The following is an 83,142-nucleotide window of genomic DNA, read 5'->3' as shown; positions in this document are numbered from 1 at the left end:
GAGCAGGCCGAGGGCATCGACACCAAAGCCGATTGGGCCTTCCGTATAGCCGGACTCGAATTTCAGAATGAAGCCCTGGGCCCACTCCTCGGCCTTGGCCTGGGTGGCCTCGCTGCCGCGGAAATCGCGGTTCATGTAGAAATTGCGCAGCTCGACGGCCGCCTTGCTGTCGTCGAAAAACGCGGCTGATGCCGTCGTCGATACGCCCAACGCGGTGGCCGCCAGGCTACTGAAGACGAAGAAACGGCTTAGGGGTTTCAGTTGCATAGTCATCACTCTTGTTATTGTCTTGGTTGATGCAGCTGTTACGACCGGCCTCGCTCCAGCCGGTCGGCTTTACCGCGTTGCGGTAAATCGATGCTGCCGCTCAGCCCGCGGCAGCTCTGGGCACCCGGCCCAGTAAATAGAATTCATCGTTGGGCGGCGTACGCGCCATCGACACCAAGCGGTTGGATAGACCGAACAGCGCGGCAATCGCACCGATGTCCCAAATGTCATCCAGAGTGAAGCCCAGTTCTTCCAGACGCGCCTGCCAAATGTCATCCAACACGCCGCGATGCACAGCCAGATGCAACGCGTAATCAAGCATCACCCGCTGGCGCTCGCTGATTGGCGCAGTACGATAGTTGACCGCAACCTGATCGGCGATCAGCGCGTCCTTGGCCAGGATGCGCAAGATCGCGCCATGGGCCACCACGCAATACAGGCAGCCGTGATCGGCGCTCACAGCCACCACAATCATTTCCTTTTCCGCCTTGGTCAGGGTGTCGGACTCCCTTTCCATCAAAGCATCGTGATAGCTGAAGAACGCGCGAAATTCATCGGGTCGATGAGCCAACATCACGAAGACGTTGGGTACGAAGCCTGCTTTTTCCTGCACCGCCAGAATGCGCTCACGCACATCGGTAGGCAGCGCATCCAGGTTATCGACCACTGGGAAGCGACTGATTTCTTGTGGCATCGGCTAACTCCGTATCCGGGACATGCAGCCGGCTGGACCGGCCAGCGTTGTTGTTATTCGGTGAGCCCGAGTTCGGCCACGCTCACTTCACGCATGCGGAATTTCTGCACCTTGCCGCTGATGGTCATCGGGAATTCATCGACGAATTTGAAGTGTCGCGGCGTCTTGAAATGCGCGATCTTGCCTTTGCAGAAATCACGCAGTGCGTCGGAACTGGCTTCGTGCCCCGGGTGCAGCTTGACCCAGGCTACGATCTCTTCGCCGTAGGTTTTGTCCGGCACGCCGATCACCTGAACGTCCGCGACGGCGGGGTGGGTGAAGAGGAATTCTTCGATCTCGCGCGGGTACACGTTCTCACCGCCACGAATGATCATGTCTTTATTACGCCCGACGATTTTTAGATAGCCCTCATCGTCCATGATCGCCAAGTCCCCGGTATGCATCCAGCGCGCGCCATCAATGGCGCCAGCCGTCGCTTCCGGGTTGTTCCAGTAGCCCAGCATCACACTGTAGCCTCGAGTACAAAGCTCGCCGATCTGCCCGCGCGGGACGATGCGGTTGTGCTCATCGACAATCTTGCTTTCCAGGTGCGGCTGGGTGCGTCCGACGCTGGTAACACGACGCTCCAGGTCGTCGTCGGCCGCGGTCTGGGTCGATACCGGACTGGTCTCGGTCATGCCGTAGGCGATCTGCATTTCATTCAGGTGCATGTCGTCGATGACGCGCTTCATCACCTCGATCGGGCAGGTTGAGCCGGCCATGATCCCGGTGCGCAGATGGCTCAGGTCCAGCGACTGACGCTCCGGATGATCGAGCATGGCAATGAACATGGTCGGCACGCCGTACATGCCCGTGGCTTTCTCTTCCGCTGCGGCCTGCAGGGCGGCGAGCGGCTCGAAGGCGGCACTCGGATAGATCATCGTGGTGCCATGGGTCACGCAGCCGAGGTTGCCCATGACCATGCCGAAGCAGTGATACAGCGGCACCGGAATCACCAGCCGGTCGTGCTCGGTGAGCTTCAGGCTTTCACCGACCATGTAACCGTTGTTGAGAATGTTGTAGTGGCTGAGGGTGGCGCCTTTGGGGAACCCTGTGGTGCCTGAGGTGTACTGAATATTGATCGGGTCGTCGAACTGCAGCTGCTCGCCGCATTGACGCAGTTGCTCGGGGCCGACACTTTCGGCCATATCCATCAGGCCTTTCCACAGCAGCATGCCGTCCACAGGCGTGTCGCACAGACTGATCACGCCGCGCAGCTCCGGCAGCATGTGGCTTTGCAAGGCACCCACGGCGGAGCGTTCCAGCTCCGGCAACAGCTCATGGAGCATCGCATGGTAGTCGGAGGTCTTGAAGGCATCGGCGCAGATCAGCCAGCGACAACCGGATTGCTTGAGCGCGTATTCGAGTTCGTTGAGGCGGTAGGCCGGGTTGATGTTCACCAGCACCACGCCCGCTTTGGCCGTTGCGAATTGGGTGATGCACCACTGCGCGTTGTTCGGCGACCAGATCCCCAGCCGGTCCCCGGGCTGAAGGCCGAGCGCCAGCAAACCACGAGCGCAGCGATCTACTTCTTCGGCCAGCTGCGCCCAGGTGTAACGCACGTTCTGATGACGCACGACCAAGGCCTCACGGTCGGAGAACCGCTCGACTGTCTGGTCGAAGGCCGCTCCGATGGTCATCGCCAGCAGGGGTTTGGTCTGCGGTCCGCAGGTGTAGCTCGGAAGACTCATGTCGAAACTCCTCAGTCTTGTGTTTGTTATGAGGCCTTGCGTTCCCGGAACGCTGGAGTGTTGACAGTCATTCCGGGCTTGATTACGTTAACGTAAAGGTAACAGCGTGACAACCCACCGCACCCACACCGAAAAAAGCAATGTGAGCGCGGCAAATCAAAGCACCGGACGCCAGGTAAACAGCCTTTACGGCGTGCGGCACCCAGAACCAGAACAACTATAAGCAGGTGGCTACATGAACTATTCCGGCCTCAACTTTGCCCTTGGTGAAACCGTCGACATGCTGCGCGATCAGGTGCGCGGCTTCGTTGCCGACGAGGTGGCACCGCGCGCCGAAGCCATCGACCGCGACAACCTCTTCCCCAACGACATGTGGCGCAAGTTCGGCGACATGGGCCTGCTCGGTATCACCATAGACGAGGAATACGGCGGCGCCGGGATGGGTTATCTGGCGCATGTCATCGCGCTCGAAGAAATCAGCCGCGGCTCGGCCTCGGTCGGCCTGTCCTACGGCGCGCACTCCAACCTCTGCGTCAATCAGATCAACCGCAACGGCACACCGGCGCAAAAAGCCAAGTACCTGCCCAAGCTGGTGTCTGGCGAACACATAGGCGCGTTGGCAATGAGCGAGCCGAACGCCGGCTCCGACGTGGTTTCGATGAAGCTGCGCGCCGACCGCAAGGGTGACAGCTTCGTGCTCAACGGCAGCAAGACCTGGATCACCAACGGCCCGGACGCCAACACCTACGTGATCTACGCCAAGACCGACCTGGACAAGGGCCCGCACGGCATCACCGCCTTCATCGTCGAGCGCGATTGGAAGGGTTTCTCGCGCGGTAACAAATTCGACAAGCTCGGCATGCGCGGCTCCAACACCTGCGAGCTGTTCTTCGATGACGTCGAAGTGCCGGAAGAGAACGTGCTGGGCGTGGAGAATGGTGGCGTCAAGGTGCTGATGAGCGGCCTGGACTATGAACGCGTGGTCCTCGCCGGTGGCCCTGTCGGAATCATGCAGGCGTGCCTGGACGTGGTGGTGCCTTACATCCACGACCGCAAGCAGTTCGGCCAGAGCATCGGTGAATTTCAGTTCATCCAGGGCAAGGTGGCCGACATGTACACCCAGCTCAACGCCAGCCGCGCCTATCTCTACACCGTGGCGCAGGCCTGCGACCGCGGCGAGACCACCCGCAAGGATGCCGCCGGCGTCATCCTCTACACCGCCGAAGCGGCGACTCAAATGGCCCTGCAGGCGATCCAGATTTTGGGCGGCAACGGCTACATCAATGAATTCCCCACCGGCCGTTTGCTGCGCGACGCCAAGCTCTACGAGATCGGCGCTGGTACCAGCGAGATCCGCCGCATGCTGATTGGGCGCGAGTTGTTTAACGAAACGAAATAAGAACAAAGGCGCTGGAGGCTGGACGATTGGTCCGTAGGGTGGGCTTCAGCCCACCGTCCACGGAGTACAGAGTGGTGGGCTGAAGCGGAACGCCGCCCCAACCCACCCTACGATGAAAACCATCTCGTTCCTCGTCCAGCCTCCAGCCTATAGCGCTTTTTTCGAGGTTTTTTATGGCCATCCTCAGTACCCAGATCAACACCCGCTCACCGGAATTCGCGGCCAACACCGCCGCCATGCTTGAGCAGGTTCAAGGTTTGCGCACCCTGCTCGGCCACGTCAGCGAAGGCGGCGGCGAAAAGGCTCAGCAACGCCATGTCGCGCGCGGCAAACTGCTAGTGCGAGACCGCATCAACGCCCTCCTCGATCCCGGTTCGGCCTTTCTCGAAGTCGCGCCGCTAGCCGCTTACGAGGTGTACGGTGAAGACGTCGCCGCTGCGGGCGTGGTCGCCGGCATTGGCCGGGTCGAAGGCGTCGAATGCATGATCATCGCCAACGACGCGACGGTAAAAGGCGGCAGCTACTATCCGCTGACCGTGAAAAAACACCTGCGCGCCCAGACCATCGCCCAGCAGAATCGTTTGCCGTGTATCTATCTGGTGGATTCCGGCGGCGCCAACCTGCCGCGCCAGGACGAGGTGTTTCCCGACCGCGAGCATTTCGGCCGCATCTTCTTCAACCAAGCCAATATGAGCGCCATGGGCATACCGCAGCTCGCAGTGGTCATGGGGTCCTGCACTGCGGGCGGTGCTTATGTACCGGCGATGGCCGACGAGACCATCATGGTGCGCAACCAGGCGACGATTTTTCTCGCTGGCCCACCCTTGGTCAAAGCCGCGACTGGCGAAGTGGTGACCGCCGAGGACCTCGGTGGCGCCGACGTGCATTGCAAGATATCCGGCGTGGCCGACCATTACGCCGAAAGCGACGAGCACGCGCTGGCCATCGCCCGCCGCTGCGTGGCCAACCTTAACTGGCGCAAGCTCGGCACGGTGCAGCCCCGTCAGCCCAGAGCACCGCTGTATGCCGCGAACGAGCTCTACGGTGTGATTCCAGCTCAAGCCAAGCAGCCCTACGACGTGCGCGAGGTGATCGCGCGGCTTGTCGACGGCAGCGAATTCGATGAGTTCAAAGCACTGTTCGGTACTACGCTGGTCTGCGGCTTCGCCACGTTGCACGGTTATCCCATCGCGATCCTGGCGAACAACGGCATCCTCTTCGCTGAGGCCGCACAGAAAGGCGCGCACTTCATCGAACTGGCCTGTCAGCGCGGTATCCCGCTGCTGTTCCTGCAGAACATCACCGGCTTCATGGTTGGACAGAAATACGAAACCGGCGGCATCGCCAAGCACGGCGCCAAGCTGGTCACCGCGGTGGCCTGCGCCCAGGTGCCGAAGTTCACCGTGGTCATCGGCGGTAGCTTTGGCGCCGGCAACTACGGCATGTGCGGACGTGCCTACGATCCGCGCTTCCTGTGGATGTGGCCTAACGCGCGCATCGGTGTGATGGGCGGCGAGCAGGCTGCGGGCGTGCTGGTACAGGTCAAGCGCGAGCAGGCCGAGCGCAGCGGGCAATCGTTCTCTGACGAGGATGAAGCACAGCTCAAGCAGCCGATCCTTGAACAGTACGAGCGCCAGGGTCACCCCTACTATTCCAGTGCGCGGTTGTGGGACGACGGCGTCATCGATCCGGCGCAGACCCGCGACCTGCTGGGCCTGGCGATTTCGGCCAGTCTCAACGCACCGATCGAGCCGACCCGCTTTGGCGTATTCCGCATGTAAAGAAAAGCCGATAACGACGCTGGTGGCGTGACGTCCCGCCTCCAGCAACGGGCCGTAGACCTTCGCTGCAGGAACCTGATATGAACACGTCCTCCTTTCAAACTATTGAACTCGAATACAGCAACAAGGGCTTCGCCACCCTCTGGCTCGACCGCCCGGAAAAGAACAACGCCTTCAATGCTGAAATGATCCGCGAACTGGTGCTGGCCATCGATCAGGTGCAGGCGAACAAAGACCTGCGCTTCCTGCTGTTGCGTGGTCGCGGCAAGCATTTCTCGGCGGGCGCCGATCTCGCCTGGATGCAGCAGTCAGCCAAGCTGGATTTCGAGGCCAACCTCACCGACGCCCGCGAACTGGCCGAGCTGATGTACAGCCTTTACCACCTGAAACTGCCAACCCTGGCGGTAGTGCAAGGTGCGGCATTCGGCGGCGCTGTCGGTTTGATCGCCTGTTGCGACATGGCCATCGGTGCTCACGACGCGCAGCTGTCGCTTTCGGAGGTGCGCATCGGCCTAGCACCGGCGGTAATCAGCCCCTTCGTGGTCAAGGCCATCGGTGAACGCGCCACGCGCCGTTACGCCATGACCGGCGAGCGCTTCAGCGGCGAGCGCGCATGCGAGCTCGGTTTGTTGTCCGAAACCTATGCAACGGCGGAACTGGATGATGGTCTTGATAGCTGGATCGACAATCTGCTGCTCAATAGTCCACAGGCCATGCGCGCCAGCAAGGACCTGATGCGTGAGGCCAGCAGCGCTTCGTTGAGTCCGGCGCTGCGTCGTTATACCGAAAACGCCATTGCGCGCATCCGCGTCAGCCCCGAAGGACAGGAAGGGCTGAATGCCTTTCTGGAAAAGCGCAAACCGGCCTGGTTAGGGGACGCTTGATGTCCGGGTTCGTCTGGAAGTCTGCCCCCTCTCCCCAGCCCTCTCCCCAAGGGGGCGAGGGGGTTGTTTCGTGCAGCGATTGGGCCGTGACGTCAGCTCGCAGCGACGGCAACGATGGCAGCGCTGCGCCGTTACACCGAAAACGCTATCGCGCGTATCCGCGTCAGTCTCGAAGGCCAGGAGGGGTTGAATGCCTTTCTCGAAAAGCGCAGACCGGCCTGGTTGGGGGACGCTTGTTGTCCGGGTTCGTCTGGAAGTCTGCCCCCTCTCCCCAAAGGGGCGAGGGGGTTGTTTCATGCAGCGTTTGCACCACGGTGCTAGCTCGCAGCTACGGCAACCATGCTCGCCTTACCACGTCAATCAGGCGACCCACCGTCTGCCAAACCACACCATTCCCTCGCCTCACCCCGTCATCCCCTCGCCCCTCTGGGGAGAGGGCTAGGGTGAGGGGAAACATACTCAAGGCCACGCAGGAGCCACAAAAATGATAACCACCCTCCTGGTCGCCAACCGCGGCGAGATAGCCTGCCGCGTGATGCGCACCGCCAAAGCCATGGGCCTGACCACCGTCGCCGTGCACAGCGCCATCGACCGTGACGCACGCCATGCCCGTGAAGCGGACATCCGCGTTGACCTCGGCGGCGCCAAGCCAGCGGAAAGCTACCTTCAGATCGACAAACTGATCGCCGCGGCAAAAGCCAGCGGCGCCCAGGCGATTCATCCTGGCTACGGCTTCCTCTCCGAAAACGCCGATTTCGCCCGTGCTATCGAAGACGCCGGGCTGATCTTCCTCGGCCCGCCCGCCTCGGCCATCGACGCCATGGGCAGCAAGTCGGCCGCCAAGGCATTGATGGAAAAAGCTGGCGTGCCGCTGGTGCCCGGCTATCACGGCGAAGCGCAGGACGTGGAAACCTTTCGCACGGCGGCAGACCAGATCGGCTATCCGGTCCTGCTCAAGGCCACTGCGGGCGGCGGCGGCAAGGGCATGAAGGTCGTCGAGCGTGAAGCGGATCTCGCCGAAGCGCTGCAATCGGCCCAGCGCGAGGCGCAGTCCTCGTTCGGCGACTCGCGCATGCTGGTCGAGAAGTACGTGCTCAAGCCGCGCCACGTGGAAATCCAGGTATTCGCCGACCAGCACGGCAACTGCCTGTACCTCAACGAGCGCGACTGTTCGATCCAGCGCCGCCATCAGAAGGTGGTCGAGGAAGCGCCCGCACCGGGGCTCTCACCCGAACTGCGCCGAGCGATGGGCGAAGCGGCGGTAAAGGCCGCACAGGCTATTGGTTATGTCGGCGCCGGCACGGTGGAGTTTTTGCTCGATGCCCGTGGCGAGTTCTTCTTCATGGAAATGAACACACGCCTGCAGGTCGAGCATCCTGTCACCGAAGCCATCACCGGCCTCGATCTGGTGGCCTGGCAAATCCGCGTTGCGCGCGGCGAACCGCTGCCGATCACCCAGGATCAGGTGCCGCTCAATGGCCACGCCATCGAGGTGCGGCTGTATGCCGAAGATCCGGATAACGACTTCCTGCCCGCCACTGGCATCCTCGATTTGTATCGTGAGTCCGCCTCAGGTCCGGGCCGCCGTGTGGACAGCGGTGTAGCCGAGGGCGATACGGTCTCGCCTTTCTACGACCCGATGCTTGGCAAGCTGATCGCCTGGGGTGAGAACCGCGAGGAAGCGCGCCTGCGTTTGCTGGCCATGCTGGATGAGACCAGCGTGGGCGGCGTGCGTACCAACCTCGCCTTCCTGCGTCGCGTCATTGGTCATCCCGCATTCGCAGCGGCAGAGCTGGACACCGGTTTCATTCCGCGCCATGAAGCCGAGCTGATGCGCACGCCCGGCGAGCTGAGTGACGCGTTCTGGCAGCTGGCGGGCGAGCTGTTCGTGCAGAGCGAACCGGCCAAGGTCCGTGAAGACGACCTGCACTCGCCTTGGGCAAAGCGTGATGGACTGCGTTTCGGCATGCCGGCACGGATTGGCGTGCATCTGCAATGCAATGGCGAAAGCCGCTTGGTACACATTGATGCTAATGCCCGTAGGAGCGAGCTTGCTCGCGAATCAACCTCCTCGGAAACCGCCTTCGCGAGCAAGCTCGCTCCTACAAAAGCAGAAGCCTCACGCCAGCCGAAAGCTATCCGGAAGGGTCGCACGCTGTACCTCGAATGGAACGGCGAGCTGCAAGCCGTCACCGCCTTCGATCCCATCGCGGAAGTCGAAGCCAGCCATCAACATCACGGCGGCATGACCGCGCCTATGAATGGCAGCATCGTGCGGGTGCTGGTCGAGGCCGGGCAGCATGTCGAAGCCGGTACCACACTGGTCGTGCTGGAGGCGATGAAGATGGAACACAGCATCCGTGCGCAACAGGCCGGTGTGGTCAAAAGCCTGTTCTGCGCGGAAGGTGACATGGTCAACGAAGGCGCGGTATTGCTGGAGATGGAAGACGCCTGACGCCGGTTGGTAAACGGCGTGACGGTCCTTGTAGGGTGGGCTTCAGCCCACCAGGCACGATAGAAAATGTTTTCAGAACTAACCACTAACCCAGGTGACGCTGCAAACATCGCGACACCCATGGAGAACAAATGAGCCTGCCCAAACACGTCCGTCTAGTCGAAGTCGGCCCGCGTGACGGCCTGCAGAATGAGAAGCAGCCGATCAGCATCGCCGACAAGGTGCGGTTGGTGGACGACCTCAGCGCCGCCGGCCTGCAGTACATCGAGATCGGCAGCTTCGTGTCGCCCAAATGGGTGCCGCAGATGGCCGGCTCGGCCGATGTCTTCGCGCAGATCCGGCAAAAACCGGGCGTGACCTACGCCGCCCTGACGCCGAACCTGAAAGGCCTCGAAGCCGCCATCGAAGCCGGTGTAAATGAAGTCGCAGTGTTCGGCGCCGCGTCCGAGGCGTTCTCACAGAAGAACATCAATTGCTCCATCGACGAGAGTCTGGCGCGCTTCGCCCCGCTGATGGAGGCGGCGCGCGAGAACGGCATTCAGGTGCGTGGCTATGTGTCCTGCGTGCTGGGCTGTCCTTATGAAGGTGAAATCGACCCGAAGCGCGTCGCCCACGTGGCACGCGAACTGTTCGCCATGGGCTGCTACGAGGTCTCGCTGGGCGACACCATCGGCACCGGCACGCCGGGCAAAACCCGTCAGCTGATCGAGGCCGTCAGCCGCGAAGTGCCGCATGACAAGCTCGCCGGGCATTTTCACGATACCTACGGCCAGGCGCTGGCTAATATCTATGCCAGTCTGCTGGAAGGCGTCTGCGTATTCGACAGCTCGGTCGCCGGGCTCGGCGGCTGTCCTTATGCGAAGGGCGCCAGTGGCAACGTTGCCAGCGAGGATGTGCTCTACATGCTTAACGGCCTGGGCATCGAGACGGGGATCGATCTGGATGCGCTGGTTGTCGCAGGGCAACGCATCAGCGACGTACTGGGGCGACCCAACGGTTCGCGGGTCGCACGGGCGAGGCTTAGCGCGCAGTAACGGCGGCGTCTGCGAGTGCTGGCTAGCAGGTCATAAAACGTTGGCGAAGTAGCCAAGAAAAGACAGAAATTGCTGAGCGGACCGGGGTTGCGATTGAGTTTTACGAGTTGTAAATGAGCATTTGACCGGGGCTGGCGATTCCAAGCGATTTCTGACCACTGAGTCGTGCGACCGGCCAGGCTACGCAGAACAGCCTGTTAATGGAAAAAAGGGGCTCACATGAACAAGATCTATCCCAACGCCCAGCAGGCCCTCGACGGCCTGGTCGAGGACGGCATGACCCTTGCCGTGGGCGGCTTCGGCCTTTGCGGCATTCCTGAGGCCTTGATCGAAGCGCTGCGTGACACGGGCAAGAAAGACCTCACGGTGATCAGCAATAACGCCGGCGTGGACGGTTTCGGCCTCGGCGTGCTGCTGGAAACGCGCCAGGTGCGCAAGATGATTTCCTCCTATGTGGGCGAGAACAAAGAGTTCGAGCGGCAATACCTGGCGGGCGAATTGGAGCTCGAGTTCACCCCGCAGGGCACGCTGGCCGAGAAGTTGCGCGCTGGCGGCTCCGGCATTCCCGCGTTCTATACCCGGACCGGCTACGGCACGCTGATTGCCGAAGGTAAGGAAACCCGCCAATTCAACGGCGAGTGGTACGTGATGGAAGAATCGCTGGTTGCCGACATCGCGCTGGTTAAGGCTTTCAAAGCCGACAAGGCGGGCAACCTGGTCTTCAACAAAACCGCGCGTAATTTCAACCCGCTCGCGGCCATGGCCGGCAAGGTTTGCGTGGTGGAAGTCGATGAGCTGGTCGAAACCGGCGAACTGGACCCCGACCAGATCCACCTGCCGGGCATCTACGTGCAGCGCATCATCCACAACCCGAACGCCGAAAAGCGCATCGAAAAACGTACGGTGAGGAGCTGATCATGGCCTGGACACGCGAACAGATGGCGCAGCGCGCCGCGCAGGAATTGCAGGATGGCTTCTACGTCAATCTCGGCATCGGCCTGCCGACCCTCGTCGCCAACTACATTCCGGACGGCATGGACGTCTGGCTGCAGAGCGAAAACGGTCTGCTCGGCATCGGCCCCTTCCCAACCGAGGAAGAAATCGATCCCGATCTGATCAACGCCGGCAAGCAGACCGTCACCGCCCTGCCCGGCAGCGCCTTCTTCGATAACGCGATGAGCTTCGGCATGATCCGCGGCGGTCACATCAATCTCGCGATTCTCGGCGCCATGCAGGTCTCGGAGAAAGGCGATCTGGCCAACTGGATGATCCCCGGCAAGATGGTCAAGGGCATGGGCGGTGCCATGGACTTGGTTGCCGGCGTCAAGCGGGTCGTCGTGTTGATGGAGCACACCGCCAAGGGCGCGCACAAAATCATCGAGCAATGCGACTTGCCGCTGACCGGAGTCGGCGTGGTCGATCGCATCATCACCGACCTGGGCGTGCTAGACGTTACCGAGCAGGGCCTGAAGTTGGTGGAGTTGGCCGATGGGATGAGCTTCGAGCAGATGCAGGACGCGACCGGCTGCACGATCCATCGCTGAGCTGAACGCGCAATAGCCAAGCGCCACTGTGCATCGCTGGCGCCCGAGTGTAGCCTTGCCGGCACCTGAAGAACGATACGCCGGCTCACCTTGAGCCGATGACGCAAGATTGGACACCTTAATGGCAAAGCAGACCTACAGCATTTCCGATCTGGCCAATGAGCTGGATATCACCACCCGCGCCATTCGCTTCTACGAAGAACAGGGCATGCTCTCGCCCACTCGCCGTGGCCAGGAGCGTATCTACAGCCCCAAGGATCGCGTTGCCCTGAAGCTGATCCTGCGTGGCAAGCGCATCGGCTTTTCGTTGGCCGAATGCAAGACGCTGATCGAACTCTACGATCCCAAAGCCGGTAACCAGAAACAGCTGAACATCATGCTCGGCATGATCGCTGAACGCCGTCAGCAACTCGAACAACAGCAGCTCGACATTCAGCAGATGCAGCTGGAACTCGATACAGCCGAAGAACGCTGCCTAAGTGCTCTGAAAGCGACCGTCGGTAAAGAGGCGATCTGAACCTCTGCTGCTCGAGTTTCACTTCTGGCGTGAAGACGCGTTCAACGATCCAGCGCGTGTCGCGACTGCCGAGGCAGAGACGGTATTGCGAATCATCAATAGCTTTCGATCGGACATATATCAGGCCGCCGCGAATGGGTCAGGAAATGCGCTTGCACTCGGGATCGGGCAGGCTGAAACGATTTTTCATTAACTCGGTAGCGTTGACCTGCGACCAGAATCAGGTGTTCTCCCCGTTTCGCTGCGCTTTCGACGGAACCCGGCTTTTTCCTTAAGGCGTTTAGACAAAACACCAACGACCCTGCCCGTAGGAGCGAGGGGGCAGCTGGGTTCACTTAGGCTAGAAAAACACCGCAGCCTTACACGGGTGTGCGGTGTTCACTGTTAAGTAAACGGCAATATCGTAGGGCCGAATGAATTCGGCCCTACGGACTTAAGCGATCCAAATAATTCTGCTTACGGATCAAGCCTGAAAACGGAAACAGGCTCTGGCTGGCCATTGAAAACGGTAGACGAGGCAGTACCCAACGACCGACGAGCGCAACAGGCAAGGACTAACCCCGGGGGCGAGAGCAGCGAGCCAAAGCAACAGAAAAAAGCGGACCGGGCCCGCGTACGCGCTCAGGTCTAATCAACCTAACTCGCTTCAGGCCCGCAGTAATCGCAATAGCCGCAAGCGCGGCTTGCTGAGGCGTTTCCAACCCAGTAGTTGCCAACGCAGGCAGCTTCTTTCGACGGCTGATAGACATGCCTCACCTCCGCCAGTCCAGCAAAGCAGACACCTGTCCAGAATCATGGACATTCGATAATTCCCCCGCCTCGGATGTCCAGCCAATTGGACAAAGGTCTACCCCCGCTTTACTCCCAACCGCTCTATAACGGTGCTTCCAGCGTTTCCCGCAAGTCAGGCACAGAACCTGCTAAGTCATTAGGGCAACACGCCAAAACACTGGTGGGACGGACGACTGCAGTCGCCCTTTCACCTCCGGCAACGCAGCACGCTGCCGCGCATGACCTTCTGGTTACCAAAACAAAAAAAACAAGGAAACTGTACATGTCAGCCAAGAAAAAATTGTCCCGTCTCGCCTGTGCCATTGGTGCAACCACTTTTCTCAGCGCCAGCCTGCTCAGCGGCAATGCGATGGCCACTGAGAAAATCCGTTGGCAGGTACCGCTGGCGTTCCCGTCCCATCTCATCGGTCTGACCACGCCGGTCAAACACCTTTCCGAGTCGCTCAAGGCGATTTCGGGTGGTGACATCCAGCTGCGCTATTACGAACCCGGCGAACTGGTGCCGCCATTCGAAATCATGGATGCGGTGAGCAACGGCAAGTATCCAGCCGGCTACACCTGGATCGGTTACGACCAGGGCACCATCCCAGCGCTGCCGCTGTATTCCGGTGCGCCGTTCAACATGGAGCCGCCGGCCTACATTGCCTGGTACTACGAGGGCGACGGTAAGAAACTGCTCGAGGAGATCTATGCCGAGCGCAACATCCACCCGATGCTGTGCAGCATCATCGGCCCGGAAGGTGCTGGCTGGTTCGCCAAGCCCATCGAGAAGCTGGAAGACATCGACGGGCTGCGCATCCGCTTCGCCGGTATCGGCGGCAAGGTGCTCGAAAAACTCGGCGCCTCGGTGACCATGGTGCCGGGCGGTGAGATCTACCAGGCGCTGGAGCGCAAGACCATCGACGCCACCGAGTTCTCGCAGCCGGCGGTGGACAAGATGCTGGGCCTGGACCAGATCATCAAGAACTACATCATGCCGGGCTGGCACCAGACGCTGACCACCTCGCACCTGCTGGTGAACAAGAATGTCTGGGACAAGCTGGAGCCGCAAAGCCGCGCACTGATCGAGATGGGCTGCGAATCCGCCACACTGAAGGGCTTTGCCGAAAGCGAGTGGGCTCAGCCGACCGCCCTGCGTGATTACGAGAAACAAGGTGTGAAGGCTCAGGTGCTGCCTGAAGAAGTACTGCGCGAGCTTGAGCGGGTGACCAACGAAGTGCTCGACGAGATGGCTGCGGAGAACGAAATGTTCAACCGCGTCCTGACCAGCCAACGCGAGTTCATGGAGCACCACTCCATCTGGCACGGCAAGGGCTACCTGCCGCGCGATTACTACAAGTACGATTAACCGCACGAGTCGAGGGGCGCAGCGCCGCTGTGCCCCTTATTTCAAGCGGGCCGTTGCCGTACCTGTGTAGTTGCGTCGCGTGCCCGTGCTGGATTTGCCGAGGTCGTCATGTCCGTTCACCCCGTTTCCCCCAACGACGCGGCACCCGCCTCTGCTAAGGCCGAGCTGCCGCATAACAGACTGTCTTGCTGGTTGGACAGGGCCTTGGTCGCCATCGGCGAGCTCAGCGCCTGGCTCTGGGTGCTCTGCCTGCTGGTGGTGCTGACCAATGTGTTCAGCCGTTTCGTCCTGGCGCGTGGCTCCATTGCGCTGGAAGAGTTGTCCTGGCATTTGTTTGGTGCCGCTGTGTTGCTTTCGCTTGCGTACGCCGTGGTACGCGACGACCACGTGCGGGTCGATGTGTTGAGCGAGAAATTCACCCTGCGCAGCCGGGCCATCATCGAATTGCTGGCCATCGCGTTCCTTGCCTTGCCTATCGTTGTGCTGATGGTCGATGCGCTGATTCCCTTCGCCTACCAGGCGTTCATCTACAGCGAGCGTTCGCAAGCGCCAAGCGGCCTGCCGCATCGCTTTATTTTCAAAAGCACATTGCCGCTGGGCTTGCTGCTCCTGGCGCTGGCGCTGTTCTCCAAAGCCACGCGCTGCAGCACGCTGCTGTTCGAATTCCCACGGGCCATAACGTCCACTTCGAATGACCGCGACCGCGGCCATTCTCAGCCCTGATGGAGTAGCCGTAATCATGGGTCTGGAACAAATCCTCGTCATCGGCATGTTCGCCAGCTTCATGGTGCTCCTGCTGCTTGGTTTCCCCGTCGCCTGGTCACTGGCCGGCATCGGGCTGCTGTTTGCCGTTCTCGGCTATGTCATGGTCGAGCACTTCGATGCCGATCTCTGGTTCACTTGGGAAGGCACCATCGGCGTGCTGGACGCCCGCATCTACGGCATCGTCGCCAACGAACTGATGGTCGCGCTGCCGCTGTTCATCTTCATGGGCATCATGCTCGACCGTTCCGGCATCGCTGAGCGCTTGATGCACAGCCTGGTCCGTGTGCTCGGGCCATTGCGCGGCGGCTACGCCGTGACGGTCGTGCTAGTGGGCATTCTGCTCGCCGCGTCCACCGGCATAGTCGGCGCTTCGGTGGCGCTGCTCGGCATGCTTTCGATCGGCCCCATGCTGCAGGCCAAATACAACAAGAGCCTGGCCGTCGGTACTGCCTGCTCGGTCGGCACGCTGGGCATCCTGATTCCGCCAAGCATCATGCTGGTGCTGATGGCAGATCGTCTCGGCACCTCCGAGGCTTCGGTGGGCAAACTGTTCATGGGTGCGCTGATCCCCGGCATGATGTTGGCCGCGATGTACATCCTCTACATCGTGATCGTTTCTTGGGTGAAAAAAGACTTCGCGCCTGCTCCGGCCAACCGCCCAAAGCTCGACGCGCGCGCGCTGCTCGACGTCTTCCTTGCCGTGGTGCCGCCTTTCGTGCTGATCCTGGCCGTGCTTGGCTCGATCTTCTTCGGCATCGCCACCACCACCGAAGCCTCCGCGGTCGGCGCGTTCGGCGCGGTGCTGATGGCCGCTTGCAGCCGCAGGCTGAATCTCACCGTATTGAAGGATGCGCTCTACCAGACCAGCCGTACCTCGGCCTTCATCTTCGGCATCTTCATCGGCGCCACGGTGTTCGCCGCCGTGCTGCGCGGCCTGGGTGGCGACGATGTGATCCGCGCTGCGCTCACTGGACTACCGTTCGGCCAGACTGGCGTATTGCTCACAGTTCTATTCATCACCTTCCTGCTGGGGTTCTTCCTCGACTGGGTGGAGATCACCTTGATCGTTCTGCCGCTGGTGGCACCGGTCCTGTTCTCGATGGGCGTCGATCCGCTGTGGTTCGCGATTCTTTTCGCGCTGTGCCTGCAGACCTCGTTCCTGACGCCTCCGGTAGGCTTCGCCCTGTTCTACATCAAGGGTGTCTGTCCGCCAGAAGTGACCACCCGCGACGTCTATCTCGGTGTATTGCCGTACATCCTGATCCAGCTGCTCGGCCTGGCTCTGGTGTTCTTCTTCGAGCCGCTGGCGACGTGGTTGCCCAATGAGGTATATGCGCGCTAGCAGGCTGTTGAAAAACTACCTGCGTTGGCAATACGGCGTTTAAAACGGCCTCAGAAGCTCATTTACAACACGTCAACTCGTTCGCGAGTCCGATCCGCTTCCTCGGCCGTTTGACTCGCTGCGCTCGCCCTTCGGGCCAGCCTTCGGCTGTTACTCCCGCTGGTCGTTGCGCCTTGTCTTGCCTGCCTCGCCAACGTTTTTCAACGGCCTGCATGCGCCTTCGCCCCGGCTGCCTTGCCCGAGGCAGCCGGGGCCTTCCATAATCGGTCGGAACCCAAACGGACATCTCTGCCCATGGCGATTGCGCGCAACGACCTTGATCACAATGGTTTGATAATCGGCGTCTCCCCGGAGCGCTTTCGCGCCGTGGCGATGCCGCTGCTGTTCGATCACCTCAACGCCCAGTGCGAAGGCACCATTGCGGTCAACCGCCAGGCGCGCATCGTCTGGATCAATGACAAGTACGCCGCAAAGGTCGGTATCAGCGATCCGCGCAGCGTGCTTGGCAAGGAAATCGAAGAGGTGCTGCCAGCCAGCCGTCTGCGCGAGGTAATGGAAAACGGGCTGCCCAGCATGCTCGACCTGATGGCATTCGGCGATGAGCATTTCGTGGTGACCCGCATTCCGCTACGGGACGAAGATGGCACCCTGGTCGGCGCGCTGGGCTTCGTGCTGTTCGACCGGGCGCAGCACCTCAGACCGCTGATGTCCAAGTTCAACGTTCTGCAGACGCAGCTGGTCGCGACTCAGAACGAGTTGGCCAAGGCCCGCCGCGCGCGTTACACCATTGCTGGCTTCATCGGTACCAGCCCAGCCGCCAGCGAGGTCAAGCGTCAGGCCCGCCGCGCGGCACAGCTTGACGCCACGGTGTTGATCCGCGGCGAGACCGGCACCGGCAAGGAGTTGCTCGCCCAGGGCATCCACAACCTTTCGCCACGGGCCAACGGCCCTTTCGTTGCGGTCAACGTCGCGGCTATCCCGGAGACCCTGGTAGAGGCCGAGCTGTTCGGCACCGCCCCAGGCGCATTCACCGGTGCGGATCGCAAGGCGCGTATCGGCAAATTCGAAGTGGCTAACGGCGGCACGCTGTTCCTCGATGAAATCGGTGATCTGCCCATGCCACTACAGGCGAAACTGCTGCGAGTGCTGCAGGAGCAGGAAATCGAGCCGCTGGGCTCCAACCAGGTCAAACCGCTGAACGTACGGGTGATTGCCGCGACCCACATTGATCTCGAAGCTAAGGTTGCCGCCGGGCAATTCCGAGACGATCTCTACTACCGCCTCAATGTCCTCGCGCTCAAGGTGCCATCGTTGCGCGAACGCGCCAGCGACATTCCCGCGCTGGTCGAACATCTGCTCGATGACATCGCCAATCGATCCGGCCATGCGCCGATGGAGCTCACGCCCGAAGCCGTAGCGCTGCTCTGCGGCCAACCCTGGCGCGGCAATGTCCGCGAGTTGAGCAACCTGCTGGAACGGGCCCAATTGAATGCCGACGGCCTGCCGCTGGAAGCGCGGCATCTGCTGCCGTTGCTTGGCGAGCAGAACAGCAGCGTCACATCTGTGCCGCCGACAGTAATGCCGCTCCCCACCGAACCATCCGCCTTGGAAGAAGCGCCGCTGCAGCTGCTGGCCGAGAGCATTGCCCAGGCCGAGCGCCGCGCGCTGCAACATGCACTGCGCACCTGCAAAGGCAACCGTCGCCGCGCCGCCGTCGAGCTGGGTATTTCGCGCGCGAGCCTGTATTCGAAACTGCAGCTGCATGGGTTGAGCGAGCGCTAACCAGGGCCTGCTCCCGTTTCGCTGCCGTCACAACCGCCTCCTCGCAGGGCCGAACTGTTCGGCCTCCCAAATCAGCGGCCGAATAAATTCGGCCCTACCAGGTCAAGCACATGGCCGGGCCTTAAGTCTCGTAGGGCCGTAATGCTGTTCACTTAATGCAAACACCACGGCTGATGGCCCTGTCTGTAGAAGCGAGCTTGCTCGCGAAGCTCTTGAGTGGCCTGGGTTGAGCAAAGAGCTTCGCGAGCAAGGACTCGGCGTCCCCCTCGCTCCTACTAGGTAGGCGGCGGGTTTCCCTTAGCTCAGAAAAATGCCGCAACCTACACAGGAATGCGGCGTTTCGCCTAAGTGAACGGCATACCGTAGGGCCGAACTGTTCGGCCTCCCAAATCAGCGGCCGAATAAATTCGGCCCTACGGGCTCAGCACATGGCGGGTCAGAAGCCTCGTAGGGCCGTAATGCTGTTCACTTAATGCAAACACCACGGCTGATGGCCCTGTCTGTAGGAGCGAGCTTGCTCGCGAAGCTCTCGAGCGGCCTGGGTCGAGCAAAGAGCTTCGCGAGCAAGGACTCGGCGTCCCCCTCGCTCCTACTAGTAGGCGGCGGGTTTCCCTTAGCCCAGAAAAACGCCGCAACCTACACAGGAATGCGGCGTTTCGCCTAAGTGAACGGCATACCGTAGGGCCGAACTTGTTCGGCCTTTGCAAATCTGCCGAACGAGGTTCTGCCCTACAAGCCGACGCCACCGCCTTTAGCCGATCAGGCATTCAGCCGTTCGATCTGACCACCAAGCTCTTGCGCCAATAGCCGCAGTTCGGTGCTGGCGGCGCGAGTTCGGGTGACCGTCTGCCCAGCGGAGCCGGCGGTGTCGCGGATGCCGTTGACGCTACGATTGATTTCCTCAGCCGTAGCGGTCTGTTCCTCGGCGGCGGTCGCGATCTGCAGGTTCATCTCGTTGATGGTTGAAACCGCCACGGTAATGGCGCTAAGCGATTCACCCGCGCGCCGCCTGATCCATCGTCGACTGTGCCTTTTCCGCATTGCGAGCCATCCGCTCGACGGCGGTGGTTGCACCTGACTGGAGCCGTTCGATGATCTCGTGGATCTCTCGAGTCGAGCGCTGGGTGCGCTGCGCCAGCGAGCGCACCTCGTCGGCCACTACGGCAAAACCGCGACCGTGCTCGCCGGCGCGGGCTGCCTCGATTGCGGCATTGAGCGCAAGCAGGTTGGTCTGTTCCGCGACGCCATTGATCACATCGAGCACGGTGCCGATGTCATGCGAGTCCTTCGCCAGCTTCTCCACGACCGACCGCGCTTGCGACAGATCGCCGGTCAGGTCGGCGATTTCCTGCATGGTCTGCTCGACCATCCGCCGACCTTGCGCGGCCTCTGCTTCTGTCTGTTTGGTCGAATCAGCCGCGAGACTGGCGCTACGCGCAACTTCCTGCACGGTGGCAACCATCTCGTTCATCGCGGCGGCCAGGCTGATGGTTTCGCTTTCCTGGCGCTCGGCATCGCGCTGGGCGCCCGAGGTGATTTGCGACAGGTCCTCGCTGGCAGTCATCAGTTTCAGGTTGGCCTGCCCTACCTGTCCGACCACGCCGCCGGCGGCCTCCATGAGCGTGTTGAAGCTGCGGGCCATCTGAACGAGCTCGTCACGGCCCTGTGTGGGCAGGCGTACGGTAAGGTCGGTGCGGCCCTCGACAGCCTTCTCCAGGGTGGCGACCGTTGCACGCAAGGGGCCTGTAATGCTGCGGATCAACAGCATGCTGAACCCCGCCAACGCAGCGAGGATTAACGCGCCGACGAACAGGGCGGTCGTCACTTCGCGATTCACCGCGGCATCGATATCGGCGGGGTGAATGCCGCTGGATACCATCCAGCTCCAAGGTTTGAAGCCACGTGCCTCGGTCAGCTTGAGCTCGGGCTCCGTTGCGCCCGGACGCGGCCAAAGATATTCGAGACGCATGGAGCCGTTGCTGCGCACACCGTCCACCAGCTGCTGCACGAATGGCTTGCCGGCCTTGTCCTTCAGATCACGCAGATCGCGACCGACCAGTTGCGGGCTGACCGGGTGCATCAGCCAGACAAAATCCATGTTGTTGATCCACAGGTAGTGGTCGCCCAGATAACGGATGGTGCCGATCACTTCCATTGCGCCGGTTTGCGCCTCTGGAAGCGTGATTTCACCAGCGCGCGCTTTGCCCTCGTAATGCTCCATCACCCGTACGGCGGTGGTCAGTGCGGCATCCACGGCAGCCATTTTTTCTTCGGTCAGACTGCGTTGCAGACTGGCCACCATCCACCAGGTGAACAGGACTACGACCACACCGAAACCCAGGGTAAGCATCCAGACCCGCTGAGCGATACGAAACTGACGAAAGAAGCTGTTCATCGAGACGTCAATCCTTATGAAGGCAGCGCGCCAACCATTGGCGAACCGCAACTGCTCACCAGCGCATAGAGCTCAGGCGCCGTTCCTAAGTGCGTTAAACGTGAAGGGTTGCCACAGCACGGTCGATCAGGCCCGCAGCGTCACTGCGCCAGCCAGCCGCCATCGACGTTCCAGGCTGCGCCGCGTACCTGCTTGGCGGCGTCGCTACAGAGAAATAGCGTCAGATCACCCAGCTCCTCGGGCGTCACGAAATCCAGCGAAGGTTGCTTCTCCATCAGCAGCTCCCGCGTCGCGCGGACCGGGTCGCCATGGGTTTGCGTCTTGCTGTCGATCTGCTGCTGTACCAGCGGCGTCAGTACCCAGCCTGGGCAGAGCGCGTTGCAGGTGACTGAGGTGGATGCGGTTTCCAGCGCGACCGTCTTGGTCAGGCCGATCACCCCGTGCTTGGCGGCCACGTAGGCCGATTTCTGCGCCGAAGCCACCAGGCCGTGAACCGAGGAGATGTTGACGATCCGCCCCCAGTTGCGCTCGCGCATGCCCGGCAGCGCCAAACGCATGGTGTGGAATACCGAGGACAGATTGATGGCGATGATGCTGTCCCAACGCTCGACCGGGAAACTTTCGACCGGAGCGACATGCTGAATGCCGGCGTTGTTGACCAGCACATCGAGGGAACCGAAATCACGCTCGGTCTGGTTAACCATCGCCGCGATCTGTTCGGCGTCGGAGACGTCGGCCGAGTGATGCAGCACGCGGGTGCCATAGCCGGATACGCGAGCGATGGCCGCTTCCACATCGCCGAAGCCGTTGAGCATCACGTCGGCGCCCGCCTCCGCCAGTTTGCAGGCGATGCCCAGACCGATCCCGCTGGTCGAACCGGTGACCAGGGCTGCTTTGCCTTTCAGAATCATGGCTGTCTCCGATTGCTGCGTGTAACGATCAGGACAGCGGTGCGCATGGCACCCTGATGACAATCAGAGTAGCGGCTGTTACGAAGCATGCTGGGCGGGATAATGGAAAAGCGGGACGGTCGGGTGCCGGCGGCTGATCCGCTGAGAAGTTCGCGTAGGGCTTTCATGTACGGTTTTCCTTATTGTTCTGATCGCGCCGCCCGCACCGTCGGTCTACATCGACGGTGCGGTACGGAAACAAGCGAGACTGGAAAACCAGAGCGAAAGCCATGCCAGAGCGGCGAGCGGTCGTGCAAAAAGATCGAGGCGCCCGACATAGCGCGCGCTCGAATGAAGGAGTTGGGTGTCCTTACCCGTCAGTTGCTCAACTCAATGTCCAGCATCCTGTACATGCTCATAAAGCGACACATGGCAGCCCGAACCTATGTCCGAGCCGCTGGACAGCCCATCGGGCTCGATACGCGCCGGTAGTCGCGGCGCCATCGCAACCGTCCACGCACTTCGGCGCAAGCAACTCGCCGGCGTCCAGCGAATCCATCGCTTTCACCGAACACCAGCCAGTCACTCCTCACCTCACCCGGCCAGCACGCCGTCCACCAGTGCCTTGGCTTCTTCCTGGATACGCCTCAAATGCGCATCGCCTTCGAAGCTTTCAGCATAGATCTTGTAGACGTCCTCGGTACCGGAGGGCCGAGCGGCGAACCAGCCGTTATCGGTCACGACCTTGAGCCCGCCAATAGCGGCGCCGTTGCCCGGCGCTTCGGTGAGAATCTGCGTGATCGGCTGGCCGGCTAGATCGCCCGCTTTCACCTGCGAGGCCGAGAGTTTGCCCAGTTTGGCCTTCTGCTCGCGATCGGCCGGAGCGTCGATACGCTGGTACACCGGCGCACCGAAACGCTCGGTCAGCGCCTGATAGCGCTCGCCCGGGTCCTTGCCGGTTACAGCAGTGATCTCCGCCGCCAGCAGGCCGAGAATCAGGCCGTCCTTGTCGGTCGACCAAGCGCCGCCGTTCTTGCGCAGGAAGGACGCACCCGCCGACTCTTCGCCGCCAAAGCCCAAGCTGCCATCCATCAAGCCATCGACGAACCACTTGAAGCCCACCGGCACTTCCACGACCTGACGGTCGATGCCCTTGGCGACCCGATCGATCATCGACGACGAGACCAGCGTCTTGCCGATCCCGGCCTGCGCGCTCCATTCGGGGCGGTGGGTAAACAGATACTCGATCGCAACGGCCAGGTAATGGTTGGGGTTCAGCAGCCCAACCGAGCGCGCAACGATGCCATGGCGGTCATGGTCCGTGTCACAGGCAAAGGACACGTCGAAGCGGTCCTTGTTCTCGATCAAACCAGCCATGGCGTGTGGCGAGCTGCAATCCATGCGGATCTTGCCGTCCCAATCCAGGCGCATGAAGCGGAAGGTCGGATCGACGCGCGTCGAGAGCACGTCGAGCGGTAGCCCGTAACGTTCGGCGACGCGCGTCCAGTAATGCACGCCGGCACCGCCGAGCGGGTCGACGCCGAACTTCAGGCCGGAGTTACGGATCGCTTCGAGGTCGATCACCTGATCCAGGCCCCCCACGTAGCTATCGATGAAATCGAAGCGCTGGGTGGTCGGAGCCTTAAGCGCTTGCGAATAATCCATTCGCTGCACACCTTTGAGCCCAGCGACCAGCAGCGCGTTAGCGCGATCCTGAATCCACTTGGTCACGCCGGTATCCGCCGGGCCGCCGTTGGTGGGGTTGTACTTGAAGCCGCCATCGGCTGGCGGGTTATGCGACGGGGTGATGACGATGCCATCGGCCAAGCCACCGCTGCGGCCCGCGTTGTATTCGAGGATGGCGTTGGAGATGGCCGGCGTCGGCGTGTAGCCCGGCTCACCATTGGTTTCGCTGCCGCCGGCGTCGATGCGCGTCTCGACGCCGTTGGCCGCCAGCACTTCAAGCGCGGAAACGAACGCCGGTTCAGACAGCGCATGGGTATCCATGCCAACGAAAATCGGACCGTCGATGCCCTGCTCGCGGCGGTAATCGCAGATCGCCTGGGTCACGGCAAGGATGTGCCACTCGTTGAAGCTGTTCTTCAGCGACGAGCCGCGATGACCGGAGGTGCCGAACGAGACCTGCTGCGCCGGATCCGAGGGATCGGGACGCTCGCTGTAGTAGCGCGAAATCAGGCGCGGGAGGTTGGTCAGGGTGTGTTCTTCAGGCAAGCGTCCTGCGTTGAGGTCGAGACTCATCTGTCGTTCCTTTGGAAGAATGAAAACGTGGCCTCAGGCAAACCGCGGGCCGCACGGGAGCAAACAAGGCATCAATCAATGTTTTATGTACGCGCTAAGACCATCCGCTCAGGGGCTTTGGTTCCCCATGCAGCAGGCGGAATGTTTGGCTAGCTCAGGCGCGCATGATATTGCCGTTTATCACCGCGACGAAGCCCGCTTCCTTTCATGCCAGCAGGCTTGCCCAGGCCGAAGCGAGCAACAACAGCGCCATGCCCTGATTGAAGCGCCGTAACGAACGCGCCGAACGCAGAACCCGTGCCGCGCCCCGGCCGAGCACGGCCCATGCAGCCAGGCAAAGCACCGCGACGAGAAAGAAGATCAAGGCGTAAACAGCGTACTGAGACGAGCCGGCATCCGTTCCGGTAAAAACGCTGATAACCGCGAACGCCATCATCCAGGTCTTGGGGTTGATCAGCTGCAACGCGGCGCCTCCGCAGGCACCCATGCGCTTGCTTTTTAGATCCGTGTCGAGTCCGGTCGCCGGGCTACGGAACAGCTGCCAGGCCAACATGCTGATCCAGGCCACACCGAGCCAGGCCATACCCTGCTGCACCATGGGATAACGCAGCAAAACCCCTCCCAGTCCCCATCCAACCAGCAGCACGATCGCCGCCGCTCCGGCACAGGCGCCCAGGACAATGGACAATGCGGCGCGTAATCCATACAGGCTGCTGTTGCTGAGAACCAGAATGTTGGTCGGCCCAGGCGTAATCGACGCCACGAAAGCAAACAGAACGAATGGCAGGAACTGGCTCATCGCGCCAACTCCCAATGAATTCGGGGCTTTGAAAGAATCGAAAGCATGGGCAGAAACTCCGAATGGGCTTTTCTGCCATGTTCCGCCGGGGCGCGTCAGCGGTCTGGAAGGTTTGAGCAGCGCTTGCGATAGGCCGCCGGGCTCAGGCCATAGGCACGACGGAACCAGCGACCGAGATGGCTTTGGTCGGCGAACCCCAGCTGCACCGCGACGCTCGCCGGAGCCAGTCCCTGACGCAACAGCTTGCGCGCCAGACTGAGGCGCAGCTGCACCAGATAGGCATGCGGCGCCAGGCCGAATGCCGCCTTGAACGCTCTGGACAGCCGGAAGCGATCCACATCGGTGACCTGCGCCAAGTCATCCAGACCGATATCCTGATCCAAGTGAGCATGCAAAAACTCCCGCGCCCTGATCGCCACCGCAGGCAACCGCGGGTTCAGCTCCGTCTTCTGCCGCCAGTGAACGTGGCTAGACAGTTTTTCGAGCAACGCATCCAGCGCCGCATGCCGGACGATTCGCAGGTCCGCGCCGTGCAATGCCTGGAATGCACGAGCGATGTGATTGACCAAATCCGGCTCGCTCGCCAAGGTTTCGACAAAGCTTGGCAAGCAATGCTCGGGCGCCTCTTCGAACAGCGTCCGCAGCTGCATTTCGAGCCATTGCGGCTGCAGGTAGAGCATCGAATAGGTGAAGCCGTCGGGCGCTGGGGCATGGCCGTCATGAATCTCACCGGGCTCCAGCAAGAACGCCTGCCCCGCCGTGCTGCTATGCAACACCTTGCGGCAATGAAACTGCTGCACGCCCTGCTCCGTAAAGCCGACGAGATAGCTGTCATGCCAATGCGGGTCGTAGGCATGACCCTCGAAATGAGCACGAATGGTCTCGATGCCCGTTTCGGCATCCAGCTTCAGATCGACCCAGCTGTTGGCACCCATGGTTGGCTCTTCGATGACGAATGACTACAGGCCGAAGGCCTGCGAACCTGCATTCTGTTAGGAGATTGCGGGCAGTCATAGAAGATTTGTGCAAATGCGGGCACGGCCATCGGACCCATTCATCTTTCGTAGCGCTGGCTAAACGTCGCTACGCGTTTGCCGGCATGGAAACCGCCGGCCATAAGCGACCGGCGGTTTTCCCTCAAGCCGTCTTGGCAGCGGACGCGAGCCCTGCCGGCCGTTGTTCGCGAAAGGCGAACAGGAACGTCAGGAAGACACCCAATGCGAATACCGCCGGGAACAGCCAGATGCTTTGCCAATCGTGGCCGTCCATGGTCGCGAAATGATCGGTGACCTTTCCGGCTACCCAGAAGCCGATGAGCATGCCAACACCATAGGTCGCCAGCGTGATCAAGCCTTGTGCTGAACCCTTGTACGTCTCGCCAGCCTTGGCGTCGGTATATATCTGGCCAGAGACGAAGAAGAAGTCATAGCAGATCCCGTGCAAGGCGATACCGGCCACCAGCATGAACAGCAGATCGCCGTTGTTACCGTAGGCGAACAGCGCATAGCGCAACGTCCAGGCGAGCATCCCCAGCAGCAGGGTCTTCTTGATGCCGAAGCGCTGGATGAACAGCGGCAGCAGCAACATGAACAGCACCTCGGAAATCTGCCCCAGGGTCATTTTGCCGGTCGGGTTGTCCACGCCGATCTCGGCGAGAAAGGGGTTGGCGTTCTGGTAGTAGAAGGCTAGTGGAATGCAGATCAGCACCGAGGCGAGGAAGAAGATCGCGAAGCTGCGATCCTTCAGTAGCTTGAGTGCATCCAGACCCAGGGCTTCCTTGAGCCCGCCCTGCTCGCGCCGGGCCAGCGGCGGTGTGCTTGGCAGGCTGAAGCTGTACAGCCCCAGCAGCGCCGAGGCGATGGCGCACATCAGGAAGGTGTTGCGTAGCGCACCGGCCGCGATGGCTTGCTGGGAATCCCAGCCGAACAGAAAACTGATCACCAAGCCGGCGATGATCCAACCCACTGTGCCCCAGACACGAATCTTCGAAAACTCCTGCGCGGGGTCACGCATCTGCCGGAAGGCCACGGCATTCACCAAGGCTAATGTGGGCATGTAAACGATCATGTAGCCCAGCACGTAGGGATAGAACGCACTGAAGTCACTGGCCCGGTAAAGCTGGAACAACAACACGGCGCCGACCAGATGCAGGATGGCGAGCAAGCGTTCGGCGTTGAAGTAGCGATCGGCGATCAGGCCGATCACGAACGGCGCCAAAATTGCGCCCCAGGATTGAGTCGAGAACGCCATACCGATCTGGCCGCCGGTCGCGCTCAGGTTGTTAGCCAGAAAGGTGCCGAGGGTGACGAACCAGCCGCCCCAGATGAAGAACTGCAGAAACATCATCAGGCTCAGCCGCGCATTGAGTGTGCTCATGGTCTTGTCCTTATTGTTGTGCACGTTTATCAGGAGAACGTCTTAATCGAGTCCCAGCAGACGTCGGTTTCGCGAGGCGCTGCTCGCAACGCCCGCGAAATCGTCAAATGCCCGTGTGGCGCGGTTGATCAGCTGCTGCCGAATGAAACGGGCGCCCTCCTCGGCCCCCTGCGCGGCATCCTTGAGGCAGCACTCCCATTCGAGTACTGCCCAGCCCTCGTAGCCGTACTGCGTCAGCTTGCTGAATATCTGTTTGAAATCGATCTGGCCGTCACCCAACGAACGGAAGCGCCCAGGGCGATCGGTCCAGCTCTGATAACCGCCATAGACACCGGAACGAGCGTCCGGGCGGAACTCCGCATCCTTGACGTGAAACATGCCGATGCGCTCGTGATAGCGGTCGATGAAGCCGAGGTAATCCAGTTGCTGCAGCAGCATGTGGCTCGGGTCGTAAAGAATCTTCGCGCGGGGATGGTGATCGACCGCATCGAGGAAGCGCTCGAAGGAGGCGCCGTCGTGAAGGTCCTCGCCGGGATGGATCTCAAAGCACAGGTCGACCCCGGCTTCCTCGAACGCATCGAGGATCGGTCGCCAGCGCCGTGCCAGTTCGGCGAAGCCCTCCTCGACCAGACCGCTCGGTCGCTGTGGCCAGGGATACATGTAGGGCCATAACAGCGCACCGGAAAACGTCGCATGCGCTGTGAGCCCCAAACGCCGACTGGCCTTGGCTGCGAGGTGCAATTGATCGATCGCCCACTCGGTACGGGCCTTTGGCTTGCCACGCAGCTCGGTCGGGGCGAAGTCATCGAACAGGCCGTCAAATGCTGGATGCACCGCTACCAGTTGGCCCTGCAGATGGGTCGACAGCTCGCTTACCTCGACGCCTGCTTCAGCGCAAATTCCCTTGAGCTCATCGCAGTAGGTCTGGCTCTCGGCGGCTCGTTGCAGGTCCAGGCATTGCGTTCCGAGCGTTGGAAGCTGAACCCCGCAATAGCCGAGCGAAGCCGCCCAACGCGCAAGGTTTTGAAGGTTGTCGAATGGCGCTTCCGGCCCGAGGAACTGCGCCAGGAAAATGGCCGGGCCGCGAATGCCGCTGGGTGTCTTGGGTTGCTGCATTTTGAGTTCCTATCGTTCGGTAGCGGCGAAGGGCGTCCACTTGGCATCGCTGTGATGGCTGGCGATTACCGTCTCGATGAAGGCCATGCCACGCAGGCCAGCATCGATACCCGGAACCTCGAGCGCACGCCCCGAGCGGATGGACGCGGCAAAGTCGGTATAGAGATTGGCCATCGCCTCGAGGTATCCCTCGGGATGCCCGGCGGGCAGTCGCAGGCGCCGAAGCGCGTCATCGCACAGCCAACGCTGATCGGTACCGGCACGCAGCACGCGCAACGCCTCGCCAAGCGGGCGATGAATCAAGCTGTTCGGCTCCTCTTGGCGCCATTCGAGACCGCCGCGCTCGCCATACAGGCGCAACGTCAGGGCGTTCTCTTCTCCCGTGCAGATCTGACTGGCGATTAGCACGCCGCTTGCGCCACCGTCGGTCTGGAACAGCACAGCACCGTCATCGTCTAGCTGCCGTCCCGCGACATGCACGCCAAGATCCGCGCATAGCCGCTCGATGCGCTGGCCGCTGACGAACTCGGCGAGGTTGAACGCGTGAATACCGATGTCACCCATGCAGCCACTCGGCCCCGCTTGAGCCGGCTCACCGCGCCAGGCCGCCTGCTTGTTGCCCTGCCCTGCCTGGTCCTCGCTCAACCAACCCTGCGGATACTCGACAAAAATTTTGCGCAATCGACCGAGCGCGCCGGCCTGCACCATATGCCGCGCCTGCCAGACCATGGGATAGCCCTGGTAGGTGTGGGCCAGTCCATACCATCGACCGCTGTCGGCCTGGGTTGCAGCAAGCGCCTGCATATCCGACAACGACAGCGCTGCCGGCTTCTCAGAAAACACGTGGAAGCCGGCTTGCAAGGCGGCCGCAGCGATGGGGGCATGCAAATGATTGGGCGTGACGATGACCAGCAATTCCACGCGCTGATCCGCCGGTCGCGCCTGCTCGGCCGCCAGCAGCGCCTCCCAGGATTCGTAGCAGCGCTGCGGGTCGAGATGAAGTGCCGCACCACTTCGCCTGTTGTTTTCGGGATCACGGCTGAAGGCGCCACAAACCAGTTCGATATGGCCGTCGAGGCGCATCGCCTGTCGGTGCACCTGGCCGATGAATGCGCCTTCGCCGCCGCCCACCATGCCCACCCGAACCTTTGGTCGACCGGTCGAATCCATGCCCTTACTCCCAACTTAAAGTTTTGATCACAACCAATGTAACCGGTTACATTTGCTCAGAAGGTAGCACCGAAAGCCTTGCTGTCAAGTTGGAAGCGCTGCGTTACGCTAGTCGCCCGCTGGCCGATCGAGCACGGCCGATGATCATCGAGGAGTTATGCCGAATATTCGCAAGGTGGCTGAGTTGGCTGGCGTTTCCGTCGCCACCGTTTCGCGCACGTTGAAGTCGCCGGAACGGGTTTCACCGCAGACCCGTGACCGGGTGCACGCAGCGGTCGAACAGGCCGGTTATCGCCCAAACCTGATGGCTGTGCAGTTCCGCTCGCGCAAAACGCGCAATCTCGTCGTGCTGGTTCCGGCCATCGCCAACGTGTTCTTTGCGCGGGTCATCAGCGGTATTCAGGAAGCCGCGCAGGCCTTCGATTACCGCGTGCTGCTGTGCAATACCTTGGGCCGTGAAGACGTCGAGATCGCCTACGCCGAGCTGGTCCATGCCCATCAGGCAGACGGTGTGATCCAACTGCGCGCATTCAATCCTTTCGCTGAAACCTGCCTCCACGGCAATGCGCTACCACCGATGGTCAACGCGTGCGAAGTGCTCGACGTCCCGCCCTGCCCGACCGTGCGCCTGGATAATCGCGCTGCGGCCCGCGCAATGACCGAACACTTGCTCGCGCTGGGCCATCGCCGCATCGGCCTGATCAAGGGCCCGCAAGCCAGCCCGCTGACCCGAGAGCGTATCGCCGGATACGAGGATGCGTTGAATGACGCAGGCATCGCGCTCGATCCGGAACTGCTGCGCCGCGGCAATTTCACCTTGCAGGCCGGATATGACGCTGCCGGCCAACTGCTCGATAATCCGAATCAACCGACCGCGATCTTCTGCGAAAACGATGAGATGGCGATCGGTGCGATGCAGCGCATCCGCCAATCTGGGCTGCGCGTTCCGCAGGACGTGTCGATCGCCGGTTTCGATGACATTCCCTTCGCCGCTTTTAGCGATCCACCGCTGACGACCATCGCCCAGCCCGCCGAGGCGTTCGGGAGACACGCAGTCGAGATGCTGGTGGCGCAATTCGAGCAACAACCGCTCGATATTCCTCACTTGGTGTTGCCGTACAGCCTGATCGTGCGCGGCAGCACGGGACCTGCGCCGCGCTGAACGTTGTGGCTCTGCTGACCAGCGGTGGCGCTCACGCCCATGTGGCCAGCGCCTGTTTCGCCGTTCAGGTGAAGCGCTTTCGCTGCTTGTCAATTTCCGGGCTCACCTCCGCTCAGCTCCTCCCACAGGCTGCGCCGAAACAGCTGATGCAGGGGTAATCGCTGCGCGCTGTGGCGGCTGACGAGCACTAACTCGCGATAAAAAGTAGCGCTACCGAGGGAAATGATGCGGACCGTGGGCGCGCGTTCGAGCCATAGCCCCGCCGTCGGTACCAGCGCCACGCCCAAGCCGCTTTCGACCATTTTCACGATAGCGTCCAGCTCGTCCAGCTCAAGACCCGGACGCACGTCCAGATTGTGTTTGCGCAGGAACCGACTTACCTGGCGGCCGCCGAAGGAGCTACGGTCGTAGCGCACGAAGGGGTACTCGACGAGCAGCTTGAACGGGTCATCGCCTTCGATGTTCAACGGCGCGATCAGCACGAAGGGCTCCTTCTGGATTAGCTCAGCGTGCAATTCCTTGGGTAGCGCAAATGGCGGCCGGATCATCACCGCCAGATCGATATCTCCGGCGTCGACCTGCGACAGGAGATTCAGCGAAACGCCTGGAACGAGCTTGGGCGCGACGCCCGGTGCTTCGCGCAGCAAACGCAGCAGCACCGGGGGCAGCAATCCGGTCTGCACGGTGGCGATGGCACCGATGCGCAGTTCGCCTCGGTATTCACCAAGCGACTCCGGCTGCCCCATCAGCGCAAAGGTTTCAAGAATCTGTTCGGCTAGCGGCACCGCACGCAGGCCGGCTGCGTTGAGATGAGCTGAACGCCCTGTTCGATCGAATAAACGCATACCTAACGCATCTTCGAGATTCCTGATCTGAGCGCTCACGGCCGACTGGGTCAGGCCGATCTGGTTGCCCGCAGCAGCGAAACTGCCGCACCGGACGATAGCCAGGAAGGTTTTCAGTTCACGAATCATCGGCACGATCCATCGATTTTCTTAAGGCTCGAATCAAAACATATCCGTTGTCGAAAGGCGGAAAAAATCGGCAAGAATGCCGCTTCCGTTTCACCATAAGAAGGAAGCCCCGATGAGCCTTTCCCCGTTTCACCTTGCGATTCCCGTTTACGACTTGCCGGCGGCCCGCCATTTCTACGGGGAAGTGTTCGGCCTTGCCGAAGGGCGTTCATCCGAGCACTGGGTCGACTTCGATTTCTACGGACATCAGCTGGTGATCCATGAACATCCGAAAACCCAGTCTCAGGACGCAGCGCACACCAACGCGGTGGACGGTCATGACGTGCCGGTACCGCACTTCGGCATCGTGCTGAGCTGGCGGGAGTGGGAAGCGCTGGCCGAGCGTCTGCGCTCGCTGGGGACCCAATTCGTCATCGAGCCTTATGTGCGCTTCAAGGGACAGGTTGGCGAGCAGGCCACGATGTTCCTCTTCGATCCCTGCGGCAATGCGCTGGAATTCAAGGCATTCAAAGACATGAGCCAGTTGTTCGCCAAGTGAGCTTGGCGGGCATCTGAAACGACGCGCTGCGGAGATGCGGCAAGCAATTCGCAGCGTTTAATTAGCCCTTAGCTGAACCTGCTCCGAGCGCATAGATATACGCTTTTACAGTCTGACCGTTGCCGAGTCTGACGTCCGCCAGGATGCGTCTGTAGGCGTCGCCTTCGAACTCATCGAGCCTTGCCCAATGCGCCGCAAACGCCTCTGAACTGAGCACGAAGCCTTTGACCGTCTCGCCGCGTTCATCCAGATCGAGACCGGGAAACCCCAGCGCCGCGCCCCAACCTTCTTCACGCAACCTGCCCGACACGCTTGCGGGCCCCCAGGTACCGGGAATCGCCGCCAGGATGTGCTCGTTCGGCCGCCCAGGTGCGAGGGAGCCGTATACAAAAAGTCGCTCGATCATGGATCGCTTCCTCAATGCATTCGGTGATTAAGCACAGATCAGGCCATGCGCTAAAAGTGGCCAGCCATTCAGCCGGTCTAGCGAGACCGCTCTGGTGATTATCGAGACACAACCGGTGCCAGACAGATATTTCGACGCCCGGCGCTAAACAAAAGTACTGATGGACCGATAAACCGACATGCCAAGCGAAGCGGGCGCGGTTCGATCCGCCAGTCTTCCGAGGCGCCCTACACAGCCGGTCTCGTCCCCGTCCTATGCAGCGGGGACTCGAGAGCGGCGTGGCCACCCTGAAACGGAATCCTCACCGTGCAACTCATCGATAACAGAGCGCTGATCAACGAAGCCCTGAGCCAATCCGCAGAGCTGACTGGAGGTCGTTTCGATCATCGCTACTGGTTGAGCAAGGTGGCGGACGTAAAGCTGCTGATCATCTCCAAACCGGAGGTGCTGTTCGATCTGTCCGTGAAGGTGTACATCCCCCTCGCGCCCGGGCAGAAGATGCCGTTGACCTACGGTGACGGCTGGTTCAACTGGCATTTTCTCGGAAGCAAAAGCGCGATGGTGACCATCGCCCGCGAGATTCTCTCCATCGCACTACGCAACCAGAAAGGCAATTCGCCTGTATTACAGGCCTGGCTAGCCGAGCTGGTGTCGTTCAAGCGCAGCAGCAATACCATCGCGGTGCTCGAACCTGAGCCACAACAGGATCAGGCCGGCCGCTAGAGTCTGTTGCTATTTCATGGCAATCCGCGTTGCTGCGCCAAATATCCCAGGCCGGTTGGCGCTCCACAACGCCCGTCGGGATCGGGCGCGGCCTTGCCTCGCGCACAAGCAGGCTCCGGTGCGGATGCGAACGGAAAGTCAGCATGCCCAGGGACTCTGTAGGGCTGAATTCATTTGGCCGCAGATCTGCGAAGGCCGAACAAGGTCGACCCTCAACTTTGCCTGCGCCTTCTGGCACCCGAAGAGCGGGCCCGTCGCGAGACGAGACAGCGCCTAAACCGTGTCGCCCGCCCCAAGCGCCGCTTCCTCGTAATCGAGTTCACGCAGCAGGATCTGCAGCATCTGCTCGTCGATCAGGTGGCGTTTTCTCATCCGGTACAGTTCCTTGCGCTGCACAGCGATGGCCTGCACGCGAATGTCACGCTCCAGCACCTGCGTCTGGCGCGCCTGGTTCGCCCGATCCTGATGATCCATCAAGGCTTCGATGTCGTGCCGATAAGACTCGGTAATCCGAGCCGTGACCTCGCTGCGCAGCAGCGCCTCGTCGGGATCCTCCACGGGGTTGGCCTGTTTCCAGTTTTCCAGCCAGGTGACCGCAGCCTGGGCGGCGATCCGACGGGCTTTCTTGAGCTCCTCTCTGTGTTGTTCAACATCGTTGTTAGGCAGTTGCTTGAGGAAATAGGGAATGCCCAGCGCACCGACCAGCAACGACAAGATGATCACGGCGGCCGCCAGAAAAATCATCAGATCGCGCCCCGGAAATGGCGTGTCGCCAATCATTAGTGGAATCGACAGGACGCCGGCCAGGGTGATTGCCCCACGCACGCCCGCCACGGCGCTGAGTGCGGAAAACAGCCGGAGGGGTTTGGGCTGGACCGTCTTTCCGAGCGCCCGAAGCACCCGCGCCTCGCTCCAGTGATAGGCGTAAACGAAACCGAAGCGGATCACCAGCAGCAGCGCCATGATCGCCAATGCGCTGAAGATCAACATCGGCATGCTGTAGCTCTGCTGCCCAGCCGCTTCCCAAACCCGCTCCACGATCCGCGGGAATTGCAGCCCCAGCAGCAGGAACACCAGACCGTTGAAGCTAAAATCGAGCATCTCCCAGATGCTGCGGTTGAGGATGCGCGTGCTGGTCTTCACCGGCAGCATGTCGATGCGGCTCTGCACCATGCCCGCCGCCACGGCCGAGAGGATGCCGGACATGCCCGCATGCTCAGCCAGGAAGAACGCGGCAAAGGGGAGCAGCAGAATCATCAGCACATAGGCCGAGGGATCGAACAGGTCCCGTGCGGTCATCCATTGCTTGGCCTTGCCCACCGCCCAGCTCAGGCCGGCGCCAATGAGCAGGCCACCCAGCGCGATGACAAAAAACTCGCCGGTGACCGTCGTCAGCGAAAAGGTGCCGGTAATGGCGGCGGCCAGTGCGAACTTGAACGAGACCAGGCCAGTGGCATCGTTCATCATCGCCTCGCCTTCCAGCTGGTGCGCCATATGGCGCGGGAGCCGGCCCTGGGCGATGGCGATCACGGCCAATGCATCGGTTGGCGAGAGAATGGCCGCCAGTGCGAAGCTCGCCGCCAACGGAATCGTCGGCAACAACCAATGGATGAAGTAACCAACCACCACCAGGATGACCAGCACAAGCACCAGCGCCATGGCGGTCATCTCCGCGCCATGCTCGGTGAACTCGCGCTTGGGAATCTTCCAACCGTCGTAGAACAGCAGCGGCGGAATGAACAGCAACATGAAGATCTCCGGCCGCAGCTCAACGCCCATTCCGAACGGCGGAAGCGCCAGCATGCTGCCCATCAGGATCTGCAGGATCGGCAGCGGCACCGGTATGACATTGGCGAGAATCCGGCTTGCACCCACCGCAAGCAACAGCAAAAAGATTAGATAAAGCGTTTCCATAGGGCCGGCGGGTCTCTGCGGAATAGGTAGGGCGTGCGGAAAGTGCGCGCATGTGAAAAAAAGTATAGCCAGGCGGTTTGATATAGCCGGCTCGTTCGTCAGAACCGTCCCAACGACCCCCAGCCCTGCCGCGCTTGACGTAACATATCGCGCCCTGATCCCCACGCTGCTCAACTGAGCAACCCGGTCGCTCCGATGCAGCGAATTACAGAAGCCTGTCTGTAGGCTGCGAGAGCGGCTTCATCGGGATCGGAGGGTAAACGGCACCAGGCACCAACCCGGAGACTTCCAGTGCCCATCTGGCTTCAGACTGCCGCCCTGCTCTGCATCTCCAAACTGTTCATGACCTTCGCCTAGTAGGGCCATCTCAAACACTCAACGGCAAACCCTGGCAGATCGCTGCACTGATCAGTTGGGGCATCGCCTTGTTCGAGTATCCGATGACGGTGCCCGCCAACCGAATCGCCTACACCGAGCTGTCCGTCGGCCAACTAAAGATCATGCAAGAGGTCATCACCCTCGCGATCTTCGTATCCTTCAGCGTGCTCTATATGCAGCAGCGCTGAAGCTCGACTAACTCTGGGCCGGGATCTGCCTGTTAGCTGCGATCTATTTCATATTTCGAAGCTAGGCACTCACAGCAGTGCCCACCCTCACGAGAACCCCAGGCACCAGCCTGCCAATACAAAAGCATCGCCCCGAGGTCGGGCCTGCCAGAGAGCAAAGCCCTCCCGCACCGCTTCCTGGGAGGCGCGCCCTCGCGGCGAAACAGGCCACAGGCCTTCGCCCATATACCACCCACTCAGACAGATGACGCCCTCGAACCACTTGGGCATACTGCCAGCTTTTTCACCCACCTCAGGTAATCCGAATGTTCAAGGTCAACGAGTACTTCGACGGCACCGTCAAATCCATCGCCTTCGACATGGCAGCAGGCCCCGCCACTATCGGCGTCATGGCCGCAGGCGATTACGAATTTGGCACCAACCAGTTGGAAGTAATGCACGTGATCGCCGGCAGCCTGGACGTCAAACTACCGGGTAGCGACAGCTACGAAACCTTTGGCGCCGGCACTCAATTCACCGTGCCAGCCAACAGCAAGTTCCAGCTGAAGGTTGCGTCGGATACCGCTTATCTTTGCGAGTACCGCTGAAAGCGAAACGCACTGGCTGGCTCAGTTGCCAGACAGTGCGTCAGTGTTGCGTTGACAAGTAGCCGCCTATAGCGGTGCGGCCTGATCAAACCTTAGGCGCGATGCCGTCCCAACCTTGCTTGATTTCACCTAGCAGATTCGCCACTTCATCGAGCTTACTCACATCGTTATGCCGGCTGGCTTCGAACAGCCGCATCGTCATGAATTCGTACAGGCGATCCAGATTTTCCGCCAGCTCGCCGCCCGCCTTCTTGTCCAGCACGTCGCGCAGCCCACCGATTATGTTGACGGCCTTACCAATCAGCGTGCCTTTCTCAGCGTATGCCTCACGTTCCATAGCACCCTTGGCCTGAGCGATACGATCCAGCCCACCTTGCATCAACATCTGAATCAAACGGTGCGGATCGGCCTCGGTCACCTGGGCCTTAACACCGACTTGCTGGTACTGCCTCATTGCTGCCATAGCATTCATTTGGATGAGCCCCTTGCCACATCAATTTGCATGTACAGCTTATCGGTCGAGGTCGCTCAAGCTTGATAGCCGTTGGGAAAATTTGATCGAAAAAGAAAAAAACCGCCTTGGCGGCGGCTTAGGATCGATAGCAAAACTCACTACCGTGGCGGGACTGGTTTTCCAGTGGATCGTTTCTCGGCACACTCGGTTTCGGCTCTCTCACAAATGGGCTGAACCGTGCACAACTCGTAGGGTGGGCTTCAGCCCACCGAACCTGCTGGCCAACTAGCAAGCCGAACCAAAGAACCCCGCCTGGCTCTTACATAAATCGCGCCGATGCGTACGTGCGGCACTCTACCGGTGGGCTGAAGCCCACCCTACATAAGCCCTTCACCATACCCGTAGGCACCGGGCGGCGCTCCGCTTCAGCCCACCAAAACTTACTGACCAGCGCAGCTTTATTTCTTGGAATTACCCGCCGCCCAAGGCAGATTTTCCAGCGATGCGAGAAGGCTGTTGGACGTATTCGACAACTGCCCCACCAACAAGTCCATCGCGTTGAACTGCTTGTAGAGTCGCTCTTGCAGCGAGGTGATGCGGCGGTTCAAATCTTCCTTCTGATCATCGATCTTCGAGATGGTCTCGGTCATCGCCTTGTTGCGCTGTTCGAGAATGCCGCCGGTCTCCGTGTAGGGCTTGAGCTTCTCATCCAGGCGACTAGCGAGACCTTTTTCGCCAGTAAAGAACGCCGACAGCTCGGTAAAGTTGCCGTCCATGGCCTTGCCGAGCTTGGCATCATCAGTTTTCAGCGTGCCGTCTTTCTGTGTTGTGATACCCAAGTCCGCCAAGGCGCGAAGGGAGCCATCACCTTGCACGTTCACCAGTTCGTTGCGAATCGTCCCCAACAACGTGCGCGCCGTCGCATCCCCTACCAGCGCGCCAGTCAACGGGACCTTGTCATCGCCAACCGAGGTGACCTTGGTCTGTGCATTGATTACGCCAATCAGCTTGTTGTAGCTGTCGACGAACGACTGGATCTGCTTTTTGACGCCTGCCTTGTCTTCCGCAACGTTGATCGTTAGCGGCTCGTTTTGAACCGTCTTGGCCTTGAGATCGAGCGTAACGCCATCAATGGCACCCTCAACCTTGTTAGTTTCACTGACGATCTGCAAACCATCGATAGACAGCCTGGCGCTCTGGGCCGAAGCCAGCGCGCGTGCGCCTTCACCGGTACTCGAGGTACCGTCGAAAGCCAGTTTCGAAAGACTGACTTCACCATCCTGTACCGATGCTGCGCCAGTTCCCGCCACAGTGATATCGCGCCCGTCACCGCTTTTGCTGCTGCTAAGCACGAGCCGCGAGCCATGCTCGTCCGTCACGATGGTGGCACTGACGCCCATATCTTTGCCGGCCGCGTTGATGGCGTCACGCATACCCGTGAATGTGTTGTTGCTCTCGTCAACCGTAACGGAAAACGATTCTTTTGAAGGCGGATTACCCGGTACACCCAGGGAAATCTCCAGCGTTCCGCTGGCAAAACGCGCCGGCGCGTCGGCGGTGTTCTTAACCGCAGCAAGAGCTACTTTGCTGCTGGTTGCCAGCTTTTCTACCTCGACCTGATAGCTACCAGCGCCGGCAGTGGTACTGGCAGTGACGCCAACCAGATCCGACTTGCTGGATGTAGCCGAACGCGCCTGGAACAGCTCAGGCTTGTTCAGTGCGCCAAGCGCCGTCTGGAAGTCGCTGATGGCGCTTTTCAATGCACCAACGGCAGTAATTTGGGTGGTGGTCTTCTTTTCGAGGTTCGCGAGCTGCGTCTCTTTAGGCGCACGCTCAGCCGCGACCATGCTGGACACGATACTGTCGATGTCAATACCGGAACCAATACCTGTTACGCCAGCCATAGCCTTACCTCGTCAAAAAAATTGTTAGCCGAAAAGCTCAATACAAAAATCGTACCGTCAGGCTTTGGCTTCGAACAACAAACTACGCATTTCATCCAGTCGCTCGGTAAGCCGAAGGATTTCCTCCGACGGTATCTGCCGAACGACTTTGCCTGACTCGCCATCAATCACACGAACAACCACGTCCCCGGTGGAATCGTCGACGCTGAAGTTCAGATCCCGCTGGATATTCTGCATCTGCGACCGAAGCTGTTCGACCAAGTCGGCGGTGCTTTCCTGCTCTTCCGCTTTTGCTGGAGCGGTTGCTGGCTGGAGCTTATCGGACGCAGAAAACCCAGCCTCCTTGGGGAGGCTGGGTGACGATCCAGCTGTCATCTGCGTTTGCGGTGCGGCTCCGCCAGATAATTTTCCGACGTCCATTGATTCACCTCTCATGAATCAATGAGGGTAGAGCACAGGCCCTACCCTCATCATTAACGCCTTCTGCTCTGTTACTGCAGCAGACTCAGAACAGCCTGCGGCAGCTGCTTGGCCTGGGCGAGGATCGCAGTACCCGCCTGTTGTAGGATCTGGTTCTTACTCAGGTTGGCAGTTTCTGCAGCGAAGTCGGTGTCCTGGATACGGCCACGGGCTGCGGAAACGTTTTCGCTGATGTTCTGCAGGTTAGAAATAGTGTTTTCGAAGCGGTTCTGCACCGCACCCATATTTGCCCGGGTGTCGTCGATTGAAGCCAGAGCGGCATCGATAACGTCTATAGCTGACTGCGCTCCATCTACCGTCGAAATATCGATCGTAGAGACCCGCTTACCAGAATCAGCTAGTGCCCCAACTACTTCGGTGGTCCCCAAAGTACCCAGTCCATTGTTAGCGCCAACGCTGCTTTTGACACTTACAGCGCCAGCTGTCGCCGTAAATGACACTTGGCCCGTGACTACACCATTTGCGCCATCAGCAACTAGATCTTGGGCACTGCCAGTGCCAGTCAACGCACCTGCTGCATCCGACTGCATTGAATCCAGAGTCACTGCGGCTGCGCCAGTGTTGCCAGCGAGCTCAACCGATATATTTTTGCCTGTGCTATCAGTGATATTCAGTTTTGTAGGATCAGTTCCGTCAATAGAAACTTGCAAATCAGACAACCTAGATTCAGATTGAATGGCTTTTTGTAGTGCTTCAGCTTGCTGCGCGCCAGTCATACCATCAGCATTGCCGATGTTGGACAAGGTAATGCCGTTAATATTGAAGCTCATCGAGACTTCAACGTCGTCAGCAGCATCGCCTGCGTCTGCACCTGCAGCAATATCTGCGAAACCAACTTGAGCTACAGTGGTCGCTTTGGCTGTTACACCGTCTACCTCTGCGTTGACTGCATCAGCAACATCACGAGCACTTGCGCCAGCTGTCAAGGACACCTTGCTCTCGCGATTATCGACTTTAAACGTAAGATCTTGCGTAGCGATTCCGCCAGCGCTGCCGCTCGCGACATTGCTAGAATCCAGTCCTGCAAACGAAAGAGCGTTAACCCTACCAAGATCCTCAGCACGTGCTGAACCAATGCTGAAACCAATGGTTTCATTTGCGTTGGATCCAACTTGAAACTGGACTCCACTAAAGGTCCCGTTAAGCAATTTACGGCCGCCGAATACGGTCGTTTCGGCAATTCGGTCCATTTCTTGCTGAAGTTGCGAGACTTCCTTCTGCAACGCTCCCCGGTCAGCACTATCGTTGGAGCCGTTGGCGGCTTGAAGCGAGAGATCCCGCATACGCTGAAGGATGTTCGTGCTTTGCTGCATCGCACCTTCGGCAGTCTGAGCCATGGAGATGCCATCGTTAGCATTCTTAACCGCCACACCCAAGCCGCTTATTTGGCTAGTCAGGCGGTTGGCGATCTGCAGGCCGGCGGCATCGTCTTTGGCACTGTTGATGCGGCTACCAGTAGACAGGCGCTGCATGGAGGTGCTGAGGGCGTTGGACGAAGATTGCAGGTTACGCTGAGTGTTGAGCGATGCAATGTTTGTATTGACTGTAAGAGCCATGATGTGCCTCCAAGGGCGCTAGTTACTTTGGTTGCCTGAGCTTGCGACTCCGGGCCGGCTTTTGCCCAGGCACCCATTGAGTTCGCATTCGATTAGCTTATCGGCGTCGTTTCGGTGAGCTTTAGGAGGCAATCGAAAATATTTTTGCAAGCCCCGAAAACAACCTGTACGACGCCGGCGAATCCGCAAACAAGCGAGCCCGCCTGCGAAGGTTTTCGGGCGCTGGTTGGAAAACTTTAATGGATGGGGCGAGGTGGACGGCAGATGCGTGCGGGAGTGTTTGGTTTTTGGAGTGGCCTGGAAGCCCTTTTCGCCGCGAGGGCGCGCCTCCCACGGGTCAGAGTGATGCCGCTGCTTTTGTAGGAGGGCCGCCCTCGGCGCGAAGCTTTTGCCTTTTTCCAACACACTGGCGTTCGTCGCGGGGCGAGCCCTAGCGGGTACAAGCGGTCGCCGGATCTGGGGTGCCTGCTTATTGGCGAACTGTACCCGCCCAAGAGGATGCGCAGTTCGCCAGAAACCGGCGTTGGTTGTAGGTTAGTTTTCGAGCGCCGCGAGTCGTTGCAGGAACGACTCCTCGTCCTCCACCGCAACGCCAAGTTCGTTGGCTTTAGCCAGCTTCGACCCTGCGCCCGGCCCGGCCACCACTACGCTGGTCTTCGCCGATACCGACCCCGAAACTTTCGCGCCCAACGCCTCCAACCTTGCCTTCGCCTCGTCGCGGCTCATGCTTTCCAGCGTGCCGGTGAGCACCCAAGTTTGTCCCGCCAACGGCAAGCCTTGCGCTGCCTTGCGTTCGCTTTGCCAGTGCATGCCGAACTCATGCAGCTGGGCCTCGATTGCGTAGGCGCGTTCGGCGTTGGTCGGGTCGTCGAAATAGTCGCGTAATGCACGAGCGGCTTTTTCATTGAGGCGCTCGACCTGACGCAGATCTAGCCAGTCGGCTTCGATGATGCCCTTGAGACTACCGAAGCGGTCGGCGAGACGCTGGGCACCGGTGGCGGCAATAAACGGAATGTTGAGCTTGTCGAGCAGCCCGGCGAGCGTCGCGCAGGCGGCGAACTCAGGATGCACGTCGCCCTCCTCCTGTAATTGCACGCCACGCTCGCGCAGCTGTTCGATGACGAGCTGGTTGTGCGCGTCCTCGAAGAAGCTATGAATCTCGTGGGCAACTTCCAGGCCGATGTCCGGCAGGTAGACCAGCACATCCGGCAATGCCCGGCTGATACGATCCAGGGAACCCAGCGCGCGCGCCAGAAGTTTGGCCGTGCCCTCGCCCACGTCGGGAATGCCCAGCGCATAGATGAAGCGCGCTAAGGACGGCGTGCGGCTGGCATCGATGGATTTGAGCAGGTTGCGGCTCGACACTTCGGCGAAGCCTTCTAGCCCCAATACTTGCTCGAAGGTCAGGCAGTACAGATCGGCTGGCGAGTTAACCAGTCCGGTATCGACCAGCTGCTCGACGATCTTGTCGCCCAGCCCGTCGATGTCCATGGCACGACGCGAAACGAAATGAATGATCGCCTGCTTGAGCTGCGCCTGACAGGCCAGCCGGCCTACGCAGCGGTAGATCGAACCTTCGCTGATGGACTCCCGACCCTTACTGCGTTTGATCAGTTGGGTGCGTTCAACGGCCGAGCCGCAGACTGGGCATTGTTCCGGCACGTGAACGGCCCGCGCATTTTCGGGGCGGCGTTCCGGGATCACGCCAAGGATTTGCGGAATCACATCGCCCGCGCGCCGCACGATGACCGTGTCGCCGATCATCACGCCCAGGCGCGCCACTTCATCCATGTTGTGCAGCGTGGCGTTCGAAACCGTCACGCCAGCGACCTGTACAGGCTTCAGCCGTGCGACCGGCGTGATGGCGCCGGTACGGCCTACCTGGAATTCCACATCCAGCAGTTCGGTCACTTCCTCGCGGGCCGGAAACTTATGCGCGATTGCCCAGCGTGGTTCGCGCGCACGGAAACCCAGCTCGCGCTGTTGGGCGGTCGAGTTGACTTTGAACACCACGCCATCGATTTCGTAAGGCAACGCGTCGCGCTTCTCGCCGATCGACTGGTAATAGGCACGGCATTCAGCGACGCCCTTGGCCAGCTTCAGCTCACGGCTGATGGGCAAGCCCCATTCCTTGAGCGCGTGGAGGATGCCGATGTGAGTATCTGGCAGCTCGCCATCGCTGCGGCCGACGCCGTAGGCACAAAGCTCCAGCGGGCGGCTGGCGGTTATCTTCGAGTCGAGCTGTCGCAGGCTTCCGGCTGCGGCGTTGCGCGGGTTGGCGAAGGGCTTGCCGCCCGCTTCCAACTGGCGTGCGTTCAACGCCTCGAAGCCCGCCTTGGGCATGTAGATCTCACCGCGCACTTCCAGCACCGACGGCCAGCCGCTGCCATGCAGTTTGAGCGGGATATTGCGGATGGTGCGGACGTTGGTGCTGATGTCCTCGCCCGTGCTGCCATCACCACGCGTGGCGCCGCGTACCAGCTGGCCGTTTTCGTAGAGCAGGCTGACGGCAAGGCCATCGAGCTTCGGTTCGCAGCTGTATTCCAGCTCGGCGCCGTTGCCGAACAGATCACCAGCGGGCAGATCCAGCCCGTCGCGGGCGCGCCGGTCGAAGTCGAGCAGGTCCTGTTCTTCGAAGGCATTGCCCAAACTCAACATCGGCACTTCGTGACGCACCTGGCCGAAGGCCGCCAAGGCTGCGCCACCAACGCGCTGGGTGGGAGAGTCCGGCGTCACCAGTTCCGGGTGTTCGGTTTCGAGCGCTTTAAGCTCCTTGAACAGGCGGTCGTACTCAGCATCGGGAACGCTGGGCTCGTCGAGTACGTAGTAGCGATAGTTGTGAGCGTCGATTTCGCTGCGCAGTTCGGCGATGCGCTCTGCGGCGGTTTGGGCGGAAGGCATATGACGGAGCCGTAGCTATGGCAATGCTGGTCAGACAGTCTCAGCGCGCCGTTGGTTGATATGAGGCGCGGGATTTTAGCCGATCCTGCAGCTGGAGGCAGGTTTGCGCGGGTTTCAGGCGGCCCAGGCGCGATTGGCGGGCGCTGGTTGGTGGACCGGGCGGCGCTCCGCCGCAGCTCAACACAGGAGACGCTCGCACCCGGTGGGCTGAAGCCCACCCTACGGAACTAGCGGCAGGTTGAGCGGGTTTTTTCGGTCTTTCGGGAATATTGTCAGGGCGCCTCGCCGCAGGGGCGTCTCTTACAAGGGCCGCGCGGTTTGGCTTTTGGTAGGTGGCCGGCGGCGTTCTGCTTCTGTAGGGTGGGCTTCAGCCCACCACAAGAGGTGCTAGATGGAACCCCCGGTGGGCTGAAGCCCACCCTACAACGGAACTGGCGGCTGGAGGCTTGCTCCACAAAGTTCTGTCAAATTCTCTTTCAAGCAAGCTCGTCCAGCTTTCGGGCCTTCGGCGCTTTGATCGGCTTTAACGCTTGACGGTCATCTGCCGGCGCTCATATTCGACGATGCGCTGGCGGTAGTGCTCGATGGTTTGTGCGGTCAGCACGCTGCGCTGATCGTCTTTCAGTTCGCCATTTAGTTCCGAGGACAGTTTGCGGGCTGCGGCGACCATCACGTCGAATGCCTGCTTGGGATGACGCGGGCCGGGCAGGCCGAGGAAAAAGCTCACGGCCGGCGTAGTGAAGTGGTCGATGTCATCCAGATCGAATGTGCCGGGCTTGACCGCGTTGGCCATGGAAAACAGCACCTCGCCATTGCCTGCCATGCTTTCGTGGCGATGGAAAATGTCCATTTCGCCGAAACGCAGGCCGCTTTCCAGAATATTCTGCAGCAGCGCCGGACCACGGAAGCCGTGCGGGTCGCGGGAAATCACGTTAATAACCAGCACTTCCTCGACCGGAGGCAGTTCATGCTCGGACTCGCTCGCCTCACCGTCATCGCCTGCCACAGGCTCGAGCAATGTCGGGACCGGCTCGTCACTGCTGAAGTGCAGGTCGCCCTGCTGGGGTTCGCTGGTGCGCCGCTTGACTGTCTCGCGCGCGCTCATGGATGGGAGATCCGTTTCGTCCAGCGATGGCTCGTTGTTGCGGCTCACGACTCGCGGCGGGCCCAGCAGCTCGGTGGACTCGTCTCCATCTGGAAGATTGCTCGCAATATTGCGGTCCAGCTTGAACTTCAACTTGCCTTTGCTACCGCGCATCCGGCGCCAGCCATCGAAAAGAATGCCGGCGATAACAATGATGCCGATGAGGATCAGCCACTCGCGCAGACCGATATCCATTAATGCTTAAACCCCTGAAATCGATGATAAAGACGCAGATTCACAGCCGCTGAACAGGCTCATCTGCGCATCGCAAAAATTGCGCTCTAAACTAGCACGACGAACGGTAGATGTGCACCGCCCGACACGGCTCTTTTATTAGTCTCCGTTTCCCTCAAAAACACCTCGAACTAGCGCGTCTCAAGCCTCCACTAGCGCTACCGCCTGTTCCACATCGACGGCCACTAACCTTGAGCAACCCGGTTCATGCATGGTCACGCCCATCAGCTGATCAGCCATCTCCATCGCGATCTTGTTGTGCGTGATGTAGATGAACTGCACCTTTTCGGACATTTCCTTGACCAGACGCGCGTAGCGCCCAACGTTAGCGTCGTCCAATGGTGCATCCACTTCATCGAGCATGCAGAACGGTGCCGGGTTGAGCTGAAAGATCGCAAACACGAGCGCCAGAGCGGTCAGTGCTTTTTCACCGCCTGACAACAGGTGGATGGTGCTGTTCTTCTTGCCCGGCGGACGCGCCATGATCGCCACCCCGGTATCGAGTAAATCTTCCCCGGTAAGTTCCAGATAAGCGCTGCCGCCACCGAAAACCTTGGGGAAAAGCGCCTGCAGGCCGCCATTGATCTGGTCGAAGGTGTCCTTGAAGCGATTGCGGGTTTCCTTGTCGATCTTGCGAATGACGTTTTCTAGCGTATCCAGCGCCTCGGTGAGGTCGTCATTCTGCGCATCGAGATAGCGCTTTCGTTCCGATTGCTGGTGATATTCATCGATCGCCGCCAAGTTGATCGGACCGAGGCGCTGGATACGCGCAGCAAGGCGCTCGAGTTCGGCCTCCCACTCCGCCTCCGCTGCACCAGCAGGCAGCGTCGCCAGGACGCCATGCAGATCGAAGCCATCTTCGTGCAGCTGATCCTGCAACGCCTTGCGCCGAACGCTGAGCGCTTGCCACTCCATGCGCTGCTGTTCGAGCTGGCCGCGTAATAGTTGCGCCTGCTGTTCGGCCTGGGTACGACGCTTCTCGACATCGCGCAATTCTCGGTCGGCGTCTTCGAGCGCCAGGCGAGCCATCCTGAGCTCCTCTTCGACGCCCATGCGTCGCTCAAGCAGCTCCTCGAGCTTCATACGCAGTTCGTCGAGCGGGGCCTCACCCTCTTCCAGATTCAGACTGAGCTGCTCGCGACGCTCTATCGCCCGTTCGAATTGTTGCTCGAGGCGCTCCAAGGCCTGACGAGTCGAATCATGCTGGGCTTTCAGCGAGCCGACTCGCACGGCCAGCTGGTGCGCGTGGTCCTTGTGCTGGCGGGCCTCCTGTCGAACCCGGTCGAGAGACTCGCGGATGCCATCGCGGCTCGCCAGCAATGTTTCGCGTTGTTCGGTATCCGCTGCCATTGCGTCGAGCGCATCCTGCAGATGCAATCGAGCCTCGCCGAGCTGTTCGGTTTCAAGCTCGCGCTGTCCGGACAGTTCGGAAAGCTCTTCATCTAGTCGAACACGGCGCAAGCTGAGCTGCTCCAGCCTGGCCTGGCTGGCGGATAATCGTGCATTCAGCTCGGCCTGCTGACGGGACAGGTCTTGATGCTGACGACGCTGCTGTTCGCGTCGATCTTCCGATTCACGTTGTGTTTCGCGAAGCTGGCCGAGCCGCTCGCCCTGCAATTCCAGACTTTGTTCGCGCTCATCGCGCTCAGCCTGCAACTGCTCCAGTTCCTGACCGCGCGCCAGCAGTCCGGACTCGGCCTCTCCGGCGCGTCGCACGCGCAAAAAATGTCGACCAACCCAGTAGCCGTCACGGCTGATCAGGCTTTCGCCCTCGACAAGCGAACCACGTGCAGCCAGCGCCTGATCAAGATCGTCCACCGGACGCCCCGCCCCAGCCACGGCGACAGATCGGCAGCTGACTCGACCTTATCCAGCAAGCTGTTGGCCATGCCCCCGCCGCCCTGCGCCGGGCTGACAAGGCGTAGATCGCCCTGCTCGAAGCCACTCATATCGAGGCCGTCGAACTGGTCCAGTAAGACCGCCTGCAAATCCGCACCCAGCACAGTTTCGACCGCCAGCTCCCAGCCCGGCTCGACGCGTAGCCCTTCGGCGAGGCGTGGACGCTCATCGAGCCCTTGCTCACGCAACCATTCGGAAACGCCTTTGCCTGGATCCATCGCGGCCTGCTGCAGGGCTTCCAGCGAAGCGATGCGGCCGCTGAGCCGCTGCAGTTCACCCTGCGCCTGCTGCTCGGCCTGGCCGGCCTGCTGCAGCTGCTCGCGTATGCGTTCGAGCTGCTGATGGGTCTGCTCTTGGGCGGCGACCAGTTCTTCCAGGCTCAACTCATTGACGGCCAATTGCTCACTCATCTCGGCCACCGCGACATCTTCCGGATCGGCAGCGAGCAAGGTGCGTTCGTCATCCAGACGGCGCTGACGCTCGCTCAGACGTTCCAGTGAATGTTCGAGCTGCTGGATACGCGACTGCTGCACCTCGGCCGCCCGACGCGGCTCGGCACTTTGCTGATTGAAGCGTTCCCACTGCTCCTGCCATGCCTGCATGGCAGTTTCGGCGTCTTCGAGTTGCGCCGCGGTTTCCTCGGCTGCCGCGCCGGCGATGTCCTGCTCGGGCTCGAGCATTGCCAGCTCCTCGCCTAGGGTGGCGAGCAAGGTGCGGTCGTGTCCCAGATGCGATTCGGTCTCCAATCGTGCTTGCTCGGCCTCGCGAAGATCATCCTGCAATTGCCGCAAACGCTGCTGGCCGTGCTGGATGCTCTGCTCGACCCGTGCGATATCGCCTCCGACCGAATAGAAGCGCCCCTGAACGAGATTGAAGCGCTCGGACAGCTCGTGATGACCGTCACGCAGCCGCTCGATACCGGCGTCCGCGTTGCGCTGTTCGGCAACCAGCGCCTCGAAACCGACCTCCTGATCACCGATCACTTGCTCGCGCTGGCCGACCTGTTCGTTCAGCGCCTGCCAACGCAACGCCGACAATTGCGCCTTGAGCTGACGCTCTTCGGCCTTGTATTCCTGATATTTCTCGGCGGACTGCGCCTGGCGGTGCAAGCGTTCCAGCTGGCGCTCGAGCTCTTCGCGCAGATCGGTCAGGCGCGCCAGATTTTCATGGGTGCGGCGAATGCGATTCTCGGTTTCACGGCGGCGCTCCTTGTATTTGGAGATGCCTGCCGCCTCTTCGATGAAGTTGCGCAGATCCTCAGGCTTGGCCTCGATCAGCTTGGAGATCATGCCCTGCTCGATGATCGAGTAACTGCGCGGCCCCAGGCCGGTGCCGAGGAAGATATCGGTGATGTCGCGGCGGCGGCATTTCACGCCATTTAGGAAGTAGGTGTTCTGCGCATCGCGGGTCACGCGGCGGCGGATGGAGATTTCGGCGAAGGCTGCATACTCGCCGGTCAGTGTGCCGTCGGAATTGTCGAAGATCAGCTCGATGCTGGCTTGAGTCACCGGTTTGCGCGTGTTAGAGCCGTTGAAGATGACATCGGTCATCGACTCGCCGCGCAGGTTTTTCGCTGAACTCTCACCCATCACCCAGCGCACGGCATCGATGATGTTGGATTTGCCGCAGCCGTTCGGCCCGACCACTGCCGCCATGTTGCTAGGGAAGCTTACGGTGGTGGGGTCGACGAAAGATTTGAAGCCGGCCAGCTTGATGCTTTTCAGACGCATGCGGGCCTATCCGTGGCAGTCAGCGTGAGGACGAACAAGAGAGTCGCCGTGTACATCGGGATTCCTGGCATCGGGTGGGTGCTGGCGCGAAACGGCGGAGTTTATCACGGTGCCCTACGGCCATCGCAGGGATGGGTGCGCAGTTTCGGTAGCTGAGATTTGTAGCTCTGGTGGGCTGAAGCCCACCCTACGCGAAGCGGAGCCCAGCCCGACCCCACTACAACGGCATCACGCAGGACCAATGCGGCGATGCGCACGCGGTACAGGCTAAATCGCGGCGGGAGTGAAACCAAGTAAGTGTAAGGGGCGAGCTCCGTTCTGGTGTGGCCTGATATCTGTGTAGCTGGTGGGCTGAAGCGGAGCGCCGCCCGGCCCACCCTACGGCATCAGGCCATCGCTTGCGGCTCGCTTCAACCGCCGGTCATGCTCATGAAGCGCACCACTTGCACTTGCTGGTCGGTACGGAATTCATGTCTTTCCGGCTTGAGTTGCAGCGCATCGACCAACGCTTGACGCAGTCGCTCGCTGTCGCCCGGATGGCTGCGCATCAGGGTCTTGAGGTCCAGTGCGCCTTCATGGCCGAGACACAGCACCAGCTTGCCTTCAGCCGTGACACGCACCCGGTTGCAACTACCACAGAAGTTGTTGCTGTGGGGCGAGATGAAGCCGACCTGGGTTTCGCTGCCGGCGACCTGCCAATAGCGCGACGGGCCGCCGGTGGTGTGGCTACTGCGTATCAGCTGGTGGCCGACTTCGATGCGTTCACGCACCTCTTCGCTGGAACAAAAGGTGATTTCACGCTCATGGCTGGAGATATTGCCGAGCGGCATCTCCTCGATGAAGCTGATGTCCAGCCCGCGCTCCACGGCGAAATTCACCAAGTCCAGCACCTCGTCGTCGTTCCTGCCCTTCTGGATCACGCTGTTGAGCTTGATCCGGCGGAAACCTGCGCTACGCGCGGCATCGATGCCTTCGATGACCTGGTGAAGCATGTCACGGCGAGTCAGCTCGGCGAATCGCTCGCGCTTGAGCGAGTCGAGACTGACATTAAGACGTTTGACGCCCGCGTCGCGCAGTACTGTCGCGAGTACCGGCAATTGCGAGCCGTTGGTGGTGATGGCCAGATCTTCCAGTTCTTCACGCGCACCCAGACGACTCAGCAGGCTCGGCAGCCCTTTTCGCACCAACGGTTCGCCACCGGTCACGCGGATACGCTTGACCCCTAGGCCGATGAACGCATCGGCCACGGCGTACAGTTCTTCCAACGTGAGAATCTGCGCACGCGGCGCGAAGACCATGTCTTCGCTCATGCAATAGGTGCAGCGAAAGTCGCAGCGGTCGGTGACCGACAGTCTCAGGTAGGTGATGCGTCGGCCGAATGGATCGACCAACTGGGAATCTGGCATGTCGCTCTCCAAGGCTTGATGCGCAAGGCTAAGACTATGTCGGAACGTGACGCGTGGCAAAGGTACGGAGCCAAATGGTCTTTAACGGAGCTTGGAGCGGCGTAATTCCACTATGAAGCCCTCCTCTGACCGCATTCAAGACAAACGAAAAACCGTCCAGCTTTTTCTGACCGCCGTCCGCAACGATGTTTTGCCAGTGCGGTTCGAACGTTAGGATATTCGCCTTCTCCGTTTTGCCGGGAGCTTACGCACATGGACAACGACGCCCTCCGTTCGATGGGCTGGCGGGAGCGCCTCTACGTCATCATCTTCTTTACCAATACGCCGGCAGGTAAACGATTCGACACCTGGCTATTGGTATTCATTTTCGCCAGCCTCGTGGTTGTGATGCTCGACAGCATCGCGATCTACCGGTTGGAATACGGCACGTTCCTGTTCGGTCTCGAATGGTTTTTTACCGCCGTTTTCGCTATCGAGTATCTCGTGCGAATTTATACCCACCCGGAGCCGCGCAAGTACATTTTCAGTTTCTACGGAGCCATCGACCTACTGTCGGTACTCCCAGCGTTCATCGCCTTGCTGTTGCCGGATGCGCAGTACCTGCTGGTGGTACGTGCGATCCGGATGTTGAGGGTGTTCCGCGTGCTCAAGCTGACTCAGTATCTGAGCCAGGCCAACTTCTTGATGGTTGCCCTTCGCGGCAGCAAACAGAAGATAGTTGTCTTTCTGCTCAGCGTCACCACCATGGTGCTGGTGTTCGGCACCTTGATGTATGTGATCGAAGGGCCATCGAGAGGCTTCACCAGCATTCCGATGAGCATTTACTGGGCGATCGTCACGATCACAACCGTCGGTTTTGGTGACATCGTGCCGCAAACTCCACTAGGCAAGGCGGTGGCGAGCTTGGTAATGATCACGGGTTATTCAATCATCGCCGTACCTACCGGCATTTTCACTGCCGAGCTGGCTACTGCAATGCGTGCTGACAGCTTGCAACATCGTTGCCCCACATGCGAAAAGCTCAGCCACGAAACCAACGCAGCGTTCTGCAGCCGGTGCGGTACTCAGCTCTTCAAGCGCCCTGAACCCGACGCCGAAAGCTGAGCCGCGCCCACGAAGACGTTCACGTCCTGACTCCAGGAATCAAGCGCCACTGCGTTCCACCCGAACCGCCTCGGTCGAGGGTTGTCACAACCTCTGACCTGCCGCGGGCCCGGATGGAGACGCGAATGCCCCTGCTCAAATTGCTGCACTTTGCAAGCCTGCTGTGCTGGTGCGGCACTCTCCTCTACCTGCCTGCGCTCATTGCAGCCGGCACCAAGCGTACCGATGCGCTTTTTTACCGGGACCATGCTCATCTCACGCGCATGGTGTTCAACCTTGTCGGCACACCGGCTGCGCTGATTGCCATCGGCTCGGGGACGGCCCTGTTTCTACGCGACGGCATCATGGCTGGCTGGTTGATTGTCAAACTCAGCACCGTCGCGGGCATGGTCTTGTGTCATGCCCTTTGCGGTGTACTTGTGCTGCATATCGAGCGCACCCCGGAACGGAGCGTGACCACTCGTTGCCGCGTTCTTGGCGTGGCCATCGCGGCTTTCACTACCGCGACGCTCTGGCTGGTACTGGCCAAGCCGTTCTAGCCCATGACCCAACCGCCGGACCGAACTGAATAGCACCCATGACCGAACGATTCAAGCCTCACCCACTGCAGCCCAGGTCAGACCTTGTCCAGATCGACCCCAACGGCATGCTCATAGACCAGTCGCCCCCCCAGATAGGCGGCCAGCGAGATCAATGCGGCCGTGATCGCGGACAGGTACAGCGCCCAGAGGTGAATGTTGTCCCCCTCGTTCTGGAAGCGCAGCAACCAGTTGAGCGAAGCCAGCGAAAGCATCATCACCGCAAGGATCGCATGGCACCAGGCGGTGATCTTCTGACGAATCTCGCGCACCGTGAGCAGATCGATCAGGCCGAAGATGCTCGCGACCCAGCCGCCCAATGCGCCCACACCGGCGAGCCAGATTCCGGCACGCCACCAGAAATCGTCCAGCGTCCAGATATGGGCGAGATCGACCGGCAGCAAGCCGATCAGCGCCGCTACCGGGAAATGGATCAGCATCGGATGCAGGGGGTGTCCGGCAATCGCGGCGCGGCTGTGAATGGAACTTTGGTCATTGGCCATCCGGCACTCCAGCGGCAGAAAGGGGAACGCGCCGAACGAGCCGGCAGCCTCTTGAAATGGACCACGCTGGCGCTGGCAGTTCCTTTATTGGCCGCGTGTAGCGGCCCGCTGTCGACGCTCGACCCGGCCAGTCCCATGGCAAGGCAGGTGGCGAATGTCTGGTGGGGCATGTTCGCCTTCGCCACGCTGGTGCTACTGGTGGTCAGTGCGCTGTGGGTCTATGCGCTGGCGCGCAAGCCACGCCAGACCAGCGAGGAACAGGCGATACGGCTCAATCGCTGGTGGATCATCGGTGGCGGCGTCGTGCTGCCAAGCGTGAGCATCATCGTGCTGCTGATATTCGGCATCCCCACTGGCCGCGGCATGATTCCGCTTCCGGTGGACGGCGAGCAACCGCTGAAGGTGGAGGTCACCGGCCATCAATGGTGGTGGGAAGTGCACTACCCCGACAGCGGCGTTACCACGGCCAATCAGTTGATCATCCCAGCCGGCCGCCTGATAGACGTGCATGTCACCAGCGCGGACGTCATCCACTCGTTCTGGGTTCCTCGTCTTGGCGGAAAGATGGACATGCTGCCGGGTCGAACCAACGTCATTCGCATCGAAGCCGGGCATGCTGGGATCTTTCATGGGCAGTGCTCGGAGTTCTGCGGCCTTCAGCACACCCACATGAAACTCCATGTCGAAGCCCAGACCACCGCCGACTTCGACGCCTGGATCGCCGCGAGGGAAAACCTCAGCTTCACGCAGCGCGCACCCGGTGCGGCCGGCCAGGTCTTTGATGAACGCTGCGGCCAATGTCATCGCGTCGCGGGAATAACCGACGGCAATCGAGCACCGGACCTGACCGACCTGGCCAGCCGCCCGTCGCTGGGTGCCGGGGTGATCGAAAACGACCACGAAGGACTGCGCCGCTGGTTGCGCGAACACAAGTCGCTCAAATTTGGTAACGGCATGCCTGCCCACGATGACGTTCCGCCAGAAACCCTCGATCAGATTGCCGATTGGCTGGAGACGCTCGCTCCATGATTTCTTCGTTCAGGGGCAGCGCCCCTTCTACCGATCCGGATCAGCTTCACGATCAATTCAATGATGTCTGGGGCAACCCACGCGGCTGGCGTGCGCTGACCATCGTCAACCACACCAGCATCGGCCTACGCTTCATGGTCACTGGGGGCGTGTTTTTTCTGATTGGCGGGCTGATGGCGATGCTGATCCGCACGCAACTCGCCATGCCCGGCTACGTGCTGATGGAGCCGGACGTCTACAACCAGATCTTCACCATGCACGGCTCGGTGATGATGTTTCTGTTTGCCGTGCCGATGATGGAAGGGCTAGCGGTCTATCTGATACCCAAGATGCTCGGCGCGCGGGATCTGGTCTTTCCCCGGCTCTCGGCCCTCGGTTATTTCTGCTATCTCTTCGGCGGGATCATTCTGCTGTCCAGCGTATTTCTCGGCGTAGCGCCCAAGGCTGGCTGGTTCATGTACACGCCGCTGTCCAGCGCCTCGCATATGCCGGGCGTGAATTCGGACTTTTGGCTGCTGGGCATCACCTTCGTCGAAATTTCGGCGGTGAGCGCGGGCGTCGAGTTGGTGGTGTCGATCCTGCGCACCCGCACCAACGGCATGGCACTGCACAAGATGCCGATTTACGCCTGGTACATCCTGGTGATGGCGATGATGATCGTCATCGGTTTCCCACCGCTGATTCTGGGCAGTATTCTTCTGGAGCTGGAGCGCGCCGCCGGCCTGCCCTTTTTCGACACGGCCAAGGGCGGCGACCCGGTGCTCTGGCAGCACCTGTTCTGGCTGTTCGGCCATCCCGAGGTCTACATCATCTTTCTGCCCGGCGCGGGCATCGTCTCGACGTTGTTGCCAGTGTTCTGCCAGCGTCCGCTGGTGGGCTATCGTTGGGTGGTGCTGGGCGTCCTGACCACAGGCTTTCTCAGCTTCGGGCTCTGGGTCCATCACATGTTCACGGTGGGTATCCCGGCGCTTGCACTGGGCTTCTTCTCGGCTGCGAGCATGCTGGTGGCCATCCCCACCGGGGTGCAGATCTTCGCCTGGATCGCGACTCTGTGGCTGGGCAAGCCGGTGTATCACGTCCCGATGCTTTGGCTGGTCGGGTTTCTCATCGTCTTCGTCTGCGGCGGCCTGACCGGCGTGATGGTGGCGCTGGTGCCCTTCGACTGGCAGGTACACGACACCCATTTCGTCGTCGCGCACATGCATTACGTACTGGTGGGCGGTATGTTCTTTCCGTTGATGGCCGGACTCTACTACTGGCTGCCGCATTTCTCCGGCCGCATGCCTTCCATACGCCTGGGACGCTGGGGGTTCTGGCTCGTATTCATCGGGTTCAACACCACCTTCCTGATTATGCACTGGACCGGCCTGATAGGCATGCCGCGCCGGGTCTACACCTACGACACCGGTCTGGGCTGGGACATACCCAATCTGATCTCATCGATCGGCAGCTTCATCATGGCCATCGGTATCGGCACCATACTGCTGGACATCGTGTTGCACTTCCGCTTCGGTCAGCCCGCCAAGACCAATCCCTGGAACGCCGACACGCTGGAATGGGCGACCAGCCTGCCACCGAGCCCGTACAACTTCGTCAGCCTGCCGGACATCACCGACCGTCATCCGCTGTGGAAGGATCCGGATCTGCCCCACAGCATCGCCCGCGCCGAACATGCGCTGACGACCATCGACCATGGACGACGGGAAACCTGGGGCTCGGACCCGCTGAGTGGCAAGGTACGTGAGGTCATTCATCTGCCCGGAAATAGCTGGTGGCCGTTCGTGGCCTCGGTATTTCTCGCCGCGCTCTGCCTGAGCCTGCTGCACAAGGTCTACTGGGGGGCACTGATCGCGACGGTCGCTACCTTGATCGTGCTGTTCCGCTGGTCCTGGGAAAACGGCGCGCATCCAACCGCCGCACCGGATGCACGCACCCAGCCCGGCGAGCCTCCGCTGCATTCGCGCACCTTCGACGGCCCAGGGCTCTGGGGCATGGGCGTCACTTTGCTGGCCAATGGCACGCTGTACCTGTCGCTGCTGTTCGGCTGGTTCTATCTGTGGACCGTCTCACCGCAATGGCAGGTACCGGAGCAGTCGCAGCTGAACGGCTGGCTGATGCTCGCCAGTGCCGTTCTGCTGACCCTCGGTACGCTGTGGATGCGTGTCATACCGGCGCGGCTGCGCCGTGGCGATATCAGCGGCCTGATGGGCAACCTGGGTGTGGTGACCGCCATCGGTGTGGCGCAGTTCGGCACCTTGTTGTGGGTGTTGCTGAGCGCCAACTTGCAGATAACCGAAACCGCCCACGACGCGGTGATCTTTGTGATCCTCGCCTACAGCCTGATCCACTGTGGCCTGGCAACCATCTGTACGTTGCTGCAGATGCTGCGGGTGCATCACGGTTATGTGGGTGAGATGGCGCCGTACGAGCCAGTGGTCGTCGAGCAGCTCTGGTACTACAACCTTGGCGTGGTCTGGAGTGCCTACGCGGCGATCGTTCTATTCCCGTCGGCCTGGGGAGGTGCCTGATGAGTTACCGGCGCACGTCAGTGTTTCATCCGATGCAGATCCCCTTCGGCCTGATCATCTGGAGCATCTGGTTCGCCGCCCTGTACGGCTCGCACGCGGTGGCATGTACGATCGCACCGCCTGATCCCAATCTGGGAATCTTCAATTGGCTGAACGCGAGTTTTGGCATATTCACCTTGGTAGTGGTTGCTCTGCTGCTTTGGCTGGGGTGGCGGTCCTGGAGACTCTCACGGCCGCCACATGATCTCGACGAACGCCAGGTATTCGTCACCAAGGTCGCATCGGGGATTCATTTCATCGCGGCGTTGTCGACGGCGTTTGTCGGCCTTCAGCTGGCGTTTCTGCCGCCTTGCGTGTGAGTGCTCAGAATCAATCGAGCTTCTTGCGAATCCAGTACAGGTAGGTTCCCTCTTCGGCCTGTTGCTCGACCAACTCATGCCCAAGGAACACGCAGAATTTCGGGATATCGCGCTGGGTAGACGGATCGGTCGCGATGACCTTGAGCAACTCGCCCCCACCCAAGCCGCGTACCTTGTTGTGCAGCATCATCACCGGCTCGGGGCAGTTGAGGCCGCTGGCATCAAGCACAGCGTCGGCGGACAGTTCAACAGATTGAGACATCACAAACTCCCTAAAAACAGGTCGGCATTGTCGCCCAGACAGATCGCGCGGTCACTTGGCCAAGCGTCACAGCCGACGCAGATGGCAGGTCACTTCTTCGCGATCATGGTAAAGCTGCTTGCAGCCGATGCTCGCTTTCACCCCTCGTTCGGCAAGCCCATCGGCAATCCGTTCCAGCAAACGTTTCACCTCGGCATAGCGTTGTTTCATCGGCAGTTTGAAGTTAACCACCGCTTCGCGACACAGGCCTTCGCCAATCCAGGTCTCCAGCAAAGCGGCATTTTTTGCAGGTTTCTCGACGATATCGCAGACCATCCAATCCACCGCACGCTTGGGGCGAAAGGCGAAGCCATCGGCCCGGTAATGGCCAACCAGCCCCGACTCGAGTAACGCTTCGTTCATCGGGCCGTTATCCACGGCCATCACCTCGATGTCACGGTTGACCAGCTGCCAGGTCCAGCCGCCCGGCGAGGCGCCCAAATCCACGGCAGTCATGCCCGCCGCCAGCCGCTCGTCCCACTGATCACGGGGAATGAAGTGATGCCAGGCCTCTTCCAGCTTCAACGTCGACCGGCTCGGCGCCTGCCGCGGGAATTTCAGACGCGGGATACCCATCGGCCACATTGCGCTGTTATCTGCCTCAGCGATACCAAGGAAAACTTCGCGACCACTTTTGAATGTCAGTAGCAAACGCGGGCCGTCACCGCCCACGCTCAATCGACCCGCTTTCGTCAGCGCCTTGCGCAGCGGCGCCTCGAACTTGCGGCAGAAGGTCGACAGTTCCTTGCCGTCGTTGGTGTCCAGCACTTCCAGCCAGAGGCTTCCACAGACCGGATAGGATTTGAGACGGTCGAGCAGCACGCTGATCCGATCAGTCTCCGGCAGCGCCAGATAATCGCCTCGGGCCCATTGTCGGGGGAAGATCAGCCGCGCGAAGCGTGCACCGCGCATCAGCCGCTGCGCACCATTTTCCTCGCTACAAATGAATTCAGCGCAGGCGCTGTCCGGTTTCGCCCTGGCATAGCCCGTCACATCGAGGCGTGCGGCTTGATCACTGATTTCTGCACAGACTTCGTTCTCAAAGCCCGGTCGGCAATGCAGCAGCAGTGTTTTCATGGTGCGTCCTGTAGTCAGCGCGAAGGCACATCGGCGCGCGAGCGCTCTGCGACCAAAGCCGCACATGATAGCCGAGAGGGGAACCCCAAGCTCGCTGCCCCGGTCCAGTGAACAGTTACTGGAATCAATCGGGCCCGAATATAGCCCGTCAGGTGCCCGCAAACACCGAGGCGCTCCATTGCCGTCGACGCTGGTCGGCGGCCAGCTTCGTGGCGAAACATGCCATCAGAAGCTAGCTTCAACATAACGCTTCCCATCCAGCCAGCCCGACCGTGCGGGCAAAAAGGAGAGACGAATGCGATCCCTGGACAGCTTGAACTGCCGTCGAAGCCTGGAGGTTAACGGCAAGACCTATCACTACTACAGCCTGCCCGAAGCCGCGAAGCAGCTGGGCGACATCAGTCGTCTACCGACCTCGCTCAAGGTGCTGCTGGAGAATCTGCTGCGCTGGGAGGATGACGTCACGGTGCGGGCCGATGACTTCACCTCGCTGGCGGTATGGCTGAAAACCCACACCTCCGAGCGTGAGATCCAGTACCGTCCCGCGCGAGTGCTGATGCAGGATTTCACTGGCGTACCGGCTGTCGTCGACTTGACTGCCATGCGCGATGCCGTATCCCGAGCGGGCGGCGATCCTCAGCGCATCAACCCGCTTTCGCCGGTGGATCTGGTGATCGACCATTCGGTGATGGTGGACCGTTTTGGCAGCGATCAGGCGTTCGAGCAGAACGTCGAAATCGAAATGCAGCGCAACGGCGAACGCTATGAGTTCCTGCGCTGGGGCCAGCAGGCCTTCGACAATTTCCGCGTGGTGCCGCCGGGCACCGGCATCTGCCACCAGGTCAATCTCGAATACCTGGGCCAGGTGGTGTGGACCAAAGAGGAAGACGGCGAAACCACCGCCTACCCGGACACCCTGGTCGGCACCGATTCGCATACCACCATGATCAACGGCCTCGGCGTGCTTGGCTGGGGCGTCGGTGGCATCGAGGCGGAGGCGGCCATGCTCGGGCAGCCCGTGTCGATGCTGATTCCTGAAGTGGTCGGCATGCGCCTGACCGGCAAGCTCAACGAAGGCGTGACCGCCACCGACTTGGTCCTTACCGTCACGCAGATGCTGCGCAAGCACGGTGTGGTAGGCAAGTTCGTCGAATTCTTCGGCCCCGGTCTCGACAATCTTCCCCTCGCCGACCGCGCCACCATCGGAAATATGGCACCGGAATATGGCGCCACCTGCGGCTTCTTCCCGGTCGACCAGATCACCATCGATTATCTGCGCCTGACCGGGCGCGACGACGACCGCATCGCGCTGGTCGAGGCTTATAGCAAGGCTCAGGGCATGTGGCGGGACAGCAATTCTCCGGACCCGGTGTTCACCGCCACTCTGGAACTGGACCTCAGCCAGGTGCAGCCGTCTCTCGCCGGGCCCAAGCGTCCACAGGACAGGGTTTCGCTGGGCGATATCGGTGCCAACTTCGATCTTCTACTGGAAACCAGTGGCAAGACTCAGCAAGCCAACAGCTCGGTGTCCGTAGCTGGCGAGGACTTCGGTCTCAAGCATGGCGCGGTGGTGATCGCGGCGATCACTTCCTGCACCAACACCTCCAACCCGAACGTTTTGATGGCCGCCGGGCTGGTGGCGAAGAAGGCGCTCGAACGCGGCCTGAAACGCGCGCCCTGGGTTAAATCCTCCCTCGCGCCCGGCTCCAAGGTGGTCACCGATTATCTCGAACGCGCCGGCCTAACGACTTATCTGGATCAACTCGGCTTCAACCTCGTTGGCTATGGATGCACCACGTGCATCGGTAACTCCGGGCCACTTCCCGAGGCCATTGGCCAGACGATTACCGACAACGACCTGATCGTCTCCTCGGTGCTTTCCGGCAACCGCAACTTCGAGGGGCGCGTGCATCCATTGGTGAAAGCCAACTGGCTGGCTTCGCCGCCGCTGGTGGTGGCTTTCGCGCTGGCTGGCACGACGCGAATCAACATGGACAAGGACCCGCTGGGCTACGACGAGCAGAACCAGCCTGTCTATCTCAAGGACATCTGGCCGAGCAGCACCGAGGTAAACGAAGCGGTCAGCAAGATCGACGGACAGATGTTCCGTACCCGCTATTCGGACGTCTTCAGCGGCGACGAACACTGGCAGTCCATCGCGGTAACGGCGGGCGACACCTACGAGTGGAACAACAACTCCAGCTACGTGCAGAACCCGCCATTCTTCGAAGACATCGGCCAACCGCCGGCACCGCCGAAGGACGTCGAGAACGCACGCATCCTGGCGCTGTTTGGCGACTCGATCACCACCGACCACATCTCGCCAGCCGGCAACATCAAGGCCAGCTCCCCGGCCGGCGTGTACCTACAACAGCTCGGCGTACAGCCGGAAGATTTCAACTCCTACGGCTCGCGCCGCGGCAACCACGAAGTGATGATGCGCGGCACCTTCGCCAACATTCGTATCAAGAACGAAATGCTTAGCGGCGAAGAAGGCGGCAATACGCTGCATCAGCCGAGCGGCGAACGAATGTCGATCTACGATGCGGCGATGCGCTATCAGACTGAAGGCGTGCCGCTGGTGGTGGTCGCAGGCAAGGAATACGGCACCGGCTCCAGCCGGGACTGGGCAGCCAAGGGCACCAACCTGCTCGGCGTCAAGGCAGTGATTGCCGAAAGCTTCGAGCGCATCCACCGCTCGAACCTGATCGGCATGGGCGTGCTGGCACTGCAGTTCGTTGGCGAGCAGACCCGGCAGTCGCTGGGCCTGACCGGCAACGAGAAACTCTCGATTCGCGGTCTTGGTGCCGACATCAAGCCGCGTCAGTTGCTGACGGTGGATGTCGAGCGTGCAGACGGTTCCCGAGATAACTTCCAGGTGCTCTGCCGCATCGACACCCTCAATGAAGTCCAGTACTTCAAGGCCGGCGGCATTCTGCATTATGTGTTAAGGCAGTTGATCGAAGCCTGAGCGCTCGCCGCGCCGCCGCCGGAACGCCCGTTCGCATTGATCTGCGGCGGGCGTTTTTACTTTGCGGTGACCACTTATCCATCACTTCTCAACTAATCGGTTTGCGTGCCGTTAAGACAAACAGCACGGTCAACCGACCGTATAACAATCAGAAGCACGCAAGACATCTCGAATTTGCCAGGCGTATTCCACATGCGAAACAACCAGCCCATCACCCAGCGCGAATATGCATTTCCCGATCAGCAACGGCTGATATCCACTACCGATCTGAAAGGCAAAATCAGCTACTGCAACGATATCTTTGCCGAAGTCAGCGGCTTCGATCGCGGCGAGTTGATCGGCTCCCCGCATAACTTGATCCGTCATCCGGACGTGCCTTCCGCAGTATTCGAGCATATGTGGACGACGCTCAAGGCAGGCAAGCCCTGGATGGGCATCGTCAAGAATCGACGCAAAAACGGCGACCATTACTGGGTCAACGCCTATGTGACTCCGGTGCTGGATATGCAGCGCAATGTGATCGGTTACGAGTCGGTCCGTACCAAGCCCACCCGCGAACAGATACAGCGGGCCGAAGCGCTCTATGCCCGGCTGAATGCCGGCAAAAGCGGCGTGCCACGGCGAGAGAAGTGGCTGCCGCTGGTGGTCAACTGGCTCCCTTTCATCCTGACCAGCCAGATCGGCTTCATGGTCGGTTTCTGGCTCAATCACGCTTGGGGCTTCGCGCTGGCTGCGCTGCTATCCGTACCGCTGGGCCTGGCCGGGCGCCATTGGCAGATGCGTGGCGTAAATCGCCTGGTGCGCCTGGCCGAGCAATCGATGAGCGATCCGATGATTGCCCGGATGTACACCGACAGTCAGGGCGTCGAAGCCCGGCTGGAGATGGCGATGCTCAGCGAGCATGCGCGGCTGAAAACCTGTCTGACTCGCCTGCAGGACAGCGCCGTGCAACTGCAGCAGCAGGCCAAGCGGGCTGATGAACTGGCGCACAGTTGTTCGGACGGTCTGGCTCGTCAGCACCACGAAACCGAGCAGGTCGCCACAGCCATCAACCAGATGGCCGCAACGACCCAGGAAGTCGCCAGCAACGTCGCTCTGGCCGCCGGGGCTACGGAGCAGGCCAGCCAGCTGACGGCCCAAGGCCGTGAAATCGGTGCTCAGACCCGCAAGGCCATCGAACTGCTGGCTCATGCCGTCACGGAAACCGGCGATGCGGTTTCGGCACTGGCACATAACAGCGAAGAAATCGGCACAGTGGTCGATGTGATCAAGAGCATCGCCGACCAGACCAACCTGCTGGCGCTCAACGCGGCCATCGAAGCGGCACGCGCCGGGGAAAGCGGCCGCGGTTTCGCGGTGGTCGCCGACGAGGTCCGTCAATTGGCCCAACGCACCGCTGCCGCCACCGGCCAGATCCATCAGCTGATCGAAAAACTGCAGGTGCAGGCACGGCATGCCGTCGAGACCACCGAGCAGGGACGCGTGCAGGCGAGCCGTGGCGTGGAACAAGTGGTCGACGCGGACAAGGCACTTGCCGGCATCAGCACGGCGGTGGAAAGCATCATCGACATGACGTCGCAGATTGCCTCGGCAACCGAACAGCAGAGCGCGGTGGCAGACGAAATCAGCCACAACGTCGGCAATATTGCGCGTCTCGCGGTGCAGACGACGGGCGATGCACAGAGTTCGGCGTTGCTTTCCGAGGATCTGGCCAACACAGCCCGGTCGCAATACACCCTGGTGGAGCGTTTCAATCGCTGAGCAGAGGTCGTGCCTCTATGACGCCCGTGTTGCCACGGGCGTTTTGCTGTCTAGGGTCTGTGCGTTCAGCCTGAACGTAGGGCCGAATTCATTCGGCCAAAGATTGAGAAGGCCGAACAAGTTCGGCCCTACGGTAATACCGTTCAATCAGGCGAAACGTCGCATTCCTGTACCGGGGTGCGGTGCTCTCCAGGCTAAGCGAACCCCGCAGCCCCGTAGGAGCGAGGGGGATACCGAGTCCTTGCTCACGAAGCCAGACACTCTCGGACGGCGCTATGGCTTACATAGAAACGCCGCAACCTCGCCTGCGGCACTGTCCAGATGCTGTTCGTGAGTCAGTCCCGAGCGCTTCAGCGGCTTGAGATCATGGTCCGCGGCCGCGAGCCAATGGAGGCGAATCGCTGGCGCTAGCGCATAACCGCTAACCGTCTCCCGATCGCCCAAGGCATCGCGCTCGCCCTGGACGATCAGCGTCGGCGTGCGCAGTTCGGCAAGGTGCGCCACGCGGGGCTTGTCCGGTTTGCCGGTGGCGTAGAACGGATAGCCCAGACACACCAGCGCATCAGCCTCCAATTCATCGGCCAGCAGACTGGCCATTCTTCCCCCCATTGACTTGCCACCAATCGCCAACCGACCTGCGGTTTGCTGTCGCACCGAGCGATACACCGCACGCCACTCTTGCAGCAACTGCGCCTGTGGATTGGGCGGCCGTTTGCGCCCGGTCGCGCGGCGCTCGGCCATGTAGGCGAACTCAAAACGAAAGACCGCTACCCCGCGTGCCAGAAGCCGTTCGGTCATTTGTTGCATGAACGGACTGTCCATCGGCGCGCCCGCTCCGTGCGCCAGAATCAAGCTGCCGCACGCCTCGCCTTGTGGCTGGTCGGCTCTGATGAATGGGATTTCATCGCCCTGCGAGTATTGATCGGCGTCAATACCGGCCATTTGCCCTTTGCTCATCCTTGCCCCGCTTTTCAGTGAAAGAAACGTCTGCTTACCGCGACGAAAAACATGCTCATTACCGTGGATGGAAGCCCGTACATGAACACAGCAACCAGTACCGCCTATGACTATAAGGTGGTCCGCCAATTCGCCATCATGACGGTGGTTTGGGGAATCGTCGGGATGGGGCTCGGCGTTCTCATCGCCGCACAGCTTGCCTGGCCCGCGCTCAACTTCGACCTGCCCTGGACGAGCTTCGGTCGCTTACGACCCTTGCACACAAACGCGGTGATTTTCGCCTTCGGTGGCTGCGCATTGTTCGCAACCTCGTACTACTCCGTCCAGCGCACCTGCCAGGCCACACTGTTCGCGCCCAAACTGGCCGCGTTCACCTTCTGGGGTTGGCAGCTGGTGATCCTGCTCGCCGCGATCACCCTGCCGCTGGGCTTTACCAGCTCCAAGGAATACGCCGAGCTGGAGTGGCCGATCGACATTCTGATCACCATCGTCTGGGTGTCCTACGCGATCGTGTTCTTCGGCACGCTGGCCACGCGTAAGGTCAAGCATATCTACGTTGGCAACTGGTTTTTCGGTGGCTTCATCCTGACCGTGGCGATCCTGCACGTGGTCAACAACCTTGAAATTCCGGTCACGGCGACGAAGTCCTACTCGCTGTACGCCGGCGCCACCGACGCCATGGTGCAGTGGTGGTACGGGCACAACGCCGTGGGCTTCTTCCTGACCGCTGGCTTCTTGGGGATCATGTATTACTTCGTGCCGAAGCAGGCCGAACGCCCGGTGTATTCCTATCGCCTGTCGATCGTTCACTTCTGGGCGCTGATCACCGTTTACATCTGGGCCGGCCCGCATCACCTGCACTACACCGCGCTGCCGGACTGGGCGCAAAGCCTGGGCATGGTGATGTCGCTGATTCTGCTGGCGCCGAGCTGGGGTGGCATGATCAACGGCATGATGACCCTTTCGGGCGCCTGGCACAAACTGCGTAGCGATCCGATCCTGCGCTTCCTGGTGGTGTCCCTGGCGTTCTACGGCATGTCGACCTTCGAAGGTCCGATGATGGCCATCAAGACCGTCAACGCCCTCTCCCACTACACCGACTGGACTATCGGCCACGTACACGCCGGCGCCCTCGGCTGGGTTGCCATGGTGTCGATCGGCGCCCTGTATCACTTGATTCCGAAGGTGTTCGGTCGGGCGCAGATGCACAGCATTGGTCTGATCAACGCGCACTTCTGGCTGGCCACCATCGGTACCGTGCTTTACATCGCCTCGATGTGGGTCAACGGCATCGCTCAAGGCCTGATGTGGCGAGCCATCAACGAAGACGGCACGCTCACCTACTCCTTCGTCGAAGCACTTGAAGCCAGCCATCCGGGCTTCGTCATTCGCCTGATCGGCGGTGCGGTCTTCTTCGCCGGCATGTTGCTGATGGCCTACAACACCTGGCGCACCGTGCGTGTCGCCAAGCCGGCCGAATACGAAGCCGCCGCGCAGATCGCCTGAGGAGCCGAACCGAAATGAAACAACACGAGAAACTCGAGAAGAATGTCGGTCTGCTGACCCTGTTCATGATCCTCGCGGTAAGTATCGGCGGCCTGACTCAGATCGTTCCACTGTTCTTCCAGGACGTGGTCAACGAGCCGGTGGAAGGCATGAAGCCCTATACCGCGCTGCAGCTCGAAGGCCGTGACATCTATATCAAGGAAGGCTGTGTCGGCTGCCACTCGCAGATGATCCGCCCGTTCCGCGCCGAAACCGAACGCTACGGTCATTACTCGGTCGCTGGCGAAAGCGTCTACGACCACCCGTTCCTGTGGGGCTCCAAGCGTACCGGTCCGGACCTGGCCCGAGTCGGAGGCCGCTACTCCGATGACTGGCACCGCGCGCACCTGTACAACCCGCGCAACGTCGTGCCGGAATCGAAGATGCCTTCTTACCCGTGGTTGGTGGAAAACACCCTCGACGGCAAGGACACCGCCAAGAAGATGCAGGCGCTGCGCACCCTGGGCGTGCCCTACACCGACGAGGACATCACCGGTGCCCGCGACGCGGTGAAGGGCAAGACCGAAATGGACGCCATGGTCGCTTACCTGCAGGTCCTTGGCACCGCGCTTCAGAACAAGCGTTGACCGACGCCGCCTTTTGACAACGACGCGCTGCGGTGCAGCCGTCAGAGATCCAACATCGCGGGCGACCCAAGCGTGCGGGTTGTCCAGGAGTAACAGATGAACGCTTTCTGGAGTGGGTACATCGCCTTGCTGACGCTCGGCACCATCGTCGCGCTGTTCTGGCTGATCTTCGCCACCCGCAAGGGCGAGTCGGCCGGCACGACCGACAAAACCATGGGACATTCCTTCGATGGTATCGAGGAGTACGACAATCCGCTGCCCAAGTGGTGGTTCTGGCTGTTCATCGGCACCCTGGTGTTCGGCATCCTCTATCTGATCATCTATCCGGGCCTGGGCAACTGGAAAGGCGTGTTCCCCGGCTACGAAGACGGTTGGACGCAGGAAAAGCAGTGGCAGCGTGAAGTCGATCAGGCCGATGCCACGTTCGGTCCGATTTTCGCCAAATACTCGGCCATGGGTGTCGAGCAAGTCGCCCAGGATGAACGCGCCTTGAAGATTGGTGGTCGTCTCTTCGCCAACTACTGTTCGGTTTGCCATGGCTCGGACGCCAAGGGCGCGAATGGCTTCCCCAATCTCGCCGACAACGATTGGCGTTGGGGCGGCGACGCTGAAACCATCAAGGCCTCCATCCTCCATGGCCGTGTCGCGGCAATGCCGGCCTGGGGACAGGTCATCGGTGAAGAAGGCGTGAAGAACGTCGCGGCTTATGTGCGCGGCGACCTGGCCGGCCTAGCGCTGCCGGAAGGTAGCGACGCGGATGTCGTCGCTGGCGCTCAGGTCTATACCCAAACCTGCTCGGTCTGCCATGGCTCGAACGGTGAAGGGATGGCCGCACTGGGTGCGCCGAACCTGACCAACCCCGCCGGGTGGATCTATGGCTCCAGCCTGCCGCAGCTGCAGCAGACCATTCGTCACGGCCGTAACGGCCAGATGCCGGCGCAGGAGCAATATCTGGGTAACGACAAGGTGCACTTGCTGGCTGCATACGTTTACAGTCTGTCGCAACAGCCAGAACGCCTGGCGAAGCAATAATCATGGCAGGGCGGTATTGTGATACCGCCCTGTTCCAAATCAAGCCTCATTATAAAAAGTGTCAGTGCGACGCTCTGTCGCAGACCGCTCACCCCCTTCCCCGTTTGCCCTTCAGTGCAGCTGCTCTTATATTCCTCCCCACTCGCCGAACCCCCGCAGAACTACAAGGCGAAGCCCTCGATTCATCACATCGGCATGATGTGAAAACGACCCTGCAAAGAGCATGGAAAACGCTTGGAATCAGGGTCTGAACGGCACGAGATGGCCTGGGCGTTGATTGCATTGCCCCCCTCCTTTCTCCATACTTGCCGCCGTTTTTGCCCCCTGAAATGCCATTTAGCGTGGAAGCCTTGCATGAGCACAGCAATAAGTGAGACTGCATATAACTATAAGGTGATTCGCCAATTCGCCATCATGACGGTGGTGTGGGGAATCATTGGGATGGGTATGGGCGTCCTTATCGCCTCGCAGTTGGTGTGGCCCTCACTCAACTTCGACCTGCCCTGGGCCAGCTTTGGCCGCCTACGTCCGTTGCACACCAATCTGGTGATTTTCGCCTTCGGTGGCTGCGCCCTGATGGCAACATCTCTATACGTGGCCCAGCGGACTTCGCAGACGCGCCTGTTTTCCGATGGTCTGGCCGCCTTCACCTTCTGGGGCTGGCAAGCGGTCATCGTCGCTGCTGTGATCACCCTGCCGCTGGGCTTCACCAGCTCCAAGGAATACGCCGAGCTGGAATGGCCGATCGATATTCTGCTGGCCATCGTCTGGATCAGCTACGCGACGGTGTTCTTCGGCACCATCATGAAGCGCAAGGCCAAACACATCTATGTAGGTAACTGGTTCTTCGGCGCCTTCATCCTGGTTACGGCGATGCTGCACATCGTCAATAACCTGGAAATCCCAGTGTCCTGGTTCAAGTCTTACTCGATCTACTCGGGTGCGACCGATGCGATGGTTCAGTGGTGGTACGGTCATAACGCAGTTGGTTTCTTCCTGACCACCGGCTTCCTGGGCATGATGTATTACTTCGTTCCGAAGCAGGCTGGCCGCCCGGTCTACTCCTATCGTCTGTCTATCGTGCACTTCTGGGCATTGATCACCCTGTACATCTGGGCTGGTCCGCACCACCTGCACTACACCGCACTGCCGGACTGGGCACAGAGCCTGGGCATGGTGATGTCTATCATCCTGCTGGCACCAAGCTGGGGCGGCATGATCAACGGCATGATGACCCTGTCGGGTGCTTGGCATAAGCTGCGCACCGATCCGATCCTGCGCTTCCTGGTCGTATCCCTGGCGTTCTACGGCATGTCGACCTTCGAAGGTCCGATGATGGCCATCAAGACCGTCAACGCGCTGTCTCATTACACCGACTGGACCATCGGCCACGTCCACGCAGGCGCCCTCGGCTGGGTAGCGATGATCACCATCGGCTCCATCTATCACCTGATTCCGAAGGTCTTCGCTCGCGAGCAGATGTACAGCATCGGCTTGATCAACGCTCACTTCTGGCTGGCCACCATCGGCACCGTGCTCTACATCGCTTCGATGTGGGTCAACGGCATCACCCAGGGTCTGATGTGGCGTGCGATCAACGAAGACGGCACGCTCACCTACTCCTTCGTCGAAGCGCTGGAAGCCAGCCATCCAGGCTTCATCGTTCGGGCGCTGGGCGGTGCGTTCTTCCTCGCCGGCATGCTGCTGATGGCTTACAACACCTGGCGTACCGTGCGTGCCGCCAAGCCGGCTGAGCTCGAAGCCGCCGCGCAGATTGCCTGAGGAACCGATAAATGAAGAATCACGAAATACTCGAAAAGAACATTGGTCTGCTGACCCTGTTCATGATCCTCGCAGTGAGCATCGGTGGCCTGACACAGATCGTTCCGCTGTTCTTCCAGGACGTGGTCAACGAGCCGGTGGAAGGCATGAAGCCCTACACCGCGCTGCAGCTTGAAGGGCGTGACCTGTACATCCGCGAAGGCTGCGTCGGTTGCCATTCGCAGATGGTTCGTCCGTTCCGCGCCGAGACCGAGCGCTACGGTCATTACTCGGTCGCTGGTGAAAGCGTCTACGACCATCCGTTCCTGTGGGGCTCCAAGCGTACCGGCCCGGATCTGGCCCGTGTCGGCGGTCGCTACTCCGATGACTGGCACCGCGCGCACCTGTACAACCCGCGCAACGTGGTACCTGAATCGAAAATGCCTTCCTACCCCTGGCTGGTAGAGAACAACCTCGACGGAAAAAATACCGCCAAGAAGATGGAAGCCTTGCGCACCCTGGGCGTGCCTTACACCGATGAAGACATCGCCGGTGCGAAGGACGCGGTCAAGGGCAAGACCGAAATGGATGCCATGGTGGCCTACTTGCAGGTCCTTGGCACTGCACTCACCAACAAACGGTAACGCACCATGGAAATCGGGACTCTTCGCGGTCTGGGCACCATTCTTGTCTTCGTCGCCTTCATTGGCATCGTGCTCTGGGCCTACAGCAGCAAACGCAAGAAAAGCTTCGATGAAGCCGCCAACCTGCCCTTCGCAGACGAGCCCGACGCCAAGAAGCGTGAAGAAGAAGCTTCCAGGAGTAAGAAATAGATGACCTCGTTTTGGAGTTGGTATATCACCCTGCTCAGCTTGGGGACCATTGCGGCACTGGTCTGGCTGCTGCTTGCGACTCGCAAGGGACAACGCCACGACAGCACCGAAGAAACTGTCGGCCATTCCTATGACGGCATCGAGGAGTACGACAACCCGCTCCCACGCTGGTGGTTCATGCTGTTCGTCGCCACCGTGGTTTTTGCCCTTGGCTATCTGGCTCTTTACCCAGGCCTGGGTAACTGGAAAGGCGTGATGCCCGGCTACGAAGATGGCTGGACCCAAGTCAAGGAATGGCAGCGCGAAGTTGACAAGGCGAACGAACAGTACGGCCCGCTCTATGCCAAGTTCGCAGCGATGCCGGTCGAGCAAGTGGCTCAAGATCCACAAGCCCTGAAAATGGGTGGCCGACTGTTCGCTTCCAACTGCTCCGTCTGCCATGGCTCGGACGCCAAGGGTGCCTACGGCTTCCCCAACCTGACCGACGATGAGTGGCTGTGGGGCGGCGCGCCCGAGACCATCAAGACCACCATCATGGGTGGACGTCAGGCCGTCATGCCGGCATGGCGCGATGTGATCGGTGAAGAAGGCATTCGCAACGTCGCCGGTTACGTCCGCACCCTGTCTGGCCGAGAGATTCCTGAAGGTATCAATGCCGACATTGAGCAGGGTCGAAAGATTTTCGCTGCCAACTGCGTAGCCTGCCACGCTGCTGATGGCAAAGGCACCGAAGCCATGGGCGCACCGAACCTGACCGACAACGTCTGGCTTTACGGCTCGAGCTTCGGACAGATTCAGCAAACCTTGCGCTATGGCCGTAACGGTCGTATGCCGGCCCAGGAACACATCCTTGGCAATGACAAAGTGCATCTGCTGGCAGCTTATGTGTACAGCCTCTCGCAACAGCCAGAGAACTGATCCACTCCGTACAGGCGCGACCTACGGTCGCACCTGACGCCGGTCATTGAGGCGTACCATTTGCAGCAGGTCAGCTAAAGATCTCGGTCGGCACGTATCGACCGGGGCACTCACCCTCCGCCGTGGTACGCATTCGATGTCTGAGCAAATTCCCGTCCATGATGTAACCCCCCCGGCAAAGGTCAATGCTTCATCCGACCTCTACGCCGCCCGCGAAAAAATCTATACACGCTCCTTTACCGGCCTGTTCCGCAACCTGCGACTCGTCGGCGGTGCGCTGCTTTTCGCGCTCTATTTCGGCACCGTATGGCTTAACTGGAACGGTCGCCAGGCCGTCTGGTGGGACCTGCCCGAGCGCAAGTTCTATATCTTTGGCGCTACCTTCTGGCCTCAGGATTTCATTCTCCTTTCCGCGCTGCTGATCATCTGCGCGTTTGGATTGTTCTTCATCACCGTATTCGCTGGCCGCGTCTGGTGTGGCTATACCTGCCCCCAGAGCGTGTTCACCTGGGTATTCATGTGGGCGGAAAAGATCACCGAAGGTGATCGCAACCAGCGTATGAAGCTCGACAAGGCCCCGATGAGCGCCGGTAAATTTGGGCGCAGGCTGGCCAAACATGCCATCTGGCTGGGCGTTTCGCTGGTGGTCGGTATTACCTTCGTCGGCTACTTCACGCCGATTCGTGAACTGGTGCCGGACCTATTCACACTGGAAGTCGGCGGCTGGGCGCTGTTCTGGGTCGGCTTCTTCACCCTCGCCACCTACGGCAACGCCGGTTTCCTGCGCGAGCAGGTGTGCATCTACATGTGTCCCTACGCGCGCTTCCAGAGCGTGATGTTCGATAAGGACACCCTGATCGTTTCCTACGACCCGCGCCGTGGCGAGCGCCGCGGCCCGCGCAAGAAGGACGCCGACTACAAGGCCCTGGGCCTCGGTGACTGCATCGATTGCACCATGTGCGTACAAGTCTGCCCGACCGGTATCGACATCCGCGACGGCCTGCAAGTCGAGTGCATCGGTTGCGCGGCCTGCATCGACGCCTGCGACACCATCATGGACAAGATGAACTATCCACGGGGTCTGATCAGCTACACCACGGAGCACAACCTGTCGGGGCAGAAAACCCGGCTGGCTCGGCCGCGACTGATCGGCTATGCCATCGCGTTGCTTGCGATGATGGGTGTGTTTGCCTATTCCGTCTCGGACCGCGCACTGGTCAAGCTCGACGTGCTCAAAGACCGCGTGCTCTATCGCGAGAACGAGCAAGGCAGGATCGAAAACGTTTATACGCTGAAAGTGATGAACAAGGCTCAGAACGAGCAGACCTTCATCATCGAAGCCACCGGGCTGGACGGCCTGCAGTACGAAGGCCGCAACGAGATCCACGCCGCCGCGGGCGAGCTGGTCACCATTCCGGTAGAGCTTTCGGTCGCACCGGAACAACTTCCCTCGAGCACAAACGAAATCGTCTTCCACATCAGATCGGCAGACGATTCCGCAATCGAAGATGAAGCCGAAAGCCGCTTCATCGGTCCTAGCATTCGCTGAACAGGTAGTACATGAGCGCACCTTCTGACACTGAAAATAGCCGTTGGTACAAGCAATTCTGGGCCTGGTTCGTCATCGGCATCCTGATGATGTCGGTAATCCTCGGCACCTCGATGCTGGTCATCGCGATCCGCAACTCCGACACGCTGGTATCGGACAACTATTACGATGCCGGCAAGGGCATCAATCAATCGTTGGAACGCGAAAAGCTCGCCGAGCGCTTGCAAGTACAGGCGCAGCTGACGCTCAACGACGATCGTGGGCTGGTCGAGGTGCAGTTGAGCGGCCATAGCGGTCCGCAGCAACTGGTGCTCAACCTGCTCTCCCCCACGCAGCCCGAACGCGATCGCCGCATCGTGCTCCAACCCCAGGGCAACGGCTTCTACCAGGGGCAGATGCAGGAGCCGGTCACCGGCCGGCGTTATGTCGAATTGCTCGGTCGCGAGGGCGATCAGGATTGGCGTCTGTTCGAGGAAAAGGACATCGTGGGCGGCCAGAAGCTTGAATTAAGCTACTGACCGGTCGATGGCGAACCCAACCCCCTGCTTTCACTGCGGCCTGCCGGTCCCCGCCGGCAGCGCCTATCACGCCCGCGTTCTCAATGAGCAGCGGGCGCTTTGCTGTCCAGGTTGCCAGGCGGTCGCGGAAGCCATCGTTCAAGGCGGCCTGGAAAGCTACTACCTGCATCGCAGCGATACCGCCATCAATCCCCGCGCCCTGCCGCAGGCGCTGAGCGAAGAACTGGCACTCTACGACCGCAAGGATGTGCAGCAGCCCTTCGTGCAGCACGAAGGCGAGCTGGCCGACACCTCGCTGATGATCGAGGGCATCAGTTGCGCGGCCTGTGGCTGGCTGATCGAAAAACACCTGCGGGGATTCGATGGAGTCGCCGAGGCCAACCTCAATCTTTCCAATCATCGCCTGCGGGTGCGCTGGAACGATGCGGCCCTGCCCCTCAGCGAACTGCTCGCCGAACTTCGGCGTATCGGTTATGCCGCTCATCCCTACCAGGCCGATCGGGCGGCGGAACAGCTCGCACGGGAAAACCGCCGCAGCATGCGCCAACTGGGTGTGACCGGGTTGCTCTGGATGCAGGTGATGATGGCAACCATGGCGACATGGCCGGAATTCAACCTGGATCTTTCGGAAAGCTTCTTCGTCACCCTGCGCTGGACCGCACTGGTGCTGACCACGCCTATTGTTTTCTATTGCTGCACCGATTTCTTCAGGGGCGCGTTGCGGGATTTGCGGACCCGTCACCTGAGCATGGACGTTTCGGTATCGCTGGCGATTGGCGGCGCCTATATCGCCGGTATCTGGTCGACAGTGACCGGTCAGGGCGAGCTGTATTTCGACGCCGTGGGCATGTTTGCGCTGTTCCTGCTCGCCGGACGCTTTCTCGAACGCCGCGCGCGCGAACGCACGGCCGCAGCGACCGCGCAGCTGGTCAACCTGTTACCGGCGTCCTGCCTGAAAGTCGCAGAAGATGGCCAGACGGCGCGCATTCTGCTGAGCGAACTCCAAGTCGGCGACCGGGTACTGGTGCATCCCGGTGCCCTGATCCCGGCCGACGGTCGCATCGTCAGCGGACAATCGAGTGTCGACGAATCGGTGCTCACCGGCGAATATCTGCCGCAGCCACGAAGCGTCGGTGATGCGGTTACCGCCGGCACCCTCAACGTCGAAGGCGCCCTAACCCTTGAAGTCCAGGCGCTGGGCGACAACACCCGCCTGTCCGCCATCGTGGGTCTGCTGGAGCGCGCCCAGTCGGACAAACCGCGCCTTGCCGAACTGGCCGATCGCGTCGCGCAGTGGTTCCTGCTGATCGTGCTACTGACCGCTGCTGTAGTCGGTTTCGTCTGGTGGCAGATCGATCCTCAACGCGCATTCTGGATCGTTCTCGCCTTGCTTGTCGCGACCTGCCCCTGTGCGCTGTCGTTGGCCACCCCGACCGCCTTGACTACCGCCACCGGGACGCTGCACAAGCTCGGGCTGCTGCTCACTCGCGGGCATGTTCTGGAGGGGCTCAATCAGATCGATACCGTGATTTTCGACAAGACCGGTACCCTCACCGAAGGACGCCTGACGCTGAGCGAGGTCCGCCCACTGGGCGAGCTGGATGCCAACGCATGCCTGGAGCTGGCCGCCGCGCTGGAAAACCGCTCGGAGCACCCGATCGCCAGAGCGTTCGGCCGCGCGCCACAAGCAGCCGATGCGGTGGACAGCACTCCCGGGCTGGGCCTGCAGGGATCGGTTGCTGGACGCGTTCTGCGTATTGGCCAGCCGGGCTTCGTTGCGGCCGGCTATGCAGGCGTCGCGCCCGAAATTCCGGGCGACAAGGGCCAGTGGTTGCTGCTTGGCGACACGCAGGGTCCACTCGCGTGGTTAGTGCTCGATGACCGTCTGCGCGACGATGCGCCTGCGCTGCTGCAAGCCTGCAAAAACCGCGGCTGGAAAACGGTACTGCTATCCGGTGACAGCTCGCCGATGGTTGGCGAAATCGCTCGACAGCTCGGCATCGAAGACGCACACGCTGGCATGACCCCGAACGACAAACTCGCCCATCTGCAAAGGCTGCAAGCCGAAGGTCGTCGCGTGCTGATGCTTGGCGATGGCGTCAACGACGCTCCGGTTTTGGCTGCGGCGGACATCAGCGTAGCAATGGGCTCGGCGACCGACCTGGCCAAAACCAGCGCCGATGCCGTCCTGCTCACCAACCGACTCGACAGCCTGGTGCAAGCTTTCGCCGTGGCGCGCCGCAGCCGTCGCATCATCATCGAAAACCTCGCCTGGGCGAGCCTGTACAACGGCTTGATTCTGCCATTCGCCGCCATCGGCTGGGTAACGCCGTTGTGGGCAGCCCTGGGCATGTCGGCAAGTTCACTGGTGGTGGTGCTCAATGCATTGCGACTGACGCGCCTGCCTGCTCCATCTGCGCCCCGACATTCTGCGCTGCCTCGCGTAGGATAGTCCGCGTCTGCCAAGGCTGCGTTGCCGAACCCATCTGGAGACCCGCTATGGCCGCACTTTACATTCTGATTCCCGTCGCCGTGGTTCTGGTCGCACTGGCTATCTGGGTATTTTTCTGGGCGGTCGACAGTGGCCAGTACGACGATCTGGACGGCCCTGCCCACAGCATCCTTTTCGACGAGGAAGACCCCAAGCATCGCGCCGGCATCGAAGAAGCGGACAAGGGCAGCGACGAGGGGAAAAACGATCGTGACTGAGCTATTGCCGCTGCTGGTGTCGGCATTCGTACTCGGCTTGCTGGGCGGCGGGCACTGCCTGGGCATGTGCGGCGGCCTGATGGGCGCACTGACCATGGCAATCCCGGCGCAACAGCGCGGCAGACGCCTGCGTTTGCTGCTGGCATACAACCTGGGACGAGTGCTCAGCTACGCCAGTGCGGGTCTGCTCATCGGATTGGCCGGCTGGGCGGTAGCCAATAGCCCAGCCGCCATGGCGCTACGAGTCGTAGCCGCGCTGTTGCTGATCAGCATGGGGCTTTATCTGGCCGGCTGGTGGAGCGGGCTGACGCGTGTCGAAGCAGTAGGACGCGGCCTCTGGCGTCACATCCAACCTTTCGCCAGTCGGCTCATACCGGTCCGCAGCGTGCCGCGAGCCTTGCTGCTTGGCACGCTCTGGGGTTGGCTACCTTGCGGCCTGGTCTACAGCACATTGCTATGGGCCGCGAGTCAAGGCGACGCGCTGGATAGTGCGCTGCTGATGCTGACATTCGGTATCGGCACCTGGCCCGTACTCCTGGCGACCGGCCTGGCCGCCGAACGACTCACCGCGGTATTACGCAAACGCGGCGTGAGAACGCTCGGCGGCATCACGGTAATCCTTTTCGGCGTTTGGACACTTCCCGGCCCGCATCAGCACTGGTTGATGGGTCATTAACTGGAAGCTGGAAGAAGCGCAGACAGGTAATCCGTCTAATTTACCTGCGGTGCATTCAGCTCCTTCCGGCTTCAAACTTCAAGCTGCTCTAATCCGGCTCTTTCGGCATCTGACGCTTATGTGCCGACTTGTCGTAGGTCTCGACGATGATGCGAGCCGCCTCGTCAGGAACCGGCAGGCCTTGCAGGAACGCATCGATATTCTGATAGCTCACCCCATGCGCGTCTTCGTCCGGCTTGCCTGGCGAGAGCTCTTCCAGATCGGCCGTCGGCACCTTCTTGACAAGTTGCTCGGGCGCGCCTAACGCGGCGGCCAACTCGCGCACCTGATGCTTGACCAGGCCAGCCAGGGGTGTCAGGTCACAGGCACCATCGCCGAACTTGGTGAAGAAGCCCATCACTGCTTCGGCCGCATGATCGGTGCCGATCACCAAACCCTGTCGTGCGTTGGCGATGGTGTACTGAGCTACCATGCGCATCCGCGCCTTGGTGTTGCCCAGCACGAAGTCGCGCTTCGCCGGGGTCAAGTCATCGAGCGCCTCGGTCGCCCGTGCCAAGCCCTGCACTGCGGCGCCGATGTTGACCGTATGGCATTCATCCGGCTTTATCGAGTCAATCGCCAGCTGCGCTTCGTCCTCGTCATGCTGAACCTGATACGGCAGACGGACCGCAATGAAGCGGTAGTCGTCGCCCTCCCCGGCAGCACGCATCCCCTCCACAGCACGTTGAGCAAGCAGGCCAGCCGTGGTCGAATCGACGCCACCGCTGATCCCCAGAACCAGAGTTTTCATGCCCGAATCGCGCAGGCATGCCTGGATGAAGGCAACCCGCCGATCGATATCGGCCTGGACCGCTGCAGGCCCATCAAACGGTGAGCAAACGTTGAGTGCGGCAGCGATCTCGTGTTGGCGGCTATGCATGTGTGTCTCCTATGCGGATGAACGGTTTCGGTTCAAGCCCTAGTTTGACTAATCCGACCACGGTTCGGCGATAAATCTCCATGTCCGCGCCACCGGTCTCGGCGCCCACCCCTGGGCCTGGACTTGCTTGATACAGGTCAAATCTACGCGGAAGCGCCAGTCCTAGAATCCCGTCACCGCAGTCAAACCGAGACCGTATGATGCTCGACGCCATTCGCTGGGATGCCGACCTGATCCATCGTTACGGTCAGGCTGGGCCGAGCCACCCGTCATATCCCGCGGCGTTCCAGTTCAGCGGCGGACTGAGCTCTTTCGATCTGCTGCATGCATTGCGCCGCAGTCGACAGGCCAGCCGCCCGCTTTCGCTTTATATCCATCTACCGTTCTGCGCAACGGCCTGCTACCACTGCCACCGCAACAAGGTCATCACGAGCGACCGCAGCCGCATCCAATCCTATTTGCAACGGCTGGAACAGGAAATCGAGTTGATTGCCTGTCATCTCGCCCCGCATCAGGTGGTCGAGCAGCTGCATGTCGGCGGCGGCACGCCTAACTTGTTCAGCCATGACGATCTGCGACGACTGATGGCGCATCTGCGCAAGCATTTCAATCTGCAGGACGACGATCACGCCGACTTCAGTATCGAAATCGATCCCCGCGAAGCGGGCTGGCCGACGATGGGATTGCTCCGCGAGCTTGGCTTCAATCGGATAAGTGCGGGTCTGCAGGCGCTGGATCCAGATGTGCAACGAGCCATTAATCGGCCGCAGATGATCGAGCAGACCCAGACGATCATTGAGGCAGCTCGGACCCTGCAATACCGCTCGCTACATATGGACCTTGTCTATGGCCTGCCACTGCAGACCCGCGAACGCTTCGCTCGCACGGTAGAAGCCGTTCTTGCGCTGCAGCCTGATCGCATATCTGTTTCGAATTACGTTCATCTACCCGAACGGCACATGGCGCAGAGACGAATAAACGCCACGGACCTCCCCGCATCAAGCGACCAGCTGGCAATGCTGCAACACAGCGTGGAACAACTGACCCGCTCCGGCTACCGCTATATCGGCATGGATCAGTTCGCCCTGCCTGATGACGAGCTGGCAATGGCGCAGGAGGACGGCACGCTACAACGCAACGTTCAAGGCTACACCACACACGGTCATTGCGACCTGATCGGTCTCGGCGTTTCGGCGATCAGCCAGATCGGCGATCTGTACTGCCAGAACCACAGCGATATCACGCTTTATCAGCAGATGCTGGATCAAGGGCAGCTGGCCACGGTTCGCGGGCTACGATGCAGCGAGGACGACCGGATCAGGCGCCGGGTGATCGAAGCGTTGATCTGCAATTTCGAACTGCGTTTCGACGAAATCGAAAGCGCCCACGGGATCGATTTCAAAGTCTATTTCAAGGACAGCTGGCCAACTCTGGAGCAGATGGCTGCCGACGGACTCATTCAACTCAAGGCAGACACCATCACCATCCTGCCAGCCGGGCGCCTGTTGGCAAGCTCGGTGTGCATGCAGTTCGACAATCGCCCGCCTCGTCCCGTCCGGCTCTTTTCCCGCGCGATCTGACCTTTGTCGCTCTCGCCTGCGACCCTCGCGCCAATTGGCCTAAGCCACTGGCCTGGGTTAATCTTGCACGTCCCGTAAGGTTTTTCAGGAACCACCGATGTCCGAGTCGATCAAGGTCCGTAGGCAGCCGCAAGCTCATTGCAAAGAATGCAGTCTTTCCGGCCTTTGCTTGCCGCTTTCGTTGAACATGCAGGACATGGATACGCTGGACGAGATCGTCAAGCGCGGGCGTCCGCTGAGAAAGGGGGAAGTGTTGTTCCGCCAGGGTGAGCCGTTCAGCTCGGTTTTCGCCATCCGCTCCGGGGCCCTGCGCACGTTCAGCGTCACCGACGCTGGCGAAGAGCAAATCACGGGTTTTCATCTGCCTAGCGAGCTGGTAGGCCTTTCCGGCATGGATACCGAAACCTATCCGGTAACCGCGCAAGCGCTTGAAACGACTTCGGTGTGCGAAATTCCTTTCGATCGCCTCGATGAACTCAGCGTGTTGCTGCCGCAGCTTCGCCGTCAATTGATGCGCATCATGAGCCGCGAAATTCGCGATGATCAACAAATGATGCTGTTGCTTTCGAAGAAGAGCGCCGACGAGCGCATCGCGACCTTTCTGATCAACCTGTCGGCCCGCTTCAGTGCGCGGGGCTTTTCCGCCAACCAGTTTCGGCTACCCATGTCGCGCAACGAGATCGGCAATTACCTGGGGCTGGCGGTCGAGACGGTCTCCAGGGTGTTTACCCGCTGTCAGGCCAACGGCCTGCTGGAAGCAGAAGGCAAGGAAGTTCGTATCCTCGATTCAATCCGGTTATGCGCCCTGGCGGGCGGAAACATGGACGCCTAGAAACACGGACGCCTAGTAGCGAGAGCCCGTTATGATTTTCGATGAATTTGCCATCAAGACACTGATACGCCCAGTCCCCGACTTCCCCAAGCCGGGTGTGGTATTCCGCGATATCACCCCGCTGCTGCAGTCGCCCAAGGCGCTGCGCATGGTGGCGGACAGCCTGATTCAACGCTATGTCGAAACGAATTTCAGCCATGTAGGCGCACTCGACGCCCGCGGCTTCATCATCGGTTCGATTATCGCCTACGAATTGAACAGACCGCTGATCCTGTTTCGCAAGAAAGGCAAGCTCCCGGCCGACGTGCTGGCCGCGTCCTACAGCACCGAGTACGGCGAAGCCTTCCTCGAAGTTCACGCTGACAGTCTTTGTGAAGGCGATTCGGTGTTGCTGCTGGACGATCTGATCGCCACCGGCGGCACGCTGGTAGCTGCTGCGCAATTGGTTCGCCGCATGGGCGCCCAGGTTCATGAAGCCGCCGCAATCATCGATCTGCCCGAACTGGGTGGATCACGCAAACTGCAGGACATGGGCATTCCCACGTTCACGCTCACCGCATTCGAGCTGAACGAGCGCTGATCATGTTCCGCAGGGCAACGAGGATTATCAGCTGCGCATTTTTGCTGGTGACGTTCGGCTCCACGTCGTTTGCCCTCGACCGCAACGCGTTACTCGATGATGCGAATCTGCTGCTTCTGCCGCGCGAGCGGCCGTTACCGTCCCTTGAGCTGATAAACGAGCAAGGCCAGGCCGTCAGCACCGATTCTCTTCGCGGACGCTGGCACCTTATGTTCTTCGGGTTCACAGCCTGCCCGGATATCTGCCCCACGACACTGAGCGACATGCGCCGGCTATTCGGCCAACTGCCTTCTGATGTCCGTGAACAGCTCCAGCTGGTGTTGATCACTGCCGATCCGGCGCGCGACACGCCCGAGGTGCTGCGCACCTATCTCGGTTACTACCGCGCCGAATTCCAGGGTCTGACAGGCGACATGGCGCAGCTGCAGAAACTGTCCAAGGCGCTGGGGCTTCCGTTCGTCCCGGCAAAGCAAACCGAAGGAGACTACAGCGTCAGCCACAGCGGCAATCTAGCCATCGTAGGCCCCGATGGCAGCCTGCGCGGCCACATCCGCGCACCTTTGAAGCTGGAGGGGCTGCGCCAGGCCCTGCCGCAGATCATCGGAGCCGAGTGACAATTCTGGCGGGAAAACCAGCCCTAGTGGCAATCCAAGGTGTCGGCTAGGACATAGGCCTGAAATGCCACTTCGTCGATCCAGTACTGAGTGGCTTCAACCAGCATCTCCTGTCCTTGCTCGCTTGAAAGGATCTGCTCGATGCGCTGCTGTAGCAGCGCATCGTCCGCCTCGATCCTCAGTGTCGGCACGGACTCTTCCAGCACGGGCAGCAGCCGATTGTAGCGACGCCATTCCGGTAGCGCGGCGATCTGCTGGAGCAACAACTGATCACCCACTACCGCCTGGCATTCGCCAAGCTTCAACCCAATCAATGTCTGCGCCGCACTTGGATAAGCGCGGGCAATGCCATCGAAGCGAGACACAACGGTAGCGGCATGAGTGTTCCCAGCCGCGATGCAGACGGGTGCGCCAGCAAGGTCAGTCCATTCGGCTGGCCCCGCTTCGGCCGCAGCCAGCGCCGCGATCTCGCTGGAGTAATAGACGGCGCCCGAGCCAACCGCTCCGATACGCAGCTCCGCCTGTGCCTGTGCGTCGGCGAGGTCGATGGCGCTCCCCAACGCCTCACCCAAGCTGGCAAGCCAGGCGGCCTCGAACCCTTCGGTAACCGCCTCCGCTTCAGTCGCCTTGAGCGGCCGATAATCGCCGACTAGCATCGCCTGCAAGGGTGCCGCAAGCGCACTGGCCGGCATCAGCAGCACGATCAACAACCGCAGCAGATGAGACTTCACGGCACCTCCTTCTCAGACGTACTGGTAGCGAAGCATCCTTTGCTTGAATTTTTCCAGCACCACCTGATCGATCAGCGTGGCAAGAATGGCGATCACCAGGATATTCATCATCACCCCGACCATGTCGGCGATCTCGCCGGAATAGGCCAGTGAACGCCCCAGTCCCTGCCCGAAGCCGATCAGCATTTCAGCGGAAATCAGCGCACGCCAAGCGTTACCGAAGGCCAGCTGGGCACCGGTAATCAGTTCCGGCATCACTGCCGGTAGATAGACGCGGCGCAACAGTTGCCAGCGCGACGCTCCCATCACCCGCGCGGCCGATACATGTACCGGCTGCACGCTTTCGGTGGCGTTCATCACCGACAGGGCCATTGGGAAGAATGCCGCCAGGGCCACCACCACGATGATCGGCAAGTTGCCGAACCCCATGACGATGAGAAATAGCGGCACCCAGGCGATCGAGGGAATCGACTGCAGGATGACGATGGCCGAGCGCAGGATCTCCCGGAAGAAGAACAGCACGCCCCCGACCAGACCAAAACCAATGCCAAACAGCAGCGCAAAGCCGTAGCCACTCCCGAGACGGCTCATGCTGCCGTATAGACCTTCGCGGAACTCGGGCTCTTGTACCGTGGCGAACAGCCGTTCGAGCACCGTGGGAATCCCTGGCATCAGAAACGATGGCAGGCTCCAGGCGGCAGCCTGCCAAGTCAGCAGGATGAACAGGACCGCCAGCACCACGGCGAGGTGTTTCTTCGGCCCGGTTAGACGACGAGGTTGACTCATGGCTGACCGACCTCCGTCTTGATGCCCAGCAACCGCAAAATCTCGGTGCGCTCAGCGGCAAATGCGGTGAGATCGTGACTCTTTTCGCAATGGGTGAAATTGAAGGTTTTCAGCACCCGTGCCGGGCGCGCGCTGAATACGAGGACATGGTCGGCCAGATACAGCGCCTCGTCGACGTCATGGGTCACCAGCAGCACGGTGGGCTGATGTTCGTTGATGAGTTCCAGCAGCACATCCTGCAGCGCCATGCGAGTCAGTGCATCAAGCGCACCGAAGGGCTCATCGAGCAGCAGTACCTCAGGTTTAGCGATGAAGGCACGCGCCAACGCCGTGCGCTGGCGCATGCCGCCCGAAACCTGATGGGGGTAGTAATGTTCGAAGCCTTCCAGACTCACCCGGGCCAACCAGGCAGCGGCTTGCTCGAAGGCACTGGCCTTGGCCACGCCCTGCAGCTCCAGCGCCATGGCTACATTGGCCTGCAGGCTCAACCAGGGATAGAGCGCATGTTCCTGGAATACGAGGGTGCGCCGCGGGCTCGGCCCGGGGATCTTCTTACCATCGGCCAACACGCGTCCTGCAGTCGGGTTTTCCAGCCCGGCCACCAGATGCAGCAAGGTCGATTTGCCACAACCGGAAGGCCCGACCAGCGCTACCAGCTCGCCCTGGGCAAACTCACCATTGAAACCCTTGATGACTTCCAGTTGCCCGAACTGCTTGTCTACTTCTTCGAATCTGAGCTGCATGAAAAACCTGAAAGAACTTCACCGGCAACGACCGGCAGGATGAAAACTGCCCGGCACGTGGCCGGGCAATGAGCGATCAGCGCCATTAACAGGTCGCCGATACGACGATTAGAGTTCGCGTGCTTCCTGCCAGGAAAGATCCAGGATCGCGCTGGTATCGAACGGCTTGCCGTCGCGAGTTTTCAGCGAACCCAGTTCCTGAAGGATATCGGCCAGCTCCTGGATGCGCGCCAGATCGGCATCGTCCAGTTTGGCGGTGAAATCCTGGGTCGCGATGGCTTCCTCGATTACCACTTCACGTGACAGCTCGCCACGCTCGAGCGTCTTGAGTGTCGGTTCGGCAATGAAGTAATCGGCGATCAGCTTGGCGGCTTCGGCCGGCTGATTCTCCAGCAACTCGATAGCCTCACGCTGGGCATCGAGGGACTTCCAGACGGCATCCTTACGCTTGGCCAACGTTTCGCCGGAAGTGATCACAACCATGCAGGGGAAAGGCCAGACCTCACCGATCTCGTAGATCTGCTTGACCGGCGCTACCAGCTGGGCGATGCGGTCATAGGGCTCGAACAGGAAAGCCGCATCGACCCGACCGGAAACCAGCGACTGCACCGCAACCGCCGGGCTAACGCCCATGATGTTCACGTCGCTGGGTTGCAGACCGGCAGACTTCAGCGTCACGCCGCGCAGTACCGAGTCGGCGGTGCTGCCCTCGCGCTGCGAAGCCAAGCTGTGGCCCTTGAGACCGGCCACATCATCGATACCGGTTTCGTTACGCACCAGAATCGAGTGATAACCCTGCTGGGCACCACCGACCACTTTCAGATCGGCGCCCTTAGAAGCCCAGGCGACCGCGTTGGTGAAGCCCAGGACACCAGTATCCAGCTGTCCGCCAACGATCGCCTTGATCAGATCGGTCCCGGAGCTAAATTCGACCAGCTCTACATCCAGTCCATGCTTTTTGTACAAGTCGCCTTCGAAGGCAACCATCGCTTGAGCATCATCCATAACCCGGATGAAGCCAACCTTGAACTTTTCTTGAGCTTGCGCGAAAGCGCTGAGTAGCAGTAGCGCAGGGACCAGCCAGTGTTTTGCCTTCATCATCAACCTCAAGCTCTTAGGCAGCGTTTAGTCATATAACCAAAAG

General features: G+C 60.5%; 70 protein-coding genes and 3 pseudogenes. 41 read left to right on the top strand and 32 right to left on the bottom strand.

Going from position 1 to position 83,142, the window contains the following annotated elements:
• From NA645_RS07940 to NA645_RS07930, 3 genes are all read right to left on the bottom strand, one after another.
• A partial coding sequence (locus tag NA645_RS07940; RefSeq protein WP_256048323.1) for an OprD family outer membrane porin occupies positions 1-267 on the bottom strand: 267 nt, incomplete at its 3' end.
• 100 nt (positions 268-367) lie between these two features.
• The gene (locus NA645_RS07935; protein ID WP_256048322.1) at positions 368-961 is read right to left on the bottom strand and encodes a peroxidase-related enzyme; all 594 of its coding nucleotides are present in this window, start codon (positions 959-961) and stop codon (positions 368-370) included.
• A gap of 53 nt (positions 962-1,014) precedes the next feature.
• Positions 1,015-2,691, bottom strand: coding sequence for an AMP-binding protein (locus NA645_RS07930; RefSeq protein ID WP_256048321.1), 1,677 nt, complete (start codon positions 2,689-2,691; stop codon positions 1,015-1,017).
• Between the two features lie 235 nt (positions 2,692-2,926).
• Here NA645_RS07930 and NA645_RS07925 point away from each other — a divergent pair, with 235 nt between their 5' ends.
• The 13 genes and pseudogenes from NA645_RS07925 (at position 2,927) to NA645_RS07865 (ending at position 18,334) form a co-directional block, all read left to right on the top strand.
• Positions 2,927-4,090, top strand: a complete 1,164-nt coding sequence (locus NA645_RS07925; protein WP_256048320.1) for an isovaleryl-CoA dehydrogenase — start codon at positions 2,927-2,929, stop codon at positions 4,088-4,090.
• 173 nt (positions 4,091-4,263) lie between these two features.
• A complete protein-coding gene (locus NA645_RS07920) occupies positions 4,264-5,871 on the top strand; it encodes a carboxyl transferase domain-containing protein (protein ID WP_256048319.1) in 1,608 nt (535 codons plus the stop codon).
• A gap of 80 nt (positions 5,872-5,951) precedes the next feature.
• Positions 5,952-6,755 (top strand): gamma-carboxygeranoyl-CoA hydratase, encoded by an 804-nt coding sequence (locus tag NA645_RS07915; RefSeq protein WP_256048318.1) that lies wholly within the window; start codon positions 5,952-5,954, stop codon positions 6,753-6,755.
• Between the two features lie 120 nt (positions 6,756-6,875).
• Positions 6,876-7,076: pseudogene (locus NA645_RS07910) on the top strand (hypothetical protein); the annotation flags it as partial.
• 163 nt (positions 7,077-7,239) lie between these two features.
• Positions 7,240-9,210 carry an acetyl/propionyl/methylcrotonyl-CoA carboxylase subunit alpha gene (locus tag NA645_RS07905; RefSeq protein ID WP_256048317.1) on the top strand — a complete coding sequence of 657 codons (1,971 nt, stop codon included), beginning with the start codon at positions 7,240-7,242 and terminating at the stop codon, positions 9,208-9,210.
• A gap of 131 nt (positions 9,211-9,341) precedes the next feature.
• Entirely contained in the window at positions 9,342-10,244 is a 903-nt protein-coding gene (locus NA645_RS07900; protein WP_256048316.1) for a hydroxymethylglutaryl-CoA lyase, read from the top strand.
• A gap of 219 nt (positions 10,245-10,463) precedes the next feature.
• Positions 10,464-11,159, top strand: coding sequence for a CoA transferase subunit A (locus tag NA645_RS07895; RefSeq protein WP_256048315.1), 696 nt, complete (start codon positions 10,464-10,466; stop codon positions 11,157-11,159).
• Between the two features lie 2 nt (positions 11,160-11,161).
• Complete coding sequence (locus tag NA645_RS07890; RefSeq protein WP_256048314.1) at positions 11,162-11,788, top strand: CoA transferase subunit B; 627 nt, start codon at positions 11,162-11,164, stop codon at positions 11,786-11,788.
• A gap of 121 nt (positions 11,789-11,909) precedes the next feature.
• Positions 11,910-12,305 carry a MerR family transcriptional regulator gene (locus tag NA645_RS07885; protein WP_256048313.1) on the top strand — a complete coding sequence of 132 codons (396 nt, stop codon included), beginning with the start codon at positions 11,910-11,912 and terminating at the stop codon, positions 12,303-12,305.
• Between the two features lie 1,054 nt (positions 12,306-13,359).
• The gene (locus NA645_RS07880; protein ID WP_256048312.1) at positions 13,360-14,445 is read left to right on the top strand and encodes a TRAP transporter substrate-binding protein; all 1,086 of its coding nucleotides are present in this window, start codon (positions 13,360-13,362) and stop codon (positions 14,443-14,445) included.
• 108 nt (positions 14,446-14,553) lie between these two features.
• Positions 14,554-15,168, top strand: a complete 615-nt coding sequence (locus NA645_RS07875; protein ID WP_256048311.1) for a TRAP transporter small permease subunit — start codon at positions 14,554-14,556, stop codon at positions 15,166-15,168.
• 16 nt (positions 15,169-15,184) lie between these two features.
• A complete protein-coding gene (locus NA645_RS07870) occupies positions 15,185-16,552 on the top strand; it encodes a TRAP transporter large permease (protein ID WP_256048310.1) in 1,368 nt (455 codons plus the stop codon).
• 294 nt (positions 16,553-16,846) lie between these two features.
• Positions 16,847-18,334 carry a sigma-54 interaction domain-containing protein gene (locus NA645_RS07865; RefSeq protein ID WP_256048309.1) on the top strand — a complete coding sequence of 496 codons (1,488 nt, stop codon included), beginning with the start codon at positions 16,847-16,849 and terminating at the stop codon, positions 18,332-18,334.
• A 759-nt stretch (positions 18,335-19,093) separates the two neighbouring features.
• On the opposite strand, the gene NA645_RS07860 is transcribed toward NA645_RS07865, so the two are convergent.
• The 9 genes from NA645_RS07860 to NA645_RS07820 form a co-directional block, all read right to left on the bottom strand.
• Entirely contained in the window at positions 19,094-19,309 is a 216-nt protein-coding gene (locus NA645_RS07860) for a hypothetical protein (RefSeq protein WP_256048308.1), read from the bottom strand.
• A gap of 19 nt (positions 19,310-19,328) precedes the next feature.
• The gene (locus tag NA645_RS07855) at positions 19,329-20,729 is read right to left on the bottom strand and encodes a methyl-accepting chemotaxis protein (RefSeq protein WP_256048307.1); all 1,401 of its coding nucleotides are present in this window, start codon (positions 20,727-20,729) and stop codon (positions 19,329-19,331) included.
• Positions 20,730-20,869: 140 nt separating this feature from the next.
• On the bottom strand, positions 20,870-21,640 hold the full coding sequence (locus NA645_RS07850; protein WP_256048306.1) for a 3-hydroxybutyrate dehydrogenase: 771 nt from the start codon (positions 21,638-21,640) through the stop codon (positions 20,870-20,872).
• Positions 21,641-22,213: 573 nt separating this feature from the next.
• A complete protein-coding gene (pgm, locus tag NA645_RS07845) occupies positions 22,214-23,878 on the bottom strand; it encodes a phosphoglucomutase (alpha-D-glucose-1,6-bisphosphate-dependent) (protein WP_256048305.1) in 1,665 nt (554 codons plus the stop codon).
• A gap of 205 nt (positions 23,879-24,083) precedes the next feature.
• A complete protein-coding gene (locus tag NA645_RS07840) occupies positions 24,084-24,677 on the bottom strand; it encodes a LysE family translocator (RefSeq protein WP_256048304.1) in 594 nt (197 codons plus the stop codon).
• A gap of 95 nt (positions 24,678-24,772) precedes the next feature.
• Positions 24,773-25,612, bottom strand: coding sequence for an AraC family transcriptional regulator (locus NA645_RS07835; RefSeq protein WP_256048303.1), 840 nt, complete (start codon positions 25,610-25,612; stop codon positions 24,773-24,775).
• A gap of 202 nt (positions 25,613-25,814) precedes the next feature.
• Complete coding sequence (locus NA645_RS07830) at positions 25,815-27,053, bottom strand: nucleoside permease (protein ID WP_256048302.1); 1,239 nt, start codon at positions 27,051-27,053, stop codon at positions 25,815-25,817.
• Between the two features lie 42 nt (positions 27,054-27,095).
• On the bottom strand, positions 27,096-28,169 hold the full coding sequence (locus tag NA645_RS07825) for a sugar phosphate isomerase/epimerase family protein (RefSeq protein ID WP_256048301.1): 1,074 nt from the start codon (positions 28,167-28,169) through the stop codon (positions 27,096-27,098).
• A 9-nt stretch (positions 28,170-28,178) separates the two neighbouring features.
• Positions 28,179-29,339, bottom strand: coding sequence for a Gfo/Idh/MocA family protein (locus NA645_RS07820; RefSeq protein ID WP_256048300.1), 1,161 nt, complete (start codon positions 29,337-29,339; stop codon positions 28,179-28,181).
• 157 nt (positions 29,340-29,496) lie between these two features.
• Between NA645_RS07820 and NA645_RS07815 the strand changes: the two genes are divergently transcribed.
• Positions 29,497-30,501, top strand: a complete 1,005-nt coding sequence (locus tag NA645_RS07815; protein WP_256048298.1) for a LacI family DNA-binding transcriptional regulator — start codon at positions 29,497-29,499, stop codon at positions 30,499-30,501.
• 89 nt (positions 30,502-30,590) lie between these two features.
• On the opposite strand, the gene NA645_RS07810 is transcribed toward NA645_RS07815, so the two are convergent.
• The gene (locus NA645_RS07810; RefSeq protein WP_256048297.1) at positions 30,591-31,475 is read right to left on the bottom strand and encodes a LysR family transcriptional regulator; all 885 of its coding nucleotides are present in this window, start codon (positions 31,473-31,475) and stop codon (positions 30,591-30,593) included.
• 112 nt (positions 31,476-31,587) lie between these two features.
• Here NA645_RS07810 and NA645_RS07805 point away from each other — a divergent pair, with 112 nt between their 5' ends.
• Positions 31,588-32,013, top strand: coding sequence for a VOC family protein (locus NA645_RS07805; protein WP_256048296.1), 426 nt, complete (start codon positions 31,588-31,590; stop codon positions 32,011-32,013).
• Positions 32,014-32,074: 61 nt separating this feature from the next.
• Here the strand turns inward: NA645_RS07805 and NA645_RS07800 are convergent, their stop codons facing one another.
• A complete protein-coding gene (locus NA645_RS07800) occupies positions 32,075-32,419 on the bottom strand; it encodes a gamma-glutamylcyclotransferase family protein (protein WP_272892002.1) in 345 nt (114 codons plus the stop codon).
• Positions 32,420-32,725: 306 nt separating this feature from the next.
• Between NA645_RS07800 and NA645_RS07795 the strand changes: the two genes are divergently transcribed.
• Positions 32,726-33,142 carry a hypothetical protein gene (locus NA645_RS07795; protein ID WP_256048295.1) on the top strand — a complete coding sequence of 139 codons (417 nt, stop codon included), beginning with the start codon at positions 32,726-32,728 and terminating at the stop codon, positions 33,140-33,142.
• A 273-nt stretch (positions 33,143-33,415) separates the two neighbouring features.
• On the opposite strand, the gene NA645_RS07790 is transcribed toward NA645_RS07795, so the two are convergent.
• On the bottom strand, positions 33,416-35,056 hold the full coding sequence (locus NA645_RS07790) for a Na+/H+ antiporter (RefSeq protein ID WP_256048294.1): 1,641 nt from the start codon (positions 35,054-35,056) through the stop codon (positions 33,416-33,418).
• A gap of 291 nt (positions 35,057-35,347) precedes the next feature.
• Here NA645_RS07790 and NA645_RS07785 point away from each other — a divergent pair.
• Together NA645_RS07785 and NA645_RS07780 are read left to right on the top strand one after the other, a co-directional pair.
• Positions 35,348-35,633 (top strand): annotated as a pseudogene (locus NA645_RS07785) (DMT family protein).
• 294 nt (positions 35,634-35,927) lie between these two features.
• Positions 35,928-36,209 (top strand): pyrimidine/purine nucleoside phosphorylase, encoded by a 282-nt coding sequence (locus NA645_RS07780; protein WP_256048293.1) that lies wholly within the window; start codon positions 35,928-35,930, stop codon positions 36,207-36,209.
• An 85-nt stretch (positions 36,210-36,294) separates the two neighbouring features.
• On the opposite strand, the gene fliS is transcribed toward NA645_RS07780, so the two are convergent.
• The 8 genes and pseudogenes from fliS to moaA all read right to left on the bottom strand — a co-directional run bounded on the left by fliS (position 36,295) and on the right by moaA (position 49,917).
• A complete protein-coding gene (fliS, locus tag NA645_RS07775) occupies positions 36,295-36,681 on the bottom strand; it encodes a flagellar export chaperone FliS (RefSeq protein ID WP_256048292.1) in 387 nt (128 codons plus the stop codon).
• A gap of 440 nt (positions 36,682-37,121) precedes the next feature.
• Complete coding sequence (gene fliD, locus NA645_RS07770) at positions 37,122-38,567, bottom strand: flagellar filament capping protein FliD (protein WP_256048291.1); 1,446 nt, start codon at positions 38,565-38,567, stop codon at positions 37,122-37,124.
• A gap of 57 nt (positions 38,568-38,624) precedes the next feature.
• A complete protein-coding gene (locus NA645_RS07765; protein ID WP_256048290.1) occupies positions 38,625-38,987 on the bottom strand; it encodes a flagellar protein FlaG in 363 nt (120 codons plus the stop codon).
• A 71-nt stretch (positions 38,988-39,058) separates the two neighbouring features.
• On the bottom strand, positions 39,059-40,603 hold the full coding sequence (locus tag NA645_RS07760) for a flagellin (RefSeq protein WP_256048289.1): 1,545 nt from the start codon (positions 40,601-40,603) through the stop codon (positions 39,059-39,061).
• A gap of 534 nt (positions 40,604-41,137) precedes the next feature.
• Positions 41,138-43,504, bottom strand: a complete 2,367-nt coding sequence (ligA, locus tag NA645_RS07755; protein WP_256048288.1) for an NAD-dependent DNA ligase LigA — start codon at positions 43,502-43,504, stop codon at positions 41,138-41,140.
• A 523-nt stretch (positions 43,505-44,027) separates the two neighbouring features.
• A complete protein-coding gene (gene zipA, locus NA645_RS07750; RefSeq protein WP_256048287.1) occupies positions 44,028-44,843 on the bottom strand; it encodes a cell division protein ZipA in 816 nt (271 codons plus the stop codon).
• A gap of 180 nt (positions 44,844-45,023) precedes the next feature.
• Positions 45,024-48,511, bottom strand: a pseudogene (smc, locus tag NA645_RS07745) (chromosome segregation protein SMC).
• A 410-nt stretch (positions 48,512-48,921) separates the two neighbouring features.
• Positions 48,922-49,917, bottom strand: coding sequence for a GTP 3',8-cyclase MoaA (moaA, locus tag NA645_RS07740; RefSeq protein ID WP_256048286.1), 996 nt, complete (start codon positions 49,915-49,917; stop codon positions 48,922-48,924).
• 252 nt (positions 49,918-50,169) lie between these two features.
• On the opposite strand from moaA, the gene NA645_RS07735 reads away from it, so the two are divergent.
• Both NA645_RS07735 and NA645_RS07730 read left to right on the top strand, forming a co-directional pair.
• Complete coding sequence (locus NA645_RS07735) at positions 50,170-51,021, top strand: ion transporter (RefSeq protein ID WP_256048285.1); 852 nt, start codon at positions 50,170-50,172, stop codon at positions 51,019-51,021.
• A 125-nt stretch (positions 51,022-51,146) separates the two neighbouring features.
• Positions 51,147-51,560 carry a CopD family protein gene (locus NA645_RS07730; protein ID WP_256048284.1) on the top strand — a complete coding sequence of 138 codons (414 nt, stop codon included), beginning with the start codon at positions 51,147-51,149 and terminating at the stop codon, positions 51,558-51,560.
• Positions 51,561-51,637: 77 nt separating this feature from the next.
• Here NA645_RS07730 and NA645_RS07725 read toward each other — a convergent pair whose 3' ends face one another.
• The gene (locus tag NA645_RS07725; RefSeq protein ID WP_181102061.1) at positions 51,638-52,102 is read right to left on the bottom strand and encodes a DUF2231 domain-containing protein; all 465 of its coding nucleotides are present in this window, start codon (positions 52,100-52,102) and stop codon (positions 51,638-51,640) included.
• A 135-nt stretch (positions 52,103-52,237) separates the two neighbouring features.
• Here NA645_RS07725 and coxB point away from each other — a divergent pair, with 135 nt between their 5' ends.
• Genes coxB through NA645_RS07710 form a run of 3 tightly spaced genes read left to right on the top strand, consistent with a single transcriptional unit; the run spans position 52,238 to position 56,018 of the window.
• Positions 52,238-53,131 (top strand): cytochrome c oxidase subunit II, encoded by an 894-nt coding sequence (coxB, locus tag NA645_RS07720; protein ID WP_256048332.1) that lies wholly within the window; start codon positions 52,238-52,240, stop codon positions 53,129-53,131.
• Complete coding sequence (gene ctaD / locus NA645_RS07715; RefSeq protein ID WP_256048283.1) at positions 53,128-55,659, top strand: cytochrome c oxidase subunit I; 2,532 nt, start codon at positions 53,128-53,130, stop codon at positions 55,657-55,659. The genes coxB and ctaD overlap by 4 nt, the downstream gene beginning before the upstream one ends.
• Positions 55,659-56,018: a hypothetical protein gene (locus tag NA645_RS07710; protein ID WP_256048282.1), complete on the top strand. Its 360-nt coding sequence runs from the start codon at positions 55,659-55,661 to the stop codon at positions 56,016-56,018. The genes ctaD and NA645_RS07710 overlap by 1 nt, the downstream gene beginning before the upstream one ends.
• Before the next feature lie 10 nt (positions 56,019-56,028).
• Here the strand turns inward: NA645_RS07710 and tusA are convergent, their stop codons facing one another.
• Entirely contained in the window at positions 56,029-56,280 is a 252-nt protein-coding gene (gene tusA / locus NA645_RS07705; RefSeq protein WP_256048281.1) for a sulfurtransferase TusA, read from the bottom strand.
• 66 nt (positions 56,281-56,346) lie between these two features.
• A complete protein-coding gene (rlmM, locus tag NA645_RS07700; RefSeq protein WP_256048280.1) occupies positions 56,347-57,396 on the bottom strand; it encodes a 23S rRNA (cytidine(2498)-2'-O)-methyltransferase RlmM in 1,050 nt (349 codons plus the stop codon).
• A 295-nt stretch (positions 57,397-57,691) separates the two neighbouring features.
• Between rlmM and acnA the strand changes: the two genes are divergently transcribed.
• Complete coding sequence (acnA, locus tag NA645_RS07695; protein ID WP_256048279.1) at positions 57,692-60,367, top strand: aconitate hydratase AcnA; 2,676 nt, start codon at positions 57,692-57,694, stop codon at positions 60,365-60,367.
• Positions 60,368-60,559: 192 nt separating this feature from the next.
• Positions 60,560-62,128, top strand: coding sequence for a methyl-accepting chemotaxis protein (locus NA645_RS07690; RefSeq protein WP_256048278.1), 1,569 nt, complete (start codon positions 60,560-60,562; stop codon positions 62,126-62,128).
• A 273-nt stretch (positions 62,129-62,401) separates the two neighbouring features.
• Here the strand turns inward: NA645_RS07690 and NA645_RS07685 are convergent, their stop codons facing one another.
• Positions 62,402-63,085, bottom strand: a complete 684-nt coding sequence (locus NA645_RS07685) for an alpha/beta family hydrolase (RefSeq protein ID WP_272892001.1) — start codon at positions 63,083-63,085, stop codon at positions 62,402-62,404.
• A gap of 81 nt (positions 63,086-63,166) precedes the next feature.
• Here NA645_RS07685 and ccoN (NA645_RS07680) point away from each other — a divergent pair, with 81 nt between their 5' ends.
• The 12 genes from ccoN (NA645_RS07680) (at position 63,167) to NA645_RS07625 (ending at position 75,213) form a co-directional block, all read left to right on the top strand.
• Positions 63,167-64,591 (top strand): cytochrome-c oxidase, cbb3-type subunit I, encoded by a 1,425-nt coding sequence (gene ccoN, locus NA645_RS07680; RefSeq protein WP_256048277.1) that lies wholly within the window; start codon positions 63,167-63,169, stop codon positions 64,589-64,591.
• Positions 64,592-64,605: 14 nt separating this feature from the next.
• Positions 64,606-65,217 (top strand): cytochrome-c oxidase, cbb3-type subunit II, encoded by a 612-nt coding sequence (gene ccoO, locus NA645_RS07675; RefSeq protein WP_256048276.1) that lies wholly within the window; start codon positions 64,606-64,608, stop codon positions 65,215-65,217.
• A gap of 96 nt (positions 65,218-65,313) precedes the next feature.
• Positions 65,314-66,249 (top strand): cytochrome-c oxidase, cbb3-type subunit III, encoded by a 936-nt coding sequence (gene ccoP, locus NA645_RS07670; protein WP_256048275.1) that lies wholly within the window; start codon positions 65,314-65,316, stop codon positions 66,247-66,249.
• A gap of 354 nt (positions 66,250-66,603) precedes the next feature.
• On the top strand, positions 66,604-68,031 hold the full coding sequence (ccoN, locus tag NA645_RS07665) for a cytochrome-c oxidase, cbb3-type subunit I (RefSeq protein WP_256048274.1): 1,428 nt from the start codon (positions 66,604-66,606) through the stop codon (positions 68,029-68,031).
• 11 nt (positions 68,032-68,042) lie between these two features.
• Entirely contained in the window at positions 68,043-68,654 is a 612-nt protein-coding gene (gene ccoO / locus NA645_RS07660; RefSeq protein ID WP_256048273.1) for a cytochrome-c oxidase, cbb3-type subunit II, read from the top strand.
• 6 nt (positions 68,655-68,660) lie between these two features.
• Complete coding sequence (locus NA645_RS07655; RefSeq protein WP_256048272.1) at positions 68,661-68,843, top strand: cbb3-type cytochrome oxidase subunit 3; 183 nt, start codon at positions 68,661-68,663, stop codon at positions 68,841-68,843.
• On the top strand, positions 68,844-69,761 hold the full coding sequence (gene ccoP / locus NA645_RS07650; protein WP_256048271.1) for a cytochrome-c oxidase, cbb3-type subunit III: 918 nt from the start codon (positions 68,844-68,846) through the stop codon (positions 69,759-69,761). It abuts the gene before it with no gap.
• Positions 69,762-69,897: 136 nt separating this feature from the next.
• Positions 69,898-71,310, top strand: coding sequence for a cytochrome c oxidase accessory protein CcoG (ccoG, locus tag NA645_RS07645; RefSeq protein ID WP_256048270.1), 1,413 nt, complete (start codon positions 69,898-69,900; stop codon positions 71,308-71,310).
• 11 nt (positions 71,311-71,321) lie between these two features.
• The gene (locus NA645_RS07640; protein ID WP_256048269.1) at positions 71,322-71,828 is read left to right on the top strand and encodes a FixH family protein; all 507 of its coding nucleotides are present in this window, start codon (positions 71,322-71,324) and stop codon (positions 71,826-71,828) included.
• Between the two features lie 7 nt (positions 71,829-71,835).
• Positions 71,836-74,280 (top strand): heavy metal translocating P-type ATPase, encoded by a 2,445-nt coding sequence (locus tag NA645_RS07635; RefSeq protein ID WP_256048268.1) that lies wholly within the window; start codon positions 71,836-71,838, stop codon positions 74,278-74,280.
• A gap of 47 nt (positions 74,281-74,327) precedes the next feature.
• Positions 74,328-74,537 (top strand): cbb3-type cytochrome oxidase assembly protein CcoS, encoded by a 210-nt coding sequence (ccoS, locus tag NA645_RS07630; protein ID WP_256048267.1) that lies wholly within the window; start codon positions 74,328-74,330, stop codon positions 74,535-74,537.
• Positions 74,530-75,213, top strand: a complete 684-nt coding sequence (locus NA645_RS07625) for a sulfite exporter TauE/SafE family protein (protein ID WP_256048266.1) — start codon at positions 74,530-74,532, stop codon at positions 75,211-75,213. The genes ccoS and NA645_RS07625 overlap by 8 nt, the downstream gene beginning before the upstream one ends.
• A gap of 88 nt (positions 75,214-75,301) precedes the next feature.
• On the opposite strand, the gene nadE is transcribed toward NA645_RS07625, so the two are convergent.
• Positions 75,302-76,132 (bottom strand): ammonia-dependent NAD(+) synthetase, encoded by an 831-nt coding sequence (gene nadE, locus NA645_RS07620; RefSeq protein WP_256048265.1) that lies wholly within the window; start codon positions 76,130-76,132, stop codon positions 75,302-75,304.
• Positions 76,133-76,332: 200 nt separating this feature from the next.
• Between nadE and hemN the strand changes: the two genes are divergently transcribed.
• The 4 genes from hemN to NA645_RS07600 all read left to right on the top strand — a co-directional run bounded on the left by hemN (position 76,333) and on the right by NA645_RS07600 (position 79,738).
• Positions 76,333-77,712: an oxygen-independent coproporphyrinogen III oxidase gene (gene hemN, locus NA645_RS07615; protein WP_256048330.1), complete on the top strand. Its 1,380-nt coding sequence runs from the start codon at positions 76,333-76,335 to the stop codon at positions 77,710-77,712.
• 97 nt (positions 77,713-77,809) lie between these two features.
• Entirely contained in the window at positions 77,810-78,544 is a 735-nt protein-coding gene (gene fnr / locus NA645_RS07610; RefSeq protein WP_256048264.1) for a fumarate/nitrate reduction transcriptional regulator Fnr, read from the top strand.
• A 31-nt stretch (positions 78,545-78,575) separates the two neighbouring features.
• Positions 78,576-79,124 carry an adenine phosphoribosyltransferase gene (locus NA645_RS07605; RefSeq protein WP_256048263.1) on the top strand — a complete coding sequence of 183 codons (549 nt, stop codon included), beginning with the start codon at positions 78,576-78,578 and terminating at the stop codon, positions 79,122-79,124.
• Between the two features lie 2 nt (positions 79,125-79,126).
• Positions 79,127-79,738, top strand: a complete 612-nt coding sequence (locus tag NA645_RS07600) for an SCO family protein (protein WP_256048262.1) — start codon at positions 79,127-79,129, stop codon at positions 79,736-79,738.
• 23 nt (positions 79,739-79,761) lie between these two features.
• Here NA645_RS07600 and NA645_RS07595 read toward each other — a convergent pair whose 3' ends face one another.
• The 4 genes from NA645_RS07595 to NA645_RS07580 all read right to left on the bottom strand — a co-directional run bounded on the left by NA645_RS07595 (position 79,762) and on the right by NA645_RS07580 (position 83,096).
• Positions 79,762-80,469, bottom strand: a complete 708-nt coding sequence (locus NA645_RS07595) for a transporter substrate-binding domain-containing protein (RefSeq protein ID WP_256048261.1) — start codon at positions 80,467-80,469, stop codon at positions 79,762-79,764.
• Between the two features lie 12 nt (positions 80,470-80,481).
• Positions 80,482-81,255 carry an ABC transporter permease gene (locus NA645_RS07590; RefSeq protein WP_256048260.1) on the bottom strand — a complete coding sequence of 258 codons (774 nt, stop codon included), beginning with the start codon at positions 81,253-81,255 and terminating at the stop codon, positions 80,482-80,484.
• The gene (locus tag NA645_RS07585; protein WP_256048259.1) at positions 81,252-81,998 is read right to left on the bottom strand and encodes an ABC transporter ATP-binding protein; all 747 of its coding nucleotides are present in this window, start codon (positions 81,996-81,998) and stop codon (positions 81,252-81,254) included. Before NA645_RS07585 ends, NA645_RS07590 begins: the two co-directional genes overlap by 4 nt.
• A gap of 108 nt (positions 81,999-82,106) precedes the next feature.
• Complete coding sequence (locus NA645_RS07580; RefSeq protein ID WP_256048329.1) at positions 82,107-83,096, bottom strand: ABC transporter substrate-binding protein; 990 nt, start codon at positions 83,094-83,096, stop codon at positions 82,107-82,109.
• Positions 83,097-83,142: the final 46 nt, after the last annotated feature.

It is taken from the genome of Stutzerimonas stutzeri, assembly GCF_024448955.1.
Lineage (GTDB): Bacteria > Pseudomonadota > Gammaproteobacteria > Pseudomonadales > Pseudomonadaceae > Stutzerimonas > Stutzerimonas stutzeri_AQ.
Note: the sequence above shows the minus strand (reverse complement) of the source record. Positions and strands in the feature narration are given on the sequence as shown.

Excerpts from the sequence above, each read along its gene's own strand:
- NA645_RS07895 (WP_256048315.1), top strand. The coding sequence starts at position 10,464 with ATGAACAAGATCTATCCCAACGCCCAGCAGGCCCTCGACGGCCTGGTC.
- fnr (WP_256048264.1), top strand. The coding sequence starts at position 77,810 with ATGTCCGAGTCGATCAAGGTCCGTAGGCAGCCGCAAGCTCATTGCAAA.
- NA645_RS07635 (WP_256048268.1), top strand. The coding sequence starts at position 71,836 with ATGGCGAACCCAACCCCCTGCTTTCACTGCGGCCTGCCGGTCCCCGCC.
- fliD (WP_256048291.1), bottom strand. The coding sequence starts at position 38,567 with ATGGCTGGCGTAACAGGTATTGGTTCCGGTATTGACATCGACAGTATC.
- ligA (WP_256048288.1), bottom strand. The coding sequence starts at position 43,504 with ATGCCTTCCGCCCAAACCGCCGCAGAGCGCATCGCCGAACTGCGCAGC.
- NA645_RS07900 (WP_256048316.1), top strand. The coding sequence starts at position 9,342 with ATGAGCCTGCCCAAACACGTCCGTCTAGTCGAAGTCGGCCCGCGTGAC.
- NA645_RS07850 (WP_256048306.1), bottom strand. The coding sequence starts at position 21,640 with ATGATTCTGAAAGGCAAAGCAGCCCTGGTCACCGGTTCGACCAGCGGG.
- NA645_RS07710 (WP_256048282.1), top strand. The coding sequence starts at position 55,659 with ATGAGTTACCGGCGCACGTCAGTGTTTCATCCGATGCAGATCCCCTTC.
- NA645_RS07915 (WP_256048318.1), top strand. The coding sequence starts at position 5,952 with ATGAACACGTCCTCCTTTCAAACTATTGAACTCGAATACAGCAACAAG.
- acnA (WP_256048279.1), top strand. The coding sequence starts at position 57,692 with ATGCGATCCCTGGACAGCTTGAACTGCCGTCGAAGCCTGGAGGTTAAC.
- NA645_RS07825 (WP_256048301.1), bottom strand. The coding sequence starts at position 28,169 with ATGCAGCAACCCAAGACACCCAGCGGCATTCGCGGCCCGGCCATTTTC.
- NA645_RS07905 (WP_256048317.1), top strand. The coding sequence starts at position 7,240 with ATGATAACCACCCTCCTGGTCGCCAACCGCGGCGAGATAGCCTGCCGC.
- NA645_RS07605 (WP_256048263.1), top strand. The coding sequence starts at position 78,576 with ATGATTTTCGATGAATTTGCCATCAAGACACTGATACGCCCAGTCCCC.
- NA645_RS07810 (WP_256048297.1), bottom strand. The coding sequence starts at position 31,475 with ATGATTCGTGAACTGAAAACCTTCCTGGCTATCGTCCGGTGCGGCAGT.
- NA645_RS07655 (WP_256048272.1), top strand. The coding sequence starts at position 68,661 with ATGGAAATCGGGACTCTTCGCGGTCTGGGCACCATTCTTGTCTTCGTC.
- NA645_RS07800 (WP_272892002.1), bottom strand. The coding sequence starts at position 32,419 with ATGATCGAGCGACTTTTTGTATACGGCTCCCTCGCACCTGGGCGGCCG.
- NA645_RS07920 (WP_256048319.1), top strand. The coding sequence starts at position 4,264 with ATGGCCATCCTCAGTACCCAGATCAACACCCGCTCACCGGAATTCGCG.
- NA645_RS07780 (WP_256048293.1), top strand. The coding sequence starts at position 35,928 with ATGTTCAAGGTCAACGAGTACTTCGACGGCACCGTCAAATCCATCGCC.
- NA645_RS07865 (WP_256048309.1), top strand. The coding sequence starts at position 16,847 with ATGGCGATTGCGCGCAACGACCTTGATCACAATGGTTTGATAATCGGC.
- NA645_RS07890 (WP_256048314.1), top strand. The coding sequence starts at position 11,162 with ATGGCCTGGACACGCGAACAGATGGCGCAGCGCGCCGCGCAGGAATTG.
- moaA (WP_256048286.1), bottom strand. The coding sequence starts at position 49,917 with ATGCCAGATTCCCAGTTGGTCGATCCATTCGGCCGACGCATCACCTAC.
- NA645_RS07735 (WP_256048285.1), top strand. The coding sequence starts at position 50,170 with ATGGACAACGACGCCCTCCGTTCGATGGGCTGGCGGGAGCGCCTCTAC.
- NA645_RS07640 (WP_256048269.1), top strand. The coding sequence starts at position 71,322 with ATGAGCGCACCTTCTGACACTGAAAATAGCCGTTGGTACAAGCAATTC.
- ccoP (WP_256048275.1), top strand. The coding sequence starts at position 65,314 with ATGAACGCTTTCTGGAGTGGGTACATCGCCTTGCTGACGCTCGGCACC.
- NA645_RS07830 (WP_256048302.1), bottom strand. The coding sequence starts at position 27,053 with ATGAGCACACTCAATGCGCGGCTGAGCCTGATGATGTTTCTGCAGTTC.
- tusA (WP_256048281.1), bottom strand. The coding sequence starts at position 56,280 with ATGTCTCAATCTGTTGAACTGTCCGCCGACGCTGTGCTTGATGCCAGC.
- pgm (WP_256048305.1), bottom strand. The coding sequence starts at position 23,878 with ATGAGTCTCGACCTCAACGCAGGACGCTTGCCTGAAGAACACACCCTG.
- NA645_RS07815 (WP_256048298.1), top strand. The coding sequence starts at position 29,497 with ATGCCGAATATTCGCAAGGTGGCTGAGTTGGCTGGCGTTTCCGTCGCC.
- ccoO (WP_256048273.1), top strand. The coding sequence starts at position 68,043 with ATGAAGAATCACGAAATACTCGAAAAGAACATTGGTCTGCTGACCCTG.
- NA645_RS07805 (WP_256048296.1), top strand. The coding sequence starts at position 31,588 with ATGAGCCTTTCCCCGTTTCACCTTGCGATTCCCGTTTACGACTTGCCG.
- zipA (WP_256048287.1), bottom strand. The coding sequence starts at position 44,843 with ATGGATATCGGTCTGCGCGAGTGGCTGATCCTCATCGGCATCATTGTT.
- NA645_RS07690 (WP_256048278.1), top strand. The coding sequence starts at position 60,560 with ATGCGAAACAACCAGCCCATCACCCAGCGCGAATATGCATTTCCCGAT.
- NA645_RS07875 (WP_256048311.1), top strand. The coding sequence starts at position 14,554 with ATGTCCGTTCACCCCGTTTCCCCCAACGACGCGGCACCCGCCTCTGCT.
- coxB (WP_256048332.1), top strand. The coding sequence starts at position 52,238 with ATGGCAAGGCAGGTGGCGAATGTCTGGTGGGGCATGTTCGCCTTCGCC.
- NA645_RS07925 (WP_256048320.1), top strand. The coding sequence starts at position 2,927 with ATGAACTATTCCGGCCTCAACTTTGCCCTTGGTGAAACCGTCGACATG.
- fliS (WP_256048292.1), bottom strand. The coding sequence starts at position 36,681 with ATGAATGCTATGGCAGCAATGAGGCAGTACCAGCAAGTCGGTGTTAAG.
- ccoS (WP_256048267.1), top strand. The coding sequence starts at position 74,328 with ATGGCCGCACTTTACATTCTGATTCCCGTCGCCGTGGTTCTGGTCGCA.
- NA645_RS07820 (WP_256048300.1), bottom strand. The coding sequence starts at position 29,339 with ATGGATTCGACCGGTCGACCAAAGGTTCGGGTGGGCATGGTGGGCGGC.
- NA645_RS07730 (WP_256048284.1), top strand. The coding sequence starts at position 51,147 with ATGCCCCTGCTCAAATTGCTGCACTTTGCAAGCCTGCTGTGCTGGTGC.
- NA645_RS07935 (WP_256048322.1), bottom strand. The coding sequence starts at position 961 with ATGCCACAAGAAATCAGTCGCTTCCCAGTGGTCGATAACCTGGATGCG.
- ccoG (WP_256048270.1), top strand. The coding sequence starts at position 69,898 with ATGTCTGAGCAAATTCCCGTCCATGATGTAACCCCCCCGGCAAAGGTC.
- NA645_RS07725 (WP_181102061.1), bottom strand. The coding sequence starts at position 52,102 with ATGGCCAATGACCAAAGTTCCATTCACAGCCGCGCCGCGATTGCCGGA.
- NA645_RS07855 (WP_256048307.1), bottom strand. The coding sequence starts at position 20,729 with ATGAACAGCTTCTTTCGTCAGTTTCGTATCGCTCAGCGGGTCTGGATG.
- NA645_RS07590 (WP_256048260.1), bottom strand. The coding sequence starts at position 81,255 with ATGAGTCAACCTCGTCGTCTAACCGGGCCGAAGAAACACCTCGCCGTG.
- ctaD (WP_256048283.1), top strand. The coding sequence starts at position 53,128 with ATGATTTCTTCGTTCAGGGGCAGCGCCCCTTCTACCGATCCGGATCAG.
- NA645_RS07880 (WP_256048312.1), top strand. The coding sequence starts at position 13,360 with ATGTCAGCCAAGAAAAAATTGTCCCGTCTCGCCTGTGCCATTGGTGCA.
- ccoN (WP_256048274.1), top strand. The coding sequence starts at position 66,604 with ATGAGCACAGCAATAAGTGAGACTGCATATAACTATAAGGTGATTCGC.
- hemN (WP_256048330.1), top strand. The coding sequence starts at position 76,333 with ATGCTCGACGCCATTCGCTGGGATGCCGACCTGATCCATCGTTACGGT.
- NA645_RS07790 (WP_256048294.1), bottom strand. The coding sequence starts at position 35,056 with ATGGAAACGCTTTATCTAATCTTTTTGCTGTTGCTTGCGGTGGGTGCA.
- ccoN (WP_256048277.1), top strand. The coding sequence starts at position 63,167 with ATGAACACAGCAACCAGTACCGCCTATGACTATAAGGTGGTCCGCCAA.
- NA645_RS07835 (WP_256048303.1), bottom strand. The coding sequence starts at position 25,612 with ATGGGTGCCAACAGCTGGGTCGATCTGAAGCTGGATGCCGAAACGGGC.
- NA645_RS07930 (WP_256048321.1), bottom strand. The coding sequence starts at position 2,691 with ATGAGTCTTCCGAGCTACACCTGCGGACCGCAGACCAAACCCCTGCTG.
- NA645_RS07685 (WP_272892001.1), bottom strand. The coding sequence starts at position 63,085 with ATGAGCAAAGGGCAAATGGCCGGTATTGACGCCGATCAATACTCGCAG.
- ccoO (WP_256048276.1), top strand. The coding sequence starts at position 64,606 with ATGAAACAACACGAGAAACTCGAGAAGAATGTCGGTCTGCTGACCCTG.
- NA645_RS07585 (WP_256048259.1), bottom strand. The coding sequence starts at position 81,998 with ATGCAGCTCAGATTCGAAGAAGTAGACAAGCAGTTCGGGCAACTGGAA.
- rlmM (WP_256048280.1), bottom strand. The coding sequence starts at position 57,396 with ATGAAAACACTGCTGCTGCATTGCCGACCGGGCTTTGAGAACGAAGTC.
- NA645_RS07870 (WP_256048310.1), top strand. The coding sequence starts at position 15,185 with ATGGGTCTGGAACAAATCCTCGTCATCGGCATGTTCGCCAGCTTCATG.
- ccoP (WP_256048271.1), top strand. The coding sequence starts at position 68,844 with ATGACCTCGTTTTGGAGTTGGTATATCACCCTGCTCAGCTTGGGGACC.
- NA645_RS07580 (WP_256048329.1), bottom strand. The coding sequence starts at position 83,096 with ATGAAGGCAAAACACTGGCTGGTCCCTGCGCTACTGCTACTCAGCGCT.
- NA645_RS07885 (WP_256048313.1), top strand. The coding sequence starts at position 11,910 with ATGGCAAAGCAGACCTACAGCATTTCCGATCTGGCCAATGAGCTGGAT.
- NA645_RS07760 (WP_256048289.1), bottom strand. The coding sequence starts at position 40,603 with ATGGCTCTTACAGTCAATACAAACATTGCATCGCTCAACACTCAGCGT.
- NA645_RS07600 (WP_256048262.1), top strand. The coding sequence starts at position 79,127 with ATGTTCCGCAGGGCAACGAGGATTATCAGCTGCGCATTTTTGCTGGTG.
- NA645_RS07765 (WP_256048290.1), bottom strand. The coding sequence starts at position 38,987 with ATGGACGTCGGAAAATTATCTGGCGGAGCCGCACCGCAAACGCAGATG.
- NA645_RS07840 (WP_256048304.1), bottom strand. The coding sequence starts at position 24,677 with ATGAGCCAGTTCCTGCCATTCGTTCTGTTTGCTTTCGTGGCGTCGATT.
- nadE (WP_256048265.1), bottom strand. The coding sequence starts at position 76,132 with ATGCATAGCCGCCAACACGAGATCGCTGCCGCACTCAACGTTTGCTCA.